94 protein-coding genes and 3 pseudogenes (2 of these 97 only partly in view) are annotated in these 115343 nt (G+C 63.1%); 52 read left to right on the plus strand and 45 right to left on the minus strand.

All coding sequences use genetic code 11. The features are described 5' to 3' along the window. The 4 genes in view from ACIOAU_RS06385 to ACIOAU_RS06400 are tightly spaced (at most 53 nt apart) and all read right to left on the minus strand, a layout consistent with a single transcriptional unit that may run on beyond the window. A protein-coding gene (locus ACIOAU_RS06385) for an aliphatic sulfonate ABC transporter substrate-binding protein (RefSeq protein WP_401180728.1) crosses the window boundary here: on the minus strand, nt 1-100 show its beginning. Its footprint begins 830 nt before the window's first position; the window shows 100 of its 930 coding nt (coding positions 1-100); its start codon is at nt 98-100; its stop codon lies off the left edge, out of view. Nucleotides 101-103: 3 nt separating this feature from the next. Continuing rightward, nucleotides 104-1147 carry an L-glyceraldehyde 3-phosphate reductase gene (gene mgrA, locus ACIOAU_RS06390; protein ID WP_150569466.1) on the minus strand — a complete coding sequence of 348 codons (1044 nt, stop codon included), beginning with the start codon at nt 1145-1147 and terminating at the stop codon, nt 104-106. After that, entirely contained in the window at nt 1144-2487 is a 1344-nt protein-coding gene (locus ACIOAU_RS06395) for an LLM class flavin-dependent oxidoreductase (protein ID WP_401180731.1), read from the minus strand. The genes mgrA and ACIOAU_RS06395 overlap by 4 nt, the downstream gene beginning before the upstream one ends. A gap of 53 nt (nt 2488-2540) precedes the next feature. Beyond that, entirely contained in the window at nt 2541-4772 is a 2232-nt protein-coding gene (locus ACIOAU_RS06400) for a TonB-dependent receptor (protein ID WP_401180734.1), read from the minus strand. A gap of 241 nt (nt 4773-5013) precedes the next feature. Between ACIOAU_RS06400 and ACIOAU_RS06405 the strand changes: the two genes are divergently transcribed. Beyond that, nucleotides 5014-6060 (plus strand): LacI family DNA-binding transcriptional regulator, encoded by a 1047-nt coding sequence (locus ACIOAU_RS06405; RefSeq protein WP_150569469.1) that lies wholly within the window; start codon nt 5014-5016, stop codon nt 6058-6060. Nucleotides 6061-6136: 76 nt separating this feature from the next. Next, a complete protein-coding gene (locus tag ACIOAU_RS06410; protein WP_259074040.1) occupies nt 6137-7921 on the plus strand; it encodes a sensor histidine kinase in 1785 nt (594 codons plus the stop codon). Here ACIOAU_RS06410 and ACIOAU_RS06415 read toward each other — a convergent pair. Beyond that, the gene (locus ACIOAU_RS06415) at nt 7878-10088 is read right to left on the minus strand and encodes an ATP-binding protein (RefSeq protein WP_401180738.1); all 2211 of its coding nucleotides are present in this window, start codon (nt 10086-10088) and stop codon (nt 7878-7880) included. The two genes, ACIOAU_RS06410 and ACIOAU_RS06415, sit on opposite strands and share 44 nt — an antisense overlap. A 410-nt stretch (nt 10089-10498) precedes the next feature. Here ACIOAU_RS06415 and ACIOAU_RS06420 point away from each other — a divergent pair, with 410 nt between their 5' ends. Further along, a complete protein-coding gene (locus ACIOAU_RS06420) occupies nt 10499-11911 on the plus strand; it encodes a purine-cytosine permease family protein (protein WP_401180740.1) in 1413 nt (470 codons plus the stop codon). 42 nt (nt 11912-11953) lie between these two features. Here the strand turns inward: ACIOAU_RS06420 and ACIOAU_RS06425 are convergent, their stop codons facing one another. After that, nucleotides 11954-12832, minus strand: coding sequence for a LysR family transcriptional regulator (locus tag ACIOAU_RS06425; protein ID WP_401180743.1), 879 nt, complete (start codon nt 12830-12832; stop codon nt 11954-11956). A gap of 282 nt (nt 12833-13114) precedes the next feature. Here ACIOAU_RS06425 and ACIOAU_RS06430 point away from each other — a divergent pair, with 282 nt between their 5' ends. After that, entirely contained in the window at nt 13115-13837 is a 723-nt protein-coding gene (locus ACIOAU_RS06430; protein WP_188035784.1) for a pirin family protein, read from the plus strand. Between the two features lie 46 nt (nt 13838-13883). On the opposite strand, the gene ACIOAU_RS06435 is transcribed toward ACIOAU_RS06430, so the two are convergent. Continuing rightward, nucleotides 13884-14177, minus strand: a complete 294-nt coding sequence (locus tag ACIOAU_RS06435; RefSeq protein ID WP_181107251.1) for a DUF1330 domain-containing protein — start codon at nt 14175-14177, stop codon at nt 13884-13886. A gap of 78 nt (nt 14178-14255) precedes the next feature. Here ACIOAU_RS06435 and ribBA point away from each other — a divergent pair, with 78 nt between their 5' ends. The 5 genes from ribBA (at nt 14256) to ACIOAU_RS06460 (ending at nt 19497) form a co-directional block, all read left to right on the plus strand. Further along, a complete protein-coding gene (gene ribBA / locus ACIOAU_RS06440; RefSeq protein ID WP_150569476.1) occupies nt 14256-15374 on the plus strand; it encodes a bifunctional 3,4-dihydroxy-2-butanone-4-phosphate synthase/GTP cyclohydrolase II in 1119 nt (372 codons plus the stop codon). Between the two features lie 199 nt (nt 15375-15573). Continuing rightward, nucleotides 15574-16599: an ABC transporter substrate-binding protein gene (locus ACIOAU_RS06445; RefSeq protein ID WP_101318773.1), complete on the plus strand. Its 1026-nt coding sequence runs from the start codon at nt 15574-15576 to the stop codon at nt 16597-16599. Continuing rightward, the gene (locus ACIOAU_RS06450; RefSeq protein WP_401180749.1) at nt 16596-17513 is read left to right on the plus strand and encodes an ABC transporter permease; all 918 of its coding nucleotides are present in this window, start codon (nt 16596-16598) and stop codon (nt 17511-17513) included. The genes ACIOAU_RS06445 and ACIOAU_RS06450 overlap by 4 nt, the downstream gene beginning before the upstream one ends. 6 nt (nt 17514-17519) lie before the next feature. Then, the gene (locus ACIOAU_RS06455; RefSeq protein ID WP_103437076.1) at nt 17520-18329 is read left to right on the plus strand and encodes an ABC transporter permease; all 810 of its coding nucleotides are present in this window, start codon (nt 17520-17522) and stop codon (nt 18327-18329) included. A gap of 19 nt (nt 18330-18348) precedes the next feature. Continuing rightward, the gene (locus tag ACIOAU_RS06460; RefSeq protein ID WP_101318767.1) at nt 18349-19497 is read left to right on the plus strand and encodes an ABC transporter ATP-binding protein; all 1149 of its coding nucleotides are present in this window, start codon (nt 18349-18351) and stop codon (nt 19495-19497) included. Nucleotides 19498-19535: 38 nt separating this feature from the next. On the opposite strand, the gene ACIOAU_RS06465 is transcribed toward ACIOAU_RS06460, so the two are convergent. Genes ACIOAU_RS06465 through ACIOAU_RS06490 form a run of 6 tightly spaced genes read right to left on the minus strand, consistent with a single transcriptional unit; the run spans nt 19536 to nt 27281 of the window. Beyond that, nucleotides 19536-20918 (minus strand): MFS transporter, encoded by a 1383-nt coding sequence (locus ACIOAU_RS06465; protein ID WP_401180754.1) that lies wholly within the window; start codon nt 20916-20918, stop codon nt 19536-19538. Then, nucleotides 20915-22126, minus strand: coding sequence for an acyl-CoA dehydrogenase family protein (locus tag ACIOAU_RS06470; protein ID WP_101318763.1), 1212 nt, complete (start codon nt 22124-22126; stop codon nt 20915-20917). Before ACIOAU_RS06470 ends, ACIOAU_RS06465 begins: the two co-directional genes overlap by 4 nt. Nucleotides 22127-22136: 10 nt before the next feature. Beyond that, a complete protein-coding gene (locus tag ACIOAU_RS06475; RefSeq protein WP_401180758.1) occupies nt 22137-23849 on the minus strand; it encodes a dipeptide ABC transporter ATP-binding protein in 1713 nt (570 codons plus the stop codon). Beyond that, the gene (locus ACIOAU_RS06480) at nt 23846-24709 is read right to left on the minus strand and encodes an ABC transporter permease (RefSeq protein ID WP_401180761.1); all 864 of its coding nucleotides are present in this window, start codon (nt 24707-24709) and stop codon (nt 23846-23848) included. The genes ACIOAU_RS06475 and ACIOAU_RS06480 overlap by 4 nt, the downstream gene beginning before the upstream one ends. After that, nucleotides 24706-25695, minus strand: a complete 990-nt coding sequence (locus tag ACIOAU_RS06485) for an ABC transporter permease (RefSeq protein WP_150569481.1) — start codon at nt 25693-25695, stop codon at nt 24706-24708. Before ACIOAU_RS06485 ends, ACIOAU_RS06480 begins: the two co-directional genes overlap by 4 nt. Next, nucleotides 25692-27281, minus strand: coding sequence for an ABC transporter substrate-binding protein (locus ACIOAU_RS06490; RefSeq protein ID WP_401181111.1), 1590 nt, complete (start codon nt 27279-27281; stop codon nt 25692-25694). The genes ACIOAU_RS06485 and ACIOAU_RS06490 overlap by 4 nt, the downstream gene beginning before the upstream one ends. Before the next feature lie 393 nt (nt 27282-27674). Between ACIOAU_RS06490 and ACIOAU_RS06495 the strand changes: the two genes are divergently transcribed. Then, nucleotides 27675-28535: a CAP domain-containing protein gene (locus tag ACIOAU_RS06495; RefSeq protein WP_101318755.1), complete on the plus strand. Its 861-nt coding sequence runs from the start codon at nt 27675-27677 to the stop codon at nt 28533-28535. A gap of 47 nt (nt 28536-28582) precedes the next feature. Here ACIOAU_RS06495 and ACIOAU_RS06500 read toward each other — a convergent pair whose 3' ends face one another. Next, the gene (locus ACIOAU_RS06500) at nt 28583-29782 is read right to left on the minus strand and encodes an MFS transporter (protein WP_220633457.1); all 1200 of its coding nucleotides are present in this window, start codon (nt 29780-29782) and stop codon (nt 28583-28585) included. Nucleotides 29783-29899: 117 nt separating this feature from the next. Continuing rightward, entirely contained in the window at nt 29900-30799 is a 900-nt protein-coding gene (locus ACIOAU_RS06505; RefSeq protein ID WP_188035781.1) for a LysR family transcriptional regulator, read from the minus strand. Between the two features lie 331 nt (nt 30800-31130). On the opposite strand from ACIOAU_RS06505, the gene ACIOAU_RS06510 reads away from it, so the two are divergent. Continuing rightward, nucleotides 31131-33548 carry a glucose/quinate/shikimate family membrane-bound PQQ-dependent dehydrogenase gene (locus ACIOAU_RS06510; protein ID WP_101318749.1) on the plus strand — a complete coding sequence of 806 codons (2418 nt, stop codon included), beginning with the start codon at nt 31131-31133 and terminating at the stop codon, nt 33546-33548. Nucleotides 33549-33663: 115 nt separating this feature from the next. Beyond that, the gene (locus ACIOAU_RS06515) at nt 33664-34944 is read left to right on the plus strand and encodes a carbohydrate porin (RefSeq protein WP_150569485.1); all 1281 of its coding nucleotides are present in this window, start codon (nt 33664-33666) and stop codon (nt 34942-34944) included. A gap of 1055 nt (nt 34945-35999) precedes the next feature. Here ACIOAU_RS06515 and ACIOAU_RS06520 read toward each other — a convergent pair. The 4 genes and pseudogenes from ACIOAU_RS06520 to ACIOAU_RS06535 form a co-directional block, all read right to left on the minus strand. Next, a complete protein-coding gene (locus tag ACIOAU_RS06520) occupies nt 36000-36410 on the minus strand; it encodes a hypothetical protein (RefSeq protein WP_401180767.1) in 411 nt (136 codons plus the stop codon). A gap of 101 nt (nt 36411-36511) precedes the next feature. Next, a pseudogene (locus ACIOAU_RS06525) lies at nt 36512-37007 on the minus strand (PAAR domain-containing protein); the annotation flags it as partial. A gap of 300 nt (nt 37008-37307) precedes the next feature. Next, nucleotides 37308-38459, minus strand: coding sequence for an acetylornithine deacetylase (gene argE, locus ACIOAU_RS06530; protein WP_401180770.1), 1152 nt, complete (start codon nt 38457-38459; stop codon nt 37308-37310). Beyond that, nucleotides 38452-39126, minus strand: coding sequence for a DUF1028 domain-containing protein (locus ACIOAU_RS06535; protein WP_401180773.1), 675 nt, complete (start codon nt 39124-39126; stop codon nt 38452-38454). Before ACIOAU_RS06535 ends, argE begins: the two co-directional genes overlap by 8 nt. 322 nt (nt 39127-39448) lie before the next feature. Here ACIOAU_RS06535 and ACIOAU_RS06540 point away from each other — a divergent pair, with 322 nt between their 5' ends. Beyond that, nucleotides 39449-40762 carry a flavin-containing monooxygenase gene (locus tag ACIOAU_RS06540; RefSeq protein WP_401180776.1) on the plus strand — a complete coding sequence of 438 codons (1314 nt, stop codon included), beginning with the start codon at nt 39449-39451 and terminating at the stop codon, nt 40760-40762. After that, entirely contained in the window at nt 40762-41172 is a 411-nt protein-coding gene (locus tag ACIOAU_RS06545; RefSeq protein WP_101318737.1) for a RidA family protein, read from the plus strand. Before ACIOAU_RS06540 ends, ACIOAU_RS06545 begins: the two co-directional genes overlap by 1 nt. Before the next feature lie 44 nt (nt 41173-41216). Here ACIOAU_RS06545 and ACIOAU_RS06550 read toward each other — a convergent pair whose 3' ends face one another. Next, complete coding sequence (locus ACIOAU_RS06550) at nt 41217-42122, minus strand: LysR family transcriptional regulator (protein ID WP_101318735.1); 906 nt, start codon at nt 42120-42122, stop codon at nt 41217-41219. Nucleotides 42123-42404: 282 nt separating this feature from the next. Here ACIOAU_RS06550 and mexE point away from each other — a divergent pair, with 282 nt between their 5' ends. From mexE to ACIOAU_RS06565, 3 genes are read left to right on the plus strand one after another with little or no spacing between them, the layout of a single operon-like run. Further along, nucleotides 42405-43646, plus strand: a complete 1242-nt coding sequence (gene mexE, locus ACIOAU_RS06555) for a multidrug efflux RND transporter periplasmic adaptor subunit MexE (RefSeq protein ID WP_401180779.1) — start codon at nt 42405-42407, stop codon at nt 43644-43646. A 12-nt stretch (nt 43647-43658) separates the two neighbouring features. Then, nucleotides 43659-46838: an efflux RND transporter permease subunit gene (locus ACIOAU_RS06560; protein WP_101318731.1), complete on the plus strand. Its 3180-nt coding sequence runs from the start codon at nt 43659-43661 to the stop codon at nt 46836-46838. Continuing rightward, nucleotides 46835-48250 carry an efflux transporter outer membrane subunit gene (locus ACIOAU_RS06565; protein WP_401180784.1) on the plus strand — a complete coding sequence of 472 codons (1416 nt, stop codon included), beginning with the start codon at nt 46835-46837 and terminating at the stop codon, nt 48248-48250. Before ACIOAU_RS06560 ends, ACIOAU_RS06565 begins: the two co-directional genes overlap by 4 nt. Nucleotides 48251-48528: 278 nt before the next feature. Here ACIOAU_RS06565 and ACIOAU_RS06570 read toward each other — a convergent pair whose 3' ends face one another. Next, on the minus strand, nt 48529-50505 hold the full coding sequence (locus tag ACIOAU_RS06570) for a BCCT family transporter (protein ID WP_401180787.1): 1977 nt from the start codon (nt 50503-50505) through the stop codon (nt 48529-48531). A 231-nt stretch (nt 50506-50736) separates the two neighbouring features. Between ACIOAU_RS06570 and ACIOAU_RS06575 the strand changes: the two genes are divergently transcribed. The 3 genes from ACIOAU_RS06575 (at nt 50737) to ACIOAU_RS06585 (ending at nt 54135) form a co-directional block, all read left to right on the plus strand. Beyond that, entirely contained in the window at nt 50737-52440 is a 1704-nt protein-coding gene (locus ACIOAU_RS06575) for an amidase (protein ID WP_401180790.1), read from the plus strand. Between the two features lie 74 nt (nt 52441-52514). Next, a complete protein-coding gene (locus ACIOAU_RS06580; RefSeq protein ID WP_150569492.1) occupies nt 52515-53219 on the plus strand; it encodes a transcriptional regulator in 705 nt (234 codons plus the stop codon). A gap of 16 nt (nt 53220-53235) precedes the next feature. Beyond that, the gene (locus ACIOAU_RS06585) at nt 53236-54135 is read left to right on the plus strand and encodes a pyridoxal-phosphate dependent enzyme (RefSeq protein ID WP_401180793.1); all 900 of its coding nucleotides are present in this window, start codon (nt 53236-53238) and stop codon (nt 54133-54135) included. 93 nt (nt 54136-54228) lie between these two features. Here the strand turns inward: ACIOAU_RS06585 and ACIOAU_RS06590 are convergent, their stop codons facing one another. Next, nucleotides 54229-54501 carry a PepSY domain-containing protein gene (locus ACIOAU_RS06590; protein ID WP_101318720.1) on the minus strand — a complete coding sequence of 91 codons (273 nt, stop codon included), beginning with the start codon at nt 54499-54501 and terminating at the stop codon, nt 54229-54231. Nucleotides 54502-54559: 58 nt separating this feature from the next. Then, entirely contained in the window at nt 54560-54769 is a 210-nt protein-coding gene (locus ACIOAU_RS06595) for a DUF2945 domain-containing protein (RefSeq protein ID WP_150569495.1), read from the minus strand. Nucleotides 54770-54976: 207 nt separating this feature from the next. On the opposite strand from ACIOAU_RS06595, the gene ACIOAU_RS06600 reads away from it, so the two are divergent. Further along, the gene (locus ACIOAU_RS06600) at nt 54977-56074 is read left to right on the plus strand and encodes a carboxynorspermidine decarboxylase (protein WP_150569496.1); all 1098 of its coding nucleotides are present in this window, start codon (nt 54977-54979) and stop codon (nt 56072-56074) included. Nucleotides 56075-56105: 31 nt separating this feature from the next. After that, complete coding sequence (locus ACIOAU_RS06605; RefSeq protein ID WP_101318714.1) at nt 56106-57350, plus strand: saccharopine dehydrogenase family protein; 1245 nt, start codon at nt 56106-56108, stop codon at nt 57348-57350. Nucleotides 57351-57407: 57 nt separating this feature from the next. On the opposite strand, the gene mqo is transcribed toward ACIOAU_RS06605, so the two are convergent. After that, nucleotides 57408-59060 carry a malate dehydrogenase (quinone) gene (mqo, locus tag ACIOAU_RS06610; protein WP_101318712.1) on the minus strand — a complete coding sequence of 551 codons (1653 nt, stop codon included), beginning with the start codon at nt 59058-59060 and terminating at the stop codon, nt 57408-57410. A 235-nt stretch (nt 59061-59295) separates the two neighbouring features. Here mqo and ACIOAU_RS06615 point away from each other — a divergent pair, with 235 nt between their 5' ends. The 4 genes from ACIOAU_RS06615 (at nt 59296) to ACIOAU_RS06630 (ending at nt 65620) form a co-directional block, all read left to right on the plus strand. Beyond that, nucleotides 59296-61080 carry a thiamine pyrophosphate-requiring protein gene (locus ACIOAU_RS06615; protein ID WP_150572917.1) on the plus strand — a complete coding sequence of 595 codons (1785 nt, stop codon included), beginning with the start codon at nt 59296-59298 and terminating at the stop codon, nt 61078-61080. 136 nt (nt 61081-61216) lie between these two features. After that, the gene (locus ACIOAU_RS06620) at nt 61217-62437 is read left to right on the plus strand and encodes a putative DNA modification/repair radical SAM protein (protein ID WP_101318708.1); all 1221 of its coding nucleotides are present in this window, start codon (nt 61217-61219) and stop codon (nt 62435-62437) included. After that, a complete protein-coding gene (locus ACIOAU_RS06625) occupies nt 62428-63270 on the plus strand; it encodes a TIGR03915 family putative DNA repair protein (protein WP_150572918.1) in 843 nt (280 codons plus the stop codon). Before ACIOAU_RS06620 ends, ACIOAU_RS06625 begins: the two co-directional genes overlap by 10 nt. 166 nt (nt 63271-63436) lie before the next feature. Beyond that, nucleotides 63437-65620 carry a TonB-dependent siderophore receptor gene (locus tag ACIOAU_RS06630; protein ID WP_401180800.1) on the plus strand — a complete coding sequence of 728 codons (2184 nt, stop codon included), beginning with the start codon at nt 63437-63439 and terminating at the stop codon, nt 65618-65620. A gap of 58 nt (nt 65621-65678) precedes the next feature. Here the strand turns inward: ACIOAU_RS06630 and ACIOAU_RS06635 are convergent, their stop codons facing one another. After that, the gene (locus ACIOAU_RS06635; RefSeq protein WP_401180803.1) at nt 65679-66143 is read right to left on the minus strand and encodes a hemerythrin domain-containing protein; all 465 of its coding nucleotides are present in this window, start codon (nt 66141-66143) and stop codon (nt 65679-65681) included. A 204-nt stretch (nt 66144-66347) separates the two neighbouring features. Between ACIOAU_RS06635 and ACIOAU_RS06640 the strand changes: the two genes are divergently transcribed. Then, nucleotides 66348-68777 carry a TonB-dependent siderophore receptor gene (locus ACIOAU_RS06640; RefSeq protein WP_401180806.1) on the plus strand — a complete coding sequence of 810 codons (2430 nt, stop codon included), beginning with the start codon at nt 66348-66350 and terminating at the stop codon, nt 68775-68777. A gap of 138 nt (nt 68778-68915) precedes the next feature. Further along, the gene (locus ACIOAU_RS06645) at nt 68916-69119 is read left to right on the plus strand and encodes a hypothetical protein (protein ID WP_150569503.1); all 204 of its coding nucleotides are present in this window, start codon (nt 68916-68918) and stop codon (nt 69117-69119) included. 5 nt (nt 69120-69124) lie between these two features. Here the strand turns inward: ACIOAU_RS06645 and ACIOAU_RS06650 are convergent, their stop codons facing one another. The 3 genes from ACIOAU_RS06650 to ACIOAU_RS06660 all read right to left on the minus strand — a co-directional run bounded on the left by ACIOAU_RS06650 (nt 69125) and on the right by ACIOAU_RS06660 (nt 71711). Then, a complete protein-coding gene (locus ACIOAU_RS06650; RefSeq protein ID WP_401180809.1) occupies nt 69125-69949 on the minus strand; it encodes a substrate-binding periplasmic protein in 825 nt (274 codons plus the stop codon). 149 nt (nt 69950-70098) lie between these two features. After that, nucleotides 70099-70839, minus strand: a complete 741-nt coding sequence (locus ACIOAU_RS06655) for an SDR family NAD(P)-dependent oxidoreductase (protein WP_150572923.1) — start codon at nt 70837-70839, stop codon at nt 70099-70101. Between the two features lie 44 nt (nt 70840-70883). After that, nucleotides 70884-71711, minus strand: a complete 828-nt coding sequence (locus ACIOAU_RS06660; protein ID WP_401180812.1) for an amidohydrolase family protein — start codon at nt 71709-71711, stop codon at nt 70884-70886. Between the two features lie 143 nt (nt 71712-71854). Between ACIOAU_RS06660 and ACIOAU_RS06665 the strand changes: the two genes are divergently transcribed. After that, nucleotides 71855-72808, plus strand: a complete 954-nt coding sequence (locus tag ACIOAU_RS06665; protein ID WP_150569507.1) for a LysR family transcriptional regulator — start codon at nt 71855-71857, stop codon at nt 72806-72808. Nucleotide 72809: 1 nt separating this feature from the next. Here the strand turns inward: ACIOAU_RS06665 and ACIOAU_RS06670 are convergent, their stop codons facing one another. Beyond that, a complete protein-coding gene (locus ACIOAU_RS06670; RefSeq protein WP_150572925.1) occupies nt 72810-73703 on the minus strand; it encodes a LysR family transcriptional regulator in 894 nt (297 codons plus the stop codon). Between the two features lie 151 nt (nt 73704-73854). Between ACIOAU_RS06670 and ACIOAU_RS06675 the strand changes: the two genes are divergently transcribed. The 6 genes from ACIOAU_RS06675 to ACIOAU_RS06700 all read left to right on the plus strand — a co-directional run bounded on the left by ACIOAU_RS06675 (nt 73855) and on the right by ACIOAU_RS06700 (nt 80657). Next, nucleotides 73855-75030 (plus strand): MFS transporter, encoded by a 1176-nt coding sequence (locus tag ACIOAU_RS06675; RefSeq protein ID WP_401181113.1) that lies wholly within the window; start codon nt 73855-73857, stop codon nt 75028-75030. A gap of 71 nt (nt 75031-75101) precedes the next feature. After that, nucleotides 75102-76163 (plus strand): SDR family oxidoreductase, encoded by a 1062-nt coding sequence (locus ACIOAU_RS06680; RefSeq protein ID WP_181089525.1) that lies wholly within the window; start codon nt 75102-75104, stop codon nt 76161-76163. 99 nt (nt 76164-76262) lie between these two features. Beyond that, a complete protein-coding gene (locus ACIOAU_RS06685; RefSeq protein ID WP_101318684.1) occupies nt 76263-76418 on the plus strand; it encodes a DUF2986 domain-containing protein in 156 nt (51 codons plus the stop codon). Nucleotides 76419-76803: 385 nt separating this feature from the next. Beyond that, nucleotides 76804-77523 carry a gluconate 2-dehydrogenase subunit 3 family protein gene (locus ACIOAU_RS06690; protein ID WP_101318682.1) on the plus strand — a complete coding sequence of 240 codons (720 nt, stop codon included), beginning with the start codon at nt 76804-76806 and terminating at the stop codon, nt 77521-77523. Nucleotides 77524-77559: 36 nt separating this feature from the next. Continuing rightward, entirely contained in the window at nt 77560-79329 is a 1770-nt protein-coding gene (locus ACIOAU_RS06695) for a GMC family oxidoreductase (protein ID WP_150569511.1), read from the plus strand. Between the two features lie 11 nt (nt 79330-79340). Further along, nucleotides 79341-80657: a c-type cytochrome gene (locus ACIOAU_RS06700; protein WP_401180819.1), complete on the plus strand. Its 1317-nt coding sequence runs from the start codon at nt 79341-79343 to the stop codon at nt 80655-80657. Between the two features lie 52 nt (nt 80658-80709). Here the strand turns inward: ACIOAU_RS06700 and ACIOAU_RS06705 are convergent, their stop codons facing one another. The 3 genes from ACIOAU_RS06705 to ACIOAU_RS06715 are packed head-to-tail and all read right to left on the minus strand — an operon-like array spanning nt 80710 to nt 82717. Continuing rightward, nucleotides 80710-81027, minus strand: a complete 318-nt coding sequence (locus tag ACIOAU_RS06705) for a hypothetical protein (protein WP_401180822.1) — start codon at nt 81025-81027, stop codon at nt 80710-80712. After that, the gene (locus tag ACIOAU_RS06710; protein ID WP_181089522.1) at nt 81027-81176 is read right to left on the minus strand and encodes a hypothetical protein; all 150 of its coding nucleotides are present in this window, start codon (nt 81174-81176) and stop codon (nt 81027-81029) included. The genes ACIOAU_RS06705 and ACIOAU_RS06710 overlap by 1 nt, the downstream gene beginning before the upstream one ends. A gap of 59 nt (nt 81177-81235) precedes the next feature. Further along, complete coding sequence (locus ACIOAU_RS06715; protein WP_101318674.1) at nt 81236-82717, minus strand: helix-turn-helix transcriptional regulator; 1482 nt, start codon at nt 82715-82717, stop codon at nt 81236-81238. A gap of 231 nt (nt 82718-82948) precedes the next feature. On the opposite strand from ACIOAU_RS06715, the gene ACIOAU_RS06720 reads away from it, so the two are divergent. The 5 genes from ACIOAU_RS06720 to ACIOAU_RS06740 all read left to right on the plus strand — a co-directional run bounded on the left by ACIOAU_RS06720 (nt 82949) and on the right by ACIOAU_RS06740 (nt 88580). Beyond that, nucleotides 82949-83938: a hypothetical protein gene (locus ACIOAU_RS06720; protein ID WP_401181115.1), complete on the plus strand. Its 990-nt coding sequence runs from the start codon at nt 82949-82951 to the stop codon at nt 83936-83938. Nucleotides 83939-84071: 133 nt separating this feature from the next. After that, nucleotides 84072-84251, plus strand: a complete 180-nt coding sequence (locus tag ACIOAU_RS06725) for a CsbD family protein (protein WP_101318671.1) — start codon at nt 84072-84074, stop codon at nt 84249-84251. A gap of 68 nt (nt 84252-84319) precedes the next feature. Then, nucleotides 84320-85090, plus strand: a complete 771-nt coding sequence (locus tag ACIOAU_RS06730) for an SDR family NAD(P)-dependent oxidoreductase (protein ID WP_401180827.1) — start codon at nt 84320-84322, stop codon at nt 85088-85090. 111 nt (nt 85091-85201) lie between these two features. Then, nucleotides 85202-87766: an EAL domain-containing protein gene (locus ACIOAU_RS06735; protein WP_401180830.1), complete on the plus strand. Its 2565-nt coding sequence runs from the start codon at nt 85202-85204 to the stop codon at nt 87764-87766. Nucleotides 87767-87887: 121 nt separating this feature from the next. Continuing rightward, on the plus strand, nt 87888-88580 hold the full coding sequence (locus ACIOAU_RS06740; protein WP_401180833.1) for a type 1 glutamine amidotransferase domain-containing protein: 693 nt from the start codon (nt 87888-87890) through the stop codon (nt 88578-88580). Between the two features lie 50 nt (nt 88581-88630). On the opposite strand, the gene ACIOAU_RS06745 is transcribed toward ACIOAU_RS06740, so the two are convergent. After that, the gene (locus ACIOAU_RS06745; protein WP_101318663.1) at nt 88631-89404 is read right to left on the minus strand and encodes an IclR family transcriptional regulator C-terminal domain-containing protein; all 774 of its coding nucleotides are present in this window, start codon (nt 89402-89404) and stop codon (nt 88631-88633) included. A 144-nt stretch (nt 89405-89548) separates the two neighbouring features. Here ACIOAU_RS06745 and ACIOAU_RS06750 point away from each other — a divergent pair, with 144 nt between their 5' ends. The 5 genes from ACIOAU_RS06750 to ACIOAU_RS06770 all read left to right on the plus strand — a co-directional run bounded on the left by ACIOAU_RS06750 (nt 89549) and on the right by ACIOAU_RS06770 (nt 95354). Continuing rightward, complete coding sequence (locus tag ACIOAU_RS06750) at nt 89549-90364, plus strand: shikimate dehydrogenase family protein (RefSeq protein WP_401180836.1); 816 nt, start codon at nt 89549-89551, stop codon at nt 90362-90364. Nucleotides 90365-90390: 26 nt separating this feature from the next. Continuing rightward, entirely contained in the window at nt 90391-92133 is a 1743-nt protein-coding gene (locus ACIOAU_RS06755) for an FAD-dependent oxidoreductase (RefSeq protein ID WP_401180839.1), read from the plus strand. Beyond that, entirely contained in the window at nt 92123-92443 is a 321-nt protein-coding gene (locus ACIOAU_RS06760; RefSeq protein WP_101318657.1) for an NIPSNAP family protein, read from the plus strand. Before ACIOAU_RS06755 ends, ACIOAU_RS06760 begins: the two co-directional genes overlap by 11 nt. Nucleotides 92444-92515: 72 nt before the next feature. Next, the gene (locus ACIOAU_RS06765) at nt 92516-94249 is read left to right on the plus strand and encodes an FAD-dependent oxidoreductase (protein WP_401180843.1); all 1734 of its coding nucleotides are present in this window, start codon (nt 92516-92518) and stop codon (nt 94247-94249) included. Nucleotides 94250-94391: 142 nt separating this feature from the next. Next, nucleotides 94392-95354, plus strand: coding sequence for an endonuclease (locus ACIOAU_RS06770; protein ID WP_150573855.1), 963 nt, complete (start codon nt 94392-94394; stop codon nt 95352-95354). Between the two features lie 7 nt (nt 95355-95361). Here ACIOAU_RS06770 and ACIOAU_RS06775 read toward each other — a convergent pair whose 3' ends face one another. Beyond that, nucleotides 95362-96447 carry a GlxA family transcriptional regulator gene (locus ACIOAU_RS06775; protein WP_401180847.1) on the minus strand — a complete coding sequence of 362 codons (1086 nt, stop codon included), beginning with the start codon at nt 96445-96447 and terminating at the stop codon, nt 95362-95364. Between the two features lie 85 nt (nt 96448-96532). Between ACIOAU_RS06775 and ACIOAU_RS06780 the strand changes: the two genes are divergently transcribed. From ACIOAU_RS06780 to ACIOAU_RS06795, 4 genes are all read left to right on the plus strand, one after another. Beyond that, complete coding sequence (locus ACIOAU_RS06780; RefSeq protein ID WP_101318651.1) at nt 96533-97516, plus strand: aliphatic sulfonate ABC transporter substrate-binding protein; 984 nt, start codon at nt 96533-96535, stop codon at nt 97514-97516. A 61-nt stretch (nt 97517-97577) separates the two neighbouring features. Then, complete coding sequence (locus tag ACIOAU_RS06785) at nt 97578-98696, plus strand: aryl-sulfate sulfotransferase (protein WP_401180850.1); 1119 nt, start codon at nt 97578-97580, stop codon at nt 98694-98696. A 78-nt stretch (nt 98697-98774) separates the two neighbouring features. Then, entirely contained in the window at nt 98775-101096 is a 2322-nt protein-coding gene (locus tag ACIOAU_RS06790) for a TonB-dependent receptor (protein WP_220633432.1), read from the plus strand. Between the two features lie 393 nt (nt 101097-101489). Beyond that, entirely contained in the window at nt 101490-101693 is a 204-nt protein-coding gene (locus ACIOAU_RS06795) for a hypothetical protein (protein ID WP_101318645.1), read from the plus strand. A gap of 5 nt (nt 101694-101698) precedes the next feature. Here ACIOAU_RS06795 and ACIOAU_RS06800 read toward each other — a convergent pair whose 3' ends face one another. The 3 genes from ACIOAU_RS06800 to ACIOAU_RS06810 form a co-directional block, all read right to left on the minus strand. Next, complete coding sequence (locus ACIOAU_RS06800) at nt 101699-102085, minus strand: NUDIX hydrolase (protein WP_181108394.1); 387 nt, start codon at nt 102083-102085, stop codon at nt 101699-101701. A 128-nt stretch (nt 102086-102213) separates the two neighbouring features. After that, nucleotides 102214-103914 (minus strand): FAD-dependent oxidoreductase, encoded by a 1701-nt coding sequence (locus tag ACIOAU_RS06805; RefSeq protein ID WP_401180853.1) that lies wholly within the window; start codon nt 103912-103914, stop codon nt 102214-102216. Further along, a complete protein-coding gene (locus tag ACIOAU_RS06810) occupies nt 103911-104765 on the minus strand; it encodes an IclR family transcriptional regulator (RefSeq protein ID WP_312389138.1) in 855 nt (284 codons plus the stop codon). The genes ACIOAU_RS06805 and ACIOAU_RS06810 overlap by 4 nt, the downstream gene beginning before the upstream one ends. Before the next feature lie 251 nt (nt 104766-105016). Between ACIOAU_RS06810 and ACIOAU_RS06815 the strand changes: the two genes are divergently transcribed. Together ACIOAU_RS06815 and ACIOAU_RS06820 are read left to right on the plus strand one after the other, a co-directional pair. After that, nucleotides 105017-105844, plus strand: a complete 828-nt coding sequence (locus ACIOAU_RS06815) for a sugar phosphate isomerase/epimerase family protein (protein ID WP_401180856.1) — start codon at nt 105017-105019, stop codon at nt 105842-105844. A 13-nt stretch (nt 105845-105857) separates the two neighbouring features. Continuing rightward, a pseudogene (locus ACIOAU_RS06820) lies at nt 105858-105944 on the plus strand (glutathione S-transferase); the annotation flags it as partial. Nucleotides 105945-105957: 13 nt separating this feature from the next. Here ACIOAU_RS06820 and ACIOAU_RS06825 read toward each other — a convergent pair. After that, entirely contained in the window at nt 105958-106665 is a 708-nt protein-coding gene (locus ACIOAU_RS06825) for a FadR/GntR family transcriptional regulator (protein WP_401180859.1), read from the minus strand. A gap of 98 nt (nt 106666-106763) precedes the next feature. Between ACIOAU_RS06825 and ACIOAU_RS06830 the strand changes: the two genes are divergently transcribed. Beyond that, nucleotides 106764-107507 carry a FadR/GntR family transcriptional regulator gene (locus ACIOAU_RS06830; protein WP_101318634.1) on the plus strand — a complete coding sequence of 248 codons (744 nt, stop codon included), beginning with the start codon at nt 106764-106766 and terminating at the stop codon, nt 107505-107507. A gap of 12 nt (nt 107508-107519) precedes the next feature. On the opposite strand, the pseudogene ACIOAU_RS06835 reads toward ACIOAU_RS06830, so the two are convergent. The 7 genes and pseudogenes from ACIOAU_RS06835 to ACIOAU_RS06865 all read right to left on the minus strand — a co-directional run. After that, nucleotides 107520-109339, minus strand: a pseudogene (locus ACIOAU_RS06835) (glycosyl hydrolase family 28 protein). Between the two features lie 146 nt (nt 109340-109485). Then, on the minus strand, nt 109486-110262 hold the full coding sequence (locus tag ACIOAU_RS06840) for an ABC transporter ATP-binding protein (protein WP_401180862.1): 777 nt from the start codon (nt 110260-110262) through the stop codon (nt 109486-109488). A gap of 11 nt (nt 110263-110273) precedes the next feature. Beyond that, nucleotides 110274-111113 (minus strand): ABC transporter ATP-binding protein, encoded by an 840-nt coding sequence (locus ACIOAU_RS06845; RefSeq protein WP_101318628.1) that lies wholly within the window; start codon nt 111111-111113, stop codon nt 110274-110276. An 11-nt stretch (nt 111114-111124) separates the two neighbouring features. Beyond that, nucleotides 111125-112042, minus strand: a complete 918-nt coding sequence (locus ACIOAU_RS06850; protein ID WP_150572994.1) for an ABC transporter permease — start codon at nt 112040-112042, stop codon at nt 111125-111127. Nucleotides 112043-112103: 61 nt separating this feature from the next. Continuing rightward, a complete protein-coding gene (locus ACIOAU_RS06855; protein WP_150569527.1) occupies nt 112104-113714 on the minus strand; it encodes an ABC transporter substrate-binding protein in 1611 nt (536 codons plus the stop codon). Between the two features lie 46 nt (nt 113715-113760). Continuing rightward, complete coding sequence (locus ACIOAU_RS06860; RefSeq protein ID WP_101318624.1) at nt 113761-114798, minus strand: ABC transporter permease; 1038 nt, start codon at nt 114796-114798, stop codon at nt 113761-113763. Between the two features lie 64 nt (nt 114799-114862). Beyond that, on the minus strand, nt 114863-115343 hold the end of the coding sequence (locus ACIOAU_RS06865) for an ABC transporter substrate-binding protein (RefSeq protein ID WP_150569528.1). 1130 nt of this gene lie beyond the right edge of the window; the window shows 481 of its 1611 coding nt (coding positions 1131-1611); its start codon lies beyond the right edge, outside the window; its stop codon occupies nt 114863-114865.

Here is a 115343-nt window from a genome sequence, read left to right on the forward strand (position 1 = left end):
AGCCCTTCTGGTAGCCGATGCGCAAACTGGCCGGATCTGCCGCTTGCACAGTCCCCGCGAGGGCCAACAGCAGTGCTGCAGCCAGGCGAACAATAGTCATGGCTTACTCCTTCCAGTCGGTCGAGGGTTTTTCCCAGAGGTTGATCCCGCCTTCCACGGCGAACTGGTCGATCTCGGCCAGCTCCTCGGCGCTGAACGCGAGGTTGTCCAGAGCCGCGACGTTCTCGATGATCTGCTCGGGCCGGCTGGCGCCGATCAGGGCCGAACTCACGCGTGGATCGCGCAGGGTCCAGGCCAGTGCCAGTTGCGCCAGGCTCTGGCCACGCCGGTGGGCGATCTCGTTGAGCGCCTGGGCGCGAGCGATATTGGCTTCGGACAAATGCTCGGCGCGCAGCGAGCTGCCGCCGGCACGGTTGACCCGCGCATCAGTCGGCACGCCCTGCAGATACTTGTCGGTGAGCAGCCCCTGGGCCAGCGCAGTGAACACGATGACCCCGGCGCCGACCTCTGCGGTGGTGTCGAGCAGGTCCTGTTCGATCCAGCGGTTGAACAGATTGTACGAGGGCTGATGGATCAACAGCGGCACGTTCAGCGCTTGCAGCAATGCTGCGATCTCTCGCGTTTTGCCCGCCGAATAGGACGAGATACCGATGTACAGCGCCTTGCCCTGGCGGACGATATCGGCCAGGGCAATCGCAGTTTCTTCCAGCGGCGTGTCGGCGTCGAAACGATGCGAATAGAAGATATCGACGTAGTCCAGACCCAGCCGCGTCAGGCTCTGATCGAGGCTGGAGATCAGGTACTTACGCGAGCTGCCGCCCTGCCCATAGGGCCCAGGCCACATGTCCCAGCCAGCCTTGCTGGAGATGATCAGCTCATCGCGATGAGCGCGCAGGTCTTCGCGCAGCAAGCGGCCAAAGTTGCTTTCGGCGCTGCCGTACGGCGGGCCGTAGTTGTTGGCCAGGTCGAAGTGATTGATGCCAGCATCGAACGCCGTGCGCAGCAGCGCGCGCTGGGTGTCGATCGGCGTGGCATCGCCAAAGTTGTGCCACAGGCCCAGTGACAACGCCGGCAGGACCAGGCCACTGCGGCCGACGCGGCGGTACGGCATGCGCGCATAGCGCTCGGGGTGGGCGGTGTAGCTCATGGTTGACCTCGTTTGGCAAAGAAGGGATTGGCCGGCACTTGCAGGCCCAGATGCTCACGCAGGGTGCGGCCCTGGTATTCACGGCGGAACAGCCCACGGCGCTGCAGCTCGGGCACGACCCAGCGGGCGACGTCTTCCAGGCCCTCCGGCAAGTGCGGCACCAGCACGTTGAAACCGTCGGCGGCGGCGCCTTCGAACCAGGCCTGCAGCTCGTCGGCGATCTGCGTCGGCGTGCCGATCAGGCTGTAGTGGCCGCGGCCACCGGCGATGCGCTGGCCAAGCTGGGCCAGGGTCAGCTGTTCGCTGCCGGCCAGCTCGGTGAGCAACTGCTGGCGGCTGCGCTGGCCGTCCTCAGTCGGTGGCAGCTCCGGCAACGGGCCGTCCAACGGGTAGCCGGACAGGTCGAAGTTACCGAGCATGCGCCCGAGCAAGGCCACGCCTACCCGGGGGTCGACCAGCGCCTGAAACTGCTCGGCCTTGTCCTGCGCCTCGGCCTCGCTCTGCCCCACCACGATGAACACGCCGGGCATGATCTTCAGCGCATCCGGCTCGCGCCCGTAGCGCGGCAAGCGGCCCTTGAGGTCGGCATAGAACGCTTGCGCCCGGGCCAGTGAAGGCTGCGCGGTAAACACCACTTCGGCAGTTTCGGCCGCCAGCTCGCGTCCGGCCTCGGACGAACCGGCCTGCACCAGCACCGGCCTGCCCTGGGGCGTGCGAGCGACATTGAGCGGACCTTTGACGCGAAAGTGCTCGCCAACATGTTCAAGGGCACGCACGCCATCGGCGTGATGGAACACGCCACTGGCCTTGTCGCGGACAAACGCATCATCCGCCCAGCTGTCCCACAGCCCCTGCACCACCTGCTGAAACTCGCGAGCGCGGGCATAGCGTTCGCCATGCGGGATATGCGCGCTGCGGCCAAAATTGCCAGCCTCGGCGGCGGCATCCGAGGTCACCAGGTTCCAGCCGGCGCGGCCGGCGGACAAGTGATCGAGCGAGGCAAACTTGCGCGCCACATGGTACGGCTCGTTGTAGCTGGTGGTGGCCGTGGCGATCAGGCCGATGCGCTCGGTCACTGCGCTGAGTGCTGACAGCAATGTCAGTGGCTCGAAGTACACCGAGCGTGCGCTGTGGCTGGCTAGGGCATCACTCGGCGCGGCCACGCTGTCGGCGACGAACAGTGCGTCGAAGCAGGCCGCCTCGGCAGCCTGAGCTACGCGCCGGTAGGTGGCGAAGTCCAGCGGATCAGCCGGCACGTCTGGATGACGCCAGGCGGCGACATGGTGCCCGGTGGCCATGATGAAGGCGCCGAGGCTGAGTTGACGGGGTGCTGTACTCATCGGAGTTACTCGCTGATCGGTGCAAAGAGGCGGCCACAGGACGGGCCGCTCGGTTAGAAGTCCTTGCGCAGTTGCACGCCGAAGTAGCGGCCGTCATCGCGCGGCACCGAGCGATAGATATAGTCGCCGCCGCTGGAGAGCATCTGTGCGTAAGACTTGTCGCCAAGGTTCTTGCCCAGCAGTGCGACCCGCCAGCCCTCGTTGTAATCGGCCAGGGCAACACTGGCGTTCCAGATGCCGTAAGCACCCTGTACGGTGTCGGGGTTCTGGTCGAGGCTGAACTGCACCGAGTCCTGCCAGCTGTAGTCACTGGCCAACTCGATATCCAGGCCGTTGTCCAGCGGGATCACATAGTCGGCGCGCAGGTAGGTCTTCCAGTCCGGGGTGAACGGCAGGCGGCCGCCGTCGATGTCGCAGCTGGCAGCCGCGCCCGCTGGGCAGTTGAAGTGGTCGACGCGAGCTTTGGTGTAGGCCGCTGCGGCAGACAGTTTCAGCTGCGAGGTGACCTGCAAGCTGGCATCCAGCTCGACGCCCTGGGTCTTGACCTTGCCGGCGTTGACCAGGCGGGTGACCACCTGGTTGGCCACGGTGTCGAAGAAGTTGGCCTGGTAGTCGTCGTAGTCGGTATGGAACAGCGCCAGGTTGGCCACCAGGCGGTTGTCCAGCGCAGTGCTCTTGAGGCCGATCTCGTAAGCGTCGGAGGTTTCTGGCTTGAGTGCACCGGTATCGCGCGGCTGCATGTTGAAGAACACGTTGTAGGCCGGCCCCTTGTAACCACGTGAATAGGTCACGTAGCCAGTCAGGTTGTCGTTGAAGTCATATTGCAGGCCAGTGCGGCCGCTCCAGCCGTCTTCATCGACCGAGCCCTGACTGGCAGTCGAGGGCTGGATGCCGGTCACCGAGGTCGGCGAGGTGGACACCCGGCGGTGATCGTATTCGAGGTCATCGTGGGTCCAGCGCAGGCCGAAGATGGCCCGCAAATCATCGGTGAAGTTGAAGGTGTTTTCACCGAACAGGGCAACGCTGTCATTGGTCGTCGAATAGTCGGCGCGGCCACTGTTGGCTACGCCGCTGTTGACCGAAAGCCGCTGGTAGGTTTCCCGCGAGGTGCCGTGCATGTAGAACGCGCCCAGCACGTACTCGTTGAACTGGCCCTTGGGCGAGGTCAGGCGAAACTCCTGGCTGTACTGGTCGTAGTCGACAGTGCCTTTGTCATGGGAGGCGGTCAGCGGCAACAGCGCACGGCGGTCACCGTCCTGATACTGGGTGTTGTCCCAACCGCGCCAGGCGCTGATCGAGGTCAGGGTGTAATCCCCCAGTTGCCAGTCAAGCTGGGCCGAGAAGCCCTGGTTTTCGTCCTCGACGTGGGTCTTGAAATCACTGCTGATGTCGCGGTTGTGCGCGCTCGGCCGGACCGCGCCCAGCTGGTTGCGAAAGGCCGTGCTGGCCTGGGTGACGACGCCACTGGGCAAGGTGTCCTCACCCTTCATGTAGTCGCCGATCAGGGTCAGGCGCAGCTCATCGCTGGGTTCGAATTCAAGCTTGCCGCGCAGGCCTTTGCGCTCATAGCCATTTACATCATGGCCATTGGCGAGGTTCTCCACGTTGCCGTCATAGTCGCCCCACAGCGTGCTCAACGAACCTTTGAGCTGCTCGTTCAAGCGGCCACCGAGGCCAAAGCGCAGGCGGTTTTCGTCGCCACCGCCAAAGTGCGAATAGTCGACATAGCCTTGGGTCTGCTCGGGGATAGCTTTGCTGACCACGTTGAGCACGCCGGCGGAGGCGTTTTTGCCGAACAGCGTGCCCTGCGGGCCGCGCAGCACTTCGATGCGTTCCAGATCAAGCAGATCGAGGGTGGATTGGCCTGGTCGGCCAAACACCACGCCGTCGACCACAGTAGCTACGGTCGGCTCGACGCCTGGTGAGGTCGAGATAGTGCCGACGCCACGAATGAACAGCGAGGTGTCCTTGTTCGACGCACCCGCACGGTAGTTGAGGGTCGGCACCTGCTGGACGATGCTGGCGACGCTGTTGCGGTTATCACGTTCGAGCTGCTCGCCCTGCACCACCGAGACCGCAACCGGCACTTCCTGCAGGCTCGCCTCGCGGCGTGTAGCGGTCACGGTGACGGCGCTCAGCGCAGTGGCCTGCGGGTTCTGCTGGTCGTTATCAGCAGCCTGTGCCGACTGACCGATGGCCGCCAGCAGCACGGCTGTGGCGAGAGGCGAACGTATGGGGAAACGGCTGGCGCGCGCAACGGCGCCTCGGATCTGATGTGTGTGCATGATGCTTACTGCCCTGAAAGACCAGACTGAATTGAGGTGCTGTCGATGTCTGGTCTCGCTCGTGCGAGTGGCAGTCGGTGGCCAACAGCAGCGCTGTGTTAGCGCTAACATGGACCGAGTATCCAAGCCCGCCGCTTAGCAGGTCAAATACTTAAAAAAACTTTTGTTATTCCATAAAGCTATTTGCGTAGCATGCCTGGGTTAGCGCTAACATCGGCGCTCATTCATTCGAGATGCCCCTGTGAGCCAGCTCAAGGACACCCCTCGTAAGCGCCGCGGCGCGGGCCGCGTCACCCTCGCCCAAGTGGCGCGCGAGGCCGGCGTGTCATCGATCAGCGTGTCTCGCTACTTCAATCAACCCGAGCAGGTTTCGCCGCCCCTGCGTGAGCGCATCAAAGCCGTGGTCGAAGCCTTGGGCTATGTGCCCAATCTGGTGGCCGGCGGGCTGGCTTCGGCACGCGGGCGTATCGTCGGTATGGTCATCCCAAACATCTCCGGGCCGATCTTTGCCCAGACCATCCAGGCCTTCAGCGACACCCTGAGCAAGCACGGTTATCAGTTGCTGCTGGCGTCGAGCTATTTCAGCGAAGAACAGGAAGAAAGCGCAGTGCGCGCGTTTCTCGGTTGGTCGCCGGCGGCACTGGTGGTCACCAGCCAGTTTCACAGCCCGGCCACCGAGAAGATGCTGGCAGAGGCCGATGTACCGGTCGTGGAAATCTGGGACTACTGCCCCGAGCGGGAGCCACTGCAGGTAGGTTTTCTGCACTTCGAGGTCGGCGTGCAGGCCTGCCGCTATCTGCTCGACAAGGGCCACCGGCGCATCGCCTTCGTGCAGAACAGCGCGGCCGGCGACTTCAGTGCGCTGCAACGGCGCGATGGTTATGCGCAAACCTTGCGCGATGCCGGGCTGGAGCCGTGGTTCTTCGTGCCGACGGCGGACAGCGCTCCGTTCGAGGCGGGCAAGCAGGCGATGCAGGCCTTGATCCGCCGCGAGCCGCGCCCGGATGCGATCATCTTTGCCAACGACAACTTGGCCGCCGGCGCCGTGCTCGCCGGCCAGCGCGCCGGCCTGAAGCTGCCCGAAGAGATGGCCATCATGGGCTTTGGTGACTACGCCTTCGCTGACATGCTGCTGCCAAGCCTGACCACCCTGCGCCCACCCTCGCGGGAGATTGGCGAGATCGCCGCGCTGCGCGTGCTGCAGCACTTGGGAGCAATCGCCGTGGATGGCGATGTGCCGCGGCTGAACCTGTTGCACTGCGAGCTGATCGCGCGCGAAAGTGCCTGACATCCCGCATAAAGCGCTCGCAATCAGCCCTGCCAACGGGCAACCTTGTGCTCCCTGCAAACGGATCGACCTAGCAATGGCTAAATGGCTGGAAGGCGGCGGATTGATGGCCGAACGCATCCGCGCCCACGATTGGGCGCAAACTGCGCTCGGGCCTATGGAAAGCTGGCCCGACGTGCTCAAGACCACCCTGTCGCTGTGCCTTAACTCACGGTTCGCTCAGGCCGTGCTATGGGGCGAGCAGATGCTCACTCTGCACAACGATGCCTTCAGCGATATCTTGGGCGGCAAGCCACTGGCCTTGGGCATTCCTTTCAGCGAAGTCTGGCAGGAGGCGTGGAGCGACATCGGAGTACTTGCCGAGCGCGCCCTTGCCGGCGAAGCGGTGTTCATCGATAACTTTCCACTGCTGATTGATCGCCAGCGCGGTACCGAACGCGCTTACTTCACGTTCTGCTACAGCCCGATCCGCGACCACAATGGCGAATTGGTCGGCATGCTCGATACGGTCACTGAGACCACCGCGACAGTGATCGCCAATCAGCGCCTGAATTTTCTCGACGGTCTGAGCCGTACCCTGGCCGACGCCACCGAGCCTGACCTGATCATGGCCACCACCACCCGTCTACTGGTCGGACATCTCGGCCTGTCCAGCTGTGCCTATGCCGTCATGGACGCAGATCAGGACGGTTTCACCATTTGCGGCGATGCCGTCGCGACCGGCTCACCACGGTTGGTGGGCCACTATCGGCTGGCCGATTTCGGCAGCCTGGCGGTCAGCCAGCTGCGCGCCGGTCGGGCGCTGGTGATCGACGACAACCTCAGCCAACTGCTGCCACATGAGGCCGCGACGTTCCAGGCCATTGGAATCACTGCGACCATCTGCATGCCGCTGATCAAGGACGGTCGGCTGACCGCACTGATGGCCATCCATGACCGCCAACCGCGCCACTGGACGGCTTACGAGCAGGGGCTCATCAGCGAAGTCACCGAGCGCTGCTGGGCGCATATCCAGCGGGTCCAGGCCGTTGCCGAGGTGCGCGCCAGCGCCGCCGCCCTCGAAGCACTCAATGTCAGCCTGGAACAGCGTGTCGAAGAGCGCACCGAGCAATTGCTGCAAACCGAAGCAGTCCTGCGCCAGTCGCAAAAGCTCGAAGCGATCGGCCAGCTGACCGGAGGCGTGGCGCACGATTTCAATAATCTACTGACCATCATTCGCTCGTCGCTGCACTTCCTGCAACGTCCCGACCTGGAAGACAGCCGCCGCCAGCGCTATCTGCAAACCATGATCGAGACTGTTGAGCGTGGCTCGAAACTGACCGGCCAGCTGCTCGCCTTTGCCCGGCGCCAAGCGCTCAGCCCGCAGATATTCGAGGTTGGCCAACGCCTGCAAGCCATGGCCGACATGCTCGATACCGCCACTGGTGCGCGGGTCAAGGTGGTATTGGAACTGCCCCAGACGCCGTGTTTTGTCCATGCGGACCCAGGCCAGCTGGAAACCGCAGTGCTTAACCTGATGATCAATGGCCGCGACGCGTTGAATGGAGTAGGCACGCTGGTACTGCAACTGGTTGCCAACCAGCGCATGCCCGCGCAACCGGGTGATCATCTGCAGGCGGGGGCGTTTGCCGCGATTTCGGTGATCGACAATGGCACGGGTATTGCGCCAGAGCTGCTGGAGCGGATTTTTGACCCCTTCTTCACCACCAAGCCGGCCGGTGAAGGCACCGGCCTGGGCTTGTCGCAGGTATTTGGCTTCGCCAAGCAGTCAGGCGGCGATGTGCAGGTAATCAGCCAGCCTGGCCAGGGCACCACGTTTACCCTGTACTTGCCTCAGGAGGCTCCGTCAGTGGGCGGTTGAGCGCGAGCAACTGGGCCAGACTCTCAGCCAGTTCGGCCCGGCGAAACGGCTTGCGCAGAACAGCAAAACCATTGAGTTCACGCGGGGTCAGGTTGGCATAACCGGTAATGATCAGCACCGGCAATTGCGGTTGCTGCTGGCGCAGTTGCTGAGCGAACCTGGCGCCGGTCTCATCGACCATGATCTGGTCAGTCACCAGCACATCCATCGCCAGCCCCTCTGCCAGCATTCGCCGCGCCTGCGCGGGGCTGGCGGCTTCGGTTACCCGATAGCCAAGGTCACGCAATTGCAGGGCCGTTGCGTTGCGCACGATGTCCTCATCGTCAACCAGCAAGACCTGCATTTGCCCTGGTGCCATGATGGCGTCGCCAACTTCGGCAAGCGGCTCACAGACCTGGCCGCGACTGACTGGCAGCCACAATGTCGCCCGAGTGCCCTGCCCCGGCTGCGAATCGATGGCAAAGCCACCGCCTGACTGAGCTGCCAGGCCCTGCACCATGGGCAGGCCAAGGCCGGAGCCTTTGCCGACCTGTTTGGTTGAATAAAACGGCTCAAAGCAACGCTCCAGCACTTCTTCACTCATGCCGCAGCCGCTGTCACGCACCTGCAGCCAGACCTGGCGGCCGTGCACGCTTTCCGGCCAACCCGGGTCATCTTCACCAACCCCGGCGGCCAGATACACACGCCCGCCATTGGCCATGGCGTCGCGTGCGTTGACCACCAGGTTGAGCAAAGCAAGCTCAAGCTGATGGGGATCGACCAGCACATTGGGCAACTGTGGATCGATCTGCACCACAACCTCAATGGTCGGCCCCAGCGAGCGCGCCATCAACTCGTGCATGTCATTGACCAGTGTTGCCAGGCACACAGCTTGCGGCTTGAGTGTCTGCCGGCGAGCAAAGCTGAGCAGGCGCCCGACCAGAATTCGCGCACGTTCAGCGGCCTGCAGCGCACCATCGATCAAGCGCACTGAACGCTGAGCATCCTCTGGCCGTCGACGGATCAGCTCCAGGGAGGCAATGATCGGGGTGAGCATGTTGTTGAAATCGTGGGCGATACCGCCGGTGAGCTGGCCAATCATCTCCATCTTGCCAGTTTCATACAGCTGCCGATTGGCTTCCTCGCGTTCGGCCAGCATTGCCGACACACGCTCTTCGAGGGACTCATTAAGCGCCAGCAGCTCGGCAAAAGTTGCCTCAAGGTGCGCACTGCTGGCGCGCAACGCCCGCTCGGAGCGGGCGTGGGTGATTGCCTGCCAGACCCGCTTGGCGGTGTCTTCGAGCAGCAGGCACTGGTCCTCGTCGACAAAATGCGGCGCGGCAAACTCGACGCCGAGGATGGCATCAATGCTGCTGCCGCGCAGTACCGGCACATACACGCTGGCGGCATCTGCACCCTGCACGACGAACCCGCGACCGAGCTGTTCGGTCAGTCGCACTGGACTCTCGCCGCAGGTCAGATCACCAACCCTGGAAATCGCACCATTTACCCAATCGCGGGCGATGCGCATCTGCTGATCATCTCCTTGCGATTCGGCTAGAAAAACCCGCACGGCGCCCAGTTGCTGGCCTACGCGTTCGATGGCATAGGCTTCGATCTGTTCCGGCTCGGTCAATTCCGGAAGCGCCTGACCCAGTTCGAGGAGAAAGCTCTGCCGCCGTTCGAACTGCACCTTTTGCGTGGTTTCAGAGACGACGCACAATACACCGCCAACGCTGCCGTCGATTTCGCGAACGGCAGAGTAGGACACGTCGAAATAAGCCGTCTCGCCGTGGGCGCTACGCTCCAGGTAAAACGGTCGGTCCTTGGCTGAAAAAGTTTGCCCAGTGTTGCGCACGCCGCTCAGCAGCGGTTCCAGGTCATCCCACAGCTCGGTCCAGTTTTCCTGTGCAGGTCGCCCTAGCGCGCGCGGGTGCTTGTTGCCAATTGTGGTCGAGTAAGCATCGTTATACAGCGCCACGTATTCAGGACCCCAGAACAGCACGATCTGCGCTTGAGCCGGCAAAATGGTTGCCATCAGGGTCTTCAGACTGAGCGACCACTGTTGCGGCGCACCCAGCGGAGAGCCTGACCAGTCCATGGTCTGGATCTGGCTGCCAATGCTGCCACCCCCCAGCAGAAAAGGCAGTTTTGCCTGGTCTGGATGATTATTCTGACCTGACTTCATCTTGTGCTGACCGTCAATTGCCCAATAGTGTTGTCCTCTATCTGCTGAATAGGAAATCAAACCGGCGCAGACGTTCCGTGGCATTTTGTACCAGGTCGGACAAACGGCCGTCAGTAGCGATCACCAGGCTGGTGCAGGGCGTCACAGCGCGCCCCATTGCCTTGCACAGACTCTCCACGCATGGCCCTTTACTCGCGTGCCTGCGGGCATTTGCCAGGCCGGCACGAAGCTTGCTCGCCAAGACCTTTCAGGCCGAGTTCAGCCTTAGGTTTTTTAACGTTCATGAGTACATATTTACTAATTTCTCGTTCGCCAACCAGCCGCCATCATCCCTCCAACAAGAACACGTCGCCCATTGCCGGCGCGTACCCGGGGATCACCCGACGCCCCTCCTTGCCTTGGAGTCAGTCATGACCAGTGCAGCCAATTCGGCCCCTCTGATAGAAAAACATACAATCGGCTACATACCGCCGCAGGATCGCCACGGAAAGGTCAAGGATCTGTTCACCCTCTGGTTCGGTGGCAATATCGCGCCGCTGCCGATCGTCACCGGCGCGCTTGGCGTGCAGCTGTTTCACCTGAACCTGGTGTGGGGCATCGTCGCCATTCTGGTTGGCCACTTGCTCGGCGGCGTGCTGATGGCGCTGCACTCGGCGCAGGGGCCACAGATGGGCATCCCGCAGATGATTCAGAGCCGCGCCCAGTTCGGCTCGCTCGGCGCCCTGCTGGTGGTGGTGATTGCCGGGGTCATGTACATCGGCTTCTTCGCATCCAATATCGTTCTTGCCGGCAAGTCACTGCACGGTGTCGCGGAGTCGATTCCGGTATCGGTCGGCATCGTGGTCGGGGCGCTGGGATCGGGCATCATCGGCATCATCGGTTACCGCTTCATCCATGTGCTCAACCGTATCGGTACCTGGGTATTGGGCATCGGTATCGTGGTCGGCTTTGGCTATATCTTCAGCCATGTGCAAAGCGACGACTTCCTCACCCGCGGCGGCTTCAACCTGGCCGGCTGGCTGGCCACGGTCTCGCTCGCCGCGCTGTGGCAGATCGCCTTTGCGCCGTATGTGTCCGACTATTCGCGTTACCTGCCCGCCGACGTCAAAGTCTCCTCGACGTTCTGGACCACCTACCTCGGTTCGGCGCTCGGCTCCAGCCTGTCGTTCGTGTTCGGCGCCGTGGCCGTGCTGGCAATCCCGGTCGGGATGGACACCATGGACGCGGTGAAGATGGCCACCGGCGCCATCGGCCCGCTGATGCTGGTGCTGTTCCTGCTCAGTGTGATCAGCCATAACGCGCTCAACCTGTACGGCGCGGTGCTGTCGATCATCACCCTGATCCAGACCTTCGCCTGGCGCTGGATCCCCACCGCCAAGAGCCGTGCGGTGCTGTCGCTGATCGTGCTTGCGGCGTGTTGCGTGGTGGCAGTGTTTGCTTCAGCAGACTTTATCGGCCACTTCGTCGACATGGTGCTGGTGCTGTTGGTGGTACTGGTGCCGTGGACCGCGATCAACCTGATCGACTTCTATGTGATCCACAAGGGCGACTACGACATCGAGTCGATCTTCAAGGTCGATGGCGGTATCTACGGCCGCTACAACCCGCAGGCGCTGCTGGCCTATGCCGTAGGCATCATCGTGCAGATCCCGTTCATGAACACCCCGCTGTACGTCGGCCCGGTGTCCGAGCACATCAACGGCGCCGACCTGTCGTGGCTGGTCGGCCTGCTGATCACCTCGCCGGTGTACTGGTGGTTGGCCAGCCGCGACAGCGCCTATCGTCGTCGCCAGACCGGCGCCAAACTGGCCGCAACTGCCTGAGCCAAGGCCGTCACGGGCTGGCCTCGCGCCGCCCCGGTTTGGCTACAGCCGCTCGCGCAGAAACTCGACAAAGGCCTGCACCGGCCGAGCGATTTGGCGGTGCTGCGGATACACCGCCGACAGCTGTAGCGGCGGCGGTGTCCAGGCCTCGAGCAGCTTGACCAGACGCCCATCGGCCAGCGCCTGCTCGACGATGAAAGCCGGCAAGTAGGTCACCCCCATCCCGGCAATCGCCGCATCTCTCAATAGCTCGCCATTGTTGGCCCGCATGCGCCCACTGACGGCGATCGCCTGCAGTATCTTGCCCTGCCCCTTGAACTGCCACTGCACCTGGCGTGAATGACCATAGGGCAGGCAATCATGCTCGCGCAGCGCTTCGGGTTCGAGCGGTGTGCCGCGCGCGGCTAGGTAGCCCGGGCTGGCACAATACACCCGCTCGATACTTGCAATACGCCGCGCAACCAGGCTTGAGTCCTCTAACGTGCCAATCCGCAGCGCCAGGTCGTAGCCCTCACCGATCAGGTCCACAGCGCGGTCGCTCAGGTCGATCTCGACGATCAACTGCGCATGCAGTTGCAGAAACTCGGTGAGCAAACTGCCCAGATGGCTGATGGCGAACGACAGCGGCGCGCTCAAGCGCAGGGTCCCGCGCAGAGCCTGGGTCTGGCCGCTGATGTCCTGCTCGGCCTGCTGCATCTCGCCGAGCAGGCGCACGGCAGAATCGAAGTACTGCTGGCCCAGTGGGGTGGCGTCGAGGCGCCGGGTCGAACGGTTGAGCAAGCGCACGCCGAGGCGTTCTTCAAGCTGCATCAGGCGCCGGCTGACCGACTGCTTGGACATGCCCAGCAGGTCGGCTGCCGCGGTGAAGCTACCGGCCTGCATGACCTGGGTGAAAATGCGCATGTCTTCGTATGGGTTCATCGGGTTGCTCTTGGTGACGGTCGAGCGCTTTATAGCGGCTTTTGTCTGCCTGGGCATCTATTGGTTTATTGGTTGATCGAAAAGCCTCGAGATCATTGAACTGAATCAGTCGGTTGATGATAGATCCAGATAATGCCCACCTCGCTGTATTGGCGCAGTATTGTCAGCCTGAACCTGACAGTTAATCTCTGAAAAGCTAGTTTTTCATGATACTGAGTGACAGTAAGATTCATCCATCAACAGCCCAAAGCCTTCCCGGCGCAGGCTCACAGGAGAATCACCATGCTCACACTTCGCAAAGCACAAGACCGCGGCCTGGGCTTTCATGGCTGGCTGAAATCGTTTCACACCTTCTCCTTCGGCAGCTATCGCGACCCTGAAGAGCAAGGTTTCTCCGACCTGCTGGTGATCAACGACGACCGCGTCTCGCCCGGCCAGGGCTTCGGTCAGCATCCGCACCGGGACATGGAGATTTTTTCCTACGTGCTGGAAGGCGCGCTGGAACATAAGGACACGCTAGGCACCGGCTCGGTGATCCGCCCCGGTGACGTGCAGCTGATGAGTGCCGGCCACGGTGTTGCCCATAGCGAGTTCAACCACAGCCATGACGAGTCGGTGCATTTTCTGCAGATCTGGATCGTGCCGCAGGTCAAAGGCGCCGAGCCGCGCTATCAGCAGCAGCACTTCAGCGCTGCTGACAAACGTGGCCGCTTGCGCCTGATCATCTCGCCGAATGGTGCACAGGGCTCGCTGCAGGTGCGCCAGGATGCCAAGGTCTATGCCGGGCTGTTCGACGGTGATGAGCGTGCCACCTTGAAGCTGCCGGACAACCGCCATGCCTATGTGCATGTTGCCCGCGGCAGCATCGAGCTGAACGGCCAGCTGCTCAGCGAAGGTGACGGCGTGCGGCTACGCCAGGAGCAGGTGCTGAGCCTGGCCAACGGCCACGACGCCGAAGTGCTGGTATTCGACCTGCGCCCGAATGAGCTGCCTGGGATGGCATGAGCAGAGGGGCCATCAGTGCTGGCCCCTCACCTGCTTCACGCAGTGCTCAACCCTCGAACCCCTCAACAATGATTACCTCAGCCTTGGCCACCCCTTGTCGGTGGCTACAGGCATCTTGATATTCCGCCGAGCGATAGCAGGCCAGTGCCTGCTCATAAGAATCGAACTCGATGACCACACTGCGCTGCGGTGTCGACCTGCCTTCCAACGCTTCACTGCGCCCGCCCCGGGCGAGGAACTTGCCGCCGTACGCCTTGAACGCTGCCGGCGCGCGCTGGGTGTACTGTTGGTACTGCTCGAGGTCGCTGATATCGACGTGGGCGATCCAGTAAGCCTTCATCCGCTGCTCTCCAGTTTTTCAGATTTTTGTGTATGATGGTATACCACAATAATCGACAAACTACAGCGAGCGTGCAGCATGGCTTTCAACAGCATCGAAGAACTTCTCGAGGACTATCGGCAAGGCAAGATGGTCCTGCTGGTGGACGACGAAGACCGTGAAAACGAAGGCGATCTGCTGATCGCGGCTGAACGCTGCGACGCCCAGGCGATCAACTTCATGGCGCGCCAGGCACGCGGGCTGATTTGCCTGACGCTCACCGACGAGCACTGCCAGCGGCTGGGCTTGGAGCAGATGGTGCCGAGCAACGGCAGCGTGTTCAGCACCGCTTTCACCGTTTCCATCGAAGCCGCCAGCGGCGTCACCACCGGTATCTCCGCCGCTGATCGCGCGCGCACGGTAGCGGCTGCGATGGCGGCCGATGCTCGCCCCGAGGACCTGGTCCAGCCGGGGCATATCTTCCCCCTGCGCGCCCGCGAAGGCGGCGTGCTGACCAGGGCCGGGCATACCGAAGCCGGCTGCGACCTGGCACGCCTGGCCGGGTTCAGCCCGGCCTCGGTCATCGTCGAAGTGCTCAATGACGACGGCACCATGGCCCGCCGCCCCGACCTGGAAGTGTTCGCCGCCGAGCATGGCATCAAGATCGGCACCATCGCCGACCTCATCCACTATCGCCTGAGCACCGAGCAGACCATCAAGCGCATCGGTGAGCGCGAACTGCCCACCGTGCACGGCACCTTCCGTCTGGTGACCTATGAAGACCGGATCGAAGGTGGCGTGCACATGGCCATGGTCATGGGCGATATCCGCCGCGAACAACCCACCCTGGTACGTGTGCATGTAATCGACCCGCTGCGCGACCTGGTCGGCGCCGAGTACGCCGGTCCCGCCAACTGGACCTTGTGGGCCGCCCTGCAACGGGTCGCTGAAGAAGGCTCCGGAGTAGTGGTTGTGCTGGCCAATCACGAGTCTTCGCAAGCGCTGCTGGAGCGTGTGCCACACCTGACCCAGCCCGTGCGGCCCTATCAGCGAGGCCAGTCCAAGGTCTATTCGGAGGTCGGCACCGGCGCGCAGATTCTGCAGGACCTGGGCGTCGGCAAACTGCGCCATCTGGGGCCGCCGCTCAAGTACGCGGGTTTGGCTGGGTATGAGCTTGAAGTGGTGCAAAGCATCCCGTTCGAGCCCGCTGTGCTTTGAGCAATCGCTGACCGCCGGTACACGGATGCCTCTTGCGAAAAGTTTGGAATACCATAATATGATATCCCGTAGACCTTAAAATCCTGACCGGCTCCTACACTCAAAACCGGCCGCACCACATCGTTGAAATTGCTGCTCCCGAACATATTGGCGGGTGACAGAACCCGCCTCGAATAACAAAAGTAACGAGGGCGTAACCATGCTGTTGAGCAAACGTGTAAGCGCAGTGCTGTCCGCCAGCCTGCTGACCCTGGCCTGTCAAGCCACCCAGGCCGCCGACAGCCTCAACTTCGTCAGCTGGGGCGGTACGACCCAGGACGCGCAGAAGCAGGCGTGGGCCGAGCCGTTCTCCAAAGAGAGCAACATCAAGGTGGTGCAGGACGGCCCGACCGACTACGGCAAGCTCAAGGCCATGGTCGAGAGTGGCAACGTGCAGTGGGATGTGGTGGACGTCGAAGCCGACTTTGCCCTTCGCGCCGCAGCAGAAGGCCTGCTCGAGCCGCTGGATTTCAACACCGTCAAACGCGACCGGATCGACCCGCGGTTCGTCTCCGACCACGGCGTCGGCTCGTTCTTCTTCTCGTTTGTGCTCGGTTACAACGAAGGCAAGCTTGGTAGCAACAAGCCGGCCGAGTGGTCGGCGCTGTTCGACACCAAAACCTTCCCCGGCAAGCGCGCCCTGTACAAGTGGCCAAGCCCCGGCGTGCTGGAACTGGCCCTGCTGGCCGATGGTGTAGCCGCCGACAAACTGTACCCGCTGGACCTGGACCGCGCCTTCAAGAAACTCGACACCATCAAGAAAGACATCGTCTGGTGGGGCGGCGGCGCCCAGTCGCAGCAACTGCTGGCGTCTGGTGAAGTGTCGCTGGGGCAGTTCTGGAACGGCCGCGTGTATGCCTTGCAACAAGACGGCGCACCAGTCGGTGTGAGCTGGAAGCAGAACCTGGTAATGGCTGATTTTCTGGTCATTCCTAAAGGCGCCAAGAACAAGGACGCGGCGATGAAGTTCCTGGCCAACGCCAGCAGCGCCAAGGGCCAGGCCGAGTTCGCCAATCTCACCGCCTACGCCCCGGTCAACCTCGACAGCGTCAGCCAGCTCAAACCTGAACTGGCGCCGAACCTGCCCACCGCCTACGCCCAGGATCAGGTCACGCTGGACTTCGCCTACTGGGCGAAAAACGGCCAGGCCATCGCTGCGCGCTGGAATGAGTGGTTGGTCAAATGAAAGTCGCCATCAACGCCCTGCACAACGCGCAAGGTGCCCCCAGCGGCACCGGCGCCCCCGGCACGGCCACCCGCCGCAGCGGGATGGGTCAACGCTGGCGCGGTAGCCGTAACCTGCTGCCCGCGCTGGTGTTCCTAGGCCTGTTCTTCTTTGCGCCACTGATCGGCCTGCTCCTGCGCGGCGTGCTCGAACCGGTGCCGGGGCTGGGCAACTACGAGCAGCTGTTCGCCAACTCGGCCTATGCACGGGTGCTGTTCAACACCTTCTCGGTGGCCGGCCTGGTGACCTTGATCAGCGTGCTGCTGGGCTTTCCGCTGGCCTGGGCGATCACCTTGGTACCGAAGGGCTGGGGCCGTTGGCTGCTGAACATCGTGCTGCTGTCGATGTGGACCAGCCTGCTGGCACGGACTTACTCGTGGCTGGTGCTGCTGCAGGCCTCCGGAGTGATCAACAAGGTGTTGATGGCGATGGGCATCATCGATGCGCCGCTGGAAATGGTGCACAACCTGACCGGCGTGGTGATCGGCATGAGCTACATCATGATCCCGTTCATCGTGCTGCCGTTGCAGGCAACCATGCACGCCATCGACCCGATGGTGCTGCAGGCGGGCTCCATCTGTGGGGCCAGCACGTGGACCAATTTCTGGAAGGTGTTCCTGCCGCTGTGCCGCTCAGGGTTGTTCTCCGGGGCCTTGATGGTGTTCGTCATGTCGCTCGGTTACTACGTCACCCCGGCTCTGCTCGGTGGTGCGCAGAACATGATGCTGCCCGAGTTCATCGTCCAGCAGGTGCAGTCGTTCCTCAATTGGGGCCTGGCCAGCGCTGCCGCCGCACTGTTGGTGTTGATCACCCTGGTGCTTTTCTACCTGTACCTGAAGCTGCAGCCGGAATCCCCGGTCGGCAATGCGAGGTAAGCCGCGATGCTCCTGACTCCAAATGCAATGGGCCGCCCGCTGCGGTTTGGCCTGTATGCCACCACCGGTGTGATTGCCGCGTTTCTGCTGCTGCCGATCCTGTTCATCGTGCTGCTGTCATTCGGCTCCTCGCAATGGCTGGTATTCCCACCGCCAGGCTGGACCCTGAAGTGGTACGGCCAGTTCTTCTCCAACCCGGAGTGGATGGACGCCGCTCTGGCCAGCCTCAAGGTTGCCGTGCTCACCACCGTGTGCGCAGTAGCACTGGGCTTGCCGACCGCCTTCGCCCTGGTGCGCGGGCGCTTCCCCGGGCGGGAAATGCTCTACGGCCTGTTTACCCTGCCGATGATCGTGCCGCTGGTGATCATCGCCGTGGCGGTCTACGCGCTGTTTCTCAAGCTTGGCTACACCGGGACGCTGTTCGCCTTTGTCGTCAGCCATGTGATCGTCGCCCTGCCCTTCACCATCATCTCGATCATCAACTCGCTGAAGCTGTTCGACCAGTCGATCGAAGACGCTGCGGTGATCTGCGGCGCCTCGCGCTTGCAGGCGATCTTCAAGGTGACCTTCCCGGCGATTCGCCCGGGGATGATCGCCGGCGGCCTGTTCGCGTTTCTGGTGTCGTGGGACGAGGTGGTGCTCAGTGTGATGATGGCCAGCCCCAACCTGCAGACCCTGCCGGTCAAAATGTGGACCACCCTGCGCCAGGACCTGACCCCGGTGATCGCCGTCGCTTCGACGTTGCTGATCGGCCTGTCGCTCCTGGTCATGCTCATCGCCGCCGCCCTGCGCCGGCGCAATCCAGTCAGCGCCTGAGTGCCCGGAGACAATAACAATGAGTGCAGTGATGAAAGACAACGCGCCGAACAAGACCCTTGTCAGCCTGCGTAATCTGAACAAGCATTACGGCGATTTCGCCGCCGTCGACAACATCAACCTGGATATCCAGAACGGCGAATTCCTGACCTTCCTCGGCTCCAGCGGTTCGGGCAAGTCGACCACCTTGTCGATGCTGGCTGGCTTCGAGACACCGAGCAGCGGCGAGATCCTGGTCGACGAGCAATCGCTGGTCAATGTGCCGCCGCACAAGCGCGACATCGGCATGGTGTTCCAGCGCTACTCGCTGTTCCCGCACCTGTCGGTGCGCGATAACATTGCCTTCCCGCTGGCGATCCGCAAGCTCAGCGCCAGCGAGATCAGCAAGCGCGTCGACGCCATGCTCAAGCTGGTGCAGCTCGAGCAGTTCGCCCACCGCCGCCCGGCGCAGCTCTCCGGCGGCCAGCAGCAGCGCGTGGCGATTGCTCGCGCGCTGGTCTACGAGCCCCGCATCCTGCTGATGGACGAGCCGCTCGGCGCACTGGACAAAAAGCTGCGCGAAGACCTGCAGGACGAACTGCGCCAGCTGCACCGTCGCCTCGGCATCACCATCGTCTACGTGACCCACGATCAGGAAGAAGCCATGCGCCTGTCGCAGCGCATCGCCATCTTCAGCCACGGCAAGATCGTCGGCCTGGGCAGCGGTTATGACCTCTACCAGAACCCGCCGAATGCCTTTGTGGCGTCGTTCCTGGGCAACTCGAACTTCTTCCGGATCAAGGCCAGCAGCAACGGCGCCGGCAGTTTCGAAGGGCAGCCATTGGCGATTCGCCTGACCCCAGGACTGGTCGCCGGGCAGGACGCGCTGATCATGGTGCGCCCGGAAAAAGCCCTGGCCCTGAGCGCCGAACAGGCAGCGCGGGAGCCCTTGCCGGCAGGCTGGAACGAAGTCAGTGCCAAGGTCAGCGAAGTGTTGTTCCTCGGTGAAAGCCAGACCTGCCATGTGGTCAGCGCAGGCGGCACCGAGATGACGGTCAAGGCCTTGTCGGCAGCCGGTATGCCGATGCAGCCGGGCGACACGGTCAAGGTGCGCTGGGCGGTGGCCGATGCCTGCATCTACACCGAGTGGGCCGAGAGCGACCTGAGCAAGGCCGCCGGCGCGCACTGATCGACCAATGAACGGGGCTGCTGTGCGGCCCCGCTCAATCAGTTGGCTAAACGCCGGAACACCAGACCCGAGAGCACACACAGCAGCGCCGACAGCAGCATCACTGCAGCGATATCTTCGACAGACGTCTCGACCCGGCCATCAGCCGCGGCCAGGATCCCCAGCATCACCCCAGCCAGACTTACCGACATGGCCATGGTCAACTGCACCGACATCGCCGACAGCGAGCTGGCCGCCGCCGAGCGTTCGCCTGGCACATCCTGATAGCTCGCTGCACCCAGGGTGGAAAACTGCAACGAGCGCACCAGGCCTGCGGCAAACAGCACCACCGCCATCAACCACACTGCCGTATCGCGGTCGAACGCTGCGCACAAGGCGATGCCCACGCCGCTGATTAGCGCGTTGCAGCTGAGTACCCGGCGGTAGCCGTAACGGCGTACCAGCGGCACTGCCAGCAACTTCATCAACAAGGCGCCGACGCCGCCGCTGACCATCAACCACCCCGCCGCCAGTGGGCTCATGCCCAGGCTGTTTTGCAGCAACAGCACCAGCAGAAACGGCTGCGCCGCCGAGCCCAGCCGGAACAGCCCCCCGCCCGCCTGGGCAACACCAAAGCTGCGCAGGCGCAACAGGCTCAAGTCGACCAGTGGGCTGGCATGGCGGCGGGCATGCAGCCAATAGCCGAGGGCAAACAGCCCGCCGGCGGCGATCAGCGCGAGGGCCCATGGCCGCGGCAGCTGGCCAAGGCCTAGCGACTCCAGGCCAGCCACCAGCAGCGCCAACGCGCCGCCGCTGAGCAGCAGGCCGCGATAGTCCAGTGGCGGTACACTGCGCGCCGGGAAGTCCGGCACATGTTTGAGAATCAACCAGCAGCCAAGCAGGCAGATCGGCAGGTTGACCAGAAAGATCCAGTGCCACGACAGCACCGTCACCAACAAACCGCCCAGCAGCGGCCCCAGCAACGGCCCGACCAAGGCCGGCAACGCCAGCCACGACATCGACTGCAGCAACTGATCGCGGCTCGACCAGCGCAGGATGATCACCTGCCCCACCGGCGTCATCAGCGCTGCGGCAGCACCTTGCAGCATGCGCCCGAGGCACAGTTGCCAGAGCGTGTCAGCCAGCGCACAGGTAAGCGAGGCGCCGGTAAACAAGCCCATCGCCAGCAGCATTACCTGCCGTGGGCGAAAACGCTCGGCCGCCCAGCCGCTGATCGGCACGCACAGCGCCAGGGCCAGCATGTACAGCGAGACCACCAGGTTCATGCGCAGCCCCGGCTCGCCAAAATCGGCGGCCATGCTCGGCAGCGCGGTCATCACCGCCGTGCTGTCGAGCAGTTCCATGAACAGCGCAGCGCCGATGATCACCGGCACCTTGGGGCTTTGCAGATGGCCGACCAAAGCCGCCGGCTGAGCCGTCAAAACAGCCCCGAGACGGGTGGCCGGGTGCCCTTGAGCTGCCAGGCGCCGACTACCGCCGCCTTCCAGTGGCGCGGGTTGTGGTTGGCCACCGTGCGCGCATTGCGCCAGTGCCGGTCGAGGTTGTGCTGACGGCCAGTGGTCGAGGCACCGCCGACATCGAACAGGGTTTCGCCGGCTTTCAGCGCCAATTCGGCTGCCAGGTACTGCGCTTGGGCGACTTCCAGTGCAGCCTGCTCGACGGCACTTTCATCCAGCTGCGCGGCCCAGGCGCGATCGATACTGGCGGCGGCCTTGAGCACCAGTGCCTCGGCACCGAAAGCCCTGGCGGCAATATCGCCCACCGACAATTGCACGTACGGGTCATCGACCGACTGGCTGGCGCTGCTGTGCTTGATGGGCCGTGCATGCTCACGGGCAAACTGGCCCGCGTCGTTCAGGGCATTGCGGGCGATACCAGCCAGCACGGTGCCGAGAAACAGCTGCAGGAACGGCGTGACGATGGTGCGTTTGCCCTCCTCCACGGTGCGCGTGCGGATGTCGCTGGCCTCGACCCGCACGTTGTGCAGGTGGGTGGTGCCGCTGGCGGTCAGCCGCTGGCCCATGGCATCGAAGTCGTCGACCAGCTCCAGTCCTTCGCGGTCACGCGGCAGGATGAACGACACCGGCTGCTCGTCCTCGTCCAGCGCCACCGCGCTGACGTAGTCGGCAAACAGCGCCCCGGTGCTATAGAACTTGCTGCCGTTGGCGCGGAAGTGATCGCCCTCGCGCACCAAACGCGCGGCAATCGCGCCATTGGCACCGCCCAGCTCCCAGCCGGCATTGCCGATCACCGCACCTTGCAGGTACACGGCAAACCAGCGCACGCGCTCCTGTTCGGCACCCTCGGCGCTGGCCGCGAGCAGGCCTTCGACAAAGGCGAAGCCCGGGCGCAGCGCCTGGGCGACATTGGAGTCGGCGGCGGCCACCTGCAGTAGCAACTCGATCACATCACTGACGCTGCCACCAGGGCCGCCGTACTGCTGCGGGATACGCACGGTGTACAGGCCGGCTGCGGCCAGCTCGGCGATGGCCGCATAGGGTAGCCGGCGTTCGCGCTCACGCTCGGCAGCGCCGGCGGCAATCGCCGGCAGCAAGGCGCTGACACGGGCCTTGAGCGCAGCGACGGTATTGGCTGGGGCTTGGGCAGGCAAACGTTGAAAGGTAGTCATGGGGCAGTCCTTAGATGGCAATTTTCCACAGTCTTGCTTCGTCGAACAGGTCGAAGGCCTCATGCTCGAGGTCGAGCGGCGGTACGACCAATTCAGTGCCCGCGCCGGGCAGGCGCGGTACTGAGCCAAGCAGACGCTGGGTGTATTTATGGGCCGGCTGCCGGAACAGCTGCTCGACCGGTGCATGCTCGACGACCTGGCCGTGACGCATCACCAGCACGTCGTCGCTGACATGGCGGATCACCCCCAGGTCGTGGGAGATAAACAGGTAGGCCAGGCCCAGTTCGTCCTGCAGATCAGCGAGCAGATCCAGCACCTGCGCCTGCACCGAAACGTCCAGCGCCGACACCGGCTCGTCGCAGATGATCAGCTTCGGCTCGCTTGCGATGGCGCGGGCGATCGCCACGCGCTGACGCTGGCCGCCCGACAGCTGCAACGGCCGGCGCTGGGCCAGGTCCGCGGCAAGGCGCACCTGATTGAGCAGCACGGTAATCCGCGCCGGCCGTGCTGGCGCCTCGACGCCGGCGACCTGCAAGGCATCATCCAAAATCTGCGCAACCGTCCAGCGCGGGTCGAACGAACCGAGCGGGTCTTGATAGATCACGCTGATTTCGCGGCGCAGCGGCCGCCGGCTGGCCTCGGCGATGGCATCGTCGGGCAGGTTCCAGGGTTTGCCGCGATAGAGCACCTGGCCCTGGTCTGGCGTCAGCAGGCCCAGCGCCAGGCGCGCCACGGTGGTTTTGCCCGAGCCGGACTCACCAACGATGCCTAGCGTGCGGCCGGCGTGCAGGGTGAAGCTGACACCCTGCACCACTTGCCGCGCCAGCCCGTCCGGGCCGGTGTAGCGCTTGCCCAGGTCACGGCCTTCGAGCAGGACCTCGCCCAGGCCACGGTTGACCAGCCTGGGCGTGCTGGCCACGTGTTGCGGCGACAGCCGGGTGCCCCGCGGATGCTCGGCTGGCACCGCCGCCAGCAACGCCTTGGTGTAGGCATGTCGAGGCTCGCGCAGCACCTGCTGCATCGGCCCCTGCTCGACCACTTCGCCATGGCGCAGCACCAGCACCTCGTCAGCCAACTGGGCAACCACGGCCAGATCGTGACTGATGATCAGCAGCGACGCACCGCGCGCCTTGATCTGCTGAAACACCTGCAGAATCTGCGCCTGCACCGTGGCATCCAGCGCGGTGGTTGGCTCGTCGGCGATCACCAGCGCCGGCTGCATGGCCAGCGCGCTGGCGATCAGGGCGCGCTGACGCAAGCCTCCCGACAGCTGTCCGGGGCGCTGGCGGGCGCGTAGTGCAGGGTCCGGCACGCCGACCAGCTCAAGCAGTTCATGCACCCGCGCCGCACGCTGCTGGCGGTCGCCGTAGCCATGGGTCTGCAACACTTCAAGGATCTCTTTGCCGACCGGTCGCAACGGGTCGAGCGAGACCAGCGCATCCTGCAAGACAAAGCCGATGTCTTTGCCGCGCACCTGCCGCCACTGACGCTCGCTAAGATCAAGCAGGTCGTGGTCGGCAAAGCGCAATTGACGCGCCGACACCTCGGCGCCCGTGCCGGTCAGGCCGACCAGGCTCCGGGCGCTGACGCTCTTGCCCGAGCCGGACTCGCCGACCAAGGCCACGCAACGCCCGGGCGCCAGGGTAAAGCTCAGGTCGCGGACCACACTCTGGCCGGCGAACGACACCGTCAGGCCGTCGACGATCAAGGTCTTGTCACTCATGCTTGGCGGCCCTCCAGGCGTTGTTGAATGAAGCGCCCCGTGACCGTCGTGGTCAGGGTGGTAAGAACGATGAACAGCCCAGGGAAGAACGTCAGCCACCAGGCGCTGGCGATGAAGTCGCGGCCCATCGACAGCATGGTCCCCCACTCCGGTGCCGGCGGCCGGGCGCCTAGGCCTAGAAAACTCAGCGCCGAGGCCCAGACAATGGCCTGGCCGACGCCCATGGTCATGGTCACCACCAGTGGGCGCATGGCGTTGGGCAGCAGTTGGCGCAGCACAATCCGCGAGGTGGGATGGCCAAGCGCGCGCGCCGCTTCGATGTAGCCGGCGTTGCGCACCGCCAGCACCTGGCCGCGCACCATGCGCGCGTAACCGGGCGCACCCCCCAGGCCGGTGGCAACGATCAGCGTGCCGACGCCGCTGCCGAACACCGCCACGAACAGCAACGCCAGGATCAAGCTGGGGAAGGCAAACAGCACCTCCAGCAGCCAGCCGACAGCGCGGTCGACCCGCGCACCACCGAGGCCGCCAAGCAAGCCCAGGCTGATTGCGATGGTCATCGACAACGCCGTGGCGGCGACGCCGATCAGCAGGCTCTGGCGGGCGCCGTGAATGATTCGCGCAAAGATGTCGCGTCCGGATTGATCAGTGCCCAGCCAGTGCGCCCAGCTCGGCGCCTGGAACGCATCGCGCGGCACGATTGCCAGTGGGTCGACGTGGGTAAATAGCTGGGGAAACAGCGCAGCCAGCAGTAACGCGGCCAGAAACAGCAGGGCCAGGCTTGCGCCGACTGGCGGCAGGTTGATCCGGCGCTGACGGCGCAGCGGCGCCTGCACACGGTCAAGTATCAGGTCGCTCATGGCGTGGCCTCCTGTTGGCGGGGGTCGATCCACTGGTAGAGCAGGTCCACCAGAATGTTGGCCAGCACATAGCCCGCGGCAACTACCAGGCTGATGCCGATCACCAGCGGCATGTCCTGGGCCTGCACCGCCTGATACAGCTGGCGGCCGATGCCCTTGCGGGAAAAGATCACTTCGCACACCACCGCGCCGCTGATCAGCGCGCCAATGGCCCAACCCGACAGCGAAACCCCGGGCAACAAGGCGTGGCGCAAGGCATGCCGGAAGCGCACGGCCAGGTCACTCAAGCCACGGCTGCGGGCGGTGAGAATGAACGGTTGTTCCAGGGTCAGCTCGAGCGACTCGCGGGTCACCTGGGCAATGAAACCCGCCAGCGGAATGGCCAGAGAAAATGCCGGCAATACCAAACTGGCCAGGCTGTCGCTGCCCGCCGGCGGGAACCAGCGCAGGCCAAAGGCAAATACCGCCAGCAGCACCACGCCAAGCCAGAAGTGCGGCAAGGCGGCGCTGAGGGTTTCCGCCAGCGAGGCCAGCCCGCCGATCAGACGACCGCGCCCGGCGGTGATCACCGTCAGCAACAACACCAGCACCCAGGCCAGCAACAACGCGGCGATGGTCAGCTCAAGCGTCGCACCGCCCTGCTCGGCCAGCACCCGCGTCACCGGCAGGTGCTGCGAGTAGGACAGGCCAAGGTCGCCTTGCAGCAGGCGGCCCAGGTACAGCAGGTATTGCACGGCCAGCGGTTTATCCAGACCGAACTCGATGCGCGTGGCTTCGATGGTTTCCGGACTGGGGTTGCCGCTGGGACCACCGAGAATCGCCAGCACCGGATCGCCCGGCATCAGACGCAAGGCAAAAAACGTAAGCGTCGCCACGGCCCACAGCACCAGCAACCCGCCACCAAGGCGGATTACGGCGCGGCGGCCGAGTGCGGCCAGGCGCTCGCGGCGCGGGTCGGCTATTGCCAGTTCAGTTGCACTGCTCATTTGATCACCCAGGCGTCATACAGGTAAGTGACCGCCAACGACGGCTCCAGGCGCACGCCTCGGGCGGTCTTGTAGATGCCCAGGCGGGTGCTTTGCGGATAGGTGGTGAGCTGCAGGTATTGCCCGGCGGCTTGCGCCTGGGCCTGCTGATACAGCGCGCGGCGCTGCTCCGGCTGCTGCGTGGCCAGGGCCTGATCAAGCAGGCTGTCGAAGCCGGGATCGGCGTAGCCTGAGGAATTCTGGTGGTAGCCACCGACCCCGGCCGGCTGGACGAAGGCCGAGCTGAAGATGATCCGCAGCACGTCCGGGGTGTTGGTGTTCCAGTAACCAATGCGGATGTCGTAGTCCCAGGCGGCCTGCCGGGCCGTGACCTGCACATCGCTCATCTGCTCCAGCACCAGCTCTATCCCGGCCTCGCGGGTGGTGGCCTGGACCTGCTCCCACAAGGTCAGCTCCGACGGCGGTGTGCGTGCCCCGATCAACACCGTTGCGCGCAGGCGCTTGCCGTCTTTGCTGCGGTAGCCCTCGGCATCGCGGCTGGTCCAGCCAGCGTCATCGAGCAGCTTGCCGGCGCGGGCCGGCTGGAAGTCCTGGCTGTGCTCGAAATCGGCACTGTAGAACGGCGTGGCCATGCTCAGCGGGCCGCCGGCGCGGGGGAATTCACCGAAATAAACGCTCTTCAGCGCGCCCTCGATATCGGCGCTGCGCACAAAGGCTTCGCGCACGCGGATGTCATCGAACGGGGCGCGACGCAGGTTGAAAGTGCCGTTGGTGGGGTTACCCGGGCGTTGGGCGACGATCAGCTCGACATCCGGGTTGCGCCGCGCGGCCTCGTGGGATTCGGGCGGCAGGGTTTCGATCACATCGACTTCGCCTGCCTGCAGCGAGGCAAAGCGTACCGACGGCTCCTGGATGAACTTCCACACGATCCGTTCCAGGTAAGCCGGGCCCTGGTGCTGGGCGGTTGGCGGCGCCCAGTTGTAGTCCGGGTTGCGCACCAGCTCGACCTGGTTCTGCCGGTCCCAGCGCGCCACCTTGAACGGCCCGCTGCCGACCGGGCTTTCGCAGTTGACGTCACGGCTGCGCTTGAGCGCGGTAGGCGACTGAATACCGAGAAAGCCCTGCGCCAGCACTTCGAGAAACGCTGCATAGGGCGTTGCCAGGTGGACCACAGCGGTGTACTCGTCGATCACATCGGTGCCACGATACTGGCGGATATAGCCACCGGCGGTACTCGACTGGGTCTTGGGGTTGGCCATGTGATCGAGGTTGGCCTTGACCGCCTCGGCATTGAACGGCGTGCCATCGGTAAAGCGCACATCGCGGCGTAGCTGGAAGGTGTAGCTGAGGCCATCCGCGGCGACCTGCCAGTGCGTGGCCAGCCACGGGCCGATGCGCCCTTGGCTGTCCATCGACACCAGCGAGTCGAGGTATTGCTGAGCAACGAATACCTGCGGCATGTCCCCGGCGACGTGCGGGTCAAGGCAGGTTGGTTCGCGGTCGGTGGCGTACACCAGTGTGCCGCCGTGGACCGGCTGATCGCCATGGGCGTTGACCTGCTCGGTGCGTTCGCAGCCGACCAGCATCAATGCTGCACTGAGCAAGGTCAGGGGGAGGATGGAGTTATTCAAGGATGCTCCTGCACGGGCCCAAGGGGTGTGCAAGGGCTATTGCAGGACTTGTGCCTGGTTTCAACGCCCTGATTTTGCTGGGTTTGACCTTATTGGCAGTGAATGGCGACGGGCAAACTGTTGCACTGCTGTTGGCCTGCGGACAGTAACGGCCAGCGGCCTGCTGAGAATGCAAATAATTCCCAGCAAGTACCGCACTTTCTTCAGCAAGAAAGGTCTACTCCCTCTTTTGCCGATAATGTTCGACAATCGGCCGTTCAATTGCACCGCACGACGCAGGGCCAAAAGCCAGATGCTTGTGTAGGATGAGCAGCGCCGAGTCTCGCGCTGCCAGATAGGGAGATACACATGCGCGTCCTGTCATCCGTTGCCTGTCTTACCGTGCTGACGCTGGGCCTGGGTGTGTCTTGTGGCGCCCAGGCGTTCACCAGCGAGGAAGGGCAACTGATCGCGTCGATCAACGCCTACCGCAGCCAGCCGCAGAGCTGCGCCGGCGAAGGTTCGCTGGAGCTGCCGCCGTTGAGCAGCGATACCCGCCTGGCGCTGTCGCCGGAAGGCACCCGCGACCTGCAGCAGGCAATGTCCCGCGCGGCTTACCCGATGGTCAACGTGCAGGCGATCAGCCTGTCCGGGCCGCGCGATGCGCCGGCGGCGATGAAGGCCATCGCCGAAAGCTTCTGCCAGGTGGTGCTCGACCCGCAGTTCGTCGATATAGGCGTCAGCCAGGAAGGCCGCGACTGGCGCATCGTGCTGGCTCGGCCGCTGCTCAGTGGTCGCCTCGGTGACTGGCAGGCCGAAGGCCAGAAGCTGCTGCAGGAGATCAATGCAGCGCGCCAGCTGCCCCGCCAATGCGGTGGCCAGCCGTTCGCCGCCGCCGCGCCGCTCAGCTGGAACGCCACCTTGGCCGGCGTTGCTGCCGACCATACCCGGGCGATGGCCAATCAGAACTTCTTCGATCACATCGACCGTGATGGCCGCACTCCGGGTGACCGCGCCGAACTGGCCGGCTACTCCTATCGGCTGGTCGGCGAAAACATCGCGGCCGGGCTGGACACTCCGCGCAAGGTCATCGATGGCTGGCTGGCCAGCCCAGGCCATTGCGCAACCCTGATGAACCCGGATTTCAGCGAACTGGGCGCGGCCTACGCCGTGGACCCCAAGAGCGATGCCGGGATCTACTGGACCGGCTTGTTTGGTGCGCCGCAATGATCGCCTGAGCTGAGTCCGCTCGCTCTGCAGTCATTGAAGCGGCGCCTTCAACCGCGCCGGCTACGCAGCACGAATATGCCCAGCGCCAGCAGTGGCAATGTGGCGCCCACCAGCGCTACGCCATGCCAGCCGAGCTGCTCATACAGTGGGCTGGCCAGCGCCGAGCCCGCTGCGCCGCCGACGAAGATGCTGGTCATGTACAGCGCATTCAATCGGCCGCGGCTGGCCGGGTCCAGCGCATACACCTCACGCTGGCCGATCACCATGTTCATCTGCACGGCGAAGTCCAGCAGTACCCCGCTTAGCGCCAGGCCGATCACGCTGAACCCCGGCGCGCTAAGGCCCAGCAACAGCGCCAGTGGCGCCAGCACCAATGCCAGCAGCGAGCCGCGGCGGGCATGCCCGGCATCAGCCAGCCGCCCCGCCAATGGCGCAGCGACTGCGCCGACTGCGCCCACCAGAGCGAACACTGCGATCTGGCTCTGCGACAGGCCATGCTCCCCGCTCAATGCCATCGGCACCGCCGTCCAGTACAGGCTGAACGCGGCGAACATCAACGCCTGATACAGCGAGCGCTGACGCAGTACCGGGTAGCGGCGCAACAGCCCTGCCAAAGAGGCCATCAGTTGCGCATAGCTGGCTTTGTGCTCGGGCACCCGCCGCGGCAAGGTCAGCGCCAGCAACAGGATGATCGCCAGCATGATCCCGGCGGCGCCGACAAACACTGTGCGCCAGCCGAAGTGGTCAGCAACCACGCTCGCCAGTGGCCGTGCCAGCAGTATCCCCAGCAACAGGCCACCCATGATATTGCCGACCACGCGCCCACGCTGTTGCTCAGGGGCAAGGTGCGCTGCCAGAGGAATGAGCATCTGCACCGACACCGAGCTGAAGCCGATCAACAAGGCATAGCCAAGAAACAAGCCACCCTGGCCATTGCTGCTGGTGCCCGCCAGGACGAGGCTGATGCAAGCCAGCACTGCGGTAGCAACCATCAGCCGGCGGTTTTCCACCAGGTCTGCCAGAGGCACCAGTAACAGCAGACCGAGCGCGTAGCCGAGCTGGGTCAGCGACACGATCAGGCTGGCGTGCTCGGCTGACAGGCCAAGGTCTGGCGCAATCAGGCCGACAATCGGCTGGGCGTAGTAGATATTGGCGACGATCGCGCCACAGCAAAACGCCAACAGGGTTACCAGGGCCCGACTCAGGCCTGCGGTGGAGGGCTGGCTGGCAGCGATGGATGGGCTCATGTGCAGGTGCCTCGGTGGATGATCAGGGAAGATGCTGTGCACGTTACCCAGCGGTGCAGGGCAAGAGAATCCAGCGGCTGCGCAAGGGGTCTTTGCGCGTAGCGCAACGCCCTGCCCTCACTCGCCCAGCAGTGCCTCGCAAAAGCCGACAAACGCCTGTACCCGGCGTGAGCCGCGGTGGTTGGGCAGGTACAGGGCATTGATCGCGTTGCTGGCGGAGCCGGGGCTGATCTGCCAATCAGGCAACAGCCGCAGCAAACGCCCGGCGGCGAAGTCTTCGCGCACCAGCCAGTCGGCCAGCAAGGCAATGCCGGCGCCACTCAGTGCAGCTTCGCGCAGCACATCGGCGTTACTGCTGCGCAGCGGCCCGCTGATATCCAGCTCCAGCGTCTGCTCGTCACGTGACAGGCGCCAGGGCCGTGCGGACTGCCCATAGCGAAAACGCAGGCAGGCGTGTTCATTGAGTCCTCGTGGATGCTCCAGCGGCGCGTGCCCGGCGAGGTACGCGGGGCTTGCCACCAGCCAGCGCTGAAAGCGTCCGAGCGGACGGCAGATCAGTTCGTCGTTGGGCGCGGCCTCGCCCAGGCGAATACTCACATCGTAGCGACCCTCGAGCAGGTCATCGAAGCGATCACTCAGGTCGATGTCCAGCTCAAGCCCCGGATGCGCGGCGAGAAAGCGCCCCAGATGCGGCGCTATCACCCGCCGGCCGAACTCGACGGGCAGGCACAAACGCAGCACCCCGACGGGCTCCTCGCCACGGTCGCCGACATTGGCATCGGCCTCGGCCAATGCCTCGCGCACCTCGCGGCAGCGCTGGTAATAACTGGCGCCCGCCTCGGTCAGGCTGACTTGCCGGGTGGAGCGGTTGAGCAAGGCGGCGCCCAGTTCAGCCTCCAGGGCATCGACCAGGCGCGTCACTGAAGAGGTGGCGACCCCAAGGTTACGCGCTGCAGCCGAAAAGCCGCGCGCGTCGACGGTTGCCATGAAGGCCTTGATTGCCAGCAGCTTGTCCATCGCAGTTGATGTCCGCCAAATCGGCCAACCTTGCTCCAAATGGAGCCTGGGTGCAATCACGGCCAGCCTTACCTGACCAGTCCGCCAGCTTGACCGCAGCGGGCAGACGCAAAAATCTACCTCGACAAAGCCAGATCAAGCTTTTTCGCGAAATTTTCACATTATTGATTTTGCCGTTTTTAAGCTGAAGTTGGCGACTTGATCTAAGCTTTTCGAGGCATCTTGGCAAGCTCAGCCCTGCGACAATAGGCCTCAAGGGCAAATGTACCAACTTGTTAATTAGCTTGCTAAGGGCTTAAACTCCGCGTATTCCACCTGCGAGATCCTTGGCATGAACGACTCACCGCGCGCCTCAGGCGCCTCGAAAATCATTCTGGTTGGCCTGGGCGTGATCATCGCCCTGCTCGGCCTGCTGCTGGCTGCCGGCGGCATCAAGCTGGCCGGTCTGGGCGGCTCCTGGTACTTCCTGATCGGCGGCCTGGCCATGGCCATCGCCGGTATCCTCATCGCCCGCCGCAAGGTCGCCGGCGCCTGGCTGTATGCCGCGTTCCTGCTCGGCACCGCGCTGTGGGCAGTGCTCGACACCGGCCTGGTGTTCTGGCCGCTGTTCTCGCGCCTGTTCATGTTTGCCGTGATCGGCACCGTAGTCGCGCTGGTGTACCCGCTGCTGGCCCGCGCCAACGGCACCGCCACTGGCCGCGGCGCCTACGCCGTCGCTGGCGTCATGGCGGTAGCAGTCGTGGTCGCGGCCGGCAACATGTTCGTCGCCCACCCAAGCGTTGCCCCAACTGGCAAAGGCCCGGGGTTGACCGCCGTCGAACCTGCGCAAGCGCAGAAAGACTGGGCTCACTACGGCAATACCGAAGGTGGCAGCCGCTTCGCCGCCCTCGACCAGATCAACCGTGGCAACGTCGACAAGCTGCAGGTCGCCTGGACCTACCACACCGGTGATGTCGCCCTCAGCGACGGCAACGGTGCCGAAGACCAGCTGACCCCATTGCAGGTCGGCAACAAGGTGTTCATCTGCACCCCGCACAACAACCTGATCGCACTCGACGCCGACACCGGCAAGGAGCTGTGGAAAAACACCATCAACGCCCAGTCGAAAGTCTGGCAGCGTTGCCGTGGCATGGCCTACTTCGACGCTAGCGCGCCGCTGGCCCAGCCCTCCCAGCCGAACAGCTCGCCGGTCGTTGCAGCCACGGTTGCCCCTGGCGCCAACTGCCAGCGCCGCCTGCTGACCAACACCATCGACGGTCGCTTGATTGCAGTCGACGCGGATACCGGCGAGTTCTGCCAAGGCTTTGGCAACAACGGCCAGGTCAACCTGATGGCGGGCCTGGGTGATGTCCCGGATTCGTACTATCAGCTGTCCTCGGCACCGCTGATGGCCGGCACCACCGTGGTGGTTGGCGGGCGTGTTGCCGACAACGTCCAGACCGACATGCCAGGTGGCGTGATCCGTGGTTTTGACGTGATCACCGGGCAAATGCGCTGGGCCTTCGACCCAGGCAACCCTGAAGACCGTAACGCCCCGACTGACGGCAGCACCTACGTGCGCAGCACGCCGAACAGCTGGGCGCCGATGTCCTACGACCCGGCAATGAACACCGTGTTCCTGCCGATGGGTTCGTCGTCCACCGACATCTATGGTGTAGAACGCAGCAAGCTCGACCACACCTACGGCGCATCGGTACTGGCGCTGGACGCTACCACCGGTAACGAGAAGTGGGTCTACCAGACCGTCCACAACGACCTGTGGGACTTCGACCTGCCGATGCAGCCGAGCCTGATCGACTTCACCAAGGACGACGGCCAGACCGTCCCTGCGGTGGTGATCGGCACCAAGGCCGGGCAGATCTACGTGCTCGACCGTGCCACTGGCAAACCGCTGACCCAGGTCGACGAAGTGCCGGTCAAGCCAGGCAACATCCCCAACGAACCGTACTCGCCGACCCAACCGAAGTCAGTCGGCATGCCGCAGATCGGCGCGCAGACCCTGACCGAATCGGACATGTGGGGCGCAACCCCGTATGACCAACTGCTGTGCCGCATCGACTTCAAGAAGATGCGCTACGACGGCCTCTATACCGCGCCAGGCACCGACCTGTCGCTGAGCTTCCCGGGCTCGCTGGGCGGCATGAACTGGGGCAGCATCTCCACCGATCCGGTGCATGGCTTCATCTTCGTCAACGACATGCGCCTGGGGCTGTGGGTCCAGATGATCCCGTCGCAGAACCAGGGCAAAGCCGCCGGTGGTGGCGAAGCGCTAAACACCGGCATGGGCGCGGTACCGCTGAAAGGCACGCCGTACGCGGTGAACAAGAACCGCTTCCTGTCGATTGCCGGCATCCCGTGCCAGGCGCCACCATTCGGCACCCTGACCGCGATCGACATGAAGACCCGCCAGGTCGCCTGGCAAGTGCCGGTCGGCACCGTTGAAGACACCGGCCCGCTCGGCATCCGCATGCATCTGCCGATCAAGGTTGGCCTGCCGACGCTGGGTGGCACCTTGTCGACCCAAGGCGGCCTGGTGTTCATCGCCGGCACCCAGGACTTCTACCTGCGCGCTTTCAACAGCGGCAACGGTGAAGAGGTCTGGAAAGCCCGCCTGCCCGTCGGTAGCCAGGGTGGCCCGATGACCTACGTCTCGCCCAAGACCGGCAAGCAATACGTGGTCGTCACCGCTGGCGGTGCCCGCCAGTCGACCGACCGTGGCGATTATGTAATGGCCTACGCCTTGCCATAACGCGCGTCACTCCCGTGCGGCACGAGGCCGCTCCTGCACACCCTTTGCAGGAGCGGCCTCATGCTTTCAGCGGCGCTATTTATCACCACCTCGCGATTCCCAGGAAAGCTGCGCAATGTCCTCCGTGTTCCGTTTTACCCCTACCCGCATCACCGCCAGCCTGCTGCTGGTACTGGCCAGCAACGGCGCCATGGCCGAAGCCGATCTGCTCCAGCGCAGCACCCTCAGTGGTGACTGGGGCGGTTTGCGCCATCAACTTGAAGACGATGGCGTCAAGTTCAGCGCCGACTACAGCGGCGAGACCGCCTACAACGCTGATGGCGGCCTGCACCGCTCGGCGCGCTATTCGCAGAACATCAAGCTGGGCGTGCAGTTCGACTTGTCCCGCTTGTATGGGGTGGATAACGCCGGCAAGGTCCAACTGAGCATTAACGACCGCCGCGGCCACAGCGCCTCGGAGGAACTGGTAGGCAACCGCCTGCCGATCCAGGAAAACTTCGGCGGCCTGTACACACGCCTGACTGAGCTCAGCTACGAACGCAACTTCACTCCCGCGCTGAACATCAAGCTCGGCTACATGGCCATGGGCAACGACCTCGGCGGCCTCGACAGCGGCATCCTGTGCAACTTCATGAACGCCGGTTTCTGCGGCCATCCGCTGAACATGTCCGGCGGCAGTGGCTGGACCAACTACCCCAATGCGCGGCTCGGTGCGCGGGTCAAATATGACCTTTCGCCAGCCTGGCAAGTGCGCGTGGCGGCGTTCAACGTTGATCCCGAAAGCAACGGCAATTCCAGCCGTGCCTGGAAGCTGGGCCCCAAGCACACCACAGGCACGGTGGTGCCGGTGGAGCTGGTGTACAAACTGCGAGGCGAACTGCCGGGTGAGTACAAGCTGGGTTACTACTACGACAGCTCCAACGTCAAACGCATTGGCAGTGATGACGAAGTGGCTGGCCGAGGTGGGCACTACCTGTTGATTGATCAGGCGGTATGGAATGACCCCGCCCTGGCCGGCCGTAGCCTGCATGCGTTTGGTCAATACTCGGCGTCGAGCAAGGCGGCATCGCCGTTTACCAAGTGGTATGGCACGGGCGTGGTGCTGTACCAGCCGTTTGCAGGCCGCCCGCGGGACACCTTGTCGTTAGGCTATGGCCGAGCAGTGCCGAATCCACGTAGTCGGGATGTGCTGGAGGATGCCGCTGCTGGCAGTGATCGCGAGTTCCCGAATATCGACAGTGCTGAGCAGTTGATCGAGCTGAGCTATGGATATCAGGCCACGCCCTGGCTGAATCTGCGGCCGGACGTGCAGTACATCATCGAGCCTGGAGCGTTTTCCGGGACTGATATCGATAATGCGCTGGTGGTGGGATTGCAGGTCAAGGCCAGCTTCTGATTGGGGCTGGCTTGGTGGGCTGTGTGGGGTTTGCGGTTGTTGGCTTATCCTTTCCTGGTGTTGGCCAATGCTGTCCCTTTCGCCTTTACGGGCCGTCCCTTTCAAGGTCTCTGCATTTTTCTGAATTTTTCTCTGTTTTGAGATTGCTGGGCCCGCTGCGCGGCCCTTCGCGGGCAAGCCCGCTCCCACAGAGTTCGCGATACTTTCAGGTCAGCATTAATCCCTTAAGTCCGTCGCCCCGGCAACCTCTATCAATACTGACCAAGCCACTCTCAGGCAACGCGGACCCTGTGGGAGCGGGCTTGCCCGCGAAGGGCTGCAAGGCAGCCCCGCTGTTGATGTGAGCCAGCGCAGCGAGGCGTGCTTTTGATCTTGATCTTGATCCTCCAGCGATTCAGAGGCAATACCGGAGCAAGGGAACCCCTAGCAGCGCAGAGCTAGCCGATCTCGCCACGCCCGCACATCACTATTTATGCAGGTTATACAGGCCGACCACACATAGCACAATCAAAGCTGCGCCATACATCATTGCGTTCGCTATAAAAACCCGTCGCCTCAGTGTTCTCGGAAAACTATCCAGTTGCTGCTCGTCAAGCTCACCTCGCTTTAGATGAATTCCCGGCATGGCGAGAATTCCGCTAATAGTGCCAAACAATAGCCAGCGAGGAAAAAATCTCCCTTTACCCCACGCCCGCTTCTGCATCTCGATGCCATACACTACTCTGCAAAGCGCCTAGCATGCGTTCAAGGTCGCGCCCCAAGCTATGAAATGACCATAAACATACCGATAACCATTATCGCGAGAGGGCCTAGCACTACTACCATTTGCCACACTGTTGACCAGGATCTGGGGGCAGGAATCAAGGCGTAGTCCATTCGTACATGACCTCTCCAAAAGTCTCGCCGGCTCCACTCCCAGCCGCCCCCCACGACGGAGCCGCCCACTGCCAAGGCGATGCCCCAAGCGAGCCGCCCATAGACGCCAAAGCTACATATATACGGAGCTGACTGGCTGGCGCCTGCCAACAGCCGCCACCTGCAGTAAGCCGGAACATTCAATACTGCTCTATCTTGATTATTGCAACGACGATCAGTATCCAGACGCATCCAACAATAGTCAGCCACAAAGACGTCAACATCCTTTTTTTCAATCCGACCGGAAACGCACGCAGCTCATCAATGCTTAGTAACCCTCTTCGAATGTGCGGACCTGGCAGAAGCAACAAACCGCACATATTGCAAACAAGCATCCAGCGCGAGCGCACACTTGAAACGCCCATGTAATTCTTTTGCTGCTCAAGCCACGGACTACTTTTGATAGCAGACAGCGCGATGAAGAAGTCTCGACTGCATGCAATATAAAAGCTTAACGCCAAGCCTGATAGAACAATCATTGTAGGGCACACCAATATAACTATGCGAAGCATCGGCGGCCAACTGCTGAACTCAATCATAATATTGCTCATAAAGTGACTCGCCTACTACTTCTCCAACCATTACACCTAGCATGCCGCCGGCCAATGAGCCAGCACCTACGAGCACCAAGCCACATATAGGGGCGCCTAACCATGGACTGGCTGGCGCCTGTCAGCAGGCCTGCAATTTCAGCCTGATGCTCCATCATGAATTCGGCTTCGTCGTAGTCGAGCAGCGCCAACGAGTCACGGGCCTGCTGTGCGGCGGCCATCAGTTGAGCTTCTTCGCGGGTGCAGGCGTCGCCGATGTCGGGGTTACCGATGACGAAAATCTCTCCGGCCTTGAAGCCGTCCTTGAAGGTCGGGTTGAGTATCTGCAGGCGCGAGATCGCCAAGGTACTGTCCTGCTCGGCCAAGTGCAGCAGCACCTGCGGGAAGGACATGTTGCGCTGGACAACATGAAAGCCCGGCTCATTGATATACGGCCGGCTATCAACGAAGTGCACAGGCTGACCAAAGCTCTGCGCGCCTGGGCCGACCACGCGCGAAGACCTTGTCTCCCGCCAGGGTGGGACAATCAGGTGGCGCTACAACTCGGTTGGTACCGGGCGGGCAAGCGCACTGTACCCGTTGCCGTATCATCGCCATCGACAGCTTGACCTTTACCGTCAATTATCACGCGCATCTGCAAACGCCCTGTGCTGGTTGAGCCAGGGAAACTAGCAGCTTCTCACCGGTATTTTTCCCCGCCAAAAGCGAACAGGATGCGTCCTACAGCAGCGAGAGAAATGCCTTACGTTTGAACGCACTATCTAACGGTTTACAGAGCTGACACATGGCCTCGGGCCGTCAAACAGTGAGCCACCGGTACAGCAGAAGCGCACAGCACGGCCCACCACCAGACGGATATGCCAAGGCAAGCTGGCGCCACTCAAAGCAGCGCAATCATCAGCCCCGCAAATAATCCACCAACCGCAACAACATCGCATCACATCCCAGCAACTGCGCCACACTGACAAACTCATCCGGCCGATGCCCCTGCTCCATGCTCCCTGGCCCACATACCACCGTCGCTATCCCCGCCTGATCAAACAACCCTCCCTCAGTCCCAAACGCCACCGTGCCAAACTCACTCGACCCACTGAGCAACGCCACCAACCGCGCAGCCTCGCTATCAGCCGCCGTAGCCAACCCAGGATACGCACTCAAAGGCCACAGCCGAATATCACTCGCGGCACTCACCGCCCGCATCCGCGGCAGCAACTCGACCTCGGCGTAGGCCTGCAACTGATCCGCCACAGCCTCTGCAGCAAACCCCGGCAACGCCCGCACTTCAAAGTCGAACTCACATTCCTCAGGCACGATATTCAATGCCCGGCCACCTTTGATGACTCCCGTCTGCACCGTCGAAAACGGCGGATCGAAACGCGCATCCTGATCCTCGGCCAACGCCTGCCCAATCTCGCCCAACTTGCCGATCATCCGTGCCGCATACTCGATGGCATTCACCCCGTAAGGTGCATAGGCCGAATGACAGGCCGCGCCATGCACCTGGCAACGCATCGCCAGCTTGCCCTTATGGCCAAGCACCGGTTTCAGCTCGGTCGGCTCACCAATCAGGCACAAACGCGGTTTGTGCGGCCGCTGGGCCAAGGCGTCGAGCATCGACCGCACGCCCAGGCAGCCGACTTCCTCGTCATAGGAAAATGCCAGATGCACCGGCGTGTGCAGCGGCTGCGCGAGAAACGCCGGGACCGCCGCCAGTACCGAGGCGATAAACCCCTTCATGTCCGCCGTGCCGCGACCATACAAGCGGCCATCGCGTTCGGTCATGACAAACGGGTCGACGCTCCACGCCTGGCCATCGACCGGCACTACGTCGGTATGCCCCGACAGCACCACGCCGCCGCGATCGGTCGGGCCGATGCTGGCGAACAGATTGGCCTTGGTGCCCTCGGCGTTGAAAAACAGCTCACTCGCTACCCCCAGCTGAGCCAGGTAATCACGAATGAAGCCGATCAGTTGCAGGTTCGAATCACGGCTGACCGTGGCAAAGCCGATCAGCCGCCCCAACAGCTGTTGGCTGCTCAGCTCATTCATCGCCCGCCACTCCGTAACTCGGTGCACGGGTCGGATCGAGTGCGCGGGTCACGTAGTCGTTCATCTGCGGCCGGTAGGCTTGCCAGAGACCATCGAGCTGGCCAATCGGGTCGTGCTCGGCCCAGTCCACACGCAGATCAACCAGCGGCCAGGTCAGCTCACCGGCAATCTTCAACGCCGCCGAATGGATCGGCCCGGCCTCGCCACCTGCCGTGACAGCGGCGTGCATGGCGGCCAGCAAGCGATCCGCCAGGTGCCCACCGGCCTGCTCGAAGGCGTCGACCATGGCCTGGATCACCTGCTGCGAAGCGAGCAGATTGCCCGCCGCCGCGCACTGCTCACCGGCCACGGCATTGTGTACGCCCAAGGCCTGCTTGCCAGAGAACAGCGCGACCTGGCCATGACTGTCGATCACCGTGACCTGGCGGTATTCACTCCAGCCGTTGGCCGTCAACACCTGGTCCAGTGCGGCGGGGGGTAGCTGGCCTTGCTCCAGCGCATCAAGAATCTGCGGGCCAAGGGCAGGCAGGGTGATGTTCTGGCTGGCAACTGCACCGACCCCAGCGCGCACCCATGGGCAGCGGGCGCCTACCGCGATGCTGGAAGAACTGATGGCGATACCAAGCTGGCCGGTTTCGGCGCAGCGGCCAATGATGGAAAAGGTCATGGTGCAGCTCCTGTATCAGGCAAAAATCAGGCGGAAGACAACTGCCCGCCACTCAATACCGAGCATTCTGGACAGCCCGCCCAGCCCACGAAACGACCTTTTTTGTTGCCCCTGCACAGGAAAAAACTCACGGCCAACAAAATCACCCTGACAGCACTGCCAAACCGCGCTGCAGCCCTTGCTGCACCTGGCCTTCGCCAATTTATCGGCAAGCCCCAGCTAAATAGTATTTTCGCCGCTATTGAGCAGTCCCTAGTCTGGCCCCAGGCAAAGGCGGTCTCCCACCGACCTGATCAAATCGCCTTCCAAGAAGGGCTCGAACATGACATTGAACAACATCGAAATCGACACGCTGATCGTCGGCGCCGGCCAGGCCGGGGTCGCCATGAGCGAACACCTGAGCAAACTCGGCGTGCCGCATCTGGTGCTGGAGCGCAACCGCATCGCCGAGGCCTGGCGCAGCGGTCGCTGGGACTCGCTGGTAGCCAACGGCCCGGTCTGGCACGACCGTTTTCCCGGCCTGGAATTCGACCTGGACGCCGACGCTTTCGCCGGCAAGGAGCAGGTGGCCGATTACTTCGAGCGCTATGTACGTAAATTCAATCTGCCGGTACGCACTGGCGTTGAAGTGAAGAAGGTCGTACGCAATGCCGACCGCCCAGGCTTTGTCATCGAGACCAATCAGGGCACCATCCACGCCAACCGCGTAGTGGCTGCCACCGGCCCGTTCCAGCGCCCGGTCATCCCCGCCATTGCCCCGCAGGACCCACGCCTGCAGCAGATCCACTCTGCCGCCTACTTCAACCCTGAGCAGCTCCCTGAAGGCGCGGTACTGGTAGTAGGCGCGGGCTCTTCCGGCGTACAGATCGCCGAAGAGCTGATGCGTGCCGGGCGCAAGGTGTACCTCTCGGTCGGCGCCCACGACCGCCCGCCGCGCGCCTACCGCAACCGCGACTTCTGCTGGTGGCTGGGGGTACTGGGCGAATGGGATGCAGAAATCGCCAAACCTGGCCGTGAGCACGTGACCATCGCCGTCAGCGGCGCCCGTGGCGGCCACACGGTGGACTTCCGCGCCCTCGCCCACCAAGGCATGACCCTGGTCGGCCTGACCGATTCATTCGACAACGGTGTCGCCACCTTCCAGAACAACCTGGCCGACAACATTCGCCGCGGCGACGAAAACTACCTGGCCCTGCTCGACGCCGCCGATGCCTACATCGAGCGCAACGGCCTGGACCTGCCGGAAGAACCCGAAGCCCGCAAACGCCTGCCCGACCCGGCCTGCATCAGCGAACCGATCCTGCAGCTGGACCTGATCGCGGCCGGCGTCACCAGCGTCATCTGGGCCACCGGCTACGGCGTCGACTTCAGCTGGCTGCAGGTCAATGCATTCGACAGCAACGGCAAGCCAGTACATCAACGCGGCGTGTCGCAGGAGCCTGGGGTGTACTTCCTCGGCCTGCCGTGGCTGTCGCGGCGCGGCTCGTCGTTTATCTGGGGGGTGTGGCACGACGCCAAGCACGTCGCCGGCCATATCGCCACGCAACGCACTTACCTGGCCTACCGCGACCGTCATCAGCGCGACGCCGATGCCGCCGCCCAACCTCACAACGTCAGCACCCTCGGAGCCCACTGATGCCTACTCATACCCGCGTACGGATGTTCAACACCAAGGTCACCTACCCTAACCAGTCGCTCGACAATGACCTGTGCCAGGCGGTGCGCGCCGGCAACACCGTGTATGTGCGCGGCCAGGTCGGTACCGACTTCGAAGGCCGCCTGGTCGGGCTGGGCGACCCGCGTGCCCAGGCCGAGCAGGCCATGAAGAACGTCAAGCAGCTGCTTGAAGAAGCCGGCTCGGACATGTCGCACATCGTCAAGACCACCACCTACATCACCGATCCGCGCTTCCGCGAGCCGGTGTATCAGGAGGTCGGCAAATGGCTCAAGGGCGTGTTCCCGATTTCCACCGGGCTGGTGGTCGCCGGGTTGGCGCAGGCTGAGTGGCTGATGGAGATCGATGTGATTGCGGTGGTGCCGGACTGAGCGGCGTAGCTGAAGTTGCTGGGGCCGCGTTGCGGCCCCACACCCTAAAGGCTGGCCAACTGCTCACGGCAAAACTCGACAAACAACTGCGCCGGCTTGGTCAACTGCACCCGTTTCAAGTGCGCTGCGGCCAACCCGGACAGCTCGACTGGCTCGGCAATGTCGACCGTGACCAGCCGCTGGCCATCGTAGGTGCACTCGGAATGCGGCCGAGTCACCAGCAGCGAAAAACCAAACCCCTGCCCGACCATCCCCCGCACCATCTCGATCGACGGCGAGCTGAATACGATATTCGGCGTCAGCCCCAACTCATTGAACAGGCTAACGAAGTAGGTCCTGCTCGGCGCGACGTCGAGCAGGATCATCGGTTCTGGGCACAAATCGCGTAACGACACCTGCGCCTGACCCGCAAAGCGGTGCTTCTCCGGCAACAACACGTATGGTTTCTGGGGTGCCATCAACGGCTCGGCCTCGATGGTGCCATCCAGGTCATGGTCGTAGAGAAACGCCAGGTCAAAGGTGCCAGCAGTCAGCCCCTGGATCAGCTCCTGCTGTTCACCGTCGCGCAGGCGAATGTCGACCCCCGGATAACGCTCGCGAAACCCAGCGATCAAACGCGGCAGATACAGCGGTGCCACCGTTTCAAAACAACCGATGTCGATCTGCCCAGCCACCGTGTCGTTGTCGGCCAGTGCGTTCTGCTCGAACTCGTGGGCCATCTGCAGCAGCGACTTGGTCTTGGCGTAGAAACGCTTGCCGCTGGGCGTCAGCGACACGCCCTGGGCGTGATGGCGGATAAACAGCTGCACGCCAAAACTCTCTTCCAGGTTCTTGATCGCGGTAGAGATCGACGGCTGGGCGATATACAACTGGCGCGAAGCCTCGGCAACGCTGCCGGCCTCCACCGTGGTGACGAAATACTTCAACTGACGCAAGGTATAGGAAGCCACAGGCACCTCTGGGGCGCCGTCGGCGGCGCGCTCTGATTTATCCCTGCTACCTTACCTCAGCCCCTTGCTGCAGCGCCGCTGGCCGGGCAAGCATTTGCCTAAGGCCAGACGTTATTTTGCCTATCCGCGCCTCAGCGCCGCATGCTGGCCATGCGCAGTATCGATGGCGGCAGTGGGTTTATCATTCTGGATGATAATAACCTTCGGCGCATTCGATTCGTTCCCCACCCGCGCGCCGCGCAGAATCCGCCCCACTATCCATATACATTGGCGGATTTCTCCATGGAACAATCACTCAAACCCTTGCGTTATCCCCTCGCTGCCCTGGCAGTGCTGGTGATCAGCGCCTGCGGCCGTACCCCAGACGCCGTGCAGGCTCCGACCGCGCCGAAGGTCACCGTGGCCAAGGTGATCGAGCAACCGATCAACGAGTGGGACGAGTTCACCGGGCGCCTCGAAGCGCCAGAAACCGTCGAAGTCCGCCCACGGGTATCGGGCCAGATCGATCAGGTGGCCTTCACCGAAGGCGCCCAGGTGAAAAAGGGCGACCTGTTGTTCCAGATCGACCCGCGCCCGTTCCAGGCCGAAGTCCGCCGCCTCGAAGCACAACTGCAACAAGCCCGCGCTAGCGCCCAGCGCAGCGAAAACGAAGCCCGCCGCGGCGAGCGTCTGCGTGACAGCAACGCCATCTCCGCCGAGCTGGCCGAGTCGCGCAGCAGCGCCGCCGCCGAAGCCCGCGCCGGGGTTGCCGCGATCCAGGCACAACTGGACCTGGCCCGCCTCAACCTGAGCTTTACCCGGGTCACCGCGCCGATCAGCGGCCGGGTCAGCCGCGCCGAGTTCACCGCCGGCAACATCGTCAGCGCCGATATCACCCCGCTGACCTCGGTGGTGTCCACCGACAAGGTTTATGCCTATTTCGACGCCGACGAGCGCGTGTACCTCAAGTACACCCAGCTGGCGCGTGAAGGCCAACGTGGCCAGAGCACTCCGGTGTACCTGGGCCTGACCAATGAAACCGGCAACCCGCACCTGGGCCAGATGAACTTCGTCGACAACCAGGTCAATCCGCGCACCGGCACCATCCGCGGCCGCGCCGTGTTCGACAACACTGACGGCCAGTTCACCCCGGGCCTGTACGCCCGCCTGAAGCTGGTCGGCAGCGCCAAGTACGACGCAGTGCTGATCAACGACGAAGCGGTCGGCACCGACCTTGGCAAGAAGTTCGTGCTGGTCATGGATCAGGACAACAAGGCTGCCTACCGCGCCGTTGAACTGGGCCCCAAGCTTGAAGGCCTGCGCATCGTCCGCAGCGGCTTGAACAAGGACGAGCGCATCGTCGTCAAGGGCCTGCAGCGGGTGCGCCCAGGCTCGCAGGTGACTCCAGAAGAGAGCGCCATGGCCAGTGAGCAGACCCTGACCAACCTCGCCCAGCAGCGTCAGGCGCTGGAAGCCAGCAACCCGGCGCCGCGCGTGGCCGGCCCCAGTGTGAAAGTCGCCAGTGCCCAGGCACCGCGCGGTTAAGGGACGACACCGATGAACTTCTCCAAATTCTTTATTACCCGGCCGATCTTCGCCGCCGTGCTGTCGCTGATCCTGCTGATCGCGGGCTCGATTGCGCTGTTCCAACTGCCGATCAGCGAATACCCCGAAGTGGTGCCGCCTACGGTCGTGGTACGCGCCAACTTCCCCGGGGCCAACCCCAAAGTCATCGGCGACACCGTTGCCGCGCCACTGGAACAGGCCATTACCGGTGTCGAGAACATGCTCTACATGTCCTCGCAGTCGACCGCCGACGGCAAGCTGACCCTGACCATCACCTTCGCCCTGGGCACTGACCTAGACAACGCCCAGGTACAGGTGCAGAACCGCGTCACCCGGACCCAGCCCAAGCTGCCCGAAGAAGTCACGCGCATTGGTATCACCGTCGACAAGGCTTCGCCCGACCTGACCATGGTCGTGCACTTGACCTCGCCGGATCAGCGCTACGACATGCTCTACCTGTCCAACTACGCCATCCTCAACATCAAGGATGAGCTGGCCCGCCTGGGCGGCGTCGGTGACGTGCAGCTGTTCGGCATGGGCGACTACTCGCTGCGGGTCTGGCTCGATCCGAACAAGACTGCCTCGCGCAACCTGACCGCCACCGATGTGGTCACGGCGATTCGCGAGCAGAACCGTCAGGTCGCTGCCGGCCAGCTCGGTGCGCCACCTGCGCCAGGTTCGACCAGCTTCCAGCTGTCGGTCAACACCCAGGGCCGCCTGGTCAGTGAGGAAGAGTTCGAGAACATCATCGTCCGCGCCGGTGCCGATGGTGAAATCACCCGCCTCAAGGACATTGCCCGGGTCGAACTCGGCTCCAGCCAATACGCCCTGCGCTCGCTGCTGAACAACCAGCCAGCGGTGGCGATCCCGATCTTCCAGCGCCCTGGCTCCAACGCCATCGAAATCTCCGACGAAGTCCGGGCGAAGATGACCGAGCTGAAAAAGGACTTCCCCGAAGGGATGGACTTCAGCATCGTCTATGACCCGACCGTGTTCGTCCGTGGCTCGATCGAAGCCGTCGTGCACACGCTGTTCGAAGCTTTGATTCTGGTCGTGCTGGTGGTGATTCTGTTCCTGCAGACCTGGCGCGCCTCGATCATTCCGCTGCTGGCCGTGCCGGTCTCGCTGATCGGCACCTTTGCCGTGATGCATCTGTTCGGCTTCTCGCTCAACGCCCTGTCGCTGTTCGGCCTGGTGCTGGCGATCGGCATCGTGGTCGACGACGCCATCGTGGTGGTGGAAAACGTCGAACGTAATATCGGCCTGGGCCTGAAACCACTCGAAGCCACGCAAAAGGCCATGAGTGAAGTGACCGGGCCGATCATCGCTACGGCACTGGTGCTGTGCGCAGTGTTTATCCCGGCAGCGTTCATCTCCGGGCTGACCGGGCAGTTCTACAAGCAGTTCGCCCTGACCATCGCTATTTCGACAGTGATCTCGGCCTTCAACTCGCTGACCCTGTCGCCAGCACTGGCGGCGGTATTGCTGCAAGAACACGGCGCGCCCAAGGATCGCTTCTCGCGTGCCCTGGACCGGATTTTCGGGCGCTGGTTGTTCAACCCGTTCAACCGCTTCTTCGAGCGTGCCAGCCTGCGTTACGTGGCCGGCGTGGGCCGGGTCATCCGCTCCAGCGGCATCGCCCTGTTCGTCTATGCCGGGCTGATGGCGCTGACCTACCTGGGCTTTGCCTCGACCCCGACCGGCTTCGTCCCGGCGCAGGACAAACAGTACCTGGTCGCCTTCGCCCAACTGCCCGATGCGGCCAGCCTCGACCGCACCGAAGCCGTCATCAAGCGCATGAGCGAGATTGCCCTGAAGCAGCCCGGTGTGGCCGACTCGGTAGCCTTCCCAGGCCTGTCGATCAACGGTTTCACCAACAGCCCCAACAGCGGCATCGTCTTCACTCCGCTCAAGCCGTTTGAAGAGCGTACCGACCCGAGCCAGTCGGCGGCGGCCATCGCGGCTGCGTTGAACGCGCAGTTTGCTGATATTCAGGATGCCTACATCGCGATCTTCCCACCGCCGCCGGTACAGGGCCTGGGCACCATTGGCGGCTTCCGCCTGCAGATCGAAGACCGCGGCAACCTCGGCTACGAAGCGCTGTACGAAGAAACCCAGAACATCATTGCCAAGAGCCACAACGTACCCGAGCTGGCAGGGCTGTTCACCAGCTATCAGGTCAACGTGCCGCAGGTCGATGCCGATATCGACCGGGAAAAGGCCAAGACCCACGGCGTGGCGATCAACGATATCTTCGACACCCTGCAGGTCTACCTGGGCTCGCTGTACACCAACGACTTCAACCGCTTCGGCCGCACCTATCAGGTCAACGTTCAGGCTGAACAGCAGTTCCGCCTCGACGCCGAGCAGATCGGTCAGCTGAAAGTGCGTAACAATCTGGGCGAGATGATCCCGCTGGCGACCTTCCTCAAGGTCAGCGACACCTCGGGGCCAGACCGGGTGATGCACTACAACGGCTACATCACCGCAGAAATCAACGGTGGCGCCGCCCCAGGCTACAGCTCCGGCCAGGCCGAGGCGGCTATGGAAAGACTGCTCAAGGCCGAGTTGCCCAACGGCATGACTTACGAGTGGACCGACCTCACCTACCAGCAGATCCTGTCTGGCAACACCGCACTGCTGGTGTTCCCGCTCTGCGTACTGCTGGCGTTCCTGGTGCTGGCGGCGCAGTACGAAAGCTGGAGCCTGCCGCTGGCGGTGATCCTGATCGTACCGATGACGCTGCTGTCGGCGATTACCGGGGTGATCATGTCGGGCGGTGACAACAACATCTTCACCCAGATCGGCCTGATCGTGCTGGTGGGCCTGGCGTGCAAGAACGCCATCCTCATCGTCGAGTTCGCCAAGGACAAGCAAGCCGAAGGGCTCAATCCCCTGGCCGCAGTATTGGAAGCCTGCCGCCTGCGTCTGCGGCCGATCCTGATGACTTCGATTGCCTTCATCATGGGCGTGGTGCCGCTGGTGTTCTCGTCCGGCGCCGGTGCCGAGATGCGCCATGCGATGGGTGTGGCAGTGTTCTCGGGGATGATCGGGGTGACCGTGTTCGGCCTGTTCCTGACCCCGGTGTTCTTCGTCCTGATCCGCCGTTATGTCGAGCGTCGCGAAGCCCGCAAGGCCGCGCAAGCCAAGCCGCTGGAGAACCACGCATGAACCTCCTCAAACCACTGACCCCGAGCCTGTTGGCGCTGGCCCTGGCGGCCTGCGCGGTGGGCCCGGACTACCAGGCGCCGAACACCGAGCCGGCGCAGCTGGGCAACCAGTTGCAGGTCAAGGCCTTCGACCGTAGCCGCTTTGAAAGCGTGTGGTGGCAGCAGTTCGACGACCCGACCCTGAACCAGCTGGTGCAGGCTTCGCTGCAAGGCAACCGCGACCTGCGCGTGGCCTTCGCCCGGCTCAAGGCGGCGCGCTCGATCCGGGAGGATGTCGACAACGACAACCTGCCGGTGGTGAGCAGCCGTGCCAGCAGTGATCTGGGCAAAGGCCAGATCCCGGGCCAGACCGAGCGCCGGGTCAACAGCGAACGCTATGACCTGGGCCTGGACATGGCCTGGGAGCTGGACCTGTTCGGCCGCATTCAGCGCCAACTGGAAGCCAGCGAAGCGCAAGAGGCCGCCGCCGCGGCCGACCTGCAGCAGTTGCAGGTGAGCATGATCGCCGAGCTGGTCGATGCCTATGGCCAGCTGCGTGGCGCGCAGTTGCGCGAAAAAATCGCCTTGGCCAACCTCAAGACCCAGCAGGACTCGCGCAGCATTACCGAGACCCTGCGCGATGCCGGCGTCGGCAACGAGCTCGACGTGGTTCGCGCCGATGCCCGCCTGGCGGCAGTCGAGGCCACCGTGCCGCAACTGCAGGCACAGCAGGTACGCGCACAAAACCGCATCGCCACTCTGCTCGGCCAGCGCCCGGATCAGCTCAGCGTTGATCTGTCGCCTAAACAGCTGCCGGCAATCGCCAAAGCACTGCCGATCGGCGACCCCGCTGAACTGCTGCGTCGGCGCCCGGATGTTCGCAGCGCCGAGCGCCAGTTGGCAGCGGCGACCGCCAACGTTGGGGTAGCGACCGCCGACCTGTTCCCGCGGGTAAGCCTGAGTGGCTTCCTTGGCTTCACCGCCGCGCGTGGCTCGCAGATCGGCTCGTCCGCCGCCAATGCCTGGGGGCTTGGCCCAAGTATCACCTGGGCAGCGTTCGACCTGGGCAGCGTACGTGCGCGCATCCGTGGCGCCAAGGCTGACGCCGAAGGCGCACTGGCTACCTACGAACAGCAGGTGCTGCTGGCGCTGGAAGAGTCATCCAATGCGTTCAGTGATTACGGCAAGACCCAACAGCGTTTGCAGGCCTTGATGCGCCAGAGCGATGCCAGCCGCAAGGCCGCCGACCTGGCTTCGATCCGCTATCGCGAAGGCACCGTGGATTATCTGGTACTGCTGGATGCCGAGCGCGAGCGGCTCAGCGCGGAAGATGCCCAGGCCCAGGGCGAAGTCGAGTTGTATCGCGGCATCGTCGCGATCTACAAGGCTTTGGGTGGCGGCTGGCAGCCTGAGACGGTAGCCAGCCTGCGATGACGCTGGGGGGCGCTATGCACCCCTTTCCGACCGGTCCGGCGCCCCGGCAAGGCCGCTCCTACAGGGACCGCGCATCAACGGCTTACGCGGTCACTGTAGGAGCGGCCTTGTGTCGCGAAAGGCCAGCGCAGCTGGCCCCGACGTACTCAAGCTAAGCGCAAGTATCTGAAAAGCGGATGGCCTAGCAACAGCTCCTTTGGTTGGCTCCTCCCCCAACCGTTTGCCCCGCAGGCCTGGCCCGCGGGGCTTTTTTTGCCCGGTATAGAGCAGGACCTGCCTCAACCAACCAGATGCAGATAATGCATATGCCGCTCGAAGTGATCGAGAATGTCGCCGATCACCTCATCCTTGGACCAGCCCATCACGTCATGGTCCTGGCCGCCTTCACGCAGGTGCACCTCGGCGCGGAAGTACTTGCGCTCCTCGCCCGGCGGCGCATCGCTGGCGGTGACAAAGCTTGGCGTGGCATACGCCTGCGGCCTGATCTCGTAGACGAAGGTGCCCTCGCTCGGGCCGACCCTGAGCATCACGCTGCCCTCGCTGCCTTGCTCGACGTTGCAGTCATAACCCTGCCTGCGCCACTCATCAGCCACCGCCTCACATGCTGGCAAGCCAACGTCGGCGATAAACCGCGCGACGTGGGCACGCCGCGGGAACATCGCCAGGGTGCGCAGGCGCCGTTGCCAGTTACCGGCAGCACGCGAGGCTGTTGGCGAAATCGCCAGTGCCTGATAGCGCAGATCACGTTTGGTAGCGTCCAGCTTGAGCGCCTTGAGCAGCCCGCGGGTACTGAACAGCAGCGCCAGGGTGAACGGCAATGCACTGGCGATGGTTGCCGTCTGCAACGCCTTGAGGCCGTCGGCCAGCAACAGCGCAATCGCCACCAGGCCCATGCTCGCCGCCCAGAACACGCGCTGGCGCAACGGGGTGTTCTCCTGCCCACCAGACGCCAGCATGTCCACTACCATCGCCCCGGTATCCGCCGAGGTGACGAAGAACACCACCACCATGATCACCGCCAGGGTGCTGATCACGCTGGCGAACGGGAAGTGCTCAAGGAAGGCAAACAGTGCCAGCGAGGTGTCCTTGTCGACCGCCATGGCCAGGTCAGTCAGGCCCTCGTCGAGGATCATGTGGATTGCGGTGTTGCCGAACACGGTCATCCACAGCAGGGTGAACGCGGTCGGTACCAGCAGCACGCCGGTGACGAACTCACGAATGGTCCGGCCACGGGAAATCCGCGCAATGAACAGGCCGACAAAGGGCGACCAGGCCAGCCACCAGCCCCAGTAGAACAAGGTCCAGCCGCCGATCCAGTCGGTTGGCTGGTAGGCATACAGGTTGAGTGTGCGGCTGACGATCTCGCTCAAGTAACCGCCCGTGTTTTGCACGAAGGTCTGCAGGATCAACACGGTCGGCCCCAGCAGCATGACCATCAGCAACAGCAGCACCGCCAAACCCAGGTTCAGTTCGGACAGGCGGCGGATGCCTTTGTCCAGGCCAGACATCACCGACAAGGTGGCGAGGAAGGTGGTGCCGATGATCAAGGCGATCTGCACCCCGGTCGACACCGGCACACCGAACAGCGCATTGAGCCCGGTATTGATCTGCGCCACGCCAAAGCCCAGCGAAGTGGCAACGCCGAACACCGTACCGATGATGGCGAAGATGTCCACGGCATGCCCCAGCGGGCCGTAAATGCGTTCACCGATCAGCGGGTACAGCGCCGAGCGCAAGGTCAACGGCAAGCCCTGGCGATAGCTGAAATAGGCCAGGATCAGCGCGACGATGGCATAGATTGCCCAGGCGTGCAGGCCCCAATGGAAGAAGGTGATGCGCATCGCCTCCCCCGCCGCCTGGACCGTGCCGCCGTCACCAATGGGCGGCTTGAGAAAGTGCATGACCGGCTCGGCAACGCCGAAGAACATCAGGCCGATGCCCATGCCGGCCGAGAACAGCATGGCAAACCAGGTGGTGCTGCTGTAGTCGGGGGTGCTGTGGTCAGGCCCGAGTTTGATGTCGCCATAGCGGCTGATGCCGAGGAACACCACGGTGCCGAGGATGATTGCCACGGCCAGGATGTAGAACCAGCTGACGTTGCCGATGATCCAGCCCTGGATGTGCGCAAACAGGCTTTGCGCATGGGCCTGGAACACGCTCGCGTAGAGCACGATCAGCAACAGCAGAACAGAAGAAATCCAGAACACAGGGGGATTGATGGTAGCTTTTGGTGTTTTGTCAGGCGGTGTAGACATCAGGCAGTTGGCTCCAGCGTGGCGCATCGTGCGCACTTTTTCTCAGGTCAAGCGTAGACCGTGCATGTTTCGTCCGACAATGTCTGTCGGAAAACGATCAATGCTCAGGGCAAATAGGGCCAATAAATGCCGCCCTGCAACAATGCTTTTCCCCGCTGCAAGCCTGCTTCCCCCCAATCCTTCTTGTACACTCGCGCCACTAGCCCCCACCTGTATACGTTTGGTGACAGCATGATCGAGGTAACCGAGGTTTCCATTGCCGAGCTGCGCGCCGCGCTCGAAGCTGGCCGCACCACAGCGGTCGAACTGGTCAAGGCCTACCTGGCACGCATCGATGCCTATGACACAGCCGACAGCGCCAGCGCGCTGAATGCGGTCGTGGTGCGCAACCCAGAGGCGATCGCCGAAGCCCAGGCGTCCGATGCTCGCCGTGCTCGTGGTGAAAGCCGCGGCCCGCTGGAAGGCATCCCCTACACCGCCAAGGACAGCTACCTGGTCAAAGGCATGACCGCCGCCTCCGGCAGCCCGGCATTTGCCAAGCTGGTGGCGCAACGGGACGCCTTCACCATCGAGCGACTGCGCGCCGCCGGTGCGGTCTGCCTGGGCAAGACCAACATGCCGCCGATGGCCAACGGTGGCATGCAGCGCGGTGTGTATGGCCGCGCCGAGAGCCCGTATAACGCCGCCTATCTGACCGCACCGTTTGCCTCCGGCTCGTCCAACGGTGCCGGCACCGCCACCGCCGCGAGCTTCTGCGCGTTTGGCCTGGCTGAAGAAACCTGGTCCAGCGGCCGCGGCCCGGCCTCGAACAACGGCCTGTGCGCCTACACGCCATCGCGCGGGGTGATCTCGGTGCGCGGCAACTGGCCGCTGACACCTACCATGGATGTGGTGGTGCCGTTTGCGCGGACCATGCACGACCTGCTGGAAATCCTCGACGTGGTGGTGGCCGACGATGCCGACACCCGTGGCGATCTGTGGCGCCTGCAGCCGTGGGTGCCAATTCCCAAGGCATCGGCGGTACGCCCGGCGTCCTATCTTGATCTAGCGCAGGATGCCAACTCGCTGCAAGGCAAGCGCTTCGGCGTGCCACGCATGTACATCAATGCCGACGAACTCGCCGGCACCTCGGAAAAACCCGGCATCGGTGGCCCGACCGGCCAGCGTATCCACACTCGCCCAAGCGTCATCGCGCTGTGGCAGCAGGCGCGCCAGGCGCTGGAAGCCGCCGGCGCCGAAGTGATCGAGGTGGACTTCCCGCTGGTGTCCAACTGCGAAGGCGATCGCCCGGGTGCGCCGACCGTCTACAACCGTGGCATCGTCAGCAAGGAGTTTCTCCACGACGAGCTGTGGGAGTTGTCCGGCTGGGCCTTTGACGACTTCCTGCGCGCCAACAACGACCCCAAGCTCAACTGCCTGGCCGATGTCGACGGGCCGCAGATCTTCCCGCACGACCCGGGCACCCTGCCTAACCGTGAAGACGACCTCGCGGCCGGCATGGACGAATACGTCAACATGGCCAAGCGCGGCCTCAAGAGCTGGGATCAGATCGACACCGTTGCCGATGGCCTGCGCGGCCTGGAGCAGACGCGCAAGCTCGACCTGGAAGACTGGATGGACCAGCTTGGCTTGCACGCCGTGCTGTTCCCGACGGTGGCCGATGTTGGCCCCGCCGATGCCGACGTCAATCCAGCCTCGGCCGACATTGCCTGGAGCAACGGCGTCTGGGTTGCCAACGGTAACCTCGCGATCCGCCACCTGGGCGTGCCGACCGTAACCGTGCAGATGGGTGTGATGGCCGATATCGGTATGCCGGTCGGGCTGACCTTTGCCGGCCGTGCCTACGATGACTCGGCCCTGCTGAGCTTCGCCTGCGCCTTCGAGTCGACCGGCGCGCGCCGCATCGTGCCACCGCGCACTCCGGCACTGGGCTGAACCACGCGCTGCCGATTGACGCCCTCGCGATAATTCAACAGAATGTTAAAAATTGACATTTTGTTGAATTATCCATGCCCGCTGCACACATTCTTCGTGAACGCCAGATCGTCCTCTCCACGCTGAAAGCCGCCATCGCGGCAATCGGCAGCGTGGCCGGGCGCAATATGGAAATCCTCCTGCACGACCTCGACCAGCCCGAGCAATCGGTGGTCGCCATCGCCAATGGCCAGCTGTCCGGGCGCGTGGTCGGCAGCCCGATCCTTGCCGCGCCGGAGCAGGACCAGGGCTTCAAGGCCCTGATGCAGGCGGCCAACCAGCCTGGCTGCGAGCCGGTGATCCTGCCCGACTACCCCACCGTGATCAAAGGCCGCACCCTGCGCAGCGCCACGGCGATCCTGCGCGACAGCGAAGGGCAGCCGTTCGCCAGCCTGTGCATCAACGTCGACAACAGTGGGCTGGAGGCCGCCCTCGCCTTTCTCACCCAGCTGCAGCCACTGACTGCCGCGCCACCTGCAGTGGCGGTGGTTGAGGACGCGGCCGACATGGCGCTGCTGATGACCCAGATCATCGACAGCGCCCTGGCTTCATCTGGTCAGGGCCGGCTCACCAAGCAGGCCAAGGTCGAGGCCGTGCGCCTGATGCAGGAGCGCGGCCTGTTCATCGTCAAGGGTGGGGTCGAGAAGGCCGCAGCCGCGCTCGGCGTGACCCGCTACACCGTTTACAACTATCTGGAGCAGCTGCGTGGCGAGCCCACTGCAGCGCCCCGCCAGCCATAATCCAGCGGAGATCAGCATGCCTTTGCACATCCACACCCCCTTGATCGAATCGCGGCCGATGTCGCTCGCCGCTGGCCGTTCGATCTGGCTCAAGCTCGACGCCCTGCAGCCGTGCGGCTCGTTCAAGCTGCGCGGGGTTGGCCACGCCTGTGAGCAGCACCATGCTCGCGGTGCGCGTCACTTTGTATCTTCGTCGGGCGGCAACGCCGGGCTGGCGGTGGCCTATGCCGGGCGCAGCCTGGGCGTGCCGGTGACCGTGGTCGTCCCCGAGACCACCAGCGAGCGGGCCAGAGAGCTGCTGCGCCTGGAGGACGCCAAGGTCATCGTCCACGGCGGCTCCTGGCAGGAAGCCAACCAGCTGGCGCAAACCCTGGTCGGCGCCAATGATGCCTTCATTCATCCATTCGATGACCCGCTACTGTGGACGGGCCACGCCAGCCTGATCGACGAAGTCGCCGCTGCCGACTGCAAGCCCGATGCGCTGATCTTGTCGGTCGGTGGTGGCGGCCTGCTCAGCGGTGTAGTCGAAGGCCTCAAGCGCAATGGATGGGACGATGTGCCGGTGCTGGCGGTGGAAACCACAGGCGCGGCGTCATTTCACGCTGCAGTCGAGGCTGGTCACACGGTCGAGCTGCCGGCACTTAGCTCCATCGCCACCTCCTTGGGCGCCAAGCGGGTCGCGGAGCAAGCGCTGGAATGCGCGCGCAGCCATCCGGTTGAAAGCCATTTGGTCACGGACCGCGAGGCGCTGCAGGCTTGTGAGCGCTTCCTTGCCGATCACCGTCTGCTGGTCGAGCCGGCCTGCGGCGCGGCCTTGGCGCTGGCCTATAAAGCAGAAGCGCTGGGCAACTACCGCAAGGTGCTGGTGGTGGTGTGCGGCGGGGCTACGGCGACGCTTGAGCAGATTCAGCTGTGATTGGCTGCGCAGTAGCTCATTCCGAGCGCGTAAAAAAGCCCGTGACGAGCACGGGCCAAGAGCACCACCGCAGAAAACGTCAGTTACTGGCCATCAATGATCCATCTCGTCCTTGGTGACCTTGCCGCTGTACGGGTCAACATGGAAGTCGTACTTCATGCCATCAGCCTTGACGCCCTCGCCTTCCCAATGACCGTCGTCGGCCTCGATCTTGGTGATCTGGGTGTAGCCGGCGGCCTTGAGGCTGGCTTCGGCCTGATCCTTGGTAACTTTCCAGTCGGCGCCAGGCTGGTCAGCCCAGGCTGCGCTTGCGCCCAGTGCACCTACCAGAGCGAGACCTGTGAACAGTCGAGTCATCGATTTCATCGTTAACGTCCTTTTTGCATGAAGGTATTTGCTGCGACCGGTCGAGTACGGCGAAGGTTCACTCCTTGTGCAAGGCGTCTTCACGGTGCATCGCCAGGTGCCCGGTCTTGGCACTTTTGACCTCGTATTGCGGCTCATCCTTCGAGCAATGGCGCTGCCTGCCCATGAACTCGACATCGTGCAGATGCACCTTGGTCACCGTGCCATGGATGACTCCGGCCTCGGAATTCCAGCGCACCGTATCGCCCACTTTGTATTTTGTGCTCATCGGTTGATGCCTCCTCACGACCGTCATATCTGTCTGTTTTACTAGGCCTCAGCTGCGGGAAATAATTCCTCGCCGTTCGCCCAATGGCGACAACAGGCGCAGGGCGACACACAACTCTGACGAAATGCGTCTACGACCCTTTCGATATGCGGCCAGTGAAGGCACAATGCGTGTCCTTTTTTTGGCCGGCCTGGCCGGGGGCCTTAAATGATCAAGACGCCGTACTACCTCATCGACAAACAGAAGCTGCTGGGCAACCTCGAGAAGATTGCCTACGTGCGCGAACACTCCGGCGCCAAGGCGCTGCTGGCACTCAAGTGCTTTGCCACCTGGTCGGTATTCGACCTGATGCAGCAATACATGGACGGCACCACTTCGTCCTCGCTCTACGAGCTCAAACTGGGCCGAGAGAAGTTCGTCGGCGAAACCCACGCCTACAGCGTGGCCTGGGCCGATGACGAAATCGAAGACATGCTCGCCAACTGCGACAAGATCATCTTCAACTCGATCGGCCAGCTGCAGCGCTTTGCCGAACAGTCCGAAGGCAAGGTCCGCGGCCTGCGCGTCAACCCGCAGGTGAGCAGCTCCGATTACCTGCTGGCCGACCCGGCGCGCCCATTCAGCCGCCTCGGCGAGTGGGACCCGGAGAAGATCGAGCAGGTCATCGGCCAGATCTCTGGGTTCATGTTCCACAACAACTGCGAGAACGGCGACTTCAGCCTGTTCGACAAGATGCTTGCGCACATCGAAGAGCGCTTTGGCCATCTGCTGCACAAGGTCGAGTGGGTCAGCCTCGGTGGCGGTATCCACTTCACCGGTGCCGACTATGCGCTGGACGAGTTCTGCGCGCGCCTCAAGAGCTTCTCCGAGAAGTACGGCGTGCAGGTGTACCTGGAGCCGGGCGAAGCCGCCATCACCCAGAGCGCCTCGCTGGAAGTGACCGTGCTCGACACCCTGTACAACGGCAAGAACCTGGCCGTGGTCGACAGCTCGATCGAAGCGCACATGCTCGACCTGCTGATCTACCGCCTCGACGCCAAGATGGCCCCCAACGATGGCGCGCACAGCTACATGGTGTGCGGCAAGTCGTGCCTGGCCGGTGACATTTTCGGCGAGTACCAATTCGATCGTCCGCTGGCCATTGGTGATCGCCTGTCGTTCATCGATGCGGCCGGTTACACCATGGTCAAGAAAAACTGGTTCAACGGTTTGAAAATGCCGTCCATTGTGGTCAAGCAACTCGACGGCAGCGTCGAAGTGGTCCGCGAGTTCGGTTTTGAAGACTACGTTTCCAGCCTGTCGTAAGTCAGGCCTTCAGTAAGGAGCAAGGGATAAATTGAAGAAGAACGTTCTTATCATTGGTGCAGGAGGTGTCGCCAAGGTGGTGGCCCACAAGTGCGCGCAGCATAACGACGAACTCGGTCGTATTGCCATTGCGTCGCGGAACATCTCCAAATGCCAGGCCATCATCGACAGCGTCAAGGCCAAGGGCAGCCTCAAGGTTCCCGCCGATATCCAGGCCTTCTCGCTCAATGCACTCGATATCGAGGCGACCAAGGCACTGATCCGCGAGACCGAATCGCAGATCGTGATCAACGTCGGCTCTGCATTCCTCAACATGTCGGTGCTGCGTGCCTGCATCGATACCGGCGTTGCCTATCTGGACACCGCCATCCACGAAGAGCCGGGCAAGATCTGCGAGACCCCGCCGTGGTACGGCAACTACGAGTGGAAACACCTCGAAGAATGCCAGGACAAGAACATCACAGCCATTCTCGGCGTCGGTTTCGACCCGGGTGTGGTCAACAGCTATGCCGCACTGGCACAGCAGCAATACTTCGACCAGATTGACTCGATCGACATTCTCGACGTCAACGCTGGCTCGCATGGCAAGTACTTCGCCACCAACTTCGACCCGGAAATCAACTTCCGCGAGTTCACCGGGCAAGTGTGGAGCTGGCAGAACAGCCAGTGGACCAGCAATACCATGTTCGAGGTCAAGCGCACCGACGACCTGCCGGTGGTCGGTTCGCAGAACCTGTACCTGACCGGTCACGACGAAGTGCACTCGCTGTCGAAAAACCTCGGCGTGCCCAACGTGCGCTTCTGGATGAGCTTCGGCGAGCACTACATCAACGTCTTCACCGTGCTGAAAAACCTTGGCCTGCTCTCCGAGCAACCGGTCAAGACCGCTGAAGGCCTTGAAGTGGTGCCGTTGAAAGTGGTCAAGGCAGTGCTGCCTGACCCGTCCTCGCTGGCGCCTGGCTACACCGGCAAGACCTGCATCGGTGACCTGGTCAAGGGCAGCAAGAACGGCCAGCCGCGCGAAGTGTTCATCTACAACGTGGCTGATCACGAAGAAGCCTACGCCGAGACCGACAGCCAGGGCATCTCCTACACCGCAGGCGTGCCGCCAGTGGCGGCGGCGTTGCTGGTTGCTCGCGGCGAATGGGACGTCAAGCGCATGGCCAACGTCGAGGAGCTGCCAGCCGAGCCGTTCCTCAAGGCGCTGGACGTGATGGGCCTGCCGACCCGTATCAAGGATGAACACGGCGATCGTCCCTGGGACGCTGAAGCCTAAGCAGTAACACGAAGGGGCGCCATGATGGCGCCCCTTCTGCATTGCGGGTTGTGCTGATCAGGGCTTGAGGTCAGGGTCAGTGGTCTGATGGTCCTGGCTGACCGGGTCAATATCATCCGGGTTGGCCGGGTCCTGGCGCTTGTCGATGGCCGGTGGCGTGGTTAGCTGGAGAATCTCGCTGGTGTAGGCCCACTCCTCCTCGACCCGCTCGGGACTGTCGTTCAGATGCGTGCCGTACGATGGGATGATCTGCTTGATCTTGTCCTGCCACGGCGCGCTCGCGAGTTTGTCCTTGAACACCTTGTTGAGCAGATCGAGCATGATCGGCGGCGCAGTCGAAGCGCCCGGCGATGCACCGAGCAGCCCGGCGATACTGCCATCCTTGGACGCGACCACTTCAGTGCCGAGCTTGAGCACCCCGCCCTGGTTTTCGTCTTTCTTGATGATCTGCACGCGCTGACCGGCCTGCCACAGGCGCCAGTCTTCTTTCTTCGCCTCGGGGAAGTAAGTCTGTAACGCTTCGAAGCGGTCGTCATCGGACTGCAGTACCTGGCCAACCAGGTACTGCACCAGGTCGAATTCACGCACGCCAACACGCACCATCGGCCAGGTGTTGTGCAGGCTCATGCTGGCCATAAGATCGAACAGCGAGCCCTGCTTGAGGAACTTGGTCGAGAAGGTCGCGAACGGGCCGAACAGGATCATCCGCTTGCCATCCAGCACACGGGTATCAAGATGCGGCACCGACATGGGCGGCGCACCGGTTGCCGCGATGCCGTAGGCCTTGGCCATGTGGCGCTCGGCGATAGCTGGATTGTCGGTCACCAGGAACGAGCCACCCACGGGGAAGCCTGCGTAATCCTTGGCCTCTTCGATGCCGGACTTCTGCAGCAGCGGCAGCGCTGCGCCGCCAGCACCGATGAACAGGAACTTGGCATCGGTGGCCGACTTGCTGCCATCCTTGAGGTTCTTGTACTCGACGTGCCAGGAGCCATCGTCGTTGCGGCTGATGTCCTGCACTTCGCTGGAGAGCTTGAGGCTGAAGTTTTCGCGTGATTGCAAATATCCTACGTACTGGCGGGTAATTTCACCAAAGTTGACGTCGGTGCCGAGCGGCGTCCAGGTCGCCGCAAGCTTCTGATTGGGGTCGCGCCCTTCCATCATCAACGGCACCCATTGTTTGATCTGGGCAGGGTCTTCGGAATACTGCATCCCTCTGAATAGCGGGCTGGCCTGGAGCGCGTCGTAGCGTTTTTTCAGGAAGCGAATGTTGTCATCGCCCCAGACGAAACTCATGTGCGGCGTTGAATTGATGAACGAGCGTGGGTTTTTCAACACGCCGTTCTTGACCTGCCAGGCGAGGAACTGGCGAGTGATCTGGAACGACTCGTTGATCTCCACCGCCTTGGTGATGTCGATCTTGCCGTCTTTCTCGGGGGTGTAATTGAGTTCGGCCAGCGCAGAGTGCCCAGTGCCGGCGTTGTTCCAGCCGTTGGAGCTTTCTTCGGCGACCTTGTCCAGGCGCTCGACCATCTCCATCGACCAGCTCGGCTCCAGTTCGTTGAGCCAGATCGCCAGGGTCGAACTCATGATCCCGCCGCCAACCAGCAAGACGTCCACCCGCTTGGTTTCGGCAGCCTGGGCGTTGGCCAGCCCACAACTGAGGGTGAAACCTGCGAGCAGCAGTTTCGAGGTGTTCGTGATCGTCATGTGGTTCTCCAGCGAGGCCAGACGCGCCTCTGTCTGTAGGTGAATGAATGACCCAGCCTTATCAGTGTTAGCCCAGGTTGGGTGCTGCCTCCACTCAGGGGTGTCTGGTTTCGAGGCGAGCCAGGCGGGATCAGTTCAACCGAGTGTCCGGGGTCGCCTCTGGCCGGTTTAATCTGAACGCGCCGGGACAGAGCCAGTCCCAACCTTCATCCACGCATCAATGAAGGAGAAACCGATGGCTATCACCGTAAGTGACTTTCTCGTCGAGCGTTTACGCCAGTGGGGTGTCACGCGCATCTTTGGCTACCCCGGCGACGGCATCAACGGCGTGTTCGGCGCCCTGCGTCGGGCCGGCTCGATCGAATTCGTGCAGTGCCGCCACGAAGAAATGGCCGCATTCATGGCCAGCGCACATGCCAAGTTCACCGGCGAGCTGGGAGTGTGCATCGCCACCTCCGGGCCCGGCGCCTCGCACCTGCTGACCGGTCTGTATGACGCACGCATGGACCATATGCCGGTCCTGGCCATTGTCGGCCAACAGGCGCGCACGGCGTTGGGCGGGCACTACCAGCAGGAGTTGGACCTGGTGTCGATGTTCAAGGACGTCGCCGGCGCCTTTGTTCAGCAGGCCGCCGCGCCGTCGCAGGTGCGCCACCTGGTCGACCGCGCCGTGCGCACCGCCATCGGCGAGCGCAAGGTCACTGCATTGATCCTGCCCAACGACTTGCAGGAGCTGGCGTATGAAGAACCAGCCCGGGCCCATGGCACGCTGCATTCGGGTATCGGCTTCAGCAAGCCCAAAGTAGTTCCGTACGATGCCGATCTGCAGCGCGCAGCCGATGCGCTCAATGCTGGCAAGAAAGTTGCGATTCTGGTCGGTGCCGGCGCCTTGCAGGCGGGTGAGCAGGTGCAGGCAGTTGCCGAAAAACTAGGTGCAGGTGTCGCCAAAGCCCTGCTCGGTAAAGCGGTCCTGCCTGACGACCTGCCCTGGGTCACTGGCTGCATTGGCCTGCTCGGCACCGAACCAAGCTTCAAGCTGATGGAAGAATGCGACACCTTGCTAATGATCGGCTCGGGCTTCCCCTACGCCGAGTTCCTGCCCAAGGAGGGCCAGGCTCGGGGCGTGCAGATCGACCTTGCCCCAGACATGCTCAGCCTGCGCTACCCGATGGAAGTGAATCTGGTCGGTGATGCCGCCGACACCCTCGCAGCCCTGCTGCCACTGCTGGAAGAAAAAACCCAGCGTAGTTGGCAGCACAAGGTCGAAGGCTGGCGCAAGGATTGGGACAAGAAGTTGGCCAAGCGAGCGCTGACCTCTGCCGACCCGATCAACCCGCAGCGAGTGGTGCACGAATTGTCGCCACGCCTCCCCGACAACGCCATCATCACCAGCGATTCCGGCTCGTGTGCCAACTGGTTTGCCCGCGACCTGCAGATCCGTAAGGGCATGCAGTGCTCGCTCTCCGGCGGGCTGGCGTCCATGGGCGCAGCGGTGCCCTATGCGATTGCCGCCAAGTTCGCCCATCCGGAGCGCAGCGTTGTCGCGCTGGTAGGTGACGGCGCGATGCAGATGAGCAACATGGCCGAGTTGATCACCGTGGCCAAGTATTGGCAGCAATGGGGCAATGGCCGCTGGATCTGCGCGGTGTTCAACAACCAGGACCTCAACCAGGTGACCTGGGAGCAACGGGTGATGGAGGGCGACCCGAAGTTCGCCGCCAGCCAGGACATCCCTGATGTGCCCTATCACCTGTTCGCCATTTCGATCGGCTTGAAGGGCATTTATGTAGGCCGCGAAGAAGACGTCGCGCCCGCCTGGGAAGAAGCCCTGGCCAGTGATGTGCCGGTGGTGATCGATTTCCGCACCGACCCGGATGTGCCACCGCTGCCGCCTCATATGACCCTTGAGCAGGCGAAGAAATTTGCCTCGGCATTGCTCCAGGGCGATCCCAATCAGGCCGGGATCATCAAGCAGACTGCCAAGCAATTGCTCAGCGGCGTACTGCCTAAACGCGATTGATGCCTATGCCCTGAAGCCGCTGCGGCGCATTTGCCGCAATGGTTTCAGGGCCATTTGGCAATTGCCGACGGCCAACACTTGCAACCAGACCGATCTACAAATACTGTATGAATATTCAGTACATCGAGATCGACTAATGGAGCTCATCGCCAAGCTCGGCATCCTTGCCGACGCCGCCAAGTACGACGCCTCGTGCGCCAGCAGCGGCGCGCCCAAGCGCAGCTCGCGCGGCCGCGACGGGCTTGGTGCGACCAATGGCATGGGCATCTGTCACAGCTACACGCCGGATGGCCGCTGCGTCTCGCTGCTCAAGGTGCTGCTGACCAACTTCTGCCTGTACGACTGCCAATACTGCGTCAACCGCCGTACCAGCAACGTGCCGCGGGCGCGCTTCACCCCTGAAGAGGTGGTGCGGCTGACCCTGGATTTCTACCGGCGCAACTGCATCAGCGGGCTGTTTCTCAGTTCCGGCATCATTCGCTCGGCCGACTACACCATGGAGCAGTTGATCGAAGTTGCCCGGCTGCTGCGTGAAGAGCACGAGTTTCGCGGCTACATCCACCTCAAGACCATCCCTGACGCTGACCCGCTGCTGATCGAGCAAGCCGGTCGCCTGGCGGATCGGCTGAGCGTGAATGTCGAACTGCCCACCGATGAAAGCCTCAAGCGCCTGGCCCCGGAAAAACAGGGCCACACCATCCGCCAGGCCATGGGCACTATCCAGCGCGGTCAGCAGGCCGTAGCTGGCGAGCCGCGGGCGCCGCGTTTTGCCCCCGCAGGGCAAAGTACCCAGGTCATTGTCGGCGCTGATGACACCGATGACCGGACCCTGCTTGGCAATTCCGAATCGTTGTATCAGGGGTTTGGCCTCAAGCGCGTGTATTACTCGGCCTTCAGCCCGATCCCCGACAGCCCTGGCAGCGTGCCTCTAGCCGCCCCGCCATTGCTGCGCGAGCACCGTCTGTACCAGGCTGACTTCCTCATGCGCGGTTACGGCTACAAGGCTGGCGAGCTGCTCAGCCAGGCTGGCAACCTGGACCTGGATATCGACCCCAAGCTAGCTTGGGCGCTGTCCAATCGCGAGGTGTTCCCGCTGGACCTCAACCGCGCCGAGCCCGCCTTGCTCGCGCGGATTCCCGGCATTGGCCTGCGCAGCGTCGAACGCTTGGTAGCGCTACGCCGGGAGCGGCGCATACGTTATGACGACCTGATCCAGCTGCGCTGCGTACTCGACAAGGCGCGGCCTTTCATTGTCACCAGCGACTATCGCCCGGCGCAGGCCGATTTGCGCAGCGGCCTGCTGCGAGCGCGCCTGCGCGAACCGCAAGCGCCAGTGCAGATGGGCCTGTGGGGATGATCGCGCTCGACTGCGACCAGCAATTCAGCCTCTGGCGCGAACAGGCGCGCGCGCTGCTCGGGCATGGCATCGATCCCGCCGACGTCACCTGGGCGCAAGGGCCGATGGACGATCTGCTGGCAGTGCCGGCGCCCCTGCCAGAGGGCCCGGGGCCGTTTCGGGCAAAGGTGCCAGCGGCGTTGCTGGCGCAGCTGGAACAGGCCTCGCGCTACTGCGGCGAGCAGCGCTGGAACCTGTTGTATGAAGTGCTCTGGCGGGTCGCCCATGGCGATCGTACCGCCATGCTCCCCGGCGACCGCCTCGGCAGCGAGCTGCACCGGCGGATCAAGCAGGTCAGCCGCGAAGCCCATCACTTGCATGCGTTTGTGCGCTTCGTGCCGCTGCCGGCAGCACTGGCTGCGCAGCTGCAACTGGACCTGGTCGCCTATCATCAGCCGGCCCACGACATTCTTGAAAGCGCCAGCGGCCACTTTGCCGAGCGCCTCGGCCGCCAGCGCTGGTTGATCGCCACCGACCGCGACGGCATTCGCTTCGACGGCCATACACTGGACTACCGGCGCCACTGCCCCGAGCCCTGGCGGCAATGGGCGCAGCACGCCGACGACCCCGGTGCGGATCTGTGGCGCACCTACTACCGGCACATCTTCAATCCAGCCCGGCTCAACCCCGATGCAATGCGCATGCACATGCCGGGCAGGTTCTGGCGGCACTTGCCCGAAGGCATGCTGATCCCGCAACTGATGGGCCAGGCCCGACAAGGCAAGCAGCGCGATGGCCAGGCGCTGGAAGTTGCTCAGCAGGCCGGCAAACGTATCGGCAAAGGCAAAGACTGAAACGGTCGCGGCACCCACTGCATCTACTGATCAGCCAAATGTGAAAAATTCATTGGATTTTTTGCAGCCCTTGGCTGTTGCTGCTCGGAAAATCCTGACAAACTAATTGGTAATGTTTCTCATAAGCATAAACATTTACTAAAAAGACCGTCAGGAACCGCAACCCATGTCGCGCCTTATCCCGCAACGTCGTTTCAGCCCGTCGCGTACTCTCTTGGCTTCCGCCATCTGCATGGCCAGCATGGCCCATGCCGTAGCCGAAGAAGCCGTCAAGCCCAAGGATGGGGCGCAATCGACTGTCATGGAATTAGGCGCAACCGAAGTCAGCTCGGACCGGCTGGGCAGCACCACCGAAGGCTCCCGCTCCTACACCACAGGCGCCATGGCCACGGCGACCAAACTGCCGCTGACCATGCGCGAGACGCCACAGGCAGTCACGGTGATTACCCGCCAGCGCATGGACGACCAGGCGATGACCAGCATCAATGACGTGGTCAAGGCCACGCCGGGGCTGTTCCTCAACTTCTCCAGTGGCCCTGGCCGGCAGACCTATACCGCGCGTGGCTTCGACATCGACAACATCATGTACGACGGTATCCCCAGCGGTTACTCGGGCTGGACGGCCGGGGTGCAGCCAAACCTGGCGATGTTCGACCGGGTTGAAGTAGTACGCGGCGCCACAGGTTTGGTGACCGGCGCGGGCAATCCGTCGGCGGCGATCAACATGGTACGCAAGCGGCCTTTGGCCGAACAGAAAGTCACCCTGACCGGCGCTGCCGGCAGCTGGGACGACTACCGCGGTGAGGTCGATGCCTCCAGCCCGCTGAACGACAGCGGCACTCTGCGCGGCCGAGTGGTCACCTCCTACCGCGACGCCAACAGCTTTGTCGACGATGCCGAAGAAAGCCACGGCCTGTTCTACGCGGTGACCGAAGCGGACCTTAGCGAAGACACCACGCTGACCGTAGGCCTGTCGCACCAGAAGGACAAGACCAACTACTTCTGGGGTTCTTCGATGGTTGGCCTCGATGGCCACCACCTCGACCTGCCGCGCTCGTACAACCCGAGCACCGACTGGGAGAACAAGGACCAGGAAATCAACACGGTGTTTGCCGAACTGCGCCAGCGCCTGGCCAATGACTGGAAGCTGCAGGTCAATGCCAATTATGCCGAGCAGAATGCGCTGTTCTCGGGCTCGTATCAGTCGCGTTGGACCGGCACTACGCTGGGTCGAACGGTTTACCAGTCCAAGCACGATGAAAACCAGGCAGGCGTGGATGTGTTCGCCAGCGGCCCGTTCCAGGCGCTGGGGCGCAGCCATGAACTGGTGGTCGGCACCAGCCGCCGCATCTACGACATGACCAACCACAACTACAGCCCATACGACCCCAACTGGCCCATCAACGCCGGCAAACCGAACTTCCTGCATACCACCAACGACCGCTCCGTCACGACTCAAGACGGCGTGTACCTGACCACCCGCCTGAGCCTGGCCGACCCGCTCAAGCTGATCCTCGGCGGCCGGCTGGACTGGTATGACTACGATGACAAGGATGGCCAGGGCGATTACAAGGTCACCCGCAACGTGACCCGCTATGCCGGCCTGATCTACGAGCTCAATGACAATCACTCGGTGTATGTCAGCTACAGCGATATCTTCCAGCCACAGACCGAGCGCGGCTCAAGCAATTCGCCGGTGCGTCCGATTGAAGGCAAGAACTACGAGGTAGGCATCAAGGGCGAGTACTTCAACGGTGCCCTGAACGCCAGCCTGGCGGTATTCCGCGTCGACCAGGAAAACCGTGCGGTGGAAGTGCTCGACCGTACTGTCTGTTCGTCGACTCAGCTTACCTGCTACGAAGCCTCTGGCGAGATCCGCAGCCAAGGTATCGACATGGAGCTCCAAGGCGCACTCACCGACAACTGGCAGATCGGCGGCGGTTACACCTATGCTCGCACCCATACCACCAAGAATGCCGCGCAACCGGCGCTGGTCAACAAGCAGTTCGAAACGGACACCCCTGAGCATCAGTTCAAGATCAGCACGACCTACCGTTTCCAGGGCCCTCTGGAAAAACTGCGAGTCGGCGGCAGCGTCAACTGGCAGAGCCGGATGTACAACGACATCGCATTGGTCGACGGTGGCAACTACCGTCTTGAACAAGGTGCCTATGCAGTCACCGACGTGATGGCCGGCTATCAGGTCAACCGCAACCTCGACCTGCAGCTCAATGCCAACAACATCTTTGATCGCAAGTACTACTCGGCGATCTCGCAATCCTGGCAATACGGCGGCGATGTCTATGGCGCGCCGCGCAACATGATGCTGACCGCCAAGTACAGCTTCTAAGCGAAGACGTGCAAGGGCCACACGCCAGATTCAACCTGGCGCGTGGCCCCTGCCTGCATCAGGCGACGCGGTGTTCGTCTTTGATCAGTTTTTTCTGCGCCTGCATGGCGTCGCCCAGTTGCTCAAGGGTTGCCTTGTCGAGCAGCTCCTTGGCGCGCGGGAACATATCCGACTCCTCCTCTTCGATGTGATGCTCGAGCAGTTCCTTGAGCACCTTCATCCGCCCTGAAAACTCCAGGGTATCGGGTGGCGTCTTGAGCAAGTCAGGCAATACCAGCGCATCCACCGTGCGGTGCTCCTCCTTGGCCTCGTGGTACATCTTGACGTCGTCCTTGTCGCCGGCCTGAGTCAGCGCAGGGTAGAAGATCTCTTCTTCGATGGTGGTATGGGCCTGCAGCTCCAGCTCGATCCGCGCCAGCAGCTCGGTGCGCTTTTTCACCGCCCGTTCAGTGGTGTTGGACAGCTCTTCGAGCAGCTTTTTCACCGTCTTGTGGTCTTGTTCCAGCAGTTCGATAGCGTTCATTCAGCACCTCATCAGTACCCGGTTGGAATCACGGCGTCGCGTAGGATTGAGTTGCTCGTGTTCGTCCAGGTTCCATACGTTAGCCAGGCGGCAAACGCTGCTGAAAAAAATCTCGGCATGGATGATAGGTTTTCTCATTCCCATTCGACTTACTCAGCGAAGGGCAGATAAGCCCGCCTGCCACCCACAACGAGATTTCACGCCATGACCGCCCCTTTTCCGGTTGGCCGCCTCAGCGCCAGCCTTCGCAGCGCCCTGCTCCTCTCCACCCTGCTTGGGCTGGGCCTGGCCATGCCCGCCAAGGCTGCCGACAGCAGCGAGCGCGATTACCACATCCAGGCCGGCGACCTCGGCACTGCGCTGACCCGTTTCGCTGCTGAAAGCGGCGTGGTGCTGTCGTTTGACCCAGCGCTGACGCGGGGTCTGGCTACGGCTGGCCTGGATGGCAGTTTTGCTTCCGATCAAGGCCTGCAACGACTGTTGCTCAATTCCGGCCTGCAAGCGGTGCGCGAGGGCGACGGTCGTTACTCGCTGCAACCGATCGCACAGGACGGCGCGGCCCTGGAGCTGGGCGCCACCGAAGTGATTTCCAATCAGTTGGGTACCGTCAGCGAGGGCACCGGCTCGTACACCCCAGGCTCGATCGCCACCGCCACCCGGCTGGTACTGACCCCGCGCCAGACGCCACAGTCGATCACCGTGGTCACCCGTCAGCACATGGATGACTTCGGCCTCAACAGCGTCGACGACGTCATGCGTCACACCCCGGGCATTACCGTTTCAGCCTTCGACAGCGAGCGCAGCAACTACTACGCGCGCGGCTTTTCGATCAACAACTTCCAGTACGACGGCATCCCCTCGACCGCGCGCAACGTCGGCTATTCAGCCGGCAACACCCTCAGTGACATGGCCATCTACGACCGCGTCGAGGTGCTCAAGGGCGCGACTGGTTTGCTCACCGGCGCCGGCTCGCTGGGTGCGACCATCAACCTGGTACGCAAAAAGCCTACGGCCGACTTCCAGGGCCACGCGACGCTGGGCGCAGGCTCGTGGGACAACTACCGCAGCGAGCTGGACGTCAGCGGCCCGCTCAACGACAGCGGCAACGTGCGTGGGCGAGCGGTAGCGGCCTATCAGGACAAGCACTCGTTCCTGGACCGCTACTCGCGCAAGACCCCGGTGTACTACGGCATCCTCGAGTTCGACCTGTCGCCAGACACCCTGCTCACCGTCGGCGGCGACTATCAGGACAGCCTGCCCAAGGCCTCGTCGTGGTCAGGCAGTTTCCCCCTGCTCAACGCCCAAGGCCAGCACAACAACATCTCGCGCTCGTTCAACAATGCGGCTGACTGGAGCAGTTGGGAGCAGTACACCCGCACCGTGTTCGCCATGCTCGAGCACAACTTCGACAACGGCTGGGTGAGCAAACTACAGGTCGATCACAAGATCAATGGTTACCACGCCGTGATGGGCACCATTCAGGGCACCACGCCGAATGCCGACGGCACCTCGGCGATCGTCCCCGGCAAGTTCACCGGCGAGACTGTCAGCGACTCGGCCGACCTGTATGCCTCCGGCCCGTTCAGCCTGTTTGGGCGTGAACACGAACTGGTGGTCGGCGGCTCCATCGCCCACTCCAACTGGGATGGCAAAGGCTACTGGAACTACACCCTGCGCGAGCCCAACGTAGTCGACTTCAACAACTGGCACGGCAACATTGCCGAACCGGACTGGGGCAGGCCTTCGCAGCGTACCGACGATACCGTGCGCCAGACCGGCGCCTACTTCACCACCCGGCTCAACATCACTGACGACCTGAAAGTGCTGCTCGGCGGTCGGGTGGTCAACTACACCATCAGTGGCCTCGACCCGACCTACAAGGAAAGCGGCCGCTTCGTGCCCTACGTCGGCGCCATCTACGACCTCAACGACACCTACTCGGTGTACGCCAGCTACACCGATATCTTCATGCCGCAGGAAGCCTTCAATCGTGATCGCGACAACAAGATGCTCGAGCCGGACGAAGGCCAGAACTACGAGATTGGTCTGAAAGCCGAGTTTCTCGATGGCCGCCTGAACGCCAGCGCCGCTTACTTCGAGGTGCATGAGGACAACCGCTCGATTTCCGATGACGAATACAACGATCGCGTGCCCACGCCAGACAACTATGCTTTCAAGGGCACTCAGGCAGTCACCAAAGGCTACGAGATCGAAGCGTCCGGCGAGCTTGCGCCGGGTTGGCAGGTCCAGGCCGGCTACACCCACAAGATCGTGCGTGATGACAACAACCTGAAGATCTCCACCTTCGAACCTGAAGACCAGGTCACCCTGTACACCAGCTACAAGCTGACCGGTGCACTCGACAAGCTGACTATCGGCGGCGGCGCGCGCTGGCAGAGCGTGGCCTGGCAGGACATCTACAACACGCCGCAGGCGCGCTACGAGGAGTTTTCGCAAAAGGCCTACTGGCTGGTCGATGCCATGGCCCGCTACCAGTTCACCAAGCAGCTGTCCGCGACCGTCAATGCCAACAACCTGTTCGACAAGACTTACTACACCAACCTCGGCTTCTACAAAGCCGGCGCCTACGGCGAACCGCGCAACTACATGCTGACCACTCGCTGGGACTTCTGACCGCGCCCCGAGGACGTGGCGCCCGCAACGGGCGCCCTGGTGCGGCAGGCTGCCGTCGGTCGCCCAATCATGAGCCTCCTTGCACGCTTGCATGATGCAGACTAATAGTTAATGCATCTGCCTGGGGAGGCACTCGACATGCAGCCGCGCTTTGTTGTGGTTCCGGCTATGCCAAAAGAAAAACCGTGCCCGCAGCACGGTATTCGTCTTTTTACAGGGGCGGCCTGCAGCGGCTTCAACCTGTACGACAACGTCGAAAAGCTGCGATTGCAACTGACCTTCAATCAGCGAGCTGAGGCTGAAGCGGAGTGCTCGCGGCTAAACGTGAGTGCGCCTGGCTGAAACGTTCAGGGCTTGCCGGGCAACGTTCCGGGCTCGTTCTGACTGCGCCAGCGCTGCAGGTTGTGCATGACCCACTGCGCGGGCAACGGCCCGGCGGCCACCTCTTGCATGGTCGCCGCCAGCCGCTGGCGCAACTCGGCCACGTTGCATGGCGCATTGTGCGACACGGCCAGGTACAAACCCTCGGCAGATACCGGCGGCTCAAGCATCTGCAGCTTGTGCTCGACACCCAGCGTGCGCGCCAGTGCCATGCCGGGATAGCGTTCGAACAGCACGTAGTCGTTGCGTTTGTGCAGCAGCTTCTCGAACGCCTGGTGGGCGCTGGGCACGGCTTCCAGGTTGAGATTGGCGCTGGCGAAGTCATCGAACGCCTGGCCGTGGCTGTTGTTGACCAGGGTGCCGCCACTGCGTCCTTTCAGGTCGTCCCATTTGACGTAGGCAAAGCCGTCATCACGACGGACCCAGACCATACTGGCGGTGGTCAGAAAGGCCGGCTTGATGAAGTCCATGGTCTGTTCGCGCGTTTGCGTGATGAACAGACCGGCAAGCAGGTCGATACGGCCGTTGCGTACCTGCTCTTGCGCCCGCGACCACGGCCCGCTGTAGACCACGGCGATGTCGATGCCCAGTTGCCTGGCCACATGCTGGAGCAAGTCGACATTGGCGCCGATCAGCAGTGCCGGGTTGTCCGGGTCGCGCCACAGGTACGGTGGATATTCCGGATTACCGGTAGCGGTCAGGTGCCGACAGTCGTTCGCTGCCATCGCAGCCATCGGCAGCAGCAGAATCAGCGACAACAGGCAACATCGCCAGCGACAGCGTTCGAGCATTGGCGACCCTCGGCAAGGATGACGGTGCGTCTGCCCAAGCAATCCCGGCAGACTGACGACGCCCCGTCAGTCTGGCCCAGAATTGCCCGGGCGCCAATGCGCGCGTGGCGGGTTTGCATGCCGCAAGTCAATCGTTGGCAACAATCCCGTCAATAGGTGGCTCGGCCGCCACTGAGGTCGAACACGAAGCCGGTGGTGAAGCTGCACTCTGGGCCGGCGATCCAGGTGACCATGTTGGCGATTTCTTCGGCCTTGAGGAACCGCCCCATGGGGATCTTGGCCTTGCTCGCGTCGATGTGCTCTTGGGTCATCTCGGCCATCAGTGGCGTCTCGACCATGGCAGGTGCCACACAGTTGAGCAGCACCCCGTCCTGCGCCAGCTCCTTGGCTGCAGCCTTGGTGAAGGCGATCACACCAGCCTTGGCCGCCGAATAGCCGGAAATGTACTGCACGCCGTCCTTGCCGGCCATCGAGGCGATATTGACGATGCGGCCGTAGCCGCGCTCGCGCATATGCGGGATGACCGTGCGGCAGCAATAAAACACGCCGTTCAAGTCAATCGCGATGACCTTGTCCCAGGCTTCTACCGGATACTCCCAGGACGGCAGCACCGGCCCGTTGATGCCGGCGTTGTTGACCAGAATATCGACCCGGCCCAGGTTCTCGATCAGTTCGGCAAAGGCCGCCTCGACCGAGGCCAGCGAGGCGACATCGACGGCCTGGCATATTGTTGGCTCGAAGCCAGCGGCAGTGCTGTCCCAGCTATCCACCGCCAGATCCCAGATGACGATACGGGCGCCTTCGGCATGCAGCCGGCGGGCAATGGCCAGGCCGATGCCGCGCATGCCACCGGTCACAATCGCGGTTTGTCCTTCGAGGTGCAGGCTCACGGTGTTGCTCCTTGGTTGAGATTACAGGCGGTGATGGCCGCGGCTCAGGCAAAGCCGAACAGCCGGCGTGGGGTGTCCCACATGATCTCGCGGCGCAGTTGCGGGTCTGGCATCAGCCGCTCGGCAAGCTTGAGCAGCGGGCCGTAGTCGATCCGCGAGTGCTGACGAATGAACGGCCAGTCCGAGCCCCACACGCAGGCGTTTGGGCCGAATGCCTCGATCAAGGCCTGCACATAGGCATGGCTCTGGGCGTGCAAGGCATCGGCTGCGGCAAACTTCTGCATACCCGACAGCTTGACGCTGGCGCGCCCGGAACGCGCCAGCTTGAGCAACGCCTGAAAGCCCGGTTGACCTACCCCGGCCGCCGCGTTCGGCCGGCCACAGTGATCAATCAGCAGGCGCACCGGGCTACGTTCGAGCAGCCCGTGCAGCTCCAGCAACTGGTCATCACACACCTGAATCTGGGCAAACATGCCCAACTCGGCCAGCTTGGCCAGACGTGCTTCGGCACCATCCATGGTGTGCAGGCCGTACAGCGCCGGGTTGAAGGCAACCCCAACTACGCCCTGGGCCTGCAGCGCAGCCAAGGCGTCGAGGCTGATAGCGTTGTCGACCACCGCAATGCCCTTGAAACGGCCTTGACCAGCTGCCAATGCCGCCAGCAGACAACGGTTGTCGGTGTGGTAGCCACTGTTGGGGCCGACCAGTAAGGCATTGCATACGCCGTAGGCAGCCATGACCTCCTCCCACTGCGTCAGCGTGGCCACTTCCTGGCCGGAGGGCGCATACGGCGCATCGGGGTGATAGGGGTAAGCTACTGGATCAAACAAATGGTTATGGCAGTCGATCTTTGGCTCGTCGAAAATACTCATGCGTTTCTCTCTCCAGACGCCGCAGCGCGGGCCGGCAAATCTTGGTATTGTCGCCACCGACATGGCGCCAGGCAGGAGCTAACGATACTGCGCAGCCGCCACCAGCGCTCATACCTGGATGAGCAAGACCATAACCAAAGGTAATGATTATGCCCTCAGACCGACCGAGCGCAGATCACATGCTGTTCAAGCTGCGGCACATGGAAGTATTCCGCGCGGTGATGCTGACCGGCTCGATCAGCGCCGCGGCCAAGCTGCTCTATGTCTCGCAACCAGCGGTGAGCAAGCTCATGGGCTACATCGAAGGGCGCCTGGGTTACCGCTTGTTCGAACGGATCAACAATCGCCTGGTACCGACCGGCGAGGCGCAGGTCCTCTATCGTGAAGTCGAGCGGGTGTACCAAGCTGCGTTGGTAGTCAACGACTGTGCGCTGGCACTGGCCAGCGGTGCCCAGCGCACCTTGCGCCTGTGCTGCAGTGCCTCGCTGTCGACCGTGGTCATCCCGGCAGCGCTGGCCCAGCTCAAGCGCGAGGTGCCGGCGCTGAATATCGAATGGCAGACCACGCTCATGGTCGAGATGGCCAATCAGATCCTGTCGAAAAAGGTCGACCTGGCCATCGCCGCCCTGCCGCTGCCGCACGACCACCTGCACTCGGTGCCCTACATGCGCGGGCGCATGGTTGCGCTGATGCCGTTCGACCACCCGTTGGCGCATCACCCATCCCTGTCATTGCAACAACTGCAGGGCTATCCCCTGCTGCTGTTCCGCCCGGACATGGCATTCGGTCAATTGCTCGGCGAGGCCTTCAGCCGCTGCGGCGTGCAGCTTGATTCGCTGTTGTCGTTCACCAATGCAGTGGAGGCCGTGGCACTGGTCAAGCAAGGCATGGGTATGACCATCATCGACGAGTTCGTGGCCCAGGACAGCGGCCTCAAAACTGTGCCGCTAAGTGATGAGATCAGCTTCGATATCAGCTTTGTCTACTCGCGCTTCGAGCCACCAGCCCAGGCCACGCTGCAGTTGATGCGTATCTTGCAGGCGCAGGCAATGCAGCTGGGCCGGGCGATCGAACCAGTCGAACCGGCGCTTACCTGAGCTACGGGCGATAGCGCATCGCCTCGACAAAGGCGGTAAATGCTGGCGAGGGCTGGCGCCGATTCGGGTAATAAAGGTGAAAGCCCTGAAAGTACGGGCACCAGTCCGCCAGCACTTCCTGCAAGCGCCCCTCAGCGATCAGTGGCGCCGCCAGGGCGTACGGCACGTAGCCAAGGCCGATACCGTCAACCGCGCTGTTGAGCACGTGCATGATGCTGTTGACCACCAACTGGCCCTCGCCCTTCACGGTAAAGGCCTGGCCATCCTTCTCGAATTCCCAAGCATAGATCGATCCAGCAGGGCGGTGGCGGATATTCAGGCAGCGGTGCTCAGTCAGCTGGTGTGGCGTCTGCGGTATGCCGTGAGCGGCGAAATATTCGGGTGAAGCAACCACCGCAAGGCGCCAGTCCGGGCTGATGCGCACGGCGATCATGTCCTTGCTGATCGACTCGCCCATTCTGATCCCGGCGTCGAAACGCTGCTCGACCACGTTGGTGAAGCCGTAGTCCACCATCAGCTCCAGGGTGATATCCGGGTAGGTCTGCAGAAAGGCCTTCAGCTTGGGCCGGATGTACAGATCGATGGCGTCATCGGTGCAGGTGATGCGCAGGGTCCCGGCAGGCTTGTCGCGCAGCTCGCCGAGCGCCTCTACCTGCTCGGCAATCTGCTCGAACAGCGGCGCCAGCGACTGCAGCAAGCGCTGCCCGGCCTCGGTGGGCGCGACATTGCGGGTAGTCCTGGCCAGCAACCGTACGCCCAGGCGCTGCTCCAACGCACGCATCGCATGGCTCAACGCCGACGGCGTGACGCCCAGCTGGGCCGCTGCCTTGGTAAAACTCTGTTCCTGGGCGACAGCGATGAACGCTTGCAGGTCGTTGATCTTGGCGTGCTTCATTGCTGAGATTTTCTCACAACCACATTCAGATTCCCTCTACTAATCAGCAGACGCTCTATCAGTCAAGATTTAAACCACGACACGTCAGCTGCATTGTCCTTCAAAAACGGAATCCATTATGTCCAGCCCAACCATCGAGGCCTCGCCGGGTATGCACCGCAACGACGGCCAGGGCAGTGCGCCCGCTTACTGGAGCGGCATCTTTGCCATGACCCTGTGCGTGTTCGCGCTGATTGCCTCCGAGTTCATGCCGGTAAGCCTGCTTACGCCAATCGCTCGCGACCTGAGCGTCAGCGAAGGGCTGGCCGGCTACGGCATTGCCATCTCCGGCGCATTCGCCGTGCTGACCAGCCTGACCATCGCCAGGCTGGCCGGCTCGCTCGACCGCAAGGCCCTGCTGCTGTTATTGACCGCACTGATGTGCGTATCTGGGCTGATTGTCGGCTCGGCCAGCAATTACAGCGTCTACATGCTCGGCCGTGCCCTGATCGGCGTGGTCATCGGCGGCTTCTGGTCGATGTCTGCGGCGGTTGCCATGCGCCTGGTGCCCAAGGCCAGCGTGCCCAGGGCGCTGGTCATCTTCAATAGCGGCAATGCGCTGGCCACTGTCATTGCCGCGCCATTAGGCAGCTATCTTGGTGGTGTCATCGGCTGGCGCGGCGCATTCTATTGCCTGGTGCCGGTGGCATTGCTCGCGCTGGTCTGGCAATGGTTGAGCCTGCCGTCGATGCCGACGCATGAGCGAGCTGGCCCGTCGGGCAGCGTCCTGGCGCTATTGAAAAGGCCTATCGTGATACTGGGCATGCTCGCTGTCGGCGTGTTCTTCATGGGCCAGTTCATGCTGTTCACCTACGTGCGGCCCTTTCTGGAAAGCGTCAGCCGGGTAAATGTGACCACCTTGTCGATGATCCTGCTTGGCCTGGGCGTCTCGGGCTTTATCGGCACAGTGCTGATCGGCGCCTTCCTCAAGCGCAACCTGTACCGGCCATTGATCGTCATCCCGTTGTTGATGGCCGTCATCGGCGTAGGCCTGGTCATGTTCGGCACTTCGGTACCCGCCGTGTTCGCCCTGCTCGCCCTGTGGGGCCTGTTTGCCACCGCTGCACCGGTGGGCTGGTGGGTTTGGCTGGCCGAGTCGCTGCCCAATGATGCAGAAGCCGGCGGCGGGCTGATGGTGGCGGTAATCCAGTTGTCCATCGCACTCGGCTCGACCGCAGGCGGGGTACTCTTCGACAGCAGTGGCTATCGGCTGACATTCTTTGCCAGCGCCGCACTGCTGGTCCTGTCAGCGCTGCTGACCCTGCGCGCCGCTCGGGCCAGCGGCTGAATCGAACACAGATCGGCTTGAACCTCTGGCGTGCTGGCCTGCTCAGAAAACCATTACTTGAGGAGAACATCATGACCCAGACAGCATTGGTAGTCGGCGCCAGCGGCATCGTCGGCAGCGCCATCACCCAGCTTTTGCTCGACAATCACTGGCAGGTGGCAGCGCTCTCGCGTACGCCAACGGCGGCGCCGGGGATCATCCCGGTGGCCGCAGACCTGCAAGACCCTGCCTCGCTGCAGGCGGCGCTGGCCGACCTCAAGCCTACCCACGTATTCATCACCACCTGGTCGCGCCAGGCCAGCGAAGCGGAAAACATCCGCGTCAATGGCGCCATGGTGCGCAATGTGCTCGCAGCGCTGCGCCCGGCAGGCAGCGTCAAACACGTCGCTCTGGTCACCGGCTTGAAACACTACCTTGGCCCCTTCGAGGCCTATGGCAAGGGCAGCCTGCCGCAGACGCCGTTTCGTGAGGAACAAGGCCGGCTGGATGTCGAGAACTTCTACTACGCCCAGGAAGACGAACTGTTTGCCGCTGCCGAGCGCGATGGTTTCACCTGGAGCGTCCACCGCCCACACACCGTCACCGGCGTGGCCGTCGGCAATGCGATGAACATGGCAACCACCCTCGCCGTATACGCCAGCATCTGCAAGCAAAGCGGCCGCCCGTTCGTGTTCCCCGGCTCGCGCGTGCAGTGGCAGAGCCTGACCGACATGACTGACGCCCGCCAGCTCGCGCAGCAGCAACTATGGGCGGCAACTACCCCTGAAGCCGCCAATCAGGCGTTCAACATCACCAATGGCGATGTGTTCCGCTGGCAGTGGATGTGGGGCCGGATCGCCAATTACTTCGGCCTCACACCCGCGCCCTTTCCCGAGTCGCCGGCGCCGCTGGAGGCGCAGATGGCCGATGACCAGGCGCTGTGGAGCCAGATCGTCGCCGAGCATGGCCTCAAGGAAGCCGACATCAGCCGCCTGGTCTCGCCCTGGCACACCGATGCCGACCTCGGCCGGCCGATCGAAGTCGTGACCGACATGACCAAGAGTCGGTTGCTGGGCTTCAGTGCCTATCAAGCAAGTGATCGGGCGTTTTTCGAGGTGTTTGATCAATTGCGAGAGGCACGTTTGATTCCCTGAGGTTTACGCTTCAGTCGCTCTGTGCGCCGGCCAGCCGGCGCACACGCGCGAGCTGAAATCGCGATATCATGCCGGCGTCCATTCGCAGGTAGAAAGCACATGAACCGCCAGAAAAAACTGCAACAGCTGTTCAAGGCCAAGGCGCAAAAAGCCAACGCCAAACTCGCCCCGAAAAAACCCAAGTACATCTGCAAGGCAGACCGTCTGAAAGCCGCTGCCGAAGCAGCTGAGGCCGCTGTATCCAGCCCTGAATAAAGCAGCCAGACAGCTCTCGCGACCGGCATGCATCACTCAGCTGGTGCATTGAAGGCCTGCGACGCTAGCGACATTGACATCCATCCAGAAATGTTTTGTAACAGACTCGGTAGCTTGCTATGCTTCTCGCTACCCGTGATGTCCAAATCAGGCCTAATGACGCCCTCGAGAGGGTCGTTCATTCAAGCCACGCGACTGCCAGGCTTCATACAAGAGCAGCGCCCAATTCAGTCTCCCCACACTTCGTAGAGCCGTTTTTGCTGTAGCGCCTGACCAGGCACACTGAAAGATAGCGCTATCTCATCTGAGACTATCGCGGCTCCTACAGGTAACGGATTACCGGATACATCTCGGGTTCCTCGTGAATAGTCATAGGTGAACCCGCATGCTGATTGCCACGCAAACATCGCGAAGAAAGTTTCTGCTGTCCTCGCTGATCGCCTTGCCCGCCATGGGCATCGCCCTCAACGGCCTGAGCGCCGCTGCCGCCGCCGAGCTCGCCGCGCCGAGCCTGGACAGCTACACGCCGATCTTTTTCACTGCAGCCGAATGGACCTTCATCCTGGCTGCCTGCGACCGCTTGATCCCTGCTGATGGCCGTGGCCCAGGTGCGCTGGAGACCAACGTGCCGATCTTCATCGACCAGCAACTGGCCGGTGACCTGGGTAGCGAGGTGTACCTTGAGGGCCCGTTCGACGTCAACGCGCCGGCCACCCTCGGCTACCAGCTGCCATTCACTCCGCAGCAGATCTACCGCCAGGGCATCGCCGCGCTCGAAGGCTGGTGCCAGGCCAAATACGGCCAGCACTTCGCCCTGCTGTCCCTGAGCGATCGCGAGCAGGTGCTCAAGCAGATGCAGAACGGCCAGGTCGACTTTGCCGCCCACGGCGAGCCTGTGCTCAAGGCCAAGCTGCTGTTCAGCGAACTGCTCAACATCACCCGCCAGGGCTGGCTTGCCGACCCGATCTACGGCGGCAACAAAGGCATGAAGGCGTGGATTGCGATCGGCTTCCCCGGCGCGCGTGCCAGCTACCTGGAATGGGTAGCCCAGCACAACGTCCCCTACCCGCTCGGCCCGGTCAGCCTGACCGGCCAGCGCGGTTGAACCCTTCGCCAAGCGACAGAGCATTCAAGGTTACCTATGCCAAACATTACCAATGACGAAGTCGATGTAGTCGTGGTCGGCCTCGGTTGGGCCGGCTCGCTGATGAGCATCGAGCTCGCCCAGGCCGGCCTCAAGGTGCGCGCCCTGGAACGTGGCGAAGACCGCAGCAATGCCGACTTCACCTACCCCAAGCCCGCCGACCAGTACGCTTACGGCGTGCGCAACAAGATCATGGTCACGCCCAAGGACGGCGCCCTCACCGTGCGCCACAACATGCAGAGCACCGCTCTGCCGACTCGCCAGTGGGGCGCATTCGTGCCTGGCACCGGCGTCGGCGGCTCGGGCCTGCACTGGACCGGCGTGCTGATTCGGCCAACGCCGACCGACATCAAGCTCAAGACCTACGCCGACCAGGCCTACAAACCCGGCGTGCTGGGTGAAGGTATGCAGATCCAGGACTACCCGTTCACCTGGGAAGAAATCGAGCCGTACCTGGATAAATTCGACAAGATCTGCGGCCTGTCGGGCAATACCGGCAACCTGCAGGGGCGCATCGTCGAAGGCGGCGACCCGTTCGAAGGGCCACGTTCGAGCCCCTTCCCGCTGCCGGCGCTGGAAGACACGCTGAACAACACGATGTTCGCCGAAGCCGCGCGCAAGCTGGGTTATCACCCGTTCCCCAACCCTTCGGCCAACGTTTCGCGCGCCTGGAAAAACCCCTACGGCAACCAGATCGCGCCGTGCAACTACTGCGGTTATTGCAGCAAGTACCCGTGCCTGAACTACTCCAAGGCCTCGCCGCAAACCGCGGTGATGGACTCTCTCAAGCGCATGGACAACTTCGATTACCGCACCAACGCCAACGTCCTGCGGGTTGAGCTGCACGCCGACGGCAAGACTGCCAAGGGCGTGACCTATGCCGATGGCCAGGGCAACGAAGTGTTCCAGCCGGCCAAGATCGTCGTACTGGCGGGCTTCCAGTTCGTCAACGTGCGCCTGATGCTGCTGTCGGGCATCGGCCAGCCGTACAGCCCGCTGACCGGCAAGGGCACCATCGGCCGCAACTATGCCTTCCTCAGCGTTGGCGGCAGCACCCTGTTCTTCAAGGACAAGACCTTCAACCCGTTCGCCACCGCCGGCGCCACCGGGCAGATGTTCAACGACATCTCGCCAGGCAACTTCGACGGCCCGGCACTGGGCGTGATCGGCGGCGCCAAGATCCACAGCTCGCAGGCCACCGGGACGCCGATCGGCACCGCCCTGCCCGCCGGCACCCCTGAGTGGGGCCAGGGCTGGAAAGAGGGCATGCAGGACTGGTACGGCCATTCGATGAAGGTCAGCATCTCTACCGGCTGCATGTCCTATCGCGAGCACTACTTGGACCTCGACCCGACCTACAAGGACCCGTGGGGCCAGCCGCTGTTGCGGATCACCTTCGACTGGAAGCCCAACGAGCTGAAACTGCAGCAGCACCTGCGTGGCATCGTTGGCGACATCACCAAGGAGCTCAACCCCGACAGCGTCAGCGAAAGCTACCTGGACATGGATTCGCACTGGGACATCACCAAGTACGTCTCCACCCACAACGTCGGCGGCGCGATCATGGGCGACTCGCCCGAGACCAGCGCGCTCAACCGCTATCTGCAGAGCTGGGACGTGCACAACGTATTCGTCCCCGGCGGCAACGCCTTCCCGCAGAACTTCCAGGCCAACCCGACCGCGCTGATCGGCGCGCTGACCCTGTTCGCCGCCCAGGCGATCAAGGACCAGTACCTGAAAAACCCTGGCCCGCTGGTGCAGGCATGAGGAGCGCTTCGATGAAATCGACCCTGATCCGTCTGCTCCTGCTCGCGGCCCTGCTGGCATTGCTGGCCTGGGCCGTGAGCCTGTGGCTGAACCGCTCCGGCGACGCCAGCGCGCAGATGCCACAGCCGATCACCGAACAGTTGATCGACAAGGGCGCCTACCTGGCCCGGGTCGGCGACTGCGTGGCCTGCCACACCAGCCACGATGGCGGCAAGGCGTTCGCCGGGGGCCTGGGCATTGCCTCGCCAATCGGCACCATCTACTCCACCAACATCACCCCCGACCACAAGACCGGTATCGGCGCCTGGAGCTACGGTGAGTTCGAACGGGCCATGCGCCGCGGTATCGGCCATGACGGCAGCGCGCTGTATCCGGCGATGCCCTACCCGTCCTATGCCAAGGTCAGCGATGCCGACCTGCAGGCGCTGTATGCCTACTTCATGAAGGGTGTGGCGCCGGTGGAACAGGCCAACAAAACCAATGGCATTGCCTGGCCGCTGTCGATCCGTTGGCCGCTGGCGTACTGGCGCGCGCTGTTCTCGCCTACGCCCGAAGCGGCTGCGGCCGACGCCGTGAGCATCGACAATGCCCAACTACAGCGCGGCGCCTACCTGGTTCAAGGCCTTGGCCACTGTGGCTCATGCCACACGCCACGGGCGCTGACCATGCAGGAGCAAGGGCTGGACGAGCGCACTGGCAGCTATCTCAGCGGCACTGAGCTCAATGGCTGGGCGGTACCGGCGCTGCGCGGCATGCCGCACTGGAGCCAGCAGCAGATCGTTGACTACCTGGGCACCGGGCGCAACAGCATCGCCGCTGTGGCGGGCGAGATGAAGGATGTGGTCGCCAACAGTACCTCGCACATGAGCAACGAAGACCTGCTGGCGATGGCCGCCTACCTCAAATCGCTGGAGGCCACCGGTAAAGGTGAGTATCAGCACGCCCCGCAGCGCAGCCAGGCCACCATCGCCAAACTGACGGCGGCCAAGGACCTGGATCTGGGTCAGCGGCTGTACCTGGACAACTGTGGCGCGTGTCACTTTGTCACCGGCCAGGGCGCCGAGCAGGTATTCCCGCGGCTTGACGGTGCTTCGGTGGTCAATGCCGAGAACCCGTCGGCGCTGATCCAGGTAATCCTCGCGGGTGCCATGACGCCATCCACCGAACGTGCCCCTTCGGTGCTGCCGATGCCCGGCTTTGCCGAGCGCATGGACGATGCTGAAGTGGCCGCGCTGGCGAGCTTCCTGCGCCATGGCTGGTCGAACCAGGCCTCGAAGGTGACTGCGGCACAGGTCCGTGAAGTACGCGCCGCGCTCCAGCATCACTGAGGTGCCATAGCGCAATTGTCGCGGGCCGTCCTGGCCCGCGATAGCCGCTTGCTCAGGTCTGCAAACGCTCATACCACTGCGCATAGGGCGTATTCCGGACCTTGTGCCGATTGAAGTCGGCACTGCCATCGTCCCACCACACCGGGCCGCGTTCGCCCAGGGCTACCTTGGCCGCCTGCACGCCTGCTCTAGCCTCGCGCAACGCCTCTGCATCCACACGGCCCTTGGCCGCTTTCACAGCCCGTCGAGCAGTCATCAGCTCATTCACCAAGCGTTGCCGCTCTGGCTCGGCCAGGCTGGGATTGGAGCAGCGCCAGAGCACCCCATCGATCACGAAATAACGACCGTCAGGTGTGGTTGGCGCGGCCATCAGTCGGCCTCTTCTGGCTCGACCGGATCGATATCTTCCTCTTCCTCAACCACCTCGGTGTGGCCATGGTTGGCAGGCTTTTGCGGGTCGTTGATGAACGGCACGCCGCTGGGCCCCTGTTCTTCCAAACCTTCCGTTGCTGGGTTCATCGTCAGTACCTCTCCAGTGATCAATGCGTACCGCTAGAGACCCGCGCGCCGGCCAACGTTCAACCCTGGCGCACGAACAGGCGCCGGTCGCGAGCCCAGACAATGGCCTCGCTGCGGCTGTGCACATCGAGCTTGGAGTACACCGTCGCCACGTGGTTACGCACGGTGTTGGGCGCCAGCTTGAGCCGCGCGGCGATTTCCTTGTCAGCCAGGCCTTCGCAGATCAGGCCCAGCACTTCGCGCTCGCGCGCGGTCAGGTCGGTCACTGACGCCGGCGGGAACTGGCGGGTGTTGAGGTTCTTGGCGTTGGCCAGTTTTTCGATCAGGGTCTGGCTGAACCAGGACGCATCGTGCATCACCGCCTCAATGGCTTCCACCAGCTCAAGCTCGGAGCGTTTGCGCTCGGTGATGTCCATCACCACCAGCAGGTAGCACGGCGAGTCCTGCAGGCTGACGGTGTCGGCGGCGAGCACGCAGTCGATGATCTCGCCGCCCTTCTTGCGCAACTTCAAGTCCAGGCCCTCGATGCGTCCGGACTTTTCCAGCAGGTCGAACAGCTGAGTGCTCACCTCGCGGCCTTCGACCACATCCAGCTCATCAACGGTACGGCCGATCAGCTCCTGCGCGGTGTAGCCCAGGGTCGCCAGGAACGCCTCGTTGGCGTCCACCACCTGCTGGCGGTCAGCACTGCACACCAGGGTCGGCACCGGGTTCAGCCGAAACGCCTTGGCGAAGCGCTCTTCACTCTGGCGCAACGCGGTTTCGGCCTTGCGCCGTGGCTCAAGGTCGGTAAAGGAAAACAGCATGCAGTCTTCTTCATGCATGTCCAGTGGCTGGCCGGCAACGATCACCAGCTTGCTGCCGCCTTCAGGCAGGCGCAATTCGGCCTGCATCTGCGGGATAGTACCGCCGCTGGTCAAGCGTTCGATGGCAAGGTCCTTGCGCTCGGCGTTTTCCAGCACGTCGACCTCGTACACCGAGCGGCCGATGACGTTCTCCCGGGTGTGCCCGGTCATCTCCAGAAAGCCCTGGTTGACCTTGATGAAACGCAGGTCGCTCAAGCGGCAGATCACCGCCGGTGCCGGGTTGGCGTTGAAGGTCTTCTCGAAGCGTTGCTCGGCACTCGCCCACTGGGTGGCATCGGCGATGATCAGCACCAGGGACTCCGGGGCGCCCTTGCTGTCTTCCAGGACCATACTGCGGATGCGCTGCACGCGCATGCGCTCTTCTTCATCGCCTATCCGCAGCACCTCGACCAGCACATCACTGAACACGTCACCGGCCGCGACCCGGCTGATCGGGTATTGCTCGGGCTCCAGCGGGTGGTTGTTGCGATAGCGCAAGGCAAACCGCTCGCGGTACTCCTCTGCGTTGGCGCCCAGCTCGCTGATCTCGCTGACACCGTGCATCTGCAGGGCAGCTTCGTTGGCCCAGAGGATGGTCTGATCGACCTCGACCAGGATCACCCCATCGGACAACCCGGAGATGATCTGCTGCAACTGGCGGCGGTTGGTTTCTCGGGCAAGCACAGCGTCGCTCATGGGTCGATCTCCAGTGGGTCAAGGCGCACCCGGGTTAGAAGCACGCCGTGGCAAAAGGTGCCCGCCCAGCTTAGTGCATCGCCTGCCCGTGCAGATTAGTGCGAATGCACCAGATCGGGGGGTGCAGATGCGTCATTACAGGCCCTGGACGCCTGGGCAAACTCAAATCACGGTCCACCCACGGGTGACTGAACTGGAATCTGCCTTGCTGAGGATGCATAGATGACTGACATGACTGACGCGTACGCAACCACTACCGCAGTGCCTGCCCAGCCATTGCGGGTATCGTGGAGCTCGGTGTTCGCCGGTGGTGCAATTGCCCTGGTGACTTATCTGCTGTTGAGCGTGCTCGGTACCGCGATCGGTGCTGGCGCGGTTGATCCGCTCGAAGCCGGCAACCCGCTGCGCGGATTCGGCACCGGTGCCGGTATCTGGTTGTTCGCCAGCACCCTGCTTGCAGTAGCTGCTGGTGCGTGGGTGGCAGGCCGCACTGCCCCCACTCGCGGTGGCCTGCATGGCCTGTTGAGCTGGACCATCACCACCCTGCTCACCACCTGGCTGCTGGCCTCGCTGGCCACCGGTGTGGTCGGCACCGCCGGCAATATCGCGGGCAAAGGCTTGTCGCTGGCCGCTGATGGCGTAGCCGCAGCAGCGCCGGGGGTTGGCCAGAGCATCAAGCAGCAGCTCGACAAGAACGGTATCAGCCTGGACTGGGACAGCCTCAAGGCTGAGCTGGACAAAACCCTGCAACAGTCCGGCAAAGCAGGCCTGGCGCCGAATAATGTTGACCAAAGCGCTGCCCAGGTGAGCGCCGAGACCGAACAGGCTGCGACCACCGTCGCCAATGACCCGACTCAAGCCATGGAGCAACTGCAGCAGTGGTTCGACCGCATCAAGCAGGCTGGCGACCCAGCGCTGAGCGCCGCTGACAAGGATGCACTGGTCAACATCGTGGCTGCTCGGACCGGCAAGAGCCGCGAAGAAGCCCAGCAGGTCGTCGACAACTACGCCCGTGCTTACCAGCAGGCTGCAGAGAAAGTCGAAGCCCTCAAGCAACAGGCTGAGCAGCAAGCCCGCGAAGCAGCTGACGTAGCCGCCAAGAACCTGTCCAAAGCAGCCTGGGGCACCTTGATCACCCTGCTTATCAGCGGCGCACTGAGCTTTGCTATCGGTCGCTTTGCGCTGACCAGCCGTAACCGCCAGATCGCAACGCTGCACTGATTAGTTGATGGCAATGAAAGCGAAGAAGATGAAACCGAATTTATTTTCGCCAGGAGGTGCAACTGTTGAAAGTGGCAAGCGGTCATTAAAGATGTCGACGACACACACATACTATTGAGCTAGGAGAACGTCCATGAGCGGTACTTCTGACAAAATCAAAGGCATGGCCAACGAAGCTGTTGGTAAAGTAAAACAAGCCGTTGGCAAGGCCACCGACAACACTGAACTGGAAGTCAAAGGCAAGGTTCAGGAGAAGAAAGGTGAAGCTCAGCAAGTGGTAGGCGATGTGAAGAACACAGTGGACAAACACTGATAGTGTCGCGATCGTAACCCAGAACGGTCGTCCTCGGACGGCCGTTTTTTGCGTTTCCGAGGTAGTCGATGAAACTGATTCCCGCGCTCGCTGCCCCTGCCAATGCACTGATCTGCGGCGCCAGCCAAGGCATTGGCCTGGCTCTGTGTCAAAGCCTGCTCGCCCACCCTGACGTCGAGCGGGTATACGCAGTAGCGCGGCACGCCAGTACCAGCGCTGAGCTGGAAGCATTGGCCCAGGACCATGGCCAACGCCTGCTGCGGTTTGACTGCGATGCCCGCGATGAGCAAGTGCTGGCGCAGTTGGCGCGCGAAGTTGGCGCGAGCTGCCAACACTTGCACCTGGTGATCAGCACTCTGGGTATTCTTCAGCAGGACGGCGCCCGCGCCGAAAAGAGCCTGGCGCAACTCGACCTCAGCGGCCTGCAAGCCACTTTCGCGACCAATGCCTTTGCTCCAGTGCTGCTGCTCAAGCACTTGCTGCCACTGCTGCGCAGGCAACCGACAACCTTCGTTGCGCTGTCGGCACGGGTCGGTTCGATCGACGACAACCAGCTTGGCGGCTGGTACAGCTACCGCGCCAGCAAAGCCGCCCTTAATCAATTGCTGCGCACCGCCAGCATCGAACTGCGCCGAGTCAACCCGGCATCCACCATATTGCTGGTGCACCCTGGCACCACTGACACACAGCTGTCCCGGCCGTTTCAGGCCAATGTACCCGCCGAGCAGCTATTCACCACTGCGTTTGCCGCCAAGTGCATCCTCGAGCTGGCACGCCAGCATGGGCCCGAGCAGAGCGGTAGTTTCTGGGCCTGGGATGGCAAGCCGATCAGTTGGTAAGTCATGAACGGCGCCAACCGATAGACAGTTCATCGGGAACTGCCCGCCACTCCTCATCCTCGAGTTCACGCAGCCGATAACCTCCATGAGCCCTTTCGAGCAGCGCAATCCATGTCCAACAGCTCTTCCAATGCTGTCAGCCCTTCCAGCGTACGGTTGGCCAGTGCGCCACTTTTCAAATTTGTTGCGCTGCTCGCTGGCGTGTTTTTGCTCGCCGCCATTTCGCTGGTCTATCTGGCGCAGGATCTCGACCGCACTGAGCAGGAAAAAAATGCCTTCTACGTGCGCAAGGCGGTGCAGTCGCTGGAAAAATCCTTGGCCGTAACGGTTCAGGATTATGCCTTCTGGGGCGATGCCTACCGCCATTTGCACGCCGAGGTCGACACCGACTGGGCCTACATCAATCAGAATATCGGCCCGACGCTGTACGACGACTTCGGCTTTCAGGGGCTGTTCGTGGTCGATGACCAGAACCGCACGGTGTATTCGGTAATCGATGGCAAACAGCGCAGTGAAGAAGCCAGCGACTGGCTGCGTCAGCCCATTGCCGGCATCGCCGACGCGGCCCGGGCCGGTGCCGAGGCGCAAACCTCCGTTACCCGCTATATCAATATTGGCGGTGCGCCTGCAGTGATTGCCGCAGCGGCCATCACCCCAGGCACCGATCCCACCGTCACGCCAGACAACCGAGCACACTCGGTGCTGATCTTTGTCGATGTGTTGGACCCGAAAAAACTGGCTGCCCTGGGTACCGACTTCGGTGTAGCTCAGCTGCGTGTAGCAAGCCATGGCCAGCATTCCGTTGATAGCGTAGTAACGCTGGCCGATGACGGCGGCACCCTGCAATGGACCCCAGCTCAGCCGGGTTGGCGCCTGCTGGCCGGTGGCCTGCCGCTGATCGGCCTGGCCGCTTTGCTGGTGGCGCTGATGACCTGGGTGATCCTGCGCCGCACCACCGCAGCCGCCCAGGCGCTGGACGCCAGCTTTGCCTCGTTGCAACACAGCCAGGCTGCCTTGGCCACCAGCGAAGCGCGCTTTCGCGATGTTGCCGAAGCCAGCTCCGACTGGATCTGGGAGGTCGACGCGGCCCTGCGCTTCACTTACCTGTCGGAGCGCTTTCAGTGCGTGACTGGACTGTCCAGCGACACTTGGCTAGGCGCCCACATCGACGATCTGCTGACCACCGAAATGGGTCTGCTATCGCAGTGGCTGAGCATTCCCAACCGCCGCCCCGAGATCAGTGTGCAATGCCGCTACCTGGATGCCCGCGGGCAAGCACGGATCACCCGCCTGTCAGCACGCACCTTGCCCGACGGCGGCGTGCGCGGCACCGCTACCGATGTCACCGAAGAAGTCGAAGCGCGCCGGCGCATCGAGTTCCTGTCTCAGCACGATGCCCTGACTGGCCTACCCAACCGCACCCGCCTGCAGGCCTTCCTCGACGGCAAACTGAAGGCCCAGCCCACTGTCGAGCAGCCGCTGGTAATGCTCTGCCTGGACCTGGACCGCTTCAAACCGGTGAACGACCTGCTCGGCCATGCCGCCGGTGATCGGGTACTCAATGAAGTGTCCAGCCGCCTGGCCGATTGCGTACGGCATGCCGACCTGGTAGCGCGGGTGGGCGGCGACGAATTCGTCCTGATCGTGACCGATGTCAGTTCTCAGGAAGAGGTCGAAACCCTGTGCCGGCGGCTGATCGCCTCCATCGAAATGCCGATCGCGATCGAAGACCAGGAGGTGTTCATCAGTGCTAGCATCGGCATTGCCATGGCCCCGCACGATGCCTGCGAGGCGACCGCACTGCTGCGCTATGCCGACATCGCCCTGTATGAAGCCAAGAGCGGCGGGCGCAACACCTGGCGCTTCTATGCCGGCGACATGAACGCGCGGATCATCGAGCGCAGACGCCTGGAAAGCGACCTGCGCCAGGCGATCAAGAACGGCGAGCTGGAGCTGCACTTCCAGCCCCGCTACCGCATCGCCGACGGCCAGATGGTCGGCGCCGAAGCTCTGGTGCGCTGGCAGCATCCGCTGCGCGGACAGATCGCACCGGATGTGTTCGTGCCGATTGCCGAAGAGTCCGGGTTGATTCTGGCATTGAGCAACTGGGTGCTCGAACAGGCCTGCCGCAATGCCGCCAACTGGCCCGCGCAGCTGTTTGTATCGGTCAACCTGTCGCCATCCGAATTCAAACGCGGCAACCTGATCGAGCGGATCCAGCATGTGCTGAGCGCCAGCAACATCGCCCCTGCTCGGCTTGAGCTGGAAATCACCGAAGGGGTCATGCTCGACGATGCTGCGGGTGCGCTAGAGATCATGCGCACGCTTAAACGCTTGGGCGTGCGCATCGCCCTTGATGATTTTGGAACGGGTTATTCGTCGTTGAGCTACCTGCGCGCGTTTCCGTTCGATGGCTTGAAGATCGACCGAAGCTTTCTTAGTCGGTTGGACCAGAGCAGCAACAACGAAAGTGATCAGGCGATCATTCAGGCCATCGTTGGCTTGGGCCGGGCGTTGTCTCTCACGGTTACCGCTGAAGGCGTGGAAACTACGGATCACCTGAAACTGCTGCAGGCGGTGGCGTGTGATGAAGGTCAAGGGTATTACTTGAGTCGGCCGTTGGGCAGTGATGCGTTCAGGGCTTTGTCTGCGATTGCCGGTGGGGTGGATGCTTGAGGTTGGCTCGCAGCGCCTCCCAGCTGTTTCTGGGCTCATGGCCGGAATCGTTGAACGTCTGCGCCAGCCAAGCCTCTGAAATAAACGCACCTACACATCCAGCTCTGGAGGACAGCCTCACATGAAGATTCTGATGGTCCTGACATCCCACGGCCAACTCGGCGACACCGGCAAGAAAACCGGCTTCTGGCTGGAAGAGTTCGCCGCCCCTTATTACACCTTCATCGACGCCCAGGCCGAGGTCACCCTCGCCTCGCCCAAAGGCGGCCAGCCGCCACTGGACCCGAAAAGCGATGAACCCGACGCACAAACCGAAGCCACCCGCCGCTTCGCCGCTGACAGCAAAGCGCAAGCGCTACTCGCCGACACCCTGCCGCTGGGCGAGATCGACCCGTACGACTTCGATGCAGTGTTCTACCCAGGCGGCCACGGCCCACTGTGGGACCTGGCCGAAGACGTCGACTCGAAAACCCTGATCGAGGCCTTCTACGCCTCGAACAAACCGGTAGCCGCCGTGTGTCATGCCCCAGGCGTGCTGAAAAACGTCAACGCAGCTGATGGCAGCCCGGTCGTCCAGGGCAAGCGCGTAACCGGCTTCACCAACTCCGAGGAAGAAGCCGTCGGCCTGACCAAGGTGGTGCCGTTTCTGGTCGAAGACATGCTCAAGGGCAAAGGCGGCAACTACTCCAAAGCCGCCGACTGGGCCAGTTACGTGGTCGAGGACGGCAACCTGATCACCGGCCAGAACCCGGCATCGTCGGAAGCGACGGCAGAGGCGCTGCTGGCGCGACTGCGCCAGGAACAGGCTGACTGAGCCAAACGTTCGCCGCTATCGCTCAGGCGCTGGCGGCGAACTACCCTCAGCTACAAGGTCATGATCGGCCGCAACAACGCCTGGCCCTCGTACAACGCCGACAAATAGCGTTCGCGCATCTGCTCGGTGGTCATTCGCGAGGCATGGGTGGTGATGGTCAGGACCGCCTGCAACCGCCCTTCCCGATCGATCAGCGGCACGCTCAGCACGCGCATCCCCACCTCGTATTCCTGATCCAGCAACACATACCCGCGCTCGCGTGCCAGGTTGATCTGGGCGCGCACCTCTGTCTCGTCGATCAAGGTATACGGGGTAATCGCCCGCAGCGGGTTACGCGCAAAATAGCCCGCCAGCGCTTCTTCATCGAGGCTCGCCAGCCATAGCCGACCGCTGCCGGTGCAGTACATCGGCACCCGCGAGCCTGGACGGATCGACAGCGACGCGATGTGGCTGTAGCGGCTGCGTACGATATGCACGATGTCGTCGCCATCACGCACCCCGACCGAAACATGCTCCTGAGTGGTTCGCGCGACCTGCTCGACGATCGGCCGCAGCATGCGCGGCAAAACCGCCGAATCGACGTAGGCCTGGCCGATGCGCAGGGCTTTGGCAGTCAGCCAGTAATAGCGGCCATCGGTTTGCGCATAGTCGTCATGCACCAGGGTCAGCAGGAAGCGCCGGGCGGCGCTATGGGTCATGTCGGCGAGCCGCGCCGCCTCGGGCACGCTCAGGCGCGGGTGGTCCTGGGAAAACAACTGCATCAGTGCCAGGCCTTTTTGCAGCCCGACGATCAGATCGCGCGAATGGATAGTGGGCTGCTTCATGGCGCCTGCGCTCATTAAAGGGATGAGTGCGATTATCGCATCGACAGCGCGATTATCAACCGATCTGGCGTTCACCTTGATTGTTGCTGCAAACCGCAGCTCGCACTATCGGCTCACAACAAAGCCAACCAGCGAGTGCTGCATATGATCAAGGGATCGACCCAACTGGTCGCCATCGTCGGCTCACCTATTGCCCAGGTGAAGTCACCGGAAAACTTCAATCGCTGGTTCGCCGAGCAAGGTCAGGACACCGCCATGCTCGCCATCGGCCTGCAGCACACGGCCCTTGATGGCTTTGTGACGATGCTGCGCGGCTGGCACAACCTGCGCGGATGCGTGGTCACCGTGCCCTACAAGCAGCAGCTGGCCAGCCGCCTGGACGGCCTCAGCGAACGCTCCCAGGCGCTGGGCACGGTCAATGTGATTCGCCGTGAAGCCGATGGCCGTTTACTCGGCGACATCGTCGATGGCGAGGGCTTTCTCAATGCCGCGCGCAAGCAGGGCTTCGATCCGCGCGATAAAAACGCACTGGTGATCGGCACTGGTGGCGTTGGCAGCGCCATCGCCTATTCGCTGTGCCAGGCCGGACTGATCCGGTTGGCCATCAGCGACCTCGACGGCCGGCGTGTCGAAGCGCTGGCTGAGCTGCTGCGCACCTCCTTCCCGCATATCGCCATCAGCGCCAGCCCCGCCTCGCTGGCCGAATTCGATCTGGTGGTCAACGCCTCGCCGGTGGGCATGGGCGCTACTGGCGACGGGCCGATGCCACTGCCGGTCGCGCTGATGCAGACCCTGCGCGACAGCACCCTGGTTGCCGACGTAGTCACGGCGCCGGCGCTCACGCCGTTCCTGTCGTTTGCCCGGGGCATGGGCTGCGCCATCCAGACCGGCCCGGAGATGGCGCTGGCGCAGTTGGGCAATCTCGGCCATTTCATGGGCGTGACTCCGCTGGATATCTGACCCGCAGGGTCAATCAGGTGACAGACATGAACAACAAAAATTATGACCTGATCGTGCTCGGCAGCGGCGCTGCCGGTTTCGCCGCTGCGGTAAGTGCCAGCAGCCTTGGCTTGAACGTGCTGCTGGTGGAAAAAACCGACCGTTTTGGCGGTACCTCGGCGATTTCCGGCGGTGCGGTCTGGCTGCATGACACCGACCAGGCGCGCGCCGCCGGGCTGCAGTTGCCGGCCGAGCAAATGCGCCTGTATCTGCAGCAGGTCATCGGCGCCAACTATCAGCCCGAACTGGTCGACGTCTTTATCGAACATGGCCGTGAGGCGCTGCGTTTTCTGCAACAGAACAGTGAACTCAAATACAGCCTGCGGCCGTTGTCGCCGGATTATTATCCGGACCTGCCCGGCGCGACCCAGAGCGGGCGCGCGCTGGAGATCGACGAGTACGACGGGCGCCGCCTGGGCGCGCAGTTCAGGCACCTGAAACAACCACCGGACGGCATGCTGCTGTTTGGCGGGATGATGGTCAATCGGGTCGACATCCAGCATTTTCTCAGCTGCAAGCGCTCGCTGCGTTCGCTCGGCCATTGCCTGAAACTGCTTGCGCGTTATGGCCTGGATCGTCTCAGTCACCCGCGCGGCACCCGCCTGACGGTCGGTAATGCGTTGATCGCGCGGCTGGCCACCACGGCATTTGCCAATGGTGTCGAGCTCTGGCTCGAGGCTTCGGCGCAGGCGTTGATCGTCGAGGACGGTGTGGTCAGCGGCGTGCGCATCCACTGGCGCGGCGAGGAACACGCCGTGCGCGCCCGGGGCGGGGTGCTGCTGGCCATGGGCGGCTTTGCTGCTGGCGAACACGCCGGGCAGTGGCGCCCGGCCAGTGCTGCGCCGCACTTGAGCATGTCGCCGCCAGCCAATGTCGGCGATGGCCAGCGCCTGGCGGCATCGGTGCTGGCAGCGCTGGGCGAGCAACTGGCAGCCAACTTCTTCTGGGCGCCGGTCTCGCGCCTGCGCAAGGCCGACGGCAGCGAGGAGCGCTTTCCCCACCTGGTCACCGACCGCGCCAAGCCGGGGGTGATTGCGGTCAATCAGGACGGCCAGCGCTTCGTCAACGAAGCCAACTCCTATCACAGTTTTGTCGAGGCGATGTTTGCCAACGGCGGAGCCAACGCGCCCTGCTGGCTGGTCTGTGACGGCGAGGCGCTGAACACCTACGGCCTGGGCCTGGCGCGACCGCGGCCGGTCGACAACAGCGCATTGATCGCAGCCGGCTACTTGCTGCGGGCCGATAGCCTGGCCGAGTTGGCCGCGCGGCTGGCGATCGACCCCAGCAAATTGGCGCAGACCGTACAGCGCTTCAACAACGACGCAGCGGCAGGCGTCGACCGCCAGTTCGGCAAGGGCAGCAATGCCTACAACCGCTATATGGGCGACCCGTTGCACACGCCCAACTCCTGCCTGAGGCCGCTGAACAAGCCGCCCTACTACGCCATTCGCCTGCACACCGGCGACCTCGGTTCGGCACGCGGGCTGATCACCAACGGCCAGGCCAATGTGCTCAACGCACAGGGCGAACCGATCGCCGGGCTGTATGCCGCCGGCAACGAAATGAACTCGATCATGGCCGGCACCTATCCAGGGCCGGGCATCACCCTCGGCCCTGCCCTGACCTTTGCCTATCTGGCTGCCAAAGACATCGCCGGGCGCCTGAATGGCGCCACCGCAACCACCTCAACCCACTCAACACAGCCCTCTGGAGAGCAGCATGTTCTATGAACTACGCACCTACACCCTGAAACCGACCAAGCTGGCTGACTGGCTGGCGTTGTACAAAAGCGCTGCGCTGGAAGTACAGCAAGAGCACCTGGGCCATCTGGTCGGCTTTTTCACCACCGAAATTGGCGAGGTCAACCAGGTGGTACACCTGTGGGCCTACACCAGCCTGGATGAGCGCACCGCCCGCCGCGCAGCAATGGCGGCCGACCCGCGCTGGCTGGAGTTCGCCCGCCAGAACAAAGCGCTCGATGCGGTAGTCACGCTGGAGTCGCGCCTGCTGCGCCCGACCGATTTCTCGCCGCTGCAATAACCGCGCAGGTCCCTAAGGCTCGCGCCCGCTCGGGCGCAGCCGCTTCTTCAAGCCATTACAACGGAGGCTGCCTTGAGCGCTTTGCCGTCGAACACTGCTGCCCTGTCGGCCAGTCAAACCCTGCAATGCGATGTGCTGGTGGTCGGCTCCGGCGCCGCGGGCCTGGCTGCAGCCGTCACCGCTGCCGAGCTCGGGCTGGAGGTCATCGTGGTCGAGAAGGAGCCGGTTTTCGGCGGCACCAGCGCCTGGTCCGGGGGCTGGTTGTGGGTCCCTGGCAATCCGTTGGCGGGCGCTGATGGCGGGGCCGCCGATATCGAGCAGGCGCGGCTCTACCTGTGCAACGAATTGCATTGTGATCAGCTCGATACGCGCCTGGAGGCGTACTTGCGCCACGGCTCGGAGATGGTCGGTTTCTTCCAGCAGCACACCGAAGTGAAATTTTTCTGCGGCAGCACGATGCCTGATTTTCACGCCAGCGCGGGCCATGCCAAAGGCGGCCGCTCGGTCTGCGCCGAGCCCTATGACGGCCGCGAGCTGGGGCCGTGGATCAACAAGCTGCGGCGCCCACTCGACCTGATCAGTCCGGCCGGCATGGGCATTGCCGGCGGCGCTGACCTTAATCATCTGCTCAATGCCAGACACCGCTGGCGCTCACTGCGCTACGCCGGCATGCGCGTATTGCGCCATGCCCGAGACATGCTTTGGCATGGCCGCGGCATGCACCTGGTCAACGGCAATGCGCTGGTCGCACGCCTGCTGAAAAGCGCCCTCCAACGCGATGTGCAGCTACTTGCCGAAACCCCTGTCCGCGCATTGCTCAGCGACGGCCAGCGCGTGCTCGGAGCGACGGTTGAGCACGGCGGGCGACGTGTCAAGGTACACGCCAGGCGCGGAGTAGTGCTGGCATGCGGCGGCTTCCCCCACGATCGCCACCGCAGCGCCCAGTTGCTCGCTCACTGTGCCGAGGGCAGCGAGCACTTGAGCGCTGCACCCAAGGGCAACAGCGGTGATGGCCTGCGCCTGGGTGAAGGCGTCGGTGCGCAGGTGAGCGCCGACATGGCCCATGGCGCTGCCTGGGCACCGGTGTCGCGGGTGCCGCGTGCCGATGGCGGCTTCAGCGGCTTCGCCCACCTTATGGAACGGGCCAAGCCGGGCTTTATCGCGGTGCAGCAAAATGGCCAACGCTTCGTCAATGAGGCCGACTCCTACCACGATTTCATGTGCGCGCTGTTTGCCGCCACCGCGTCGAATGAAAGTCCGGTGGCCTGGCTGATCTGCGACCACCGCGCGCAGCGCCGCTATGGCCTCGGCTGGTCAAAGCCATGGCCGTTTCCGACCACCCCCTACGTGCGCCAAGGCTATCTGCACAAAGCGCCCACATTGGCGGCACTGGCCGGCCAGTGCGGGATCGATGGCGAGCAATTGCAAGCGACCGTGGCCCGCTTCAACCAGCATGCAGAACAGGGCCGCGACCCGCTGTTTCAACGTGGCGAATCAGCCTACAACCGAGCCCAGGGTGAACCCTTGCACGGCCCCAACCCGTCATTGGGCAGTGTCCGGCAGGGCCCGTTCTACGCGGTCAAGCTGGTGCCGGGCAGCCTTGGCACATTCACCGGGCTGGTCACCGATGCCCAGGCCCGCGTGCTCGACCAACAGCAAACGCCGATCCCTGGGCTGTTCGCGGTGGGCAATGACATGAACAGCATCATGCGCGGCTATTACCCCAGCGGCGGCATCACCCTCGGCCCCGGTATGACCTTTGGCTACCTGGCAGCGCGGATGCTGGCGGGCCAGAACCTTGGATAAACATGGCTGCAAGCCAGCACCCCTGCATGGCCAAAGGGTGTTTGGCTGTAGGCATAAGCCTGCCCTGATGTAGGCAAGATAGACAGGTTTCGTGCGTATAATGCGTGCCCCAATCTGATAAGCCTGACTGATAAGCCTGACCATGAAAAAACTGCTGTATGTCCTCGGGCTGAGCCTCGCGGTCATTTACCCCGCCTTCGCCACACCACCTGCCACCTTCACCGAAGCCAAAGTCGTCGCCAAACAGAAGATCTATCTGGACCAGGCCAGCAGCGCCATGGGCGAGCTGTACTGTGGCTGCAAATGGACCTGGGTCGGCAAGTCCGGCGGCCGCATCGACCCGGCGTCGTGCGGCTACCAGACCCGCAAGCAACAAAGCCGCGCCGAGCGTACCGAATGGGAGCACATTGTCCCGGCCTGGACCTTCGGCCACCAGCGCCAGTGCTGGAAGAACGGCGGCCGCGAAAACTGCGCCAACGACGATCCGGTGTTCAAGGCGATGGAAGCCGACCTGTTCAACCTCTACCCGGCCGTGGGTGAAGTGAATGGCGACCGCAGCAACTTCAATTACGGCATGGCCGCAAGCGTCGGCCCGCAATATGGCCAGTGCCAGACCCGCGTCGACTTCAACCAGCGCGCCGCCGAGCCGCGTGACGAGGTCAAAGGCCTGGTGGCACGCACCACCTTCTACATGTTCGATCGCTACAACCTGAACATGTCGCGGCAACAGCAACAGCTGCTGATGGCCTGGGACAAACAGCACCCGGTGACGGCCTGGGAGAAGGAACGCGACCGGCGCATCAGCGCCGTCATGGGCCATTCCAACCCGTTCGTGACCGGCGCCCGCAGCTGGACGCCGGGCTACAAGCCGGTGGCCGATGGCGTGGTCAGCAGTGTTCCGAGCAAAGCAGCGCGCCCTGCTCCACAACCGTCACTGGCCAGTGCCAACACCGGCACAATCATCGGTAACCGCAACAGCCACGTCTACCACCTGCCCAGCGGCTGCCCGAGCTACAGCCAGGTCGCCAGCAAGAACCAGGTGACGTTCGACTCCGAAGCCCAGGCGCAGGCTGCCGGGTACCGCAAGGCAGGCAACTGCAAATAGCCGCTGGCTACTGCGCCAGGTGCTCCATGGCAATCTCCAGCGGGGGGTCATGGCGATACCCGGTCTGCCCTGCCGCTGGCGCGGCCTGCGTCGCTGAGGTGAGCCGCGAGTGTGAGCGATAGGCCAACGGGCTCACGCCGAGCTGGCGCTGGAAGCTACGGCGCATGCGCTCTTCATTGCCGAAGCCGCTGGTTTCGGCAATCCGCTTGATCGGCTCCTGGCTGGTCTCGAGCAAACGGCAGGCAGCCTCGAGGCGCAAGGTCTCGACCGTCTGTGCCGGGGTGCCGCCGGTGGCTGCGGTGTAGGCGCGGGCAAAATGGCGCGGGCTCATACCGAACTTCTCGGCCAGGCGCTCGACGCGCAGATCACTGTCGAGGTTCTCGGCAATCCAGCCATGCAGGCGCACCAGGCGCTGATCACGGTCGCTACGCAGGGCATCGCTCTGCGCCTTGAGCGGTGCGCTGAGCTGGGCCTGCTCGGCCGAGCGGCGCAGAAACAGCGTGAAGTAGCGGGCCAGGGCCAGCGCAGCATGGGGGCCGAGGTCCTCCTCGACCAACGCCAGCCCTAGATCGATCCCGGCACTGGCGCCACCACAGGTCCACAGCGCGCCGTCGTGCAGGTAAAGCCCGTCGTGCTCGACGGTCAATGCCGGGTAACTGCGCTGCAGGCGCTCGGCAAACTGCCAGTGGGTGACCACCCGCCGCCCGTCGAGCAGGCCGGCAGCGGCCAAGGCAAACGCGCCGCTGCCAATCGAGCAGACGCGCCGCGCACTCGGCGCACGCCGTTGCAACCACGCAATCACCTCGGCGTCACGCTCCAGCGCGGCCACCCCCGGCCCGCCAATCACGATCAGCGTGTCCAGCACTGCCTCGGCCTCGACCTCCTGCAAAGAGCGGGTCATGACCCCAATACCGGAGATCGTCTCGACCTCGCCCCCTGCGGGCGAGGCCAACACCACCCGATACGGCGGGTTACTTGCCAACTCGCCAGCAAGTACCCGTGGCGCAGCGGCGAACACCTCCAACGGCCCGGCGGCGTTGAGCAGCAGTGCGCCGGGGAAGGCCAGCACCAGTACCGTTCGCGGCGCCGTCATGGCAGAAAACGAGGGGTGTTTGACATGGTGAGGACGAGGCCGCGTGGACATACTGAGTGCACTTTCCAATTCAAGAGCCCAGACGATGCCGACAAAATCGTTGCCTGCCAAGTACCTTGCGCGCCCCTTGGCACAGCTGTTGTTGACCAGCCTGCTGTTCGCCGCCCTGCCCGCTCAGGCAGCGTCGGTGGCCGAACTGGAGGTGGGTGACCAGAGCGGCTTGACCCAGGCCCTGCTGGCGGCAGCGGGTGAGGATCAAGGGCTGCCTTATCGCCTCGACTGGCATCCTTTTGCGGCCGGCACTGCATTGCTGGAAGCCCTGAACGCTGCGGCAGTCGATGTCGGCGTAGTCGGCAATGCTCCGCCCGTCTTCGCCCAGGCCGGCGGCTTCGATGTGCGGGTGGTAGCCGCTGCCGAAGGCGCGCAGAACAACAACGCCCTGCTGGTTCAGGGCAACTCATCGATTAGCCAGGTAGCCGAGCTCAAGGGCAAACGGATTGCCGTGGCCAAGGGCACCAGCGGTCACTATCTGCTGCTGGCAGCGCTTGCCCAGGCCGGGTTGCGCAGCAGCGACGTCGAGCTGATCTACGCCAGCCCGGTCGATGCGCAAAACGCCTTCGCCAGCGGCAAGCTGGATGCCTGGGCGGTGTGGTATCCATTTGTCGGCCAGGCCACCTCGCGCGGTGCGCGCAAGCTGCTCGACGGCAGCCAATGGCCAGAAACCGGCCTCAACTTCACCGTCGCCAGCCTCGCGGCGCTGCAAGACCCGGTCAAGGCCGAGCTGCTTGGCGACTTCATCCAGCGCCTGGCGCGCGCGCAGGACTGGGCCACCGCGCATCCCGACGCCTGGGCCGCGCAACTGGCCACAGTCACCCGCCTGCCGTTGCCCTTGCTGCAGGAGATGCTCGCCAGCCAGCAGCTGCACTACGTGGCGCTGGACCCACGGGTGACCGACCTGCAGCAACGTCTGGCTGACCGCTTCACCGAGGCGCGCTTGCTGCCCCGCCCGATCAAGGTCGCCGAGGCCTTCGACGACCGCTACAACCCGCTGTTGCCCCACCGCCCCTGACCTGAACCCCGCGCAGCATGCCGCACTCGTCGGCAGGGCCGCGCTCATCTGGAGAAAAGCCATGCCCGCACTCGACCGCACTACCTTGCGTCGCCATGCCACCGGCCTGATCGGCATCGACGCCGAACGTTCGGCTGGCGGCTACACCCTGTTTGCGCCGCAGACCGCCGACGGCAACGTGTACCTGATCAACCTGCGCGGTGAGCAGGTACACCACTGGAAACTGCCGCAGCGGCCCGGCCGCGATGCGGTGATCCTGGCCAATGGCAACCTGGGCTACAACGGCAACCACCCAGACTCGGCTGAGCTGTTCGGCGGCTGGTCGGTCTGGCATGGCGGTGCCTTCAGCGAGGTTACGCCGGACGGCGAGGTGGTCTGGGAGTACACCGACCTGGCGCACCACCACGATGCCCAATGGCTGGCCAACGGCAACCTGCTCTACACCACCGCCGAGCCACTGCCGGCCGCGTTTGCGCAGCGCATCCAGGGCGGTATCCCCGGCAGCGAGGCCGCAGGCGGGGTGATCTACGGCGATGTGGTCAAGGAGGTCGACCGCAGCGGCACGCTGGTCTGGCAATGGCGCAGCTGGGAGCACCTGGTGCCGGAAGACTACCCGCTGCACGCTTGCTTTGAGCGCTATCACTGGCCGATGACCAACGCAGTTACTCCGGGCCGCGACGGCAAGGTCATTCTCAGCCTGCGCAGCGTGTCGGCGGTGATTGCCGTGGACAAGGCCAGCGACCGCGTGCTCTGGCGCCTGGGTCACGATGTGGTAGCCCAGCAGCACTGCCCAAGTGAACTCGAGGACGGGCGCATCCTGATCTTCGACAACGGCATCTCGCGGCCACACGTGTCGATGCCGCATTCGCGGGTCATCGAAGTCGACCCGCATACCCAGCGCATTGAATGGCAATACGCCGACAGCCCAGGCTATGCCTTCTTCACCCCATTCATGGGCGGCGCCCAACGCCTGCATAACGGCAATACCTTGATCACCGAAGCCAACTTCGGCCGGCTGTTCGAGGTAACCCGCGCCGGCGAAGTGGTGTGGGAATACATCAATCCGCACTTTGCCGCGTATCCGGACGCCGCCTCGCGTGCGTACCTGCCCGGTGAAAACAACGCGATCTTCCGCGCCCATCGCTATCAGGCCGCCGATATCCCCTGGCTGCGCGACTGAGCCAATACCCCCCAACCCTTGCGATCACGCTTACGCAAACCACGCGCAGCGAGAGGTGCCTCATCACTGGAGTTACCGATGAACCTGCGTTTTTCTCATCAGCGCCGCGCGTGCCTCTGGCCCCGGGTTATCCCCGGCCTGTTCGCGCTGGCGTGCAGCCCAAGCCATGCCGCAGAGCCGCTCGCAGCCTCGGCGCACGCCGACGACACGAGCCTGCAAACCGTTACCGTCAATGCCCGGCGCCGCGAGGAAGATGCGCAAAGCGTGCCCTCAGCGATGTCGGTGTTGTCAGCGCAGACCCTGCAGAACCAACGGTTGTACCGGCTGCAAGACCTGCAACAAGCCATGCCCAGCGTCAACGTCGCGTTCATGCATGCCCGTCAGTCGAGCCTGTCGATTCGCGGCCTGGGCAACAATCCGGCGAGCGACGGCCTCGAGGGCAGCGCCGGCATCTACCTCGACAACGTCTATCTCGGCCGACCAGGCATGGCCGTGTTCGACCTGCTCGACATCGAGCAGCTGGAGCTGCTGCGCGGCCCGCAAGGCACTTTGTTTGGCAAGAACACCACCGCCGGAGTGCTCAATATCAGCACTCGGCGGCCGACCTTCAGCCCCGAGGGCAGCGTCGCCACATCGATCGGCGAAGGCGGCTATCAGCAGACACACGCCAGCCTCGGCGGGCCATTGAGCAGCACCTTGGCAGGGCGCCTTTCGGCCTACCGCAGCGAAGAAAATGGCTACGTCGATAACCAGTTCAATGGTGAAACCCTGGGTGGCGGCACCCGCCAGGGCCTACGTGGGCAATTGCTGTTCGAACCCAACGACAGCTTCAACCTGCGCTGGATCGCCGACTACAACGAAGAAGACTCCAGCGCAGGCACGCGCTCGTTGTTCAGCACCGGGCCGACCATCAACGGCGTCAACCGCTATCAGCAGCGCGCAGCAGCCGTGGGCGCAACGTTGGCCGAGGGCCGTCGGGTCAATCTGGATGCCGAACAGAACGTGCGCGTATTTCAGGGCGGCAGCTCGCTGGAAGCCAACTGGACCCTGCCGGGTGATTACACCCTGACCTCGATCACCGCCTGGCGCTGGTGGGATTTCACCCCGCGCAACGATGACGAGCTGAACGTACCGGTGATGCGCAATGTCGGCCAGTCGGCGCGCGACCGCCAGTATTCGCAGGAGCTGCGCCTGGCCTCGCCGCGCGGGGAGTTGTTCGACTATGTAGCCGGGGCTTACTACATGCGCCAGGAAATGCGCAATGAAGTGTTCACCGACTACGGCCCGCTCGCCGACACCTGGAACGGCACGCCTCAAGGCGCCTTGAACGATGTCTCCAGCCTGGGTAAGGGACGCATCGATACCGACAGCTTTGCCTTGTTCGCCCAAGGCACCTGGCACCTGACGCCGCGTCTGGACCTGAGCGCCGGTCTGCGCGGCACTTATGAGGTCAAGCAGGCGCGGGTCAACCGTTTTGCGCCCAGCGGCGGCGCATCGGTGACGGGTGCTGCTGCCAACGTGCGCGCGGCGCGGCTGGGTGCTTACGACTCGGGCGACCTTGGCCTGTACAGTTTCAGCCCCTCGGCGCTGGTCAGCCTCGCCTACCACTTCAATGATCAGGTGATGGGATACGCGTCGTTGTCCCACGGCGAGAAGTCCGGCGGGGTCAACCTCAGCGTCGCCAGCGCGCCGGTGGCCGGCGCCGACTCGCTGTTGATTGGCAGCGAACGCGCCAACGATGCCGAGCTTGGTCTCAAGAGCAGCCTGTTCGATCAGCGCCTGCTGCTCAATGCCAACCTGTTCTGGACTGAGGTGCATGGCTACCAGACCAACGCCTACGATGATGCCAACCTCACCAGCTACCTGACCAACGCCGGAGCGGTGCGCAGCCGCGGGCTGGAGCTTGAGTCGACGTTGCTGCCGATCCGCGGTCTGACCTTGAACCTCAACGGCTCGTGGAACGACGTGCGCTATCGCGACTACGTCGACGCGCCCTGCCCGGCTGAGGTCGCCTTGCAACCGGGCGCACCGGCCTCCTGTGATCTGAGCGGGCACGCGGTGGTCGGCGCCTCGAAGTGGATCTTCAATGCCAACGGCGCCTATGAATGGCAGGCCGGGATGTTGCGGCCTTACGTCAATGCCAGCTATGCATTCCGCTCGCACGCGGTCGGCACGGTGGATGACTCGCGCTTTGCGCAGTTGCCCAGTTATGCGGTGGTCAATCTTTCGGCGGGCGTGCGCGGCGACCTCGGCGACGGCCAGTGGGACCTGTCACTGTGGCTGCGCAATGCAGGCAACAAGACTTACTACAGCACCTTGTGGAACTCACCGAACGGTGCCTACACCGGGGTGTTGGGAACACCCCGCACGCTTGGCGTCACTGGCCGCTACGACTTCTGAGCAACCGTCGCCACCTGCAGCGGGATACGCCCGTTGAAGGTGGTGCCTTTGCCCGCAGTCGACTCGACCTCGATGGTGATCGAGCATTCCACGCTGGTGTGATGCATCGCATCACAATAGACCATACCCACCGGCTACGACGCCAACAGCGCCTATCTTGATGCGTAGCGGTCCCTGTAGGAGCGGCCTAGTGCCGCGAAAGGCTCGCGCAGCGGGCCCGACATTCTACGGTGCTGCACAAATCATGGGCCCGCTGCGCGAGCCTTTCGCGACACAAGGCCGCTCCTACACGTGCGCGTCAGCGCGGCTGCCACCGGTCGGCCTTGTATTAGTCTGCTTGCTTAGTACCCCCAATATGACTAATAGTTTGGTATTGCCATCGGAGGCACCAGCATGCGCGCACGTTTCGTCGTGGTTTCGGCTTTACCGATCAAGGAATATCACTACCGCAGAGCGGTAGGATTTTGTACCGCGCCGTCGTGCAACGGCTTTGACTTGTATGACACTGTCGCCAAGTTGCGTTTGACCCCCACCTACGCCAAGCGCGCAGACGCCCAGGCGGAATGCGCCAGGCGCAACGAAACCGCCTGCGCTTGAGCCATTCAGGCCATCAGGGCAGGCAGGGCACGGGCCATCAAGGCTGAAGCGCTGGGGTTGAGTTGGGTCTCTTTAAGGGCAACGCGCTTGACCCATTTGCAGGCAACAATCTCGTTGCCGGGTGCGGGTTTGGCACCCTCGAACAGTTGCGTGGTGAAGATATGATGGAGCACGCTGCCCTCTTCCAGGGTGCATAACTCCAGCAGTGCTTCGCAGTCGAGCCCAGTCTCCTCGCTCATCTCCCTTGCAGCCGCCTGAACCGGTAGCTCGCCCTGCTCGATCGCGCCGCCAGGAAAATTCCATTTGCCTCCCGACTTGCGCACCAACAGCACATTGCCTTCACGCAGGCAAATGACCGTGGCGCGGGCGCGAAGCTTAGCGGAGCCTGGCACAGGCCCCTCCAGCTTGGAGCAAATCGGTGAATGAAGCGGCTGAATCAATCATGGCAAAAACCCATCATGTAGATGGCCTATTGAGTCAGTTGTAGCTCAATTGGTTCGGCTCGTATGACTCAGCACTATCATCTGCTCTGCGCAGCATGCAGACCTGCGACGTAACCGAAGGTCATGGCCGGCCCGAGGTTGATCCCGCCTGACGGATACATGCCGCCCATGATGCTGGCCATATCGCTGCCCACTGCATACAGACCTGCAATAGCCACGCCTGCGCTGTTCAGCACCTGCGCGTTGCCGTTGGTTTTCAACCCGGCAAAGGTGCCGAAGCTGCCAGGGCGGACCTTGACCGCATAGAACGGGCCATGCTCGATCGGTGCCACGCACGGGTTGCCCTTTGTCACCAGCGGGTCACCCTGCTTGCGGTTATAGGCACTAAGCCCACGGCCAAACTCCGGGTCCTCACCCTTGCGGGCATGTTCATTGAAGCTGCGCACGGTTTCGAGCAAGCCTGCCGGGTCGATCCCGCAGGCTTTCGCCAGCCCCTCGAGGGTGGCGCAGCGTTGCAGATAGCCGCTGCGCACCGACGGCCCAACCGGCAGTGGGAACGGCCGCGAATGGCCAAGACCGAAGCGGCGCTGGAAGCGATGATCGCAAATCAGCCAGGACGCAACCTCCTCACCTGCTGGCGCGGCAGCCACCATGGCTGCGGTGTAGTCGTAGTAACCGTCAGCCTCGTTGACGAAGCGCTTGCCGTTGGACAGCACGCCGATCAATCCCGGCTTGGCCCGGTCGATGATATGCGGGAAGTGGCCGCTGCTGCCGTCCGCATGGCGCACCAGCGACACCGGCGCCCAGGCCGCCGCTGAAGCAACATCGAGTTCGAGCACGCCACCAACCGCCTCGCCCAGCGAAATACCATCGCCGCTGCACTGAACCGGCGGCAGGGCCAGGTGATCTTCAGGGGCCGATGTGCGCGGGAACAGCGCTTGCCGGCGCTGCAGATCGTTGGGGAAGCCACCGGCAGCCAGCACCACCCCGCACCGCGCATGAATCTCGGTGGGCCCAGCAGGCGTCTCGACCAGCGCGCCGATCACTCTGCCCTGCTCCTGCAGCAAGCGCTGCGCCGGCGCCGACTCGATCAGCGTCACGCCCAGGTCTTCGGCTGACTTGGCCAGCCGGCCTACCAGTGCCACGCCATTGACCAGGTGCATGGCCCGGCCATGCACGGCCAGGTCGCGCAGGTGCCGGAGCATACGCTTGCTGACGTGCAGCAGTGACTTGAACGAGCGGGTCATGCTGAGGAATGCCGACAGGTCAGCACCGGCCATGATCGGCATGCCCATGAACGAGGTCTCGCGCATGGTCTTGCGCATGCGCTTGATCAGCGGGCCCATGGCGCGCGCGTCATACGGGGCGGCGATCACCTGATGTCCCTGCGTCGCCGCGCCCGGCAAGTGCCCGTGAATATCCGGGATGCCATTGCCATCGGCCCATTGCAGCGCAGTGTTCTCTTCAAAAAACGCGACCATCTTCGGCGCATTGTCGAGAAACGCATCCACCCGCTCGGCGTTGTAGCGGTCGCCGAGCTGGTGTTTGAGGTAAGTGCGTGGTTGTTGTGGGTCCTCATGGATACCGGCGCGTTTGGCCAGCGGATTGCCTGGCACCCACAACCAGCCACCGGACCACGCCGTAGCGCCGCCAAAGGATGAGTGTTTCTCTACAACAATGACCTTCAGCCCCTGCGCCGCAGCAGTGACTGCCGCCGCCAGCCCGGAGGCTCCCGAACCAATCACCAGCAGGTCGCAGTCCAGACGTCGCATGCTCATGCCTGGCCCCCCGGAGTGAGGCTTAGAGCGGTCAGGCCTGGGCTCATCAAGGCTGGCGAGCCTGGTATCAACTGCTGGATCTCTGCGACCGCGGCGATCAGCGCCGGCGCGATCTGGTGCAGCCGTGCCTCGCCAAGGCGAAAGACCGGCCCGGCAACGCTGACCACGCCGATCACCTCGTGGGTGACCGGATGATGCAATGCCACTGCGATGGCCGACATCCAGTCGGCAAAGGTCTGTACAGCCAGCGCGTATCCTTGCTCGCGCGCGGCCTGAATATTGGTCAGCAGCGCTTCCACCGTCTGTGGTGCGTTCGGACCATAATTCTGCACTTGCCCCAGGCCCTGCCTGAGAATCAGGGCCAGGGCCTGCTTGTCGGTCATGCTCGCCAACCACGCATAGCCACTGGCTGAACAGGACAGCCTGGCCTCCATGCCCATGTCCGGGTCATAGCGCAGCCCGGAACGTGCGCCTTGCGCACGGGCAACCCAGGTCAGGCGCTGCTCGTCCACCACCGACAGCCGCACCAGCTCGCCGACCTCGGCCGCAAGCCGGTTGAGCACCGGTTGCACAGCATCGATCGTGCCGTCGGCGGCCAGGTGAGTAAACGCCAGCGCCTGCAGTTTGGAGGTCAGCACATAAGTGCCGCGCTCGTGCTCCTGCCGGGCATAGCCGGTGTCGCACAAAGTGCTCAGCAGCCTGTGGGTGGCGCTGCGGGGGATCTGCAGTTGCTCGGAAATGTCCGTCAGCGAGCTGCCCTCGGCGCTGCTGGCGAGCAGTTCCAGCACCGCAAGCCCGCGATCGAAGAGGCCTGCGTAGGGTGATTCTGCGGTGCTTGCGACGTTGCTCATCAAGGTCTCCTGGTCCCGGGCTACATAAGTCAGCCCAAATGGATTTTCTATGGCTGGAAAACTATTCCAGCAATGCAGGAGGGTCAATCAAAGGGCAGCGTTAAGCGGATTAATGAGGGCGATTATCGAACGAAAGTGCCGCCTGGGCGCGCTTTTCAGGTAGTCCTCAGGGAAGAATTTGATTACAACTGGAACTCGATTCTAACCGGCGCACACCAGACCAGCGCCGCTACACAATTAGAGAGCCAAGCATGAGCGACCAGATATTCTCCCTTGCTGCCCTGACCGTACTTGAGCTGTCCCCGCCCGATATGGTCGAGGTTGCAGCGCGCGCCGGCTATAGCCATGTGGGCCTGCGCCTGGAGCCTGCAACCCCTGAAGAGCAGCACTTCCCGCTGGTAGCCGATGCGCAGTTACGGCGCCAGACCCTTCAGCGCCTGCGCGACACCGGGACCAAGGTGCTGGATATCGAGATCCTGCGGCTCAAGCCAGACACCCAGGTGCAGGCGTTTCTGCCCGTGCTGGAGGCCGGCGCCGAATTTGAAGCAAGCGACCTGCTGATTGCCGGCAACGATCCGGACCCAGTGCGCACGGCCGACAATTTCGACGCGCTGTGCGAGCTGGCCCTACCCTTCGGTATCCATGTCAATCTGGAGTTCATGCCCTGGACCGATGTGCGCAACCTGGCCGAGGCCTGGCACATCGTCGAGCAGGCTGGACGCAGCAACGGCGCGGTGTTGGTCGATGCCTTCCACTTCGATCGCTCAGGCTCGTCGCTGCAAGCACTCGCTGCCGCCAGCGCAACTGCGCCGCAGCGTCTGCGCTACGCCCAGCTGTGCGACGTGGTGGGCCCACGGCCTGCGGAGATGGCCGAGATCCTGCGCCAGGCTCGCCAGGAACGACGCTTCCCAGGGGATGGCGATTGTGACCTGCACGGTTTGCTCAAGGCACTGCCGAGCGGTATTCCGCTGAGCCTGGAGATCCCCACCCGGCAACTGATGGAGCAAGGCGTCAGTCCCTATGACCGCGCCAGACGGGCATTGGACAAGGCACGCGAGGTTCTCGCCAGCCTGCGCTGAAATTGACGCCAAACCTGGGCTGCCGGCGGTCAACGCTTACTACGAGCGGTTGAGCACGCGGGAAGGTTTTCGCTCGCATGGGCGTAACGGCACGCCGTGATCCTGCCCTGCACTCACTGCGCGGATGGTACCGCAGCCCGCGCGTGGTGCAGCAGGTTGGTCAGGTGCAGGCGCATGGCTGCACGCGCTACGTCGGCGTCCTTGCGGGCAATCGCAGCGTAGATCTGCTCACGTTCGCGCACTTGCAGCGTGCGCAACTCGCTCTCTACCGCCCGCGCTGGCGGCGCAGCACTCATCAAGGTGCTGCCGACATGGTTCATGGCATCGATGAAGAAGCTGTTGCCGGTGCACAGGGCGATCTGCAAGTCGAATTCAAAGTCGATACGGGTGCTCTGTGCACCTAGCTGCTGCAGGTCATTGGCTTCGTCCAGGGCGGCGCGAATCGTCGCCAACTGACGAGGACTCGCGCACTGGGCGGCGATCGCAGCAGCCTCCACTTCAAGGCTCAAACGCAGTTCGATGATCGCTACGACATCGTAAGCACTGCCCTGCTGTGGCTTGCTTTCGTGAAACTGGGCAGGTCGCATACTGTCGACGACAAAAGTGCCGATGCCGCGGCGAGTTTCTACCAGGCCCTCGGCCTGCAACCGCGACATCGCTTCGCGGACCACCGTGCGGCTGACTTTGCGCTGTTCGGTGAGCGCCTGTTCGGTGGGCAGTTTGCTACCCGGCGGCAGCTCGCCGGCGAGGATCTGCCGGGAAAGGTCAAGTACCAGTTGCTGGGCCAGGCTCACGCGTCGGTCAGGGGCAGCAGGGGCCATTGCTTGGATCCATTGAAAACAGACGATGGCAGCATTATACCCGCTGCTTTGCCGTGGAAACCCTTTATAATGGCGATTGTTCACACGCGAGCAGAACAATGCCGGATCAAACTTCAACCGCCCCGCAAAAGCCACGCCGCCTAGCCGAGTCGCTGGTCGAACGCTTCGCTCAGCGCATGCGCGACGGCACCCTCAAACGTGGCGACAAATTGCCCACCGAAGCCTCCATCATGGCCAGCGAAGGCGTCAGCCGTTCGGTGGTGCGCGAAGCCTTGTCGCGGATGCAGGCGGCCGGTCTGGTCGATACCCAGCACGGTGTCGGCACTTTTGTCCTCGACATGCCGGCGCCCGAAGGTTTCAACGTCGGGCCCGCCACCATCGTCCTGTTGACCGATGTGCTCGATCTGCTCGAGTTCCGCCTGAGCCTTGAAGTGCAAGCCGCCGGCATGGCTGCCGAACGCGCGTCGGCGCAAGCGCTGGAGGAGTTGCAGCAGGCGTTGCAGGCGTTGCTGCAGGGCCCGGAGAAGTCAGGCAGCACCACCAATGCCGATTTTCAGTTTCACCTGAAAATCGCCAAGGCGGCAGGCAACCATTACCTGATCGACATCATGAAACACCTGGGCACCAAGATGATCCCGCGCACCCGGATGAACTCCGCTTACACCGGGCAGAGCAACCGCAGCACCTACCTGGCCGGGATCAACGCCGAACATCAGCAGATCTTCGACGCGATTGCCAGCCGCCAGGTGGATGCCGCGCGCGCGGCGATGTTCCTGCACCTGAGCAACAGCCGCATGCGCCTGCGCGAGGCGCAGCAGGTTCAGGCGTTCTACAGCGAGTAAGCAGATATCGGCTCAGGGCTGCGCCGGCGCGGGCTCGACATCCTGAAACGCCAGCCCGTCGCTGTCTTTGACCTGCCACGGGTTGGTGCCGCCGGTTTCACTAAAGCGGATGGTGTCAAAACGTGAGTCCTTCAAACCATCGATTCTGGCCAGCGCCGGACCACTGAAGCGGACCCGTTCGAAGCTCAAGCCCTGGTGATAGGCATCATGCTGGCTGTCGCCCTTGACCTCGATTGCCGCCAGTTGCGCGTTTTCGACACTGACATCACTGACCCGCACATCCCGGAACTGCCCGGCGATGGTCGAGCGCTGGTAGTCGAGCTTGGCGTTTGGGTCGTGGTAATCAAGGGTGAAGATGAACGCCTGCTTGACCGTGTTGCGTATCGCCGAATCGCGGAAGGTGACATTGCGCGCGCCGCCGCCCATGAAGTTGGTGCTCTTCATGCGCAGCCCGGCGTCGGTGCCATCGGAGACATTGTCCTCGGCGAGGATGTTCTCGATCCAGGCGCCGGTGTGACTGCCGGCGACGACCATGCCATGGCCCTGGCGGAAGAAGTTGTTGAAGATCCAGGCATCCTGCTGGGCCTTCTGCTTGACTGCTTCGGCACCCGTGCCGGCCGCGAAGTTGACGCAGTCATCGCCGGTATCGAAGAAGTTGTTGAACACCATCGCCCCACGGCTGTTGGCGAACTCGATGCCGTCGCCGTTGTTGGAGTCGTAGGTCTTGTGCGTGGTGTTGGCCAGCACCACGTTCTCGGTTTCCAGGTTCATGATGCCGTGGAAGCCGGGTTGAGCACGGTGAAGCCGCCATAAAAGACGTTTTTCACATCACGCAGGGTGATCAGCGACGAGCGCATCTGGCCGTAGGCGTCCTTGACGTTCATGCCTTCGGCCACGGCGCGCTCGACCTGAGCCTTGGCCAGCAGCCCGTCGAGCATATAGCGGGTATTGTCGCTGGCCAGATACACCGGTAACGGCTGGCCGCGCTCATCGATGGCGTCGGCCTTACGCTTCCAGCCGTTGCCGTCGATGGTGCCCTTGCCGACGATACGGATGTTTTCAAAGGCCTGGTGCTGGCGCGGATCACGTGGCAAGGCATTGATCAACGAGGCCGGGCGCACCGTGGTCGAATACGGGTACTGGATGTAACCCTCACGCGGGTAGTCTTCGGCGCGCTCGGAGCCGAGCAAGGTCGCGCCTTCGGCGATCTCCAGGGTCATGTTGCTCTTCAGGTACAGGGCGCCGCTCTTGTAGGTGCCCTTGGGCAGCAGCACCTTGCAGCCGACCGTGCAAGCATCGATGGCGCGCTGGATAGCGGCGGTATCAAGGCTGCTGCCATCGCCTTTGGCACCGTGTTTCTTCACATCGAACAACGCCGGCACGGCGGTGGTACGTTGCACAACCACCGGGCTGTCGCCTGACTCTTTGCCGTCGCGCCCCACTGATCGCACGCTGAAGCGGTATTCGGTATCGGGTTTGAGACCGTTGGCGGTAAAGCTGTGGATGGCGATGCGGTGGTGGAAGTTGCGCGTGTCCTGCTGGTAGAAGCGGTCGATGTAGGGCTTGGCGGGCGACACCTGGTCGTTGTTGGCGTTGCTGCTGCCGAGCAACTGACCATTGGCGTAGACGTGGTAGTCGCTGATGTCGGCATGACCGGCGGGTTTTTCCCAGACCAGAATGATCTGCTGGTCGTCGTAGGCCAGAGTCGGCACCTGGACCTTGCTCGGCGCTTCCAGCGCCCATAGCGGCAGGCTGCAGCCCAGGCTCAGTGCGGCGAGGACCGCTTGCGCCAAGGGCTGTTTGCGGACAACGGCAATGCGTGCGTACGGCATGTTTTTATCTTCCTTGTTTTTTCGTATTCAAGATTTTTGGGGCTGCTTCGCAGCCCTTCGCGGGTGAACCCGCTCCTACAGGGTTCACCGCAGTCCTTGTGGGAGCGGGTTCACCCGCGAAGGGCCGCAAGGCGGCCCCAGAGATTTCAGGCAACTGCAGGGCGGGCTGACTCAGCACTGAAATCGCGGCTGGCCTGGACCAGCATGCGGGTGTACTCATGGCTGGCGAGGTCCTGGCTCAGGGCATGGCTGTCGAGGCGCTCGACGATGCGCCCTTGTTGCATCACCGCGACCTTGTCGCACAGGTGGCTGACCACACCGAGGTCGTGGGTGACCATCAGGTAGGTGAGTTTCTCGCGCTGGCGCAGGTCGGCCAGCAAGTTGAGAATCTCGGCCTGCACCGAGACGTCCAGCGCCGAGGTCGGCTCATCCAGCAACAGTACCCGCGGCTGCAGAATCAGCGCGCGGGCAATCGCCACGCGCTGTCGCTGGCCACCCGATAACTGATGCGGGTAGCGATAGCGAAAGCTGTCGTTGAGGCCGACCTTGAGCAGGATGTCGTTGATGCGATCATCACGCTCGCCGATGCCATGAATGGTCAGCGGTTCGCGCAGCGCGGTATCGATGGTGTGGCGCGGGTGCAGCGAACCGTACGGGTCCTGGAACACCATCTGGACCTTGCGAAAGTGTTCCTTGGGGATCTTCTGCTGCAAGGGCACACCGGCAATGCTCAGCGCCCCGCTCCAGTGTCGGTACTGCCCGGCCAGGCAGCGCAGCACGGTGGTCTTGCCGGAGCCGGACTCGCCGACCAGGCCGAACGACTGGCCGTCCTCGACGGTCAGGTTGACGTCATGCAGCACCTGGTTGACGGCAGCGCCGACGCCAAAGCTGAGGTTCAATGCGTGTGCTTGGATCATGGACATGGGCAGTTACCTCAGCAGGTGAGCCAGAGCGGGTCGCGTTGCAGTACCGGCAAGCGCGGGCGACGGTTGTCCATGCTCGGCAAGGCTGCCAGCAGGCCACGGGTATAAGGGTGTTCGGCGTACTGCAGGTCACACGCGGCAAGTGACTCGACCACCCGCCCGGCGTACATCACCAGCACCCGATCGCAGTAGTTGCGCACCAGGTTGAGGTCGTGGCTGACGAAAATCAGGCCCATCTGCTGCTCGACCACCAGCTCTTCAAGCACGCTGAGCACCTGCTGGCGTACCGAGACGTCCAGCGCCGAGGTCGGCTCGTCGGCGATGATCACTTCCGGGTTGGTGATCACCATCATGGCGATCATGATGCGCTGGCCCATGCCGCCGCTGACTTCGTGCGGGTACAGGTTGTAGACGCGCTTGGGGTCACGGATATGGACTTTTTCGAGCATCAGCATGACCCGCTCACGGGCCTCGCTGCGGCTGGCCTTGTGGTGCGCCAGGTAGGCTTCGGCGATCTGCTCGCCGACCTTGACCACCGGATTGAGCGAGTATTTGGGGTCTTGCATGATCATCGAAATGCGCTGACCACGGATCTTCTGCATGGCCTTTTCACTGGCGCTGAGCAGGTCGACATCGCCAAACTGCAGGGCCTTGGCGGTGATCTGGGTGCTGCCTGGGTGCAGCTTGAGCAGGCTGCGGCCAACGGTGGACTTGCCCGAGCCAGACTCACCAACAATCGCCAGCTTCTCACGGCCCAGGGTGAACGACACATCGCGCACCGCGTGCATTTCTTTCTTGCCATTGACGAAGCGCACATTGAGCGAATCGACATTGAGTTTGAGCGTCGACATAAAGCCTCCAGTTACTCGCTACGCGGGTCGAGAATGTCCCGCAGGCCATCGCCCAACAGGTTGAACGCCAGGCTCACCAGCATGATCGCGGCGCCCGGTACGGCTACCAGCCACCAGCACTCGAGCATGTAGCGGCGCCCGGTCGAAATCATCGCGCCCCACTCCGGCAGCGGCGCCTGCGCGCCGAGGCCGAGAAAGCCCAGCGCTGCGGCGGTGAGGATGATCCCGGCCATGTTCATGGTCAGGCGGATGATCACCGACGACATGCACATCGGCACGATGTGCCGGAGGATGATCCGCGTCGATGACGCGCCCTGCAGCTCGACGGCAACAACAAAGTCAGCCTTGCGCAGCGACAGGGTTTCAGCCCGTGCCAGACGCGCGATTGGCGGCCACGACGTCAGGGCGATCGCCACCACTGCATGCTCCAGGCCAGGGCCGAGGGCCGCAATGAATGCCAGCGCCAGAACCAGGCTGGGGAATGAGATGAAGATGTCGGTGATGCGCATGAACACCGTATCGACGATGCCGCCGAAGTAGCCGGAGACGGTGCCGATGAACAACCCGATCGGGCCGACGATGATGGTCACCAGGGCAATGATGTAGAGGGTGATCCGGGCGCCATAGACCAGCCGGCTGAAGATGTCGCGGCCGTACTCGTCAGTGCCGAACCAGTGCGCCGCACCCGGTGCCTGCAAGGCATTGGCAAGGTTTTGCACGACCGGGTCGTGGGTGGCGATCCACGGTGCGAACGCAGCCACTACGACCAGCAGCAGCGCGACCATCAGGCCAGCCAGGGTCATCGGGTTGCGCAGCAGGTGGCGCAGCACGCGCAGGCTGCTTTTGTAGAGGGCGTCGAGGCTGGACGCCGGGGTGTTGTCGGCCTGCCGTTTGGCAGCGGTTTCAGTGGTAGAGATGTTGGCTATCATCGGCATGCTCTCTCGGTGCAATCATGGCCCGGCAGGACACCCGCAGGCGTCCCGGCGGGGTTCAGCGTTGCTTGTAGACGCCCAGGTAACGGGTCGCCTCGGCGTCGTCGCCGGTGAAGCCCTTGACGTCGGCCGCACTGACCGCGGTGTCGGTCATCTGCGAGATCATCATGATCGGCCCGACCTGCTTGTCGTACAGGGTCTGCGCCTGGTGGTAGAGCTTGAGGCGCTGGTCGGCGTCGCGCTCGACCCCGGCTCGATCGATCAGCTCGTTGAGCTGCTGGTTGAAGAACGATGCGCGCCAGCCCTGGAAGTTAGGCAGGCCGGCGGCGTCACTGTTGTCGGGGTTGTAGACGAAGGTGCGCAGGCTGAAGTACGGGTGCGGGTAACGCTCGGCACCGCGTGCGACGATCATCTCGAAGTTGCGCGCGCGCATGGCGCCGTACACCTGGTTGCCGGTGCCGGTGACGATGGTGGCCTTGATCCCGCCCTCGGCCAGGGTCGCCTGCATACGTGCGGCAATGTCGATGAACGGCGGCTCGGACAAGGTCCGAATGGTCGTATTGAACCCGTTCGGGTAGCCCGCTTCGGCGAGCAGCGCCTTGGCCTTGGCGACGTCCATGGTGTAGCCAGGATCAGGCAGGCGGGCAGCCAGGCCCAGCTGCATCGGTTGCTGGTTGAGGGTGCCGTAGTGCGGCATGACCTGCTGGTCGATGCCCTGATAGTCGATCAGGTTGCGCACCGCTTCGCGCACTTGCTGTTTGGCGAACTCGGGCTGTTTCATGCTCATCGCCACGTAGTACATGGTGCCGCGCTGCAGCGCCTGGACCTGCAACGCGTCCGAGCGCTCGATTGCCTTGATATCCGGCGCAGCCATGCCGTAGGCCAGGTCGAGGTCGCCGCGCTCGAGCATCAGGCGCAGCGACTGCGATTCGGTCATGTGCCGCACCAGCACGCGCTTCATCTTCGCCGGCCCGGCCCAGTAGCCGTCGAAGCGGGTCATCACCAGGCTGTCATTGGCGCTCCATTTGCTCAATGTGAACGGGCCGCTGCCGGCTTCGTTGGTGACCAGCCAGGCAGCACCGAGGTCGCCGTTTTTCTCGTGTTGCAGGGCCTGCTTGCGGTCTACGACGACCGCGCTGGGCGAAATCGCCAGCGAGTCGATCACCAGCAAAGGATCGGTCGGCTGCGGCAGATCGATCACCAGCGTGTGCGCGTCGGTGGCGCGGATAGACGCCTGAATGTTGTCGAGGTTGTAGCCGTAGGCCTTCCAGGTGGTGGCCAGGCCGAAGTTGAGCTTCATCACCCGATACAGCGACCAGGCCACGTCTTCAGCGGTCAGCGGGTTACCGGAGTGGAACTTGACGTCGCTGCGCAGCTTGAAGGTGATCTGCTTGCCGTCTTCACTCACCGTCCAGCTTTCAGCCAGTTGCGGCACGTGCCGCTCGGGGTTGCCGTTGTCGCGCTTGACCAAGGTGTCGTAGAGGTTGGCGTTGATCCCGGAAGCGTCCAGGCCAGGCGCGTTGGCCGGGTCGATGGAGAACAGGTTGACCATGCTCATGCCGACGATCAACTGGTCGGCGGGGGTTTTCGCCTGGGCTGCCAGCATCGGGCTCAGCGCCAGGATCGCGCCGAACAGGCTGTTGCGCAGGGTCGGAAATACAATATTCATGGGGCATCCTTTTTTATAGTTATGGGTTCGCGCTTGCCGCGCAGGCTTAGCGGGTCCTTGGATCGAACACCTTGTACAGCGCGTCGCTGATCAGGTTGAGGGCAACGAAGATCAAGCCAATCACCAGCACACAGCCCATCACCGCGTTCATGTCGCCAAGCATCAGGCTGCTGGTCAGGTACTGGCCGAAGCCCGGCCAGGCAAACACCGTCTCGATCAGCACCGCGCCTTCGAGCAATGAGCCGTAGGCCAGTGCGACCACGGTCAGCAACTGCACGAGAATGTTGCGAAAGGCATGGCCCCAGACCACCTGACGGCGCGACAGGCCCTTGACCCGGGCGGTGATGATGTACTCCTGAGACAGCTGCTCGAGCATGAAGCTGCGAGTCATGCGGCTGATGTAGGCCACCGAGTTGAGGCCCAGGATCAGCGCCGGCAGGACGATATGCCGCAGCGCGCTGGTGAAGGCTTCCCAGTCGCGGGCCAGGGCGGTGTCGATCAGCAGCAGGCCGGTGACGTCCGGCACCATGCCGTCGTAGGCAAGATCGATCCGCCCTGCTCCGCCAGCCCAGCCGAGCCAGGCGTAGAACACCAGCAGGCCCATCATGCCGACCCAGAAGATCGGCGTGGAGTAACCGAACAGAGTGATTACCCGCGCCAGGTGATCGCCCATACGCCCCTGATTGCTGGCAGCGACAACGCCCAGTGGCAGGCCGATGAGGATGCCGAACAGGATCGCCAGGGTGGCCAGTTCGATGGTCGCCGGGAACACCCGTTTGATGTCTTCCAGCACCGGGTGACCGGTCAGCAGGGCGTTGCCGAAATCACCGTGCAGGAGGTCGTTGAGGTACATGCCGAACTGGGTCCAGATCGGCTGATCCAGACCCATCGCCCGATAGACCTGGTCATAGGTGGAGCTGTCGGCGTCTGGACCGACCACGGCCAGCACCGGGTCCAGCGGCATTACCCGACCAATGAAGAAGGTCAGCGCCAGCAAACCGAGCAGGGTCACCAGCACCGTACTCGCCCGGCGGGCAGTACCGGACGCGCGCGCGCCCAGCACAGAGGCAGTCGAAACAAACATAACAGGCTCCTGAAAAAGCGTTTACCAATCACCGGCCGGCCTGGGCAGTGCGCCCCGGCTCGACTCAACGCGACTTGTAGACGTCCTTGTAACGGGTGGTGGCCGCGGTATGGCCCTGGTAATCCTGAACATCGTGGTAAAGCACCACGGTGTCGGTCATTTGCGACACGGGCAGGATCGCCCCCACCTGCTCGTCGAGGGTGGCCTGGATCTGCTGGTACTGGGCCTGTTGCCGGGCTTTGTCGGGTTCGACTTCGGCTTGCTCGATCAGGCTGTTCAACTCAGGGCTGTAGAACGACGTACGCCAGCCCTGGAAATTGCTCAGTTTGGCTTCGTCGCGGTTGTCCGGGTTGTACACCAGGGTGCGCAGGCTTGAATGCGGATGGCGCTCGGCCCCGCCGCCGCCACGCCCGACCAGGATGTCGAAGCTGCGTTCGCGCATGGCGCCGTAGATCTGGTTACCGGTGCCGGTGACGATGGTTGCCTGGATGCCGGCCTGGGCCAGGGTCGCTTGCAGGCTGGAGGCAATGTTGATGAACGGCGGC

This window comes from Pseudomonas sp. NPDC088322 (assembly GCF_044740745.1).
GTDB lineage: Bacteria > Pseudomonadota > Gammaproteobacteria > Pseudomonadales > Pseudomonadaceae > Aquipseudomonas > Aquipseudomonas shirazensis.

Bases quoted from the DNA above. Each gene is read 5' to 3' on its own strand.
- ACIOAU_RS06435 (WP_181107251.1), bottom strand. From the start codon at position 14,177: ATGAAGGCTTACTGGATCGCCCACGTCGATATCAGCGACCTCGAGCAG.
- ACIOAU_RS06565 (WP_401180784.1), top strand. From the start codon at position 46,835: ATGAACCTCCTCAAACCACTGACCCCGAGCCTGTTGGCGCTGGCCCTG.
- mgrA (WP_150569466.1), bottom strand. From the start codon at position 1,147: ATGAGCTACACCGCCCACCCCGAGCGCTATGCGCGCATGCCGTACCGC.
- ACIOAU_RS06545 (WP_101318737.1), top strand. From the start codon at position 40,762: ATGCCTACTCATACCCGCGTACGGATGTTCAACACCAAGGTCACCTAC.
- ACIOAU_RS06685 (WP_101318684.1), top strand. From the start codon at position 76,263: ATGAACCGCCAGAAAAAACTGCAACAGCTGTTCAAGGCCAAGGCGCAA.
- ACIOAU_RS06490 (WP_401181111.1), bottom strand. From the start codon at position 27,281: ATGCTGGTCGGCTGCGAACGCACCGAGCAGGTCAACGCCCATGGCGAT.
- ACIOAU_RS06750 (WP_401180836.1), top strand. From the start codon at position 89,549: ATGATCAAGGGATCGACCCAACTGGTCGCCATCGTCGGCTCACCTATT.
- ACIOAU_RS06630 (WP_401180800.1), top strand. From the start codon at position 63,437: ATGTCGCGCCTTATCCCGCAACGTCGTTTCAGCCCGTCGCGTACTCTC.
- ACIOAU_RS06785 (WP_401180850.1), top strand. From the start codon at position 97,578: ATGCCCGCACTCGACCGCACTACCTTGCGTCGCCATGCCACCGGCCTG.
- ACIOAU_RS06690 (WP_101318682.1), top strand. From the start codon at position 76,804: ATGCTGATTGCCACGCAAACATCGCGAAGAAAGTTTCTGCTGTCCTCG.
- ACIOAU_RS06585 (WP_401180793.1), top strand. From the start codon at position 53,236: ATGCCTTTGCACATCCACACCCCCTTGATCGAATCGCGGCCGATGTCG.
- ACIOAU_RS06860 (WP_101318624.1), bottom strand. From the start codon at position 114,798: ATGTTTGTTTCGACTGCCTCTGTGCTGGGCGCGCGCGCGTCCGGTACT.
- ACIOAU_RS06845 (WP_101318628.1), bottom strand. From the start codon at position 111,113: ATGTCGACGCTCAAACTCAATGTCGATTCGCTCAATGTGCGCTTCGTC.
- ACIOAU_RS06770 (WP_150573855.1), top strand. From the start codon at position 94,392: ATGAAAAAACTGCTGTATGTCCTCGGGCTGAGCCTCGCGGTCATTTAC.
- ACIOAU_RS06600 (WP_150569496.1), top strand. From the start codon at position 54,977: ATGATCAAGACGCCGTACTACCTCATCGACAAACAGAAGCTGCTGGGC.
- ACIOAU_RS06680 (WP_181089525.1), top strand. From the start codon at position 75,102: ATGACCCAGACAGCATTGGTAGTCGGCGCCAGCGGCATCGTCGGCAGC.
- ACIOAU_RS06665 (WP_150569507.1), top strand. From the start codon at position 71,855: ATGATTATGCCCTCAGACCGACCGAGCGCAGATCACATGCTGTTCAAG.
- ACIOAU_RS06560 (WP_101318731.1), top strand. From the start codon at position 43,659: ATGAACTTCTCCAAATTCTTTATTACCCGGCCGATCTTCGCCGCCGTG.
- ACIOAU_RS06445 (WP_101318773.1), top strand. From the start codon at position 15,574: ATGCTGTTGAGCAAACGTGTAAGCGCAGTGCTGTCCGCCAGCCTGCTG.
- ACIOAU_RS06660 (WP_401180812.1), bottom strand. From the start codon at position 71,711: ATGAGTATTTTCGACGAGCCAAAGATCGACTGCCATAACCATTTGTTT.
- ACIOAU_RS06715 (WP_101318674.1), bottom strand. From the start codon at position 82,717: ATGAGCGACGCTGTGCTTGCCCGAGAAACCAACCGCCGCCAGTTGCAG.
- ACIOAU_RS06755 (WP_401180839.1), top strand. From the start codon at position 90,391: ATGAACAACAAAAATTATGACCTGATCGTGCTCGGCAGCGGCGCTGCC.
- ACIOAU_RS06515 (WP_150569485.1), top strand. From the start codon at position 33,664: ATGTCCTCCGTGTTCCGTTTTACCCCTACCCGCATCACCGCCAGCCTG.
- ACIOAU_RS06775 (WP_401180847.1), bottom strand. From the start codon at position 96,447: ATGACGGCGCCGCGAACGGTACTGGTGCTGGCCTTCCCCGGCGCACTG.
- ACIOAU_RS06510 (WP_101318749.1), top strand. From the start codon at position 31,131: ATGAACGACTCACCGCGCGCCTCAGGCGCCTCGAAAATCATTCTGGTT.
- ACIOAU_RS06855 (WP_150569527.1), bottom strand. From the start codon at position 113,714: ATGAATATTGTATTTCCGACCCTGCGCAACAGCCTGTTCGGCGCGATC.
- ACIOAU_RS06815 (WP_401180856.1), top strand. From the start codon at position 105,017: ATGAGCGACCAGATATTCTCCCTTGCTGCCCTGACCGTACTTGAGCTG.
- ACIOAU_RS06805 (WP_401180853.1), bottom strand. From the start codon at position 103,914: ATGAGCATGCGACGTCTGGACTGCGACCTGCTGGTGATTGGTTCGGGA.
- ACIOAU_RS06580 (WP_150569492.1), top strand. From the start codon at position 52,515: ATGCCCGCTGCACACATTCTTCGTGAACGCCAGATCGTCCTCTCCACG.
- ACIOAU_RS06495 (WP_101318755.1), top strand. From the start codon at position 27,675: ATGCGCGTCCTGTCATCCGTTGCCTGTCTTACCGTGCTGACGCTGGGC.
- ACIOAU_RS06730 (WP_401180827.1), top strand. From the start codon at position 84,320: ATGAAACTGATTCCCGCGCTCGCTGCCCCTGCCAATGCACTGATCTGC.
- ACIOAU_RS06850 (WP_150572994.1), bottom strand. From the start codon at position 112,042: ATGATAGCCAACATCTCTACCACTGAAACCGCTGCCAAACGGCAGGCC.
- mexE (WP_401180779.1), top strand. From the start codon at position 42,405: ATGGAACAATCACTCAAACCCTTGCGTTATCCCCTCGCTGCCCTGGCA.
- ACIOAU_RS06650 (WP_401180809.1), bottom strand. From the start codon at position 69,949: ATGCTCGAACGCTGTCGCTGGCGATGTTGCCTGTTGTCGCTGATTCTG.
- ACIOAU_RS06470 (WP_101318763.1), bottom strand. From the start codon at position 22,126: ATGACTACCTTTCAACGTTTGCCTGCCCAAGCCCCAGCCAATACCGTC.
- mqo (WP_101318712.1), bottom strand. From the start codon at position 59,060: ATGACGATCACGAACACCTCGAAACTGCTGCTCGCAGGTTTCACCCTC.
- ACIOAU_RS06430 (WP_188035784.1), top strand. From the start codon at position 13,115: ATGCTCACACTTCGCAAAGCACAAGACCGCGGCCTGGGCTTTCATGGC.
- ACIOAU_RS06415 (WP_401180738.1), bottom strand. From the start codon at position 10,088: ATGAAGTCAGGTCAGAATAATCATCCAGACCAGGCAAAACTGCCTTTT.
- ACIOAU_RS06810 (WP_312389138.1), bottom strand. From the start codon at position 104,765: ATGAGCAACGTCGCAAGCACCGCAGAATCACCCTACGCAGGCCTCTTC.
- ACIOAU_RS06700 (WP_401180819.1), top strand. From the start codon at position 79,341: ATGAAATCGACCCTGATCCGTCTGCTCCTGCTCGCGGCCCTGCTGGCA.
- ACIOAU_RS06645 (WP_150569503.1), top strand. From the start codon at position 68,916: ATGCAGCCGCGCTTTGTTGTGGTTCCGGCTATGCCAAAAGAAAAACCG.
- ACIOAU_RS06395 (WP_401180731.1), bottom strand. From the start codon at position 2,487: ATGAGTACAGCACCCCGTCAACTCAGCCTCGGCGCCTTCATCATGGCC.
- ACIOAU_RS06745 (WP_101318663.1), bottom strand. From the start codon at position 89,404: ATGAAGCAGCCCACTATCCATTCGCGCGATCTGATCGTCGGGCTGCAA.
- ACIOAU_RS06720 (WP_401181115.1), top strand. From the start codon at position 82,949: ATGACTGACGCGTACGCAACCACTACCGCAGTGCCTGCCCAGCCATTG.
- ACIOAU_RS06670 (WP_150572925.1), bottom strand. From the start codon at position 73,703: ATGAAGCACGCCAAGATCAACGACCTGCAAGCGTTCATCGCTGTCGCC.
- ACIOAU_RS06400 (WP_401180734.1), bottom strand. From the start codon at position 4,772: ATGCACACACATCAGATCCGAGGCGCCGTTGCGCGCGCCAGCCGTTTC.
- ACIOAU_RS06780 (WP_101318651.1), top strand. From the start codon at position 96,533: ATGCCGACAAAATCGTTGCCTGCCAAGTACCTTGCGCGCCCCTTGGCA.
- ACIOAU_RS06475 (WP_401180758.1), bottom strand. From the start codon at position 23,849: ATGAGTGACAAGACCTTGATCGTCGACGGCCTGACGGTGTCGTTCGCC.
- ACIOAU_RS06520 (WP_401180767.1), bottom strand. From the start codon at position 36,410: ATGAGCAATATTATGATTGAGTTCAGCAGTTGGCCGCCGATGCTTCGC.
- ACIOAU_RS06695 (WP_150569511.1), top strand. From the start codon at position 77,560: ATGCCAAACATTACCAATGACGAAGTCGATGTAGTCGTGGTCGGCCTC.
- ACIOAU_RS06675 (WP_401181113.1), top strand. From the start codon at position 73,855: ATGCACCGCAACGACGGCCAGGGCAGTGCGCCCGCTTACTGGAGCGGC.
- ACIOAU_RS06480 (WP_401180761.1), bottom strand. From the start codon at position 24,709: ATGAGCGACCTGATACTTGACCGTGTGCAGGCGCCGCTGCGCCGTCAG.
- ACIOAU_RS06595 (WP_150569495.1), bottom strand. From the start codon at position 54,769: ATGAGCACAAAATACAAAGTGGGCGATACGGTGCGCTGGAATTCCGAG.
- ACIOAU_RS06420 (WP_401180740.1), top strand. From the start codon at position 10,499: ATGACCAGTGCAGCCAATTCGGCCCCTCTGATAGAAAAACATACAATC.
- ACIOAU_RS06705 (WP_401180822.1), bottom strand. From the start codon at position 81,027: ATGGCCGCGCCAACCACACCTGACGGTCGTTATTTCGTGATCGATGGG.
- ribBA (WP_150569476.1), top strand. From the start codon at position 14,256: ATGGCTTTCAACAGCATCGAAGAACTTCTCGAGGACTATCGGCAAGGC.
- ACIOAU_RS06635 (WP_401180803.1), bottom strand. From the start codon at position 66,143: ATGAACGCTATCGAACTGCTGGAACAAGACCACAAGACGGTGAAAAAG.
- ACIOAU_RS06615 (WP_150572917.1), top strand. From the start codon at position 59,296: ATGGCTATCACCGTAAGTGACTTTCTCGTCGAGCGTTTACGCCAGTGG.
- ACIOAU_RS06535 (WP_401180773.1), bottom strand. From the start codon at position 39,126: ATGACCTTTTCCATCATTGGCCGCTGCGCCGAAACCGGCCAGCTTGGT.
- ACIOAU_RS06840 (WP_401180862.1), bottom strand. From the start codon at position 110,262: ATGTCCATGATCCAAGCACACGCATTGAACCTCAGCTTTGGCGTCGGC.
- ACIOAU_RS06760 (WP_101318657.1), top strand. From the start codon at position 92,123: ATGTTCTATGAACTACGCACCTACACCCTGAAACCGACCAAGCTGGCT.
- ACIOAU_RS06570 (WP_401180787.1), bottom strand. From the start codon at position 50,505: ATGTCTACACCGCCTGACAAAACACCAAAAGCTACCATCAATCCCCCT.
- argE (WP_401180770.1), bottom strand. From the start codon at position 38,459: ATGAATGAGCTGAGCAGCCAACAGCTGTTGGGGCGGCTGATCGGCTTT.
- ACIOAU_RS06410 (WP_259074040.1), top strand. From the start codon at position 6,137: ATGGCTAAATGGCTGGAAGGCGGCGGATTGATGGCCGAACGCATCCGC.
- ACIOAU_RS06790 (WP_220633432.1), top strand. From the start codon at position 98,775: ATGAACCTGCGTTTTTCTCATCAGCGCCGCGCGTGCCTCTGGCCCCGG.
- ACIOAU_RS06455 (WP_103437076.1), top strand. From the start codon at position 17,520: ATGCTCCTGACTCCAAATGCAATGGGCCGCCCGCTGCGGTTTGGCCTG.
- ACIOAU_RS06500 (WP_220633457.1), bottom strand. From the start codon at position 29,782: ATGAGCCCATCCATCGCTGCCAGCCAGCCCTCCACCGCAGGCCTGAGT.
- ACIOAU_RS06590 (WP_101318720.1), bottom strand. From the start codon at position 54,501: ATGAAATCGATGACTCGACTGTTCACAGGTCTCGCTCTGGTAGGTGCA.
- ACIOAU_RS06540 (WP_401180776.1), top strand. From the start codon at position 39,449: ATGACATTGAACAACATCGAAATCGACACGCTGATCGTCGGCGCCGGC.
- ACIOAU_RS06710 (WP_181089522.1), bottom strand. From the start codon at position 81,176: ATGAACCCAGCAACGGAAGGTTTGGAAGAACAGGGGCCCAGCGGCGTG.
- ACIOAU_RS06460 (WP_101318767.1), top strand. From the start codon at position 18,349: ATGAGTGCAGTGATGAAAGACAACGCGCCGAACAAGACCCTTGTCAGC.
- ACIOAU_RS06640 (WP_401180806.1), top strand. From the start codon at position 66,348: ATGACCGCCCCTTTTCCGGTTGGCCGCCTCAGCGCCAGCCTTCGCAGC.
- ACIOAU_RS06575 (WP_401180790.1), top strand. From the start codon at position 50,737: ATGATCGAGGTAACCGAGGTTTCCATTGCCGAGCTGCGCGCCGCGCTC.
- ACIOAU_RS06620 (WP_101318708.1), top strand. From the start codon at position 61,217: ATGGAGCTCATCGCCAAGCTCGGCATCCTTGCCGACGCCGCCAAGTAC.
- ACIOAU_RS06505 (WP_188035781.1), bottom strand. From the start codon at position 30,799: ATGGACAAGCTGCTGGCAATCAAGGCCTTCATGGCAACCGTCGACGCG.
- ACIOAU_RS06740 (WP_401180833.1), top strand. From the start codon at position 87,888: ATGAAGATTCTGATGGTCCTGACATCCCACGGCCAACTCGGCGACACC.
- ACIOAU_RS06825 (WP_401180859.1), bottom strand. From the start codon at position 106,665: ATGGCCCCTGCTGCCCCTGACCGACGCGTGAGCCTGGCCCAGCAACTG.
- ACIOAU_RS06485 (WP_150569481.1), bottom strand. From the start codon at position 25,695: ATGAGCAGTGCAACTGAACTGGCAATAGCCGACCCGCGCCGCGAGCGC.
- ACIOAU_RS06795 (WP_101318645.1), top strand. From the start codon at position 101,490: ATGCGCGCACGTTTCGTCGTGGTTTCGGCTTTACCGATCAAGGAATAT.
- ACIOAU_RS06725 (WP_101318671.1), top strand. From the start codon at position 84,072: ATGAGCGGTACTTCTGACAAAATCAAAGGCATGGCCAACGAAGCTGTT.
- ACIOAU_RS06735 (WP_401180830.1), top strand. From the start codon at position 85,202: ATGTCCAACAGCTCTTCCAATGCTGTCAGCCCTTCCAGCGTACGGTTG.
- ACIOAU_RS06450 (WP_401180749.1), top strand. From the start codon at position 16,596: ATGAAAGTCGCCATCAACGCCCTGCACAACGCGCAAGGTGCCCCCAGC.
- ACIOAU_RS06425 (WP_401180743.1), bottom strand. From the start codon at position 12,832: ATGAACCCATACGAAGACATGCGCATTTTCACCCAGGTCATGCAGGCC.
- ACIOAU_RS06830 (WP_101318634.1), top strand. From the start codon at position 106,764: ATGCCGGATCAAACTTCAACCGCCCCGCAAAAGCCACGCCGCCTAGCC.